General features: G+C 71.5%; 97 protein-coding genes, 1 tRNA gene, 1 other RNA gene and 2 CRISPR repeat arrays (1 of these 101 only partly in view). Of the genes, 45 read left to right on the top strand and 54 right to left on the bottom strand.

From position 1 onward, the window contains the following. Positions 1–875: 875 nt before the first annotated feature. Positions 876–1,685 (bottom strand): GntR family transcriptional regulator, encoded by an 810-nt coding sequence (locus tag FHU36_RS36680; protein ID WP_185088628.1) that lies wholly within the window; start codon positions 1,683–1,685, stop codon positions 876–878. Positions 1,686–1,762: 77 nt separating this feature from the next. Between FHU36_RS36680 and FHU36_RS36675 the strand changes: the two genes are divergently transcribed. The 4 genes from FHU36_RS36675 to FHU36_RS36660 all read left to right on the top strand — a co-directional run bounded on the left by FHU36_RS36675 (position 1,763) and on the right by FHU36_RS36660 (position 4,523). Then, positions 1,763–2,131, top strand: a complete 369-nt coding sequence (locus tag FHU36_RS36675; protein WP_185088627.1) for a hypothetical protein — start codon at positions 1,763–1,765, stop codon at positions 2,129–2,131. Then, positions 2,118–2,438: a hypothetical protein gene (locus FHU36_RS36670; protein WP_185088626.1), complete on the top strand. Its 321-nt coding sequence runs from the start codon at positions 2,118–2,120 to the stop codon at positions 2,436–2,438. Before FHU36_RS36675 ends, FHU36_RS36670 begins: the two co-directional genes overlap by 14 nt. Before the next feature lie 487 nt (positions 2,439–2,925). After that, positions 2,926–3,618 carry a GntR family transcriptional regulator gene (locus FHU36_RS36665; RefSeq protein ID WP_185088625.1) on the top strand — a complete coding sequence of 231 codons (693 nt, stop codon included), beginning with the start codon at positions 2,926–2,928 and terminating at the stop codon, positions 3,616–3,618. Continuing rightward, positions 3,615–4,523 carry an aminoglycoside phosphotransferase family protein gene (locus FHU36_RS36660; RefSeq protein ID WP_185088624.1) on the top strand — a complete coding sequence of 303 codons (909 nt, stop codon included), beginning with the start codon at positions 3,615–3,617 and terminating at the stop codon, positions 4,521–4,523. Before FHU36_RS36665 ends, FHU36_RS36660 begins: the two co-directional genes overlap by 4 nt. On the opposite strand, the gene FHU36_RS36655 is transcribed toward FHU36_RS36660, so the two are convergent. Next, positions 4,520–5,929: an NsdA family TPR-like regulatory protein gene (locus FHU36_RS36655; protein ID WP_185088623.1), complete on the bottom strand. Its 1,410-nt coding sequence runs from the start codon at positions 5,927–5,929 to the stop codon at positions 4,520–4,522. The two genes, FHU36_RS36660 and FHU36_RS36655, sit on opposite strands and share 4 nt — an antisense overlap. A 288-nt stretch (positions 5,930–6,217) precedes the next feature. On the opposite strand from FHU36_RS36655, the gene FHU36_RS36650 reads away from it, so the two are divergent. The 11 genes from FHU36_RS36650 to FHU36_RS36600 all read left to right on the top strand — a co-directional run bounded on the left by FHU36_RS36650 (position 6,218) and on the right by FHU36_RS36600 (position 15,334). Further along, positions 6,218–6,385, top strand: coding sequence for a hypothetical protein (locus tag FHU36_RS36650; protein WP_185088622.1), 168 nt, complete (start codon positions 6,218–6,220; stop codon positions 6,383–6,385). A 22-nt stretch (positions 6,386–6,407) separates the two neighbouring features. Beyond that, complete coding sequence (locus FHU36_RS36645) at positions 6,408–6,731, top strand: WhiB family transcriptional regulator (protein WP_185088621.1); 324 nt, start codon at positions 6,408–6,410, stop codon at positions 6,729–6,731. Between the two features lie 91 nt (positions 6,732–6,822). Next, complete coding sequence (locus tag FHU36_RS36640) at positions 6,823–7,755, top strand: DUF2637 domain-containing protein (RefSeq protein WP_185088620.1); 933 nt, start codon at positions 6,823–6,825, stop codon at positions 7,753–7,755. Further along, positions 7,755–8,159 carry a hypothetical protein gene (locus FHU36_RS36635; RefSeq protein WP_185088619.1) on the top strand — a complete coding sequence of 135 codons (405 nt, stop codon included), beginning with the start codon at positions 7,755–7,757 and terminating at the stop codon, positions 8,157–8,159. The genes FHU36_RS36640 and FHU36_RS36635 overlap by 1 nt, the downstream gene beginning before the upstream one ends. 185 nt (positions 8,160–8,344) lie before the next feature. Beyond that, the gene (locus FHU36_RS36630; RefSeq protein ID WP_221497105.1) at positions 8,345–10,387 is read left to right on the top strand and encodes a cell division protein FtsK; all 2,043 of its coding nucleotides are present in this window, start codon (positions 8,345–8,347) and stop codon (positions 10,385–10,387) included. Positions 10,388–10,526: 139 nt separating this feature from the next. Further along, the gene (locus FHU36_RS36625) at positions 10,527–10,745 is read left to right on the top strand and encodes a hypothetical protein (RefSeq protein WP_185088617.1); all 219 of its coding nucleotides are present in this window, start codon (positions 10,527–10,529) and stop codon (positions 10,743–10,745) included. Between the two features lie 27 nt (positions 10,746–10,772). Beyond that, positions 10,773–11,219: a single-stranded DNA-binding protein gene (locus FHU36_RS36620; RefSeq protein WP_185088616.1), complete on the top strand. Its 447-nt coding sequence runs from the start codon at positions 10,773–10,775 to the stop codon at positions 11,217–11,219. Between the two features lie 171 nt (positions 11,220–11,390). Continuing rightward, positions 11,391–12,389: a bifunctional DNA primase/polymerase gene (locus FHU36_RS36615; RefSeq protein ID WP_246503059.1), complete on the top strand. Its 999-nt coding sequence runs from the start codon at positions 11,391–11,393 to the stop codon at positions 12,387–12,389. 23 nt (positions 12,390–12,412) lie between these two features. After that, the gene (locus FHU36_RS36610; protein WP_185088614.1) at positions 12,413–13,591 is read left to right on the top strand and encodes a DUF3631 domain-containing protein; all 1,179 of its coding nucleotides are present in this window, start codon (positions 12,413–12,415) and stop codon (positions 13,589–13,591) included. Positions 13,592–13,765: 174 nt separating this feature from the next. Further along, positions 13,766–13,960 carry a helix-turn-helix transcriptional regulator gene (locus FHU36_RS36605; RefSeq protein WP_221497104.1) on the top strand — a complete coding sequence of 65 codons (195 nt, stop codon included), beginning with the start codon at positions 13,766–13,768 and terminating at the stop codon, positions 13,958–13,960. 9 nt (positions 13,961–13,969) lie between these two features. Continuing rightward, entirely contained in the window at positions 13,970–15,334 is a 1,365-nt protein-coding gene (locus FHU36_RS36600; protein WP_185088613.1) for a tyrosine-type recombinase/integrase, read from the top strand. Between the two features lie 170 nt (positions 15,335–15,504). Further along, positions 15,505–17,866: direct repeats of the CRISPR family, unit length 37 nt; unit sequence GTTGCGATCCTCGGTCGCCCCGGAGGGCGACCGCCAC. A gap of 130 nt (positions 17,867–17,996) precedes the next feature. Here FHU36_RS36600 and cas2 read toward each other — a convergent pair. From cas2 to FHU36_RS36560, 8 genes are all read right to left on the bottom strand, one after another. Beyond that, positions 17,997–18,287 carry a CRISPR-associated endonuclease Cas2 gene (gene cas2 / locus FHU36_RS36595; protein ID WP_185088612.1) on the bottom strand — a complete coding sequence of 97 codons (291 nt, stop codon included), beginning with the start codon at positions 18,285–18,287 and terminating at the stop codon, positions 17,997–17,999. Continuing rightward, a complete protein-coding gene (gene cas1c, locus FHU36_RS36590) occupies positions 18,287–19,315 on the bottom strand; it encodes a type I-C CRISPR-associated endonuclease Cas1c (protein WP_185088611.1) in 1,029 nt (342 codons plus the stop codon). The genes cas2 and cas1c overlap by 1 nt, the downstream gene beginning before the upstream one ends. Continuing rightward, the gene (gene cas4, locus FHU36_RS36585; protein ID WP_312892086.1) at positions 19,308–19,973 is read right to left on the bottom strand and encodes a CRISPR-associated protein Cas4; all 666 of its coding nucleotides are present in this window, start codon (positions 19,971–19,973) and stop codon (positions 19,308–19,310) included. Before cas4 ends, cas1c begins: the two co-directional genes overlap by 8 nt. After that, the gene (gene cas7c, locus FHU36_RS36580; protein WP_185088610.1) at positions 19,970–20,830 is read right to left on the bottom strand and encodes a type I-C CRISPR-associated protein Cas7/Csd2; all 861 of its coding nucleotides are present in this window, start codon (positions 20,828–20,830) and stop codon (positions 19,970–19,972) included. The genes cas4 and cas7c overlap by 4 nt, the downstream gene beginning before the upstream one ends. Before the next feature lie 35 nt (positions 20,831–20,865). After that, on the bottom strand, positions 20,866–22,599 hold the full coding sequence (gene cas8c, locus FHU36_RS36575) for a type I-C CRISPR-associated protein Cas8c/Csd1 (protein WP_185088609.1): 1,734 nt from the start codon (positions 22,597–22,599) through the stop codon (positions 20,866–20,868). Between the two features lie 4 nt (positions 22,600–22,603). Further along, positions 22,604–23,293 (bottom strand): type I-C CRISPR-associated protein Cas5c, encoded by a 690-nt coding sequence (cas5c, locus tag FHU36_RS36570; RefSeq protein ID WP_246503058.1) that lies wholly within the window; start codon positions 23,291–23,293, stop codon positions 22,604–22,606. Then, positions 23,290–25,395 carry a CRISPR-associated helicase Cas3' gene (cas3, locus tag FHU36_RS36565; RefSeq protein ID WP_246503057.1) on the bottom strand — a complete coding sequence of 702 codons (2,106 nt, stop codon included), beginning with the start codon at positions 25,393–25,395 and terminating at the stop codon, positions 23,290–23,292. Before cas3 ends, cas5c begins: the two co-directional genes overlap by 4 nt. Before the next feature lie 459 nt (positions 25,396–25,854). Continuing rightward, positions 25,855–26,935: direct repeats of the CRISPR family, unit length 37 nt; unit sequence GTGGCGGTCGCCCTCCGGGGCGACCGAGGATCGCAAC. 236 nt (positions 26,936–27,171) lie between these two features. After that, a tRNA-Arg gene (locus FHU36_RS36560) sits at positions 27,172–27,243 on the bottom strand. Positions 27,244–27,357: 114 nt separating this feature from the next. Between FHU36_RS36560 and FHU36_RS36555 the strand changes: the two genes are divergently transcribed. Then, on the top strand, positions 27,358–27,744 hold the full coding sequence (locus FHU36_RS36555) for a response regulator transcription factor (protein ID WP_312892084.1): 387 nt from the start codon (positions 27,358–27,360) through the stop codon (positions 27,742–27,744). Positions 27,745–28,032: 288 nt separating this feature from the next. Then, positions 28,033–28,476: a GNAT family N-acetyltransferase gene (locus FHU36_RS36550; protein ID WP_185088607.1), complete on the top strand. Its 444-nt coding sequence runs from the start codon at positions 28,033–28,035 to the stop codon at positions 28,474–28,476. Between the two features lie 124 nt (positions 28,477–28,600). On the opposite strand, the gene FHU36_RS46625 is transcribed toward FHU36_RS36550, so the two are convergent. Next, positions 28,601–31,354: a helix-turn-helix transcriptional regulator gene (locus FHU36_RS46625; protein ID WP_185088606.1), complete on the bottom strand. Its 2,754-nt coding sequence runs from the start codon at positions 31,352–31,354 to the stop codon at positions 28,601–28,603. Between the two features lie 101 nt (positions 31,355–31,455). Between FHU36_RS46625 and FHU36_RS36540 the strand changes: the two genes are divergently transcribed. Both FHU36_RS36540 and FHU36_RS36535 read left to right on the top strand, forming a co-directional pair. Next, positions 31,456–32,073 (top strand): LysE family translocator, encoded by a 618-nt coding sequence (locus FHU36_RS36540; RefSeq protein WP_185088605.1) that lies wholly within the window; start codon positions 31,456–31,458, stop codon positions 32,071–32,073. 4 nt (positions 32,074–32,077) lie between these two features. Continuing rightward, positions 32,078–32,638, top strand: a complete 561-nt coding sequence (locus tag FHU36_RS36535) for a TetR/AcrR family transcriptional regulator (protein ID WP_185088604.1) — start codon at positions 32,078–32,080, stop codon at positions 32,636–32,638. 9 nt (positions 32,639–32,647) lie between these two features. Here the strand turns inward: FHU36_RS36535 and FHU36_RS36530 are convergent, their stop codons facing one another. The 5 genes from FHU36_RS36530 to FHU36_RS36510 all read right to left on the bottom strand — a co-directional run bounded on the left by FHU36_RS36530 (position 32,648) and on the right by FHU36_RS36510 (position 40,623). Further along, a complete protein-coding gene (locus FHU36_RS36530) occupies positions 32,648–33,838 on the bottom strand; it encodes a hypothetical protein (RefSeq protein ID WP_185088603.1) in 1,191 nt (396 codons plus the stop codon). A 22-nt stretch (positions 33,839–33,860) separates the two neighbouring features. Beyond that, complete coding sequence (locus FHU36_RS36525; protein ID WP_185088602.1) at positions 33,861–34,937, bottom strand: alanine racemase; 1,077 nt, start codon at positions 34,935–34,937, stop codon at positions 33,861–33,863. 20 nt (positions 34,938–34,957) lie between these two features. Further along, positions 34,958–36,490, bottom strand: coding sequence for an N-acyl-D-amino-acid deacylase family protein (locus FHU36_RS36520; RefSeq protein ID WP_185088601.1), 1,533 nt, complete (start codon positions 36,488–36,490; stop codon positions 34,958–34,960). A 69-nt stretch (positions 36,491–36,559) separates the two neighbouring features. Then, positions 36,560–39,943 (bottom strand): DUF4153 domain-containing protein, encoded by a 3,384-nt coding sequence (locus tag FHU36_RS36515; protein ID WP_185088600.1) that lies wholly within the window; start codon positions 39,941–39,943, stop codon positions 36,560–36,562. Beyond that, positions 39,940–40,623, bottom strand: coding sequence for a response regulator transcription factor (locus FHU36_RS36510; protein ID WP_185088599.1), 684 nt, complete (start codon positions 40,621–40,623; stop codon positions 39,940–39,942). The genes FHU36_RS36515 and FHU36_RS36510 overlap by 4 nt, the downstream gene beginning before the upstream one ends. A gap of 73 nt (positions 40,624–40,696) precedes the next feature. Here FHU36_RS36510 and FHU36_RS36505 point away from each other — a divergent pair, with 73 nt between their 5' ends. The 3 genes from FHU36_RS36505 (at position 40,697) to FHU36_RS36495 (ending at position 43,157) form a co-directional block, all read left to right on the top strand. Then, positions 40,697–41,575: an arylamine N-acetyltransferase family protein gene (locus tag FHU36_RS36505; RefSeq protein ID WP_185088598.1), complete on the top strand. Its 879-nt coding sequence runs from the start codon at positions 40,697–40,699 to the stop codon at positions 41,573–41,575. A gap of 43 nt (positions 41,576–41,618) precedes the next feature. After that, positions 41,619–42,845, top strand: coding sequence for a serine/threonine-protein kinase (locus tag FHU36_RS46000; protein ID WP_185088597.1), 1,227 nt, complete (start codon positions 41,619–41,621; stop codon positions 42,843–42,845). Positions 42,846–42,962: 117 nt separating this feature from the next. Further along, complete coding sequence (locus FHU36_RS36495; protein WP_185088596.1) at positions 42,963–43,157, top strand: tail-anchor membrane protein; 195 nt, start codon at positions 42,963–42,965, stop codon at positions 43,155–43,157. 55 nt (positions 43,158–43,212) lie between these two features. On the opposite strand, the gene FHU36_RS36490 is transcribed toward FHU36_RS36495, so the two are convergent. Both FHU36_RS36490 and FHU36_RS36485 read right to left on the bottom strand, forming a co-directional pair. Then, a complete protein-coding gene (locus FHU36_RS36490; protein WP_185088963.1) occupies positions 43,213–43,524 on the bottom strand; it encodes a DUF3817 domain-containing protein in 312 nt (103 codons plus the stop codon). A 4-nt stretch (positions 43,525–43,528) separates the two neighbouring features. Continuing rightward, positions 43,529–44,308 carry an SURF1 family protein gene (locus FHU36_RS36485; RefSeq protein ID WP_185088595.1) on the bottom strand — a complete coding sequence of 260 codons (780 nt, stop codon included), beginning with the start codon at positions 44,306–44,308 and terminating at the stop codon, positions 43,529–43,531. Between the two features lie 103 nt (positions 44,309–44,411). Between FHU36_RS36485 and FHU36_RS36480 the strand changes: the two genes are divergently transcribed. Both FHU36_RS36480 and FHU36_RS36475 read left to right on the top strand, forming a co-directional pair. Continuing rightward, positions 44,412–44,579 (top strand): hypothetical protein, encoded by a 168-nt coding sequence (locus FHU36_RS36480; protein WP_185088594.1) that lies wholly within the window; start codon positions 44,412–44,414, stop codon positions 44,577–44,579. Between the two features lie 128 nt (positions 44,580–44,707). Next, on the top strand, positions 44,708–45,520 hold the full coding sequence (locus tag FHU36_RS36475) for a flavin-containing monooxygenase (protein WP_246503056.1): 813 nt from the start codon (positions 44,708–44,710) through the stop codon (positions 45,518–45,520). A 4-nt stretch (positions 45,521–45,524) separates the two neighbouring features. Here FHU36_RS36475 and ggt read toward each other — a convergent pair whose 3' ends face one another. After that, positions 45,525–47,264: a gamma-glutamyltransferase gene (ggt, locus tag FHU36_RS36470; protein ID WP_185088593.1), complete on the bottom strand. Its 1,740-nt coding sequence runs from the start codon at positions 47,262–47,264 to the stop codon at positions 45,525–45,527. 95 nt (positions 47,265–47,359) lie between these two features. Here ggt and FHU36_RS36465 point away from each other — a divergent pair, with 95 nt between their 5' ends. From FHU36_RS36465 to FHU36_RS36445, 5 genes are all read left to right on the top strand, one after another. After that, positions 47,360–48,472: a sensor histidine kinase gene (locus FHU36_RS36465; protein ID WP_185088592.1), complete on the top strand. Its 1,113-nt coding sequence runs from the start codon at positions 47,360–47,362 to the stop codon at positions 48,470–48,472. Beyond that, positions 48,469–49,116 carry a response regulator gene (locus tag FHU36_RS36460; protein ID WP_185088591.1) on the top strand — a complete coding sequence of 216 codons (648 nt, stop codon included), beginning with the start codon at positions 48,469–48,471 and terminating at the stop codon, positions 49,114–49,116. The genes FHU36_RS36465 and FHU36_RS36460 overlap by 4 nt, the downstream gene beginning before the upstream one ends. Before the next feature lie 337 nt (positions 49,117–49,453). Further along, positions 49,454–50,200 carry a class I SAM-dependent methyltransferase gene (locus FHU36_RS36455; protein ID WP_185088590.1) on the top strand — a complete coding sequence of 249 codons (747 nt, stop codon included), beginning with the start codon at positions 49,454–49,456 and terminating at the stop codon, positions 50,198–50,200. Between the two features lie 185 nt (positions 50,201–50,385). Beyond that, positions 50,386–51,420 (top strand): sulfite exporter TauE/SafE family protein, encoded by a 1,035-nt coding sequence (locus FHU36_RS36450; RefSeq protein WP_185088589.1) that lies wholly within the window; start codon positions 50,386–50,388, stop codon positions 51,418–51,420. A 52-nt stretch (positions 51,421–51,472) separates the two neighbouring features. After that, complete coding sequence (locus FHU36_RS36445) at positions 51,473–52,864, top strand: tetratricopeptide repeat protein (protein ID WP_185088588.1); 1,392 nt, start codon at positions 51,473–51,475, stop codon at positions 52,862–52,864. Positions 52,865–52,993: 129 nt separating this feature from the next. Here the strand turns inward: FHU36_RS36445 and ald are convergent, their stop codons facing one another. Together ald and FHU36_RS36435 are read right to left on the bottom strand one after the other, a co-directional pair. Next, positions 52,994–54,109, bottom strand: a complete 1,116-nt coding sequence (ald, locus tag FHU36_RS36440; protein WP_185088587.1) for an alanine dehydrogenase — start codon at positions 54,107–54,109, stop codon at positions 52,994–52,996. A gap of 32 nt (positions 54,110–54,141) precedes the next feature. Continuing rightward, on the bottom strand, positions 54,142–55,524 hold the full coding sequence (locus tag FHU36_RS36435) for an aspartate aminotransferase family protein (protein WP_185088586.1): 1,383 nt from the start codon (positions 55,522–55,524) through the stop codon (positions 54,142–54,144). A gap of 233 nt (positions 55,525–55,757) precedes the next feature. Here FHU36_RS36435 and FHU36_RS36430 point away from each other — a divergent pair, with 233 nt between their 5' ends. Next, positions 55,758–57,113 (top strand): dipeptidase, encoded by a 1,356-nt coding sequence (locus FHU36_RS36430; protein WP_185088585.1) that lies wholly within the window; start codon positions 55,758–55,760, stop codon positions 57,111–57,113. A gap of 443 nt (positions 57,114–57,556) precedes the next feature. Further along, positions 57,557–59,854, top strand: coding sequence for a transglycosylase domain-containing protein (locus FHU36_RS36425; protein WP_185088584.1), 2,298 nt, complete (start codon positions 57,557–57,559; stop codon positions 59,852–59,854). Here the strand turns inward: FHU36_RS36425 and FHU36_RS36420 are convergent. After that, positions 59,851–61,038, bottom strand: coding sequence for a PucR family transcriptional regulator (locus FHU36_RS36420; protein ID WP_185088583.1), 1,188 nt, complete (start codon positions 61,036–61,038; stop codon positions 59,851–59,853). The two genes, FHU36_RS36425 and FHU36_RS36420, sit on opposite strands and share 4 nt — an antisense overlap. Positions 61,039–61,099: 61 nt before the next feature. Next, complete coding sequence (gene nhaA, locus FHU36_RS36415; RefSeq protein WP_221497101.1) at positions 61,100–62,416, bottom strand: Na+/H+ antiporter NhaA; 1,317 nt, start codon at positions 62,414–62,416, stop codon at positions 61,100–61,102. Between the two features lie 184 nt (positions 62,417–62,600). Here nhaA and FHU36_RS36410 point away from each other — a divergent pair, with 184 nt between their 5' ends. Beyond that, positions 62,601–63,107, top strand: a complete 507-nt coding sequence (locus FHU36_RS36410; RefSeq protein ID WP_185088581.1) for a DinB family protein — start codon at positions 62,601–62,603, stop codon at positions 63,105–63,107. A gap of 174 nt (positions 63,108–63,281) precedes the next feature. After that, on the top strand, positions 63,282–64,526 hold the full coding sequence (locus FHU36_RS36405) for a hypothetical protein (RefSeq protein WP_185088580.1): 1,245 nt from the start codon (positions 63,282–63,284) through the stop codon (positions 64,524–64,526). A gap of 18 nt (positions 64,527–64,544) precedes the next feature. On the opposite strand, the gene FHU36_RS36400 is transcribed toward FHU36_RS36405, so the two are convergent. Further along, on the bottom strand, positions 64,545–65,066 hold the full coding sequence (locus tag FHU36_RS36400) for a cysteine dioxygenase family protein (protein WP_185088579.1): 522 nt from the start codon (positions 65,064–65,066) through the stop codon (positions 64,545–64,547). Positions 65,067–65,176: 110 nt separating this feature from the next. Between FHU36_RS36400 and FHU36_RS36395 the strand changes: the two genes are divergently transcribed. Together FHU36_RS36395 and FHU36_RS36390 are read left to right on the top strand one after the other, a co-directional pair. Continuing rightward, complete coding sequence (locus FHU36_RS36395) at positions 65,177–66,043, top strand: LysR family transcriptional regulator (protein ID WP_185088578.1); 867 nt, start codon at positions 65,177–65,179, stop codon at positions 66,041–66,043. Positions 66,044–66,064: 21 nt separating this feature from the next. After that, a complete protein-coding gene (locus tag FHU36_RS36390; protein WP_185088577.1) occupies positions 66,065–66,691 on the top strand; it encodes a LysE family translocator in 627 nt (208 codons plus the stop codon). A gap of 52 nt (positions 66,692–66,743) precedes the next feature. Here FHU36_RS36390 and FHU36_RS36385 read toward each other — a convergent pair whose 3' ends face one another. The 5 genes from FHU36_RS36385 to FHU36_RS36365 are packed head-to-tail and all read right to left on the bottom strand — an operon-like array spanning position 66,744 to position 72,972. Further along, positions 66,744–68,330, bottom strand: coding sequence for an acyl-CoA synthetase (locus FHU36_RS36385; protein ID WP_185088576.1), 1,587 nt, complete (start codon positions 68,328–68,330; stop codon positions 66,744–66,746). Further along, positions 68,330–69,478 (bottom strand): thiolase family protein, encoded by a 1,149-nt coding sequence (locus tag FHU36_RS36380; protein WP_185088932.1) that lies wholly within the window; start codon positions 69,476–69,478, stop codon positions 68,330–68,332. Before FHU36_RS36380 ends, FHU36_RS36385 begins: the two co-directional genes overlap by 1 nt. Beyond that, positions 69,478–70,497, bottom strand: a complete 1,020-nt coding sequence (locus FHU36_RS36375; RefSeq protein WP_185088575.1) for a thiolase family protein — start codon at positions 70,495–70,497, stop codon at positions 69,478–69,480. The genes FHU36_RS36380 and FHU36_RS36375 overlap by 1 nt, the downstream gene beginning before the upstream one ends. Then, complete coding sequence (locus FHU36_RS36370; RefSeq protein ID WP_246503055.1) at positions 70,497–71,405, bottom strand: Zn-ribbon domain-containing OB-fold protein; 909 nt, start codon at positions 71,403–71,405, stop codon at positions 70,497–70,499. The genes FHU36_RS36375 and FHU36_RS36370 overlap by 1 nt, the downstream gene beginning before the upstream one ends. 19 nt (positions 71,406–71,424) lie before the next feature. Further along, positions 71,425–72,972, bottom strand: a complete 1,548-nt coding sequence (locus FHU36_RS36365) for an acyl-CoA synthetase (protein ID WP_185088574.1) — start codon at positions 72,970–72,972, stop codon at positions 71,425–71,427. A gap of 196 nt (positions 72,973–73,168) precedes the next feature. Here FHU36_RS36365 and FHU36_RS36360 point away from each other — a divergent pair, with 196 nt between their 5' ends. The 3 genes from FHU36_RS36360 to FHU36_RS36350 are packed head-to-tail and all read left to right on the top strand — an operon-like array spanning position 73,169 to position 74,690. Next, positions 73,169–73,978 carry a crotonase/enoyl-CoA hydratase family protein gene (locus FHU36_RS36360; protein WP_185088573.1) on the top strand — a complete coding sequence of 270 codons (810 nt, stop codon included), beginning with the start codon at positions 73,169–73,171 and terminating at the stop codon, positions 73,976–73,978. Between the two features lie 39 nt (positions 73,979–74,017). Beyond that, entirely contained in the window at positions 74,018–74,293 is a 276-nt protein-coding gene (locus FHU36_RS36355; RefSeq protein ID WP_185088572.1) for a type II toxin-antitoxin system Phd/YefM family antitoxin, read from the top strand. Further along, a complete protein-coding gene (locus FHU36_RS36350) occupies positions 74,286–74,690 on the top strand; it encodes a type II toxin-antitoxin system VapC family toxin (protein ID WP_312892081.1) in 405 nt (134 codons plus the stop codon). Before FHU36_RS36355 ends, FHU36_RS36350 begins: the two co-directional genes overlap by 8 nt. A 2-nt stretch (positions 74,691–74,692) precedes the next feature. Here FHU36_RS36350 and FHU36_RS36345 read toward each other — a convergent pair whose 3' ends face one another. Beyond that, a complete protein-coding gene (locus FHU36_RS36345; protein WP_185088570.1) occupies positions 74,693–75,799 on the bottom strand; it encodes an NAD(P)H-dependent flavin oxidoreductase in 1,107 nt (368 codons plus the stop codon). A gap of 183 nt (positions 75,800–75,982) precedes the next feature. Continuing rightward, positions 75,983–76,894 carry a cell envelope lipid trafficking protein PgfA gene (gene pgfA / locus FHU36_RS36340; RefSeq protein WP_185088569.1) on the bottom strand — a complete coding sequence of 304 codons (912 nt, stop codon included), beginning with the start codon at positions 76,892–76,894 and terminating at the stop codon, positions 75,983–75,985. Positions 76,895–77,050: 156 nt separating this feature from the next. Here pgfA and FHU36_RS36335 point away from each other — a divergent pair, with 156 nt between their 5' ends. Both FHU36_RS36335 and FHU36_RS36330 read left to right on the top strand, forming a co-directional pair. Continuing rightward, positions 77,051–77,788, top strand: a complete 738-nt coding sequence (locus FHU36_RS36335; protein ID WP_185088568.1) for a class I SAM-dependent methyltransferase — start codon at positions 77,051–77,053, stop codon at positions 77,786–77,788. Then, complete coding sequence (locus FHU36_RS36330) at positions 77,785–79,017, top strand: acyltransferase family protein (RefSeq protein WP_185088567.1); 1,233 nt, start codon at positions 77,785–77,787, stop codon at positions 79,015–79,017. The genes FHU36_RS36335 and FHU36_RS36330 overlap by 4 nt, the downstream gene beginning before the upstream one ends. Here the strand turns inward: FHU36_RS36330 and FHU36_RS36325 are convergent. The 5 genes from FHU36_RS36325 to FHU36_RS36310 form a co-directional block, all read right to left on the bottom strand. Next, on the bottom strand, positions 78,944–83,026 hold the full coding sequence (locus tag FHU36_RS36325; protein ID WP_185088566.1) for an alpha-(1->3)-arabinofuranosyltransferase domain-containing protein: 4,083 nt from the start codon (positions 83,024–83,026) through the stop codon (positions 78,944–78,946). The two genes, FHU36_RS36330 and FHU36_RS36325, sit on opposite strands and share 74 nt — an antisense overlap. Continuing rightward, positions 83,023–84,159, bottom strand: a complete 1,137-nt coding sequence (locus FHU36_RS36320; RefSeq protein ID WP_185088565.1) for a glycosyltransferase family 4 protein — start codon at positions 84,157–84,159, stop codon at positions 83,023–83,025. The genes FHU36_RS36325 and FHU36_RS36320 overlap by 4 nt, the downstream gene beginning before the upstream one ends. Continuing rightward, the gene (locus FHU36_RS36315; RefSeq protein WP_185088564.1) at positions 84,156–84,959 is read right to left on the bottom strand and encodes a glycosyltransferase; all 804 of its coding nucleotides are present in this window, start codon (positions 84,957–84,959) and stop codon (positions 84,156–84,158) included. Before FHU36_RS36315 ends, FHU36_RS36320 begins: the two co-directional genes overlap by 4 nt. 11 nt (positions 84,960–84,970) lie before the next feature. Further along, entirely contained in the window at positions 84,971–85,105 is a 135-nt protein-coding gene (locus FHU36_RS45995) for a hypothetical protein (RefSeq protein WP_281394582.1), read from the bottom strand. A gap of 106 nt (positions 85,106–85,211) precedes the next feature. Next, positions 85,212–87,038: an MmpA family trehalose lipid delivery protein gene (locus FHU36_RS36310; protein ID WP_185088563.1), complete on the bottom strand. Its 1,827-nt coding sequence runs from the start codon at positions 87,036–87,038 to the stop codon at positions 85,212–85,214. Between the two features lie 103 nt (positions 87,039–87,141). Between FHU36_RS36310 and FHU36_RS36305 the strand changes: the two genes are divergently transcribed. Next, complete coding sequence (locus tag FHU36_RS36305; RefSeq protein WP_185088562.1) at positions 87,142–88,986, top strand: hypothetical protein; 1,845 nt, start codon at positions 87,142–87,144, stop codon at positions 88,984–88,986. 108 nt (positions 88,987–89,094) lie between these two features. Here FHU36_RS36305 and FHU36_RS36300 read toward each other — a convergent pair whose 3' ends face one another. Both FHU36_RS36300 and FHU36_RS36295 read right to left on the bottom strand, forming a co-directional pair. Then, complete coding sequence (locus FHU36_RS36300; RefSeq protein ID WP_185088561.1) at positions 89,095–91,284, bottom strand: acyl-CoA dehydrogenase family protein; 2,190 nt, start codon at positions 91,282–91,284, stop codon at positions 89,095–89,097. Positions 91,285–91,346: 62 nt separating this feature from the next. Beyond that, positions 91,347–92,219: a hypothetical protein gene (locus FHU36_RS36295; protein WP_185088560.1), complete on the bottom strand. Its 873-nt coding sequence runs from the start codon at positions 92,217–92,219 to the stop codon at positions 91,347–91,349. A 112-nt stretch (positions 92,220–92,331) separates the two neighbouring features. On the opposite strand from FHU36_RS36295, the gene FHU36_RS36290 reads away from it, so the two are divergent. Then, positions 92,332–93,408, top strand: a complete 1,077-nt coding sequence (locus FHU36_RS36290; RefSeq protein ID WP_185088559.1) for a S1C family serine protease — start codon at positions 92,332–92,334, stop codon at positions 93,406–93,408. A 15-nt stretch (positions 93,409–93,423) separates the two neighbouring features. On the opposite strand, the gene FHU36_RS36285 is transcribed toward FHU36_RS36290, so the two are convergent. From FHU36_RS36285 to FHU36_RS36270, 4 genes are all read right to left on the bottom strand, one after another. Beyond that, positions 93,424–94,002, bottom strand: coding sequence for an OmpA family protein (locus tag FHU36_RS36285; protein WP_185088558.1), 579 nt, complete (start codon positions 94,000–94,002; stop codon positions 93,424–93,426). Further along, positions 93,986–94,588, bottom strand: coding sequence for a hypothetical protein (locus tag FHU36_RS36280; RefSeq protein ID WP_185088557.1), 603 nt, complete (start codon positions 94,586–94,588; stop codon positions 93,986–93,988). The genes FHU36_RS36285 and FHU36_RS36280 overlap by 17 nt, the downstream gene beginning before the upstream one ends. 127 nt (positions 94,589–94,715) lie before the next feature. Next, positions 94,716–97,580: an AfsR/SARP family transcriptional regulator gene (locus FHU36_RS36275; protein ID WP_312892080.1), complete on the bottom strand. Its 2,865-nt coding sequence runs from the start codon at positions 97,578–97,580 to the stop codon at positions 94,716–94,718. A gap of 8 nt (positions 97,581–97,588) precedes the next feature. Continuing rightward, positions 97,589–99,277 carry a serine/threonine-protein kinase gene (locus FHU36_RS36270; protein WP_185088556.1) on the bottom strand — a complete coding sequence of 563 codons (1,689 nt, stop codon included), beginning with the start codon at positions 99,275–99,277 and terminating at the stop codon, positions 97,589–97,591. Positions 99,278–99,497: 220 nt separating this feature from the next. Between FHU36_RS36270 and FHU36_RS36265 the strand changes: the two genes are divergently transcribed. Beyond that, positions 99,498–100,241: an endonuclease/exonuclease/phosphatase family protein gene (locus FHU36_RS36265; RefSeq protein WP_185088555.1), complete on the top strand. Its 744-nt coding sequence runs from the start codon at positions 99,498–99,500 to the stop codon at positions 100,239–100,241. Between the two features lie 5 nt (positions 100,242–100,246). Here FHU36_RS36265 and FHU36_RS36260 read toward each other — a convergent pair whose 3' ends face one another. From FHU36_RS36260 to FHU36_RS36235, 6 genes are all read right to left on the bottom strand, one after another. Next, complete coding sequence (locus tag FHU36_RS36260) at positions 100,247–101,254, bottom strand: hypothetical protein (RefSeq protein WP_185088554.1); 1,008 nt, start codon at positions 101,252–101,254, stop codon at positions 100,247–100,249. Between the two features lie 191 nt (positions 101,255–101,445). Beyond that, complete coding sequence (locus FHU36_RS36255; RefSeq protein ID WP_185088553.1) at positions 101,446–102,297, bottom strand: sugar ABC transporter permease; 852 nt, start codon at positions 102,295–102,297, stop codon at positions 101,446–101,448. Position 102,298: 1 nt separating this feature from the next. Further along, entirely contained in the window at positions 102,299–103,759 is a 1,461-nt protein-coding gene (locus FHU36_RS36250; protein ID WP_185088552.1) for an ABC transporter permease subunit, read from the bottom strand. Positions 103,760–103,762: 3 nt separating this feature from the next. Continuing rightward, on the bottom strand, positions 103,763–104,959 hold the full coding sequence (locus tag FHU36_RS36245; RefSeq protein WP_185088551.1) for a sugar ABC transporter substrate-binding protein: 1,197 nt from the start codon (positions 104,957–104,959) through the stop codon (positions 103,763–103,765). Between the two features lie 11 nt (positions 104,960–104,970). After that, complete coding sequence (locus FHU36_RS36240) at positions 104,971–106,338, bottom strand: alpha/beta hydrolase (protein ID WP_185088550.1); 1,368 nt, start codon at positions 106,336–106,338, stop codon at positions 104,971–104,973. Further along, positions 106,335–108,101 carry a glycoside hydrolase family 13 protein gene (locus FHU36_RS36235; RefSeq protein WP_185088549.1) on the bottom strand — a complete coding sequence of 589 codons (1,767 nt, stop codon included), beginning with the start codon at positions 108,099–108,101 and terminating at the stop codon, positions 106,335–106,337. The genes FHU36_RS36240 and FHU36_RS36235 overlap by 4 nt, the downstream gene beginning before the upstream one ends. A 119-nt stretch (positions 108,102–108,220) precedes the next feature. Here FHU36_RS36235 and FHU36_RS36230 point away from each other — a divergent pair, with 119 nt between their 5' ends. Then, positions 108,221–109,219 carry a LacI family DNA-binding transcriptional regulator gene (locus tag FHU36_RS36230; protein WP_185088548.1) on the top strand — a complete coding sequence of 333 codons (999 nt, stop codon included), beginning with the start codon at positions 108,221–108,223 and terminating at the stop codon, positions 109,217–109,219. A gap of 172 nt (positions 109,220–109,391) precedes the next feature. Here FHU36_RS36230 and ssrA read toward each other — a convergent pair. The 5 genes from ssrA to ftsE all read right to left on the bottom strand — a co-directional run bounded on the left by ssrA (position 109,392) and on the right by ftsE (position 114,067). Beyond that, positions 109,392–109,775: a transfer-messenger RNA gene (gene ssrA, locus FHU36_RS36225) on the bottom strand. 321 nt (positions 109,776–110,096) lie between these two features. Continuing rightward, positions 110,097–111,965 carry a penicillin-binding transpeptidase domain-containing protein gene (locus FHU36_RS36220; RefSeq protein ID WP_185088547.1) on the bottom strand — a complete coding sequence of 623 codons (1,869 nt, stop codon included), beginning with the start codon at positions 111,963–111,965 and terminating at the stop codon, positions 110,097–110,099. Further along, a complete protein-coding gene (smpB, locus tag FHU36_RS36215; RefSeq protein ID WP_185088546.1) occupies positions 111,962–112,429 on the bottom strand; it encodes an SsrA-binding protein SmpB in 468 nt (155 codons plus the stop codon). The genes FHU36_RS36220 and smpB overlap by 4 nt, the downstream gene beginning before the upstream one ends. A 22-nt stretch (positions 112,430–112,451) precedes the next feature. Then, positions 112,452–113,357 carry a permease-like cell division protein FtsX gene (ftsX, locus tag FHU36_RS36210; RefSeq protein WP_185088545.1) on the bottom strand — a complete coding sequence of 302 codons (906 nt, stop codon included), beginning with the start codon at positions 113,355–113,357 and terminating at the stop codon, positions 112,452–112,454. 20 nt (positions 113,358–113,377) lie between these two features. Further along, positions 113,378–114,067: a cell division ATP-binding protein FtsE gene (gene ftsE, locus FHU36_RS36205; protein WP_185088544.1), complete on the bottom strand. Its 690-nt coding sequence runs from the start codon at positions 114,065–114,067 to the stop codon at positions 113,378–113,380. A 203-nt stretch (positions 114,068–114,270) separates the two neighbouring features. Here ftsE and FHU36_RS36200 point away from each other — a divergent pair, with 203 nt between their 5' ends. Further along, a complete protein-coding gene (locus FHU36_RS36200; RefSeq protein ID WP_185088543.1) occupies positions 114,271–114,462 on the top strand; it encodes a hypothetical protein in 192 nt (63 codons plus the stop codon). Here the strand turns inward: FHU36_RS36200 and prfB are convergent. Beyond that, positions 114,448–115,027 carry the 3' portion of a peptide chain release factor 2 gene (gene prfB, locus FHU36_RS36195; RefSeq protein WP_185088542.1) on the bottom strand. The gene runs 536 nt beyond the window's last position, so only the last 580 of its 1,116 coding nucleotides appear in the window; its start codon lies beyond the right edge, outside the window — the gene reads right to left on this strand; its stop codon occupies positions 114,448–114,450. The genes FHU36_RS36200 and prfB overlap by 15 nt on opposite strands.

Below are 115,027 nucleotides of genomic sequence, written 5' to 3'. Positions count from 1 at the left end.
GCGCCTCTCGGAATTGGTTTCGCCATCGGAGCGTATCGGGTGGCTCGCATACATGATTGCGCCCATCAGCTTCGACGCCTTCGAAATTTGGGATTCGGTTAGCCGATCCGAATCACATAGACCTCTTTTCATCGGCGAGCGCAGCAATGCGCTCTTGTGACAGAAATCCGGCACAACGAGAGCAGCCGCTCATGATCATGTCTGTGCGACGAAGACAAGATGGGATCGGGTGTGACCTGTACTTTGCCGCCCAACTCACTGATCACTAGCCTCCCAGCGGAGAATGCCGTCGTGGTGGGCGCTCACTTCACCGCAGCGGTACGGAAGATGCGGCACATGGTCCGTGTCCGCATCGTGCACACCCGCAGTGAAGCCATCGTGGTGCTGGGTCACTTCACTGGAGCACAGGCTGCTGCTTGCCCCTTGATCGCATGGCTTGCCGAGGAGTTCCAGGTGGGCGGACGCTTACTCGCATGGGCGCCGTTCTGGGCGTGGTCTCTGGAACTCTTCGTTGGCGGGGAGGTTCGCCCTTGCCCTGGCAGCGAAGGACCCATCTTCCGCGACGACCATCAAGATGGCTTGGTCGACCTTCAGAGGTCTTGACCGGCCACGCCACTAGCTCACCCAGTTCGGCACTTGAGCTCGCGTCTCCGGGCACGCAATCATGGACGAGCTCGACAGGCGCTGAGCTACATGCCGAACGAGGTTACAGAGGAAGAGGCCATCTCAATCAGGCAGAAGTACCGCGGCGCCTGAACCACGCCGAGGCGCCCGGCTACCCCAACAACACGAATCACCGGCCGTGTGCCGCTACCGGCAAGGGGATGCCGAAGCTTCCCGCCCGGTCCCGGAGGAGCCAGGGGCGGAGGCCGACGCTAGGCACCATCCTCTGCAGATGACTTGTTGGTGCCGGAGACGCGCCCCATCCTGCCGCTGTAGACCAGCGCGAACCGGTCGGCCGGTACCACGATGTTGGCTGTCTCCACCGGCGTCTCCCCTGAGTAGTACGTGCGCTGGATCGTCACCACGATCGCGCCGGGCGCGTGTCGTAGCCGTTCGCATTCTTCTGTCGTCCCAGGCCGTGCCCCGACTTCTTCCACCCAGTCGTCAATGGGCATGCCGATGCTCAACATGCGCTCAGCCACGCCGCGGCCAGCCAGCATGCCGTCCTCAGGTAGCACGATCGGCGTCCCGCGCGTGAGCCACAGCGGTTCCCAGCTGGTCGAGAGCATGACCGGCTCCCCATCCGCCGAGAAGACATAGTGAGTCCGAACCGCATCTTCCTCATCGCCCGCAGGCTCCCCAAGGCTCAGACGGTCGCGGATCTCCGCTGGCGCCGTGAGCGACTCTGACTCGTAGGCCCAACTGGCCTCGCGGCCCTGGCGGTCCATGTCCTGCATGAAGGGCGAGCCGTACGGCGTCGCTCTGTACCACGCACGGATGAGGCGTTGCGGCTCGCGAGGGAGTCGAACGAACGTTCCGGCCCCGGATCGTGCGACGGCGAGACCTTCGGAGATGAGCACCTTCAGCGCCTCGGCCGCGGTGGAGCGTGAGATGCCGAGATCGGCCGCGAGCCCCGGTACGGAGGGCAGGCGATCTCCTTCCCGCAGCTCTCCTGACCTGATGCGTTCGCGCAGTTGGTCGGCGACTCGCAGGTACAAGTGGCGCTCGTCTTCTCGGTTCACGCGGGTAGCTTGACAGCCTTACCGGGAAGCTTCAAGCTTATCGGGACGCAGCTAAACCTACCCGAGAAGGTTAGCGCTTGATGTATCGGCAGTCCCTACCGCCCATCCCGGACAGCATCGAAAGCGCGGCCGTTTGGGCGCGTGGCATCGCTCAGGCTGAACGACCGGATCTCGCAAGCGACGCCGAGCGGGTGACCCGTGCCCTGATGTCCGCTGCTATCCGACGGACCAAACGTGGCGAACTCATCTACACGCGAATCGATGTGGCGCACGACAGCCTGCGCATCGAGGTTCACGATCCGGGCGGTTGCGACCACGCCGGCGGCTTCGAGACCGCCGAACTGTCCAGCGTCACGACGTCCTTCGGCGCTTCCGGCGATCACAGTGGGCATCGGACGTGGGTCATCCTGCGTGAACGCCGGGAGGCGCGTCATGACCTCGGGTAGTGACCATCAGAGCAGGGCGGGGCAGGAGCTGGGCGTAGGCGCCGGAGGATCAACCGCGTACGCCCTGCTCGATGACCTGCGGGGCGCGTTCAGACGGTTCTACGTCTGGCGCGACGCTCAAGGTGGCTGGCGCGCGAGACCACTGCCGAAGCCCACCATCGAGGAGATCGCCTTCGGCATCAGGCAAGAGCTGACGGCCGAAACGCCGCTGGAACTCGCCTTCGTGTGCACGCGGCAGCGCAGCCGCCGCAATGTCCATCGCTACCTGCAGGAGTACGCCTTCGAAAGGCCGTGTCGTGGCTCCTGATGCGTCCGGCCCGACGTGGGAGCCGTATGCAAGGCCCACACGAGATCGCATTCGGATCACCCAGACCTCATGCTGCGGTGCATACGAGTGGGCCTGCCAGGGAGGGCAGTTCCTCGTCCTTCGGGCCAAAGACCCTGAAGGCTTCGAGGAGACCGGTAGAGGGCTCTATAGGCAGGCACGTCTGGTCTGGGAAGCCCTCATCGCCGAGCATGAGAACGAACATCGGCGCAAGCACATGAGCCGCGTCACCGCCGAGCCCAGGAGCCGCCACCGGAGAGCATGCAGCGAGCCGGCGGCGTAGTCGGGCCTATCCGGCTTGCGGCAGGATCACTGCGTCCGTTCATGTAGACCGACGGTGCCGACAGACAAGCGCCGTCCTTCTCCTGCTCAGAGGGAAGGACTGCGAGAAGTGTGAGGCAGCAATGCCTCGCAGGTTCGGGCTCGTCCGTCCTACTCTGGAGGCAGAGTGCCTCGGCGAGGGAGCGCGATGAGCAAGGCCAAGGATGGTCTCACCTACGTACGCATAGCAGAGGACATCCGTAGCCGTATTCGCCAAGGGGATCCTCCCGCCGGCGCGCTGCTGCCCTCCGAGGCCGTCCTCGCTCGCACATACGGCGTGGCGCGAGGAACGGTTCGTCAGGCGGTCGCCGAGCTGGAGCGTGTGGGACTGGTGGCCAGCGAGGCCGGCCGTGGACGTCGCGTCGTGGGGGAAGGCCCGCCGGGTGTCCGCCGTGCAGCCTCCACGCAGTACGAGACAGTCGCCGAGGGGCTGCGCAAGCGCATCGAGAGCGGCGAGCTCGTTCCCGGCCAACAACTGCCCAGTGAAGCGGCGATGGCGGAGGAGTTCGGTGTGTCGAAGGGGACCGTCCGTCAGGCATTTCAGCTACTGGCCTCCGAGCAGATGATCGCCGCTGTTCATGGCAGAGGATGGTTCGTCGGGGGACCGGATCATGCACAGACTCGCGCCGACGACGTCGCCGATGCACTACGACGGGAAATAGCCAGTGGGCAGCTCTTCATAGGCGCTGTGCTTCCCGGGGAGAACGTGCTCGCCCAGGAGCGAGGCGTCGCCCGTGTCACCGTGCGGCGAGCTCTCGCACTGCTGGAAACCGAAGGGGTCATCGAAAAGAGGGCCGGAAGAGGCCGTGTTGTCACGTCGCAACCAAGGGGCCTCTCTTGACGGTATCCCAGTCGCCCATCATCCCTTTCACCTCGGATGAAGCGCAGGCGACCCTTCGAGACGCATGCCAGGTTGCCGGTCTGACAAGCGCTGGCGCTCGGCTGATACGTCTCGGCGAGAACGCTCTGTACGTGTTGCCGGCCGAGCGAGTAGTGGTGAGAATTGCCCGCAGCCTGGACGTGCTGGCCGACGCTCGCAAGGAGGTGGCTGTGTCGGCTTGGTTAAACGAAGCAAGCCTTCCGGCGGCGCGAACGACTGCTCATGAGCAACCATTTGTCGTGAGGGATAAGCCCGTCACACTATGGCACTTCATCGAAAGCCGTGGAACTCCAGCAAACCTCAACGACCTGGCTGCAGTTCTTCGCGCGCTCCATCAGATGCCGGTTCCCACAGAACTGGCGCTACCGGAATTCGACGTCCTCGGGCGCGTATCGGAACGCATCTCCGCGACTGACGTCCTCTCGGATGAGGAACGTCAATTCCTGCTGATGAGGTATCAACAGTTGCAAGCGGGCTACGCAACTCTGAACTTCCCTCTGGCCTCATGTGCTGTCCATGGTGACGCCCATTCCGACAACCTCATCAAGGCGGTTGACGGCACGGTGGTTCTCATTGACTTCGAGCGCTTCGCTTTCGGCCCTCCCGAAACCGACCTCGCCGTCACGGCCATCGAACACACCCTGGGCTGGGGCAGTCGTGCCGAATATGATCGGTTCGCTGAGCTGTACGGCTTCGATGTCATGGCGTGGGAAGGCTATCCCGTGCTCAGAGACATCAACGAGTTGAAGATGACGACCTGGTTGATGCAGAACGTCAACGAAAACGAGACCATCGCGCAAGAGTTCCGTAATCGCCTTTTCTGTCTTCAGAACCCGGAGGCGCCCCGGCGGTGGCGGCCCTTCTAAGTGCCCAGTGCAGGATACTTCTCACCGATGACGGTGTTGAACGCCTGCACCGAGTCTTCGCATTCATAGCCCACCAGCTCGGCTTTGAGGTCTCGGATGTACCGCAGGTAGCGCTCAGACTTGAGGGGCCCGGCGAGATCGACCGCTTCCATCGCGACCAGGGCCGCCTTCGCGGGTTCGCCTATGTGGACGTAGCTGGCCGCCTGCACCAGGCGGTCGAAGGCCAGAGTGCGGACGTACATGGGGTCGCAGAGATCGACTGCCTGACCGACGAACTGCATCGCCTGTGATGGGACCCTGAGGTCGCGGTAGCAGTGCGCGCCCTCGCTGGCCAACTCGGCCGCGTCGAAGTAGCGCGACCATGGAGGGTCGTCCTCGACGATGCGCTTGCTGAAGAATTTCTCTGCCTCAAGCAGTGCATGAGCGCACTGCGCCTCATCCCCGTTGCCGGCGTGAGCTCGTGCCTCCATCGCATGGAACAACGCCATGGGGGTAGCGGTCGCCACGTCCTTGCAGCCCTCCTGCGCGGCGCGGGCAAGCCGGATCGCTTCGTTGTAGCGTCCGAGATAGTTGGCCTGATGGCTCATGTCCGCGAGTAGCAGACCGCCGATCATGCGGTCGCCCGACTCCTGTGCCAGGCGCAATCCTTGGAGAAAATACCGCTGCGCCAGACCGTGGCGCCCGAGGTCATAGGCAGTCCAGGCCACCAGCTCGGTGATTTCCGCAGCCGCCGCATAGAGCGCGCGCCCTACTGGCTCGGTGAACTTGCCGTCGAGCATCGGGACGACTTCGCGGTTGTAGTACTGGATAAGAGCGGAGCGCGCGTGACCGCCGCCGAATTGGAAGCCCATGTTGGCGAACAGCTCGGTGGTCGAGCGGATGGCCTGTACGTCCCACTGCCCCACAGATGGCCTGGCGTTCTGTCTGCTCTTTAGCGGTTCGGGGCGGGAGAGCAACCAGGAAATGAGGGCTTCCCCCCACGCGTCTGGGACGACCACGGATTGAATCGCCACAGGATCATCGGCGAGGTCTCGGCGTGTCAGGCTCAGAAGCCGGCTGCCGACATCAGATACCCCGCCGCCATGTGCGAGAGCGGCCTCAAGAGTCTCCGGGGTGACGACGCCGGCCAGGCCGATGTCGTCGAGAGTGAATGTCGCGCCGGCTTTCCGGCTCAGCGCCTCTGCGATGAATCGCGCGGTGGCGGTGCGTGGTCTCACGCCATCGAGCCATCGCTTGACGTCCACATGCGTGCAGCTCAGACTTACGCCTTCTTCGCTGGCAATCTGCCGCACTCGTGAGGCAAGCCCCGAATTTGAACAATCGGCACGTCGCATAGCATGCGCGAGCGCCACATTGGGCATACGGGACATTCTCACCTCCATGAAAAGCACGGCCTCGGCAATCATGGCGCGGATGAGGGTCGCGGGGGCCTCGTTTCGCAGATTCTGCGCCCCGTGTTTCACCAGGTCAAGGAAGTAATCACCCCCGATATGCACCCCCTGTGCTTTCAGTCCCGGGGGTGAGCACAGTGTTGCCGGGGCGTGACACGAGGAAGGCTTGAGTCAGCAGGAACGAGCGAGGCAAGCCCTGCAGGACACAAGACCTTCGGTGCCCGTGACTTGACTCTCCGTGACTGTACATGTTCTATGTCTCCTAGAACCTGCTAGCAGGTTCTCGAACCGAAAGGGCTCAGCATGCTCGTCCGCCCACGCAAGGTGCTCCCGACCGTCCTCACCATCTGCGCCGTCCTCTACGCCATGAAGGACCCGGAGGGAGCGGCAACCGTCGTCAAGGCGGCTGTGCACCTGCTCATGAGCGCGTCCGAGTCGTTCGCGCGGTTCGTCCAGACCATGAGCAACTGACCGCAGGAAGAGAGATCTGCCGATGACACGCAACATCAACCGCCCGCTCCACCCGGCCCGCATGTCGCTCGCCGAGGTCGAAGCGGCTTGGCAGGTGGGCGGCGAAACGCCGCTCCCCGAGTGCACGTACGACCCCGAGCTGCATGTCGGCCCGCGGCTAACGATCGAGACCAGCGAGGAACGCGCTGCCCGGGAGTCCGTCGCCCGAGAGGTCTGCGCCTCCTGTCCGGCCCTGCCCGCCTGCACGCTCTACGCGCTGGAGGCCCGCCCGACCTCGGGTATCTGGGCCGGCCGCACGCCTGACGAGCTCGCGGGCGAAGTGGTGGAAGAGCGGGAGGTGGCCTGATGGTAAGCGGCATCCGTGCCTGCTTCTGTGGCCCGGCCGGTGACCAGTACCGCATCGGCATCCGCCTGGACTGTGCGGCGGAGGTGGCCGCATGAACGCTCTGACCAGGGAAGAACGGGCAGCGATCGCCATCACGGCTTCCGTCACCGGAGCACTCGGCGTCCTCGGGTTCGTCAACAGCTTCGACAGGGTGGCCGGCGCGGCCGAACCGTCCTTCGGGTGGTTCGCCTGGACGGTGCCGCTCGGCATCGACCTGGGCATCGCCGCGTTCTCCGCCCTGGACATCGTGCTGGCCCGTCTCTGCATGCGGCTGGGCTGGCTGCGGTTCATCCCGTGGGCGCTGACCGGCGCGACTGTCTACCTGAATGTGGCCGCGTACCTCGGTGCGGACTGGTTCGCCGTCGTCGCCCACGCGCTGCTTCCGTTGCTGTGGGTCATCGCCGTCGAGGTCGGCGCGCATGTCGTCAGGAAGCTCGCGGAACTGGCCCGGCCCGATCACATGGACGGCATCCGCCGCTCCCGCTGGCTGCTGGCGCCGCTGGCGACCGCCGTGTTGTGGCGGCGCATGGTGCTCTGGGAGATCCGCAGCTACCCGGAGGCTCTCGGACGGGAACGCGAACGCGTCTTGGCCAAGACGGAGCTGCAGGACCGGTACGGCCGCCTCTGGCACTGGAAGGCCACCCGCCGCGAACGAGCGTTGTACCGCCTCGGCGAACTCACGCCGGGAGACGTCGCAGTGCAAGTGCGGGCGGTCCCCGACGATCCGCCGGCCTTGCCGGCCGCGCCCCGCAAGCCGCGTCTGAGTCTTCGCGCACCCAGGAAGACGCCACCGCTGAACGTGAGCGATCTCGTACCGCTGGGACGGCGCGTGGCCGCCGACCTCGAAGCTCAGGGCGAGCCGCTGACCCGTGACCGGCTACGAGACGCCATCCGCAGCCACGGGCAGAGCATCTCGACCGATCGGGCGGGAGCGCTTCTGGCGCATCTGAAGACAGAGCCCGTACCGGACGGTGAGGCCGCCTGATGACGCTGAACATCACCGACACGCGCATGACGTCCGACGCATGCCTGAACGTGGCCGAACTCCGCGGCGACCGATGGAGCGTCACGGGCTACCCCGGACGAACCTTCGACCGCAACCAGGCCATCACGGCGATGCTGCTGGTCGAGGTTCTGGCCCAGCGCACGTTCCCCGAGGACCGGACAGAACTGCTCGCCGCTACCTGGCGCGCAGAACTCGGCATCACCGAGGCGGACGGACCGCACATCCCGACCGCCGCCAGCACGCCCGCAGACCGACCGGACGAGCAGCGGTCCGACCGCGCATCGTCCCTGACCGCCACATGGGACGCGGCCTCATCCGCCAAGACAACGACCGCGTCCCACGACCCCGTGACCAGCAAGTCAGACGAGGTGCACACATCATGACCCATCACCAGGACGACCCCAACCACGAGGACGAGGACGGGACCACCCTGTCCGCTCCCGAGGGCAAGGACGCGGACATCGTTCACCTGGACGTCGCCCGCGCCGGACGCCAGCCGCAGCCGCCCGGTTCCGACCGGTGCGACTCGGACGACCGCCCGGCGGACGGACCGGTCCTTGAAGGCGAGGTGGTCCGCATCGACCAACCCGGTCCGACCGATGGCGACTGGCGGACCGCGCTGGAGGCGAAGGCACGCAGCCGGCAGCCGATCGTCCCGCTGTGGCTGCGGTCCCGAACCGAGGCCATCCAGACTCTCAAGTGGGTCAGTCTCCACTACCTGCACGTGGCCGGGTACCAGGTCGTCCGCCTGCCGCTGTACGGCGGACGACTGACCGCCCGCGCTCCTCGCGGCCTGCTCCACCTGGTCGGCGGCATCGTCAAGTGGACGTTCGATCTGGAGGGCGAGCCGGTACGGCTGGCCGCCGTGCAGAAGGCCGACCCAGAGGTATACCTCAAGCTCAGCAGGCAACGGGACTCCCGCGTGCGGCTGCGTGTGCTGATTTCCAGCGCTGCCCTGGTCACGCTGCTGGTCGTGGGTCTCATGATGGCCGAGCAGACCACCACGATGCAGTGGGCAGCGTTCGCGGTCGCCATCGCCGCGCTCGGCATCCTCGGCAAGCCCGCCGACCGGCCACTGATCGACCGTGCGGTGGTGCCGTCCACGGTGGAGAAGCTGACCAGCGACATCGTCGTCCGCGCCCTGACCGTGCTCGGCATCGGCGGCATCAATCAGGCGATGGCCAAGAACCCCAAGGACGCCATCCGGTTCGTCGCTCCGATCACTCGGGACGGCCCTGGCTGGCGCGCGGACATCGATCTGCCGTACGGCGTGACCGTGGCCGATGTGATGGACAAGCGCGACCGGATGGCCTCGGCACTGCGCCGTCCGCTGGGCTGCATCTGGCCCGAGGGCGACAGCTCCGTTCACGAGGGACGACTGATCCTTTGGGTGGGAGACAAAGACCTGTCCAAGACCGTCGTGAAGTCCCCGCTGGTCAAGGCCAGCTCGCACGACGTGTTCAAGGGCATCCCGTTCGGCTGTGACCCGCGAGGCCGCGCCATCGTAGTGCCGGTCATCGAACAGAACATCCTGATCGGCTCGCAGCCCGGGCAGGGCAAGACCGCCTCGGTGCGGGTGCTGGCCTCCGGCGCGGCCCTCGACCCGTCCGCCGAGCTGTGGATTCACGAGCTCAAGGGCACCGGCGACCTCGACCCGCATGAACAGAACTGCCATCGCTACGTCTCTGGCATCGAGGATGAGGCCATCGCCTATGCCGCTGACTCGCTCACGCTGCTGCGCAAAGAGGTCATGCGCCGTGCCGCCGCTCTCAAGGCCCTGCCCGCAGACCTGTGCCCGGACAAGAAGGTCACCCGGCAGATCGCCGACCGGCGTTCGCTGGGGCTGCACCCGCTGGTGGCCATCTTCGACGAGTGCCAGAACCTGTTCGCGCATCCCGACTTCGGCGCGAAGGCAGGGGAGGACGCCGAGTTCATCATCAAGTTGGGGCGCGCCCTGGGCGTGGTCCTGATGCTGGCCACCCAGCGGCCGGACAAGGACAGCCTGCCCACCGGCATCAGCGCGAACGTCACCATCCGGTTCTGCCTGCGGGTGGCCGGCCAGCTCGAAAACGACATGATCCTCGGTACGTCGGCCTATAAGAACGGCATCCGAGCCACAGTGTTCCAGCCCAAGGTGGACGCCGGCATCGGCTACCTGCTCGGCGCGACTCCGATGCCGAAGGTGGTGCGTACTGCGTACCTGGACACGCCTGCCACGGAGCACATCGCCAAGCGCGCGCATGCCCTGCGAGCCAGTGTCGGAGTGCTGGGCCGGCATCCGCTCGGAGAGACACCGGAGCACGTGACGCCGAGCTTCGACCTGCTGGCCGACATCCTGGCCGTGGTCCCACCGGCCGAGGCGAAGGTGTGGAACGAGGTCATCGTCGATCGCCTGGCCGAATTGCGGCCCGAGGTCTACGGCGCGTGGGCGGGGCTGGAAGGCGGCGCGAAGACCGCCCAGCTCACAACCGCCCTCAAGCCGTACGGGATCAAGACCATGCAGGTGTGGGGCACGTCCGAGGGCGGCGGTAAGGGCGCAAACCGCATCGGCGTGGCCCGCGACGACATCACCACCGCAGTCGCACAGCGTGATCGAGGGCGGGCTTCGTAGGGCTCCGATCGCCTCTAGACCTAGAGGCAGATCCCTCTAGGTCTAGAGGCTCGCCTAGAGCCTTAAACGGCCCTCTACCAGCGATCTAGCGCCTAGACCCTCACCTGCTAAAACCCGGGAATCAGCCCTGGAGGCCCACATGGCTACCGCCATCACCCTTCTCGTCGTCTGCCTACCAACCGTCACTATCGGTTACGGCTTGTTCTGCCTCGTTTCGCCCTGGGGCACCTGCCTGCACTGCCGCCCTGGCGGCCGGAACCGCACCTGCCGCGCCTGCAATGGCACCGGCATGCGGCCACGCCTCGGCTGGCAACTCTACGTCTACGCCCGCCGCCTGTACCGCGACGGCAGCCACTGATCCCCGCTCGAACGGAAGGAACCCCGCATGTCCGGCGAGACCAGCATCACCATCATCGGCAACCTGACCAACGACCCCGAACTGCGTTTCACTCAGACCGGTACGGCCGTCGCCACCTTCACCATCGCCTCAAGCCCGCGTGTCTACAACAAGCAGCTCGAACGGTGGGAAGACGGCGAGGCCCTGTTCATGCGCTGTTCGGCCTGGCGCGACCTCGGCGAGCACGTCTGCGAGTCGCTCACCCGAGGTATCCGCGTCATCGCCTCAGGACAGCTCCGGATGCGTACGTACGAGACCAGCGAGGGCGACCATCGCACGGTCTTCGAGCTGACCGTCGATGAGATCGGCCCTTCCCTGCGGTTCGCCACCGCCAAGCCCGTGAGGGCGGCGCGCAAGGTCCCGAGCAGCCATGACGGCGGCGCACCTGATCCGTGGGCGCCCGCCGCTCCGGCGGACGACAAGCCGCCGTTCTAACGCCGTCAGCACAGCAACGGGATACGGCCTCGGCGACCAGCCGCCAAGCACAACCGCCGAGGCCGCCCCACCCCGATCACGAGGAAAGGCACTGCCAGCATGACACCCACCGGCACTCACCGCGTACCACCCGTAACGCCACGCACTCGGGATGGCGTTGCCATCGCCCCATTGGACGCTCTCGAGCAGGACCTCGTCGAGGCCGATCGGCTCCGGCTTCCTGGAGCCAAGAGGGCGTCCAATGGGAGAGGCGATCTGGCCCGCCACGCCCTGGAGGCCGCCGCCCGTGGCTGGCGTGTCTTCCCGCTCACCCCGCGCGGCAAGAAGCCGTTGCGTGGATTCACCGACTGGGAACGGCACGCCACCACCGACGCCGGCCGCGTCGCCGCGTTCTGGTCGCGCGGGCCGTACAACATCGGCATCGCCTGCGGCCCGTCCCGCCTGGTCGTGATCGACCTCGACCAGCCCAAGCCCGGCGACCAGCCACCCGCCCGCTACGCCGAGCACCATCCGCACGACGGCGAGCACGTCTTCCGCCTGCTTTGCGCGGAGCGCGGACAGCCCTACCCGGCCGACACGTTCACCGTCCGCACCCGGCGCGGCGGCACCCATCTCTACTTCACCGCGCCGGAGGACGTGGACCTGCGCAACAGCGCAGGCCACAAGGGTGGCCTCGCGTGGCTGATCGACACCCGCGCCAGCGGCGGCTACGTCGTCGGCCCCGGCAGCCAGGCCATCCAGCCGGACGGCACCGGCCGCTACGAGATCACCCTCGACGTGCCACCCGCGCCGCTTCCGGCCTGGCTCGCCGAGGCCCTCGGACCCACCACACCGCCGCCACCGCCAAGCGCCGCCGACCTGCTGGCCGGCCTGCCTGACCACCGTCTCAGCCGGTACGGCCAGGCGGCGCTCCGTGGCGAGGTGGAACGCGTGGCCACCGCTCAGCGCGGCACCCGCAACCACACCTTGAACACCGCCGCCTTCAACCTCGGCCAGCTCGTCGCACGTGGCGCGCTGCCCGCCGAGGTGGTCATCACCGCTCTCCAGTCCGCCGCCGAGGCCGCCAACGCCGAAGGCGCCCCGAACCCGCCCCGCGAGATCGCCGCCGTCATCGACTCAGGACTGGCCGCAGGCATCAAAGCCCAGCCCCGCCGTCGCAGGGCCGCATGAACACCGATCAAGGAGCACCACCCATGAACCACCGCACACCTGACGGCGCCGCCCTGCTCGACCGGCTACGTGCCGCGCTCACCCGCTACGTCATCCTGCCGAGCCCCGAGGCCACCGACGCCGTCACGCTCTGGATCGCCGCCACCCACGCCCAGCCCGCGTGGGCGCACGCTCCCCGCCTGGTGATCCGTGGACCCGAGAAGCGTTGTGGCAAGTCCCGGCTCCTGGACGTGGTCGAGGCCACCTGCCACAACCCGTTCATCACCGTCAACTCCAGCTCCGCGGCCGTCTACCGCTCCATCACGGAGGACCCGCCGACGATGCTCGTGGACGAGGCCGACACCATCTTCGGCCCGAAGGCGGACGGCAACGAGGACCTGCGCGGCCTGCTGAACGCCGGACACCAGCGCAACCGTCCGGCCAAACGCTACGACGCCGCCACCAACCGAGTGGAGAGCATCCCGACGTTCGCCATGGCGGCACTCGCCGGAATCGGCGCGATGCCCGACACCATCGAAGACCGTGCCGTCGTCGTCCGCATGCGCCGCCGCGCACCGGGAGAGACCGCCGCCCCATACCGGCACCGCCGCGACCGGCCCCCACTGCGCGATCTGGCCACCGACCTGAACCGGTGGCTCCGCACTGACCTGCCGGCCTTGGAAGCGGCAGAACCCTGCATGCCGGTGGAGGACCGCGCCGCCGACACCTGGGAACCGCTGGTCATCGTCGCAGACCGCGCAGGCGAGAGCTGGCCTGATCGCGCTCGTACAGCCGCATTGGCGCTCACGGCTGAGGCTGACGACAGCGGACAGTCGTCTATACGGATGCGCCTGCTCACCGCCTGTCGCACCGCGTTCGGTTCGGACACCGCATTGCCTACCGCCGTCTTGCTGGAGCGACTCAGAAGTGACCCCGAGAGTGAATGGGCCGACCACGGACCTTCCGGACTGACCGCGATGAAGCTCGGCACGATGTTGCGCGAGTACGACATCCGTTCCGGCAACATCCGCTTCCCCAACGGCATGCAGGCCAAGGGCTACCAGCGAGGCGACTTCGCCGACGCCTGGGCGCGCTACTGCCCGAGTCTGGGGCCCGTCCCGGAGGCCGATGTGGTGCCGATCGAGAGGGAGAACCGTCCCAGCCGTCCCAGCCTCGTCACCGCAGGTCAGAGCGGGACGGCTCCGATCGCCGGGACGGCATGACCCGTCCCGCCCGATCAAGCCGTCCCGCGCCTGACCTGCGGAAATGACCCTGGGACGGCTGGGACGGCTCCCCCCGCCATATCCACCTGTGAACACCCTCGGCGACCAGCCGCCAAGCACAACCGCCGAGACATCACCCGCACCGATCACGATGCCTGAAAGGCAGTGACCATCATGCCAACGCGCCCCAAGACCATGCTCACCATCGCCGAGGTCCTCGACGAGATCGATGTCCCGAAGTCCACCTTCTACCGCTGGCTGAACACCGGCCGCGGCCCGAGGTCCCTGAAACTCCCCAACGGCAAGCGCAAGGTCCGCCGCTGCGACCTGGACGCCTGGCTCAGCACCTTCGAGCAGACCGCAGCTTAGGAGGGCAAGATGCTGACTCACGACGTGATGATCTGGAGTATCCGTAACCGCAAGGACCGCGCCAAGCCGTACCAGCTCCGATGGAAGGTCGGCACTGAGCCGAAGTCCAAGACATTCCTGACCAAGGCACTTGCCGACAACTTCCGGGCCGATCTGCTCAAGGCAGCGAAGAAGGGCGAACTCTTCGACACGGTCACCGGCCTGCCCGCCTCCATGACGACGGAGGAGAAGACCGCCCTGAGCTGGTACAGCTTCTGCCGCAAGTACGTGCGTATGCGCTGGAATGGTGCTGCCGCCAAGACTCGCGAAAGCATCGTGGACAGTCTCACGGTCGCCACGTTCGGCATGCTGACTGACGACGCCGCCCGCCTATCCAAGAAGGAGATCAGGGCCGCTATGCAGTGGGCCCTCATCCCCCGCCAGGAAGACAAGGCGGCCCCGCCCGATCTCGACTACGCCGTTCGCCTGCTCGAAAAGGGCACCATCCACGTGAGTGACCTCGCAGACCCCATAGTTGCGCGCCAAGTGTGCGAGGAGCTCACGCTCACACGCGACGGCAAACGCGCGGCAGCTGACACGACAGCCCGCCGACGCCGCGGCCTCAACACCGCGCTTGAATACGCGATCGACCTAGGTGAGCTGACTGAGAACCCGCTCAAGCGCGTCAAGCAGAAGAAGGTGGCCAGGGACAACACCGTGGACCGGCGATGCGTGGTCAACCCCGCTCAAGCGCGCGAGCTCCTCGTCAGCCTCTCCTACGTGGGCAGTTGGCATCGCGGACGAGGCCGCCGCCTTGTGGCGTTCTTCGCCACGCTCTACTTCGCGGGCCTTCGCCCAGCCGAGGCGATCGGGCTCCGAGAAACCGACTGCGCTCTACCGAAGGAAGGATGGGGAATGCTCACCCTTGAAGTCACTCGCCCGAGCAGCGGCAAGCAGTGGACCGACAGCGGGACCGTGCACGACGAGCGGGGGCTCAAGCAGCGAGAGGAACGAGAAGTCCGGCCCGTGCCGATCCCGCCGGAGCTGGTCCGCATCCTGCGGGCCCACCTCGAAGAGTTCGGCGTAGCCCCTGACGGCCGGCTCTTCCGCAACGAGCGCGGTGGCATTCTCGGCGCTTCCACCTATGCGCGGGCATGGGAGGAGGCCCGCCGCTTGGCCCTGGCTCCGCAACAGGTCGCCTCTCCCCTGGCCGGGAGGCCCTACGACTTGCGTCACGCCGCCCTATCCACCTGGCTCAATGCGGGGGTGGATGCGACGGTGGTAGCCGAGCGTGCGGGCAACAGCGTGGAGGTCCTGCTCAAGCGGTACGCCAAGTGTCTCGATGGACGCGACGGCCAGATCAATCGCCGCATCGAGGCCGCCCTTAAGACCTGATCGGGCTCACCGGCACGGTTTTGAACTCTGTCTTCGCCGTCCGGGAGGGCGACCACGAAGGATCAGTTACATCCTCACGGACGGCGACAAGACCGAGATCGGATCTTCGATGGGCCCGAAAGGGCGACCGTCACCCCGTGGAGTTCTTGGGTTGGTGCACCACACTGCCCGTTGCGATCCTCGGCCGCCCCGAAGGGCGACCGCCACGCGGGGCGGTGATGGTCACGACTGTGTCCCTTCGGTGTTGCGATCCTCGGTCGCCCCAGAGGGCGACCGCCACCGGGGGCGGGCGGACCCATCAACCCCCGAAGACGATGTTGCGATCCTCGGTCACCCCGAAGGGCGACCGCGACTCCAGCTCCGAGGCCAGCCCGGCGCGGAGGTGTCCCTGTTGCGATCCTTGGTCACCCCGGAGGGCGACCGCCACTCGAACTTCGAGCCCAAGCGGTTGCGTAAGGCCAAGCGGTTGCGATCCTCGGTCGCCCCGGAGGGCGACCGCCACAGCGTCTCGGACGAGCTCGCACACCGTAGGGGTGGCGTTGCGATCCTCGGTCGCCCCGGAGGGCGACCGCCACCTCCCCGGCGCAAGCCTGTGGGGGCGTCCCGGTGTTGCGATCCTCGGTCGCCCCGGAGGGCGACCGCCACTGCCCAAGCTCCGGGTGCGTGTTCAGGACGTGCACGTTGCGATCCTCGGTCGCCCCGGAGGGCGACCGCCACGGCGCCGCCGGCGTCGTTGGGATGCAGGCCCTCGATGTTGCGATCCTCGGTCGCCCCGGAGGGCGACCGCCACCGGCGTGGGCTCGGCTGGTGGTCTGCGTCATGATGGTTGCGATCCTCGGCCGCCCCGGAAGGCGACCGCCACTGGTGACGGTCATCAGCGGGTCCAGACCGAGCGCGTTGCGATCCTCGGTCGCCCCGGAGGGCGACCGCCACGAGGTTGCCGCCCAGGTCGCGCTCGTGGACGTACGTGTTGCGATCCTCGGTCGCCCCGGAGGGCGACCGCCACGGGGGTGCCATTCCGCCGCCGAAGTACCGGCCAAAGTGTTGCGATCCTCGGTCGCCCCGGAGGGCGACCGCCACAGGTCCGTGTTCACGCGGATCTTTCGCGTAGCAGACCGTTGCGATCCTCGGTCGCCCCGGAGGGCGACCGCCACTTCTCAGGGCCGCTTCCTGGGCCAGGTCCCGCGGGTCGTTGCGATCCTCGGTCGCCCCGGAGGGCGACCGCCACGCTGATGAGCCTGTTCAGCGAGATGACGGCTTGGGTGTTGCGATCCTCGGTCGCCCCGGAGGGCGACCGCCACCCCGCCGAAACGATCCCAGGCGATCGCGATGAACTCGTTGCGATCCTCGGTCGCCCCGGAGGGCGACCGCCACGGTGGCCGGAGGGGAGGCCCATTACCCACTCGGCGTTGCGATCCTCGGTCGCCCCGGAGGGCGACCGCCACATCACTAATCACATGCCGGGCGGTATTGCTGCCGACGCCGTTGCGATCCTCGGTCGCCCCGGAGGGCGACCGCCACGGCAAGCCGGTCGACCAAGTCACCTCCGCCGAGCGGTTGCGATCCTCGGTCGCCCCGGAGGGCGACCGCCACGACGCTCACCATCAGCAATCTCGACTCGCTCGCGGCGTTGCGATCCTCGGTCGCCCCGGAGGGCGACCGCCACCCTCGTCGGCCATGCCGCCGAGCTGCTGACTGTCGAGTTGCGATCCTCGGTCGCCCCGGAGGGCGACCGCCACGTGGTGCCCGAGGCGGACAGCACGTGGAGCGATGCGTTGCGATCCTCGGTCGCCTCGGAGGGCGACCGCCACGTGGTGCCCGAGGCGGACAGCACGTGGAGCGATGCGTTGCGATCCTCGGTCGCCCCGGAGGGCGACCGCCACACCCTCACAGGCCGCATGGCCGGAGACCCTGAGCTGTTGCGATCCTCGGTCGCCCCGGAGGGCGACCGCCACCCCAGCCCAGGAGCCAGCCGCTCACGTCCAGGCCGTTGCGATCCTCGGTCGCCCCGGAGGGCGACCGCCACCATGGCGCGGGCGTAGCCCTCGAACGTCTTGTCGGGGTTGCGATCCTCGGTCGCCCCGGAGGGCGACCGCCACTTCCGCTACCTACCCGCTGACCGGAGCCCTCTATGTTGCGATCCTCGGTCGCCCCGGAGGGCGACCGCCACGGGTGCCCGGGGCGTTGACGTCCTCGCCGACGTCGTTGCGATCCTCGGTCGCCCCGGAGGGCGACCGCCACAGGGCCAGCGGACGCCGGTCGAGGACGTGGTGGAGGTTGCGATCCTCGGTCGCCCCGGAGGGCGACCGCCACGACCGGCGCGCCTCCATGCACGAGGCGGCATGAGCCGGTTGCGATCCTCGGTCGCCCCGGAGGGCGACCGCCACGTCACTTACTCGCGAGCCAGCCGTTGACCATCTGGAAGTTGCGATCCTCGGTCGCCCCGGAGGGCGACCGCCACCCCGGTCAAAGTCGATCTCGACTTCGCCGGCGTAGTTGCGATCCTCGGTCGCCCCGGAGGGCGACCGCCACGGCATCTGAGCAGGCGTTATGCCTTCTCGATGCCGATAGGAAGATATGCGGATTCACTTATCAAGGAACATATTGGGCGATAACTTCTTAGGAACCTACTGCGTGTCGCGTGAGCACTTCAGGTTCCGAACTACAGGATGAGCGGATCATGATGGGGTGCGGGCTCCGCTACACCCAGGCGATGCACCGCATCGAAGCAGTTGCTCGGCAGCCGATAGACCCGTACAGAATCGTCGGACACATCGATGATCCGTGTTGCGGAGTCGAGCAGAGTGAGTAGCTCGGCGTCCGTGCACGTGATCTCGAACACGGACTTCTGCACACGATGCCCGTATCCCTCGCACAGCTTGGCCATCTGCCGTAGCCGGCGGCGGCCCTCCGGTGTGGTGGTCACCACGTCGTACGTCAGGAGCAGTTGCATCAGCCAACCGTCCAGGGGATGTAAGCAGGCAGTTCGCCGCGGATGTGCCGGGCTAGGAGGCGGGCTTGGACGACGGGCAGCAGCGAGGCGGAGACTTTGCGCCCGAGCAGTTTGTGCGGCCAGTCCTTGTTCTTCCACGCCTGCCACTCCGTGAGGACGAGGCGCCGGCCGTCCTCCGTCATCTGGACCGCTCCGCCCGGCAGGGTCTCGAAGTGCTCCTTTCGCAGTTGTTTGCGGTTGAGAAGGTTGAGTCCGAGCCGGTCGGCGTGAATGGGGCGAAACTCTTCCATGAGGTCCAGGGCGAGAGCCGGCTTGCCGGGGCGCATGCCGTGGAGGAAGCCGAGGTACGGGTCGAGGCCTACCTGCTCGGCTGCTCCGTGGACGAGGGCGCGAGTCAGACCGTACAGGTACGACAGCAGCGCGTTGACGGGATCAGTGGGAGGACGCCTCGTCCGGTTGGCGAAGGAGGGAATGTCGGACAGCGGTCGGAGCATGTGGCTCAGTCCCTCGAAGTACAGGCGGGCCGCCTGACCTTCCAACCCCATGAGTTCGTCGAGGGTCCCGGCGTCTTCGGCGCGGCCCAGGAGATCTTCGATGTCCTGCGCGAGCGACCGCAGCGTGACCTGCGCCTGATCGGTGGCGTCGCGCGCTCCGCGGAGGAGGATCTGCCGGGAGTTCTGCAGCTTGCCCGCGACGCAACTTCTGGCGATCTGCAGGCGCAGAACGGGATCCGCATGCGAGAGGTGCTGCGCGTGGCGGAGCATGACGTTCCCGCGGGTCGGCCCGTCGACTCGGCCAAGGAATCGTCCAGACAGACTCATCCAGACCACGGACCGGCCGTCTTCCGCGCACCGGGCGAGCAGTTCGGCGGACAGGGACACATGACCGTAGACCACGATGCCGTCCAGACGGCGCAGGGGCAGCGTCTTCTTGGGAGTCTCCGGGATGACGATCTTAAGGCTGTCGTGATCGAGATGGAGGCTTGCTCCTTGGGTCTGGACGTAGAGGGTGTTGAGGAGTTCAGTCATCCCATACCGCTTCAGGTTGAGGGGTGAACAGCTTGGACGCGGCCCGCGTGATGGCACCCTGGCGGGCCAGGACGCGAGGCATGCACATGTCGTGCATCGAGCAGCGTCGGCATCGCTGATCAGCGACTGCGCCGGGAAGCGTGGCCACGGCAAGCGTGTGCCGCACCTCGTCGGCAAGGGTGAGGACACGATTCCGGGCGGCGGCGTCGAGTGCGACGGTATGTCTGCGCCGATCCGCGGCAGAGTAGATCACACCGTAGGGGATGGAGCAGCTGAACATGGCCTCCAGGCACATCGCCTGGCCGGTCACCTGGACGTCAGCGGGTCCGCCCTGCGTGTACGAGCCGGACTTGTGCTCGATCGGGATGACCCGCCCGTCGCTGTGGATCTCCACCACGTCGCAGACGCCGACCAGCGCGAGCCCGTCGTGCCACACCGGAAGGGCCCGCAAGGTACGCACAGCGCCGCGTGTCTCGTGCCCTGGCTCGTGGACGCGCTGGTGCATGAGGGTGCCTCGGATGGTCGACGCGTCGTCGGCGTATCCATCCTCCAGAAGGATGAGGCCGGCTTGGCGTGGGCAGTAGGCGTGATGTTCCAGTGCCGACAGCATCACCTGCTGAAGGGGGACGCCGCCGGCCTGCGGAGCGGCGTCGGTCACTCGGTGACGGAGGTGAGGGCGATCCCCTCGGGGAGGTCGCTCCTGACGGAGACGGTGTAGTCGGCGAACGAGCGCGGAATCGGCTGGGTAGCGGCGACCTCGACGCGGTCGAACAGTTGATGGGCCGGAGCCCGGCCGAAGGGGTCGTCGTGGCTGAACACGTACAGGCCGCGCAGCGCCATCTCGCCGCGGGTAGAGGCGCGGTCGTGCTCGAACATCAGTGTCATGGCCCGCCAGAACGTCTCCAGGTCCTGGCCAGTCACACCGGTGCGGCGGGCCAGAGGCGCGCTGAAATGCCCGTAACCGAGGTAGAGAGCGTAAGGGATCATGTGCTTGTTACCCATTTCGGTCGACTCGCCCTTGTCGATGTCGTCCTGGCGGGTCTGCGTGACGCGGGTGATGCCGTGCTCCTGAGGGAGGACCACGTCGATGGACCGGGAGAAGGTGAGCTGCATCGGCCCTTGGACGCGTCCGCACGGCTTGGTGCCGGTGGTCATGACGGCGCCGAACATCCGCACGTCGTAGAAGGTCTGGCACATCCACTGCTGCGCCTCGAACTCGGACTTGCGCCGCTGCTTGGGGTCCAGGTTCAGCGCGGCGTAGGCGCGCTCGTGCTGGGCGTTGAGCGCGACTCCGGCCTCAACGTAGATGTCGTAACCGGCGACGCCCTCGTTGATCAGAGCCACCATGTTCCGAATCTTGCGTTTGATCGCCACGTCGGTGACCAGGCCGTGGCCGGTTTCCGGATCTGTCCGCGGCATGCCGCCGGCGTCGGGGTCACCGTTGGGGTTGCCGTCGCGCACGTCGAACAGGAAGACGAAGTCGTGCTTACGGGCGGGGTCCAGGTGGACGGACATGCCGAGGAGTTCCTTTCGGGACGGGTGACGATGGGTCAGGCGGACTCGGGCGCGGCGGTCTTGCGTGCGGCAGCTGCGGCACGCGCCGCCTCCCGATCGGCCGATCTCTGCTGGTGGTAGCCGAGGACGAAGCGTCCCTGACCGGCGAGGTCCAGGGTGGCCGGCAGCTCGGCGGCGAACTTCTGGAAGATCTCATCCAGGCGTTTGTCCAGGGCGATCCCGGCGGCCTTCCTGCTGCCGCGCAGCCGCCGCAGATGGCCGGTGGCGTTCTTGCGCAGCATGGTGAGCACCGGCAGCGGCCTGGCCATGGCCGCGCCGAAGAACTTGTCCCCGATGGTGGTGTTGATGTTGTCCAGGGCAGTGCGCTGGATGTCCTCCAGTACCGCGAAGACGCGTCCGCACAGGTAGGCGGGGTCACGGGTGTCGAGGTTGAGATGCTCCAACAGGATCTCCTTCATGGCCGGGTCGGCTCGGACGAGCAGCAGGCGCAGGAGCGCGGCGCGAGGCAGGTCCACGCGGTTGTCGGCGCGGACGCGCTGGATCAGGCGGGCCAGCAGGTTGGTGGGCAGCGGCGTGCCGTGCAGGGCGGCCGCCATGAGGTCTCGCTCGGCCGACCGGGGTGCGGTGTCCCTGACGTAGCCCTGCTTGCCGTGCCTGCCCAGTGCAGCTGCCATCCGCCACAGCGGGACTCGCTGCGGACCGTCCTCCCATAGGTCTGCCATCTCGTGGTCGGCGAACCACGTGTTCAGGTGCTGACACAGCTCGATCAGCGGGACGTCGATCCAGTCACGGATCACCACGCGGCTCTGGTTCGCCGACAGGGTCACCGCGTAGAAGTCGTTGTCGTGCAGCCAGTCGGCACGTCGGGCCGGTGGGAGGTGCACCTGCTCGATGATGCCCCTGACGTCCTGCGACTGAGCGTCTCGGACGGCTCCCAGCAGCGAGAACGGGGCCGGGCGGCGGAGCCACCACACCAGGACGCTGTCAGAGCCGCGGTAGTGGTGCTGCCGGTCTGCCAGCAGAGCGTTCAGCACCGACATCGCCTGCCCACCACAGGTGTCACAGATCGGCGTATTGGCCAGTTGTGTGATGCCCCCACGCCCCTGCGCGGTCTTGTTGATCGACACGAGCTGCGCATCCCGGCCGCGGCCCCCTGCCACGGGGATGCCACCCGGCTTGACCGGCTCGGGAATGGTGGCCAGCAACGGACCTCCCTCCCCGCAGGACAGGCAGATTCCCAGCCCGCCGGCCGCGCTCTTGCGCTCTCGTACGATCTGCCCCCACACCTGAACGGAGGATGGCAGGGCGTGCACCCACCCCTGATCCGTGCGGATCGCCACCACGTCGGACGGCTTGGCCTGTACGGGGATCTCCACCTCGGAGAAGGTGCCGCGCCTCAGGAAACGCACCACGGGCTCGGCCAGCGGTTCGTCCTTGGCCCACCGGTAGACCAGTTCGGCGAAGTCCTCGGCGCGCCGGCGGGCATCGGCCATCTGCTTGTCGCTGTCGTCCTTGGGCATCGCCAGGACGTACTGCAAGGTGTCAGTGAGCAGGAACGGCAGCGATCCGGTGCCGGAGCGCTGCACGTACGGGGTGTCGAGCAGCACTCCTGACTTGGCCTCGACGGTGCTCAGGTCCACCAGGCGGCCTCCTCGGGGGCGTCCGTCCCCGTCCAGGTCGATCGCCCACCGTACGTTTCGGTTGCGGTAGTAGGGGGGCGGCAGGTCGCGCCTGTCTCCGGCGTGCGCTGCGAGCTGTCTGATCAGCACGGGGTCACCGCCTGCCGCCGGTACGCGTGTCGGCCCCCGGCAACTCAATGCCTTCGCGCGGAATCTCCAGCACGCCCTGCTGGAGCTCGGCGTGGAACCAGCGATAGCTCTCGCCATCGGGACTGTAGACGATGCTGTGCAGCATCACTCCAAGCTTCTCGTCGCGGTCGATCGGCTCGCAGCCGGTCTTGGGGCGGAAAGAGGCCGAGAACTCACGGACACCCATGAACGGCTGGGAGTAGCAGGCTCCGCGCTCGACTCTCCGGCGGAACTGGTCGCGGTACTTGGCCTCGGGATCGGTGGCGTGCGGGCGCAGCCGTACCTGCGCGTGGATGCGATAAGCGACATCGCGCAGGCACACCATGTTGCGCTGGTCGCGGTCGGCCTCGGCATCGAGGCGCACGGTGGTGTCAACCATGGCCTCGCGTACCCAGGCCAGCGTCAACATGGAGGAGACCTCGTTGCGGCGGATCGACGCCCATCGGATGGGCTTAAGCACCTCGATGCGCGTGACCTGGTAGCCGAACTCCGGCTTCCAGAAGATTGCCTCCAACACGCCCTTCGCGGCCGACGGCGTCATGACCGAGTAACTCATCCGCTCGGTTTTGAACTCGGGGCGGGTGAAACAGGCGTATGGCGCCTCGACCTCCACGACGAGCGGCGGAGGGGGATGGTGAACGCGGCGGTTGGTCAAAACACCAGCTCCTGGGGGTTGGGGGAGGTCATCTCGATGCCTCGCTGCGGGTGGTAATCGCCGATCCATTCGAGGAGATCGCCGACTACGGGGATGGCAAGTCCTTCTTGCAGCGCGTTGCGCACGGTGCCCCGGGGCAGGGTGGCCAGGTAGGGACGCAGAGCACGCAACTGCGCGCCTGCTCCAGGGTGCCCGGCACGCAGGTGGGCGAGGATCTCGTCTAGCTTCTCGGTGTCGCCATAGCGCACCGCCACGGGAACGGTCCATTCGTCGATCATGCGGAACAGCTCGGCCACGCGAGGGAAGTCATGGGTCTGGCGTCCCTGCTGGATCTCGCGGCCTGCCGCCTCGACGTTGTGAAAGTCGAACCTGGCCCGGTAATAGGCCTCGAGCGCGTCCAGATCGTCCGGCGGGCAGTGGGGGCCGAACCTTGCGCGGGTGGCCTCCAGTGCGGCACCGTACAACATGTCGGCCGCCTTGTTGCCATCCTCCGGATCGAAGATGGTGACCTGTCCAAACGGCAGCCGCCCACTTCGGTTGACCCGGCCAGCTGCCTGCTGCAAGGAGTCAGCAGAGGCGATCGCCCGGAAACCGGCCGGGAAGTCCAGGTCTACTCCCGCCTCGACCAGTTGGGTGCTCACCACTGCGACCAGTTTCTCGTCGGTGAGACGCCGCTTGATCTCGTCCAAAGTGTCGCGCCGGTGCGCGGCTGCCATCCGCGTCGACAGGTGCAGCGCCGGGCGATGCTCCTCCACCAGCTCATGCATCCTGGCGGCGTCCCTGGTGGTGTTGACCACCACCAGAACTTGAGGCTCCGCCGCGGCGTGCTCCGCGATCTGCGCCATGGTCGGCTTCGGATCCAGCAGCCACCGGTAACGCACTCGGTTCAACGCTTTGTACAGCGGCTTAGGCTCTGCGATGACATCCCTGATGCGTGTGCCCTGCAAAGGGCTGAGCAGTTCGAAGGGCGGTTGAGTGGCTGAGGCCAGTACCACCGTCGCCCCGAACCACTGCGTGAGGCTTCGCAGCGCGGACACGATGGGGATCAACAAGCGGTCCGGTAGCGCCTGCACCTCGTCCAGGACGATCACCGAACCGGCCAGCCGATGCACGCGGCGCATCGCCGCGGGCTTGTGAGAGAACAGCGACTCGAACAGCCGAATGGTGGTCGTCACCACGAAGGGGGCGTCCCAGTTCTCCGCGGCCAGCCGCTGCCACCTCCTGGCAGCGCTACCGTCGTCCAGATCGATCCCGCTGTGATGCTCCAGCACCACCGGATCCTCGCCCTCGACGTCCAAGAGATCGCGATAGACCGAGGCGTTCTGCTCAGTGATCGACATGAACGGCACGGCGACGATGACGCGTTTCATGCCGTGCAACCTGGCGTGGTGCAGGGCGAAGCCACCCGCCGCGAGCGTCTTCCCCGAGCCTGTGGGTGCCGGAATGCGATACATGCCACGCGGTCCCTGGGAGGCCTCCAGACACTGTCGGTAGACCTCCTGACGCAACCAGTCGATCGGCGATTCTAGTTTGTTTTCGAGCAGATCCTGGCGTCCCTGCTCGAAACGCTCAGCCAGATCAGCGGCAGAAATCGGATGAAAAGGGCGCGCGGCGCCAGAAAAATGCTGCTCGGTGTCCAAAAAGTCCGCATCTACCACTGTGCTGTAGACCATACGAACCAGGAAGTCCAAGGCATAGGGGTCAGCAGTCGCTGCCTCGGACAGCCAGAGGGGTAATGCGATCGGTGCCGGCGGATGAATCTCCGGGACGATTTCCCCTACCCGCCCGATTGCTTCAGCCACCAGGGGGTCGGTGTCCGCGAAGCGCAGCTCCTTCTTAAGGCGCGTCGCGTCCGGCAGTCCTCCGTGATGACCGAACACCACAGCCGACATGATGCCCAGGCCGTGCTGATCCAGTAGCCATGTACCCGCGTGCTTGTGCGGGATGCCCACCCGGCCACCCAGGCGCTCCGCGTCGATCAGGCCCCTCTGCCACTGGCAGGAACCTTTCCCGACATCGTGCAACAGACCGCAATGAGCAGCGAGCGGGCCCGCGCCAAAGATCTCGCCGAAGGCGCCTGCGCGCTGCGCGGTTCCCCGCAAGTGGTCAGCGAGACCATGGCGAAGCCTGTCTCCATCCCGGGCACTGTGCGCCCACAAGCGGTCCCTCACGCACACCCCTTGGTTGGAGGATTCCTGCGAGAGCTGAACTTTAGGAGATGGCGCCGACAGTTTCGCCGGGTTCCATCAAATCGGTGCTAACGACATCGATCACTTCATGTCCAGACAGGGCCGGTCAGCTCGGCCAGACAACCCTGTGTCCCGCAGAGACCAACCATGATCAACAATAGGATCCCTGGAGTTGCTCGGTCAGGGTGCAGTCCCGGCATACCCTTACACCTGTGCTTCGACCGCGCCTGCCGTTCCTGCGCTTCGGAACCTGGAGTGCTCATGCGACACGCGGTAGGTTCCTAAGGAGTTATCACCCTTAATGTTCCTTGATACGTGAATTCGCAGGTCGCCGTGTCGGCGTCAAGAGGGCATATTGCCTGCTCAGATGCCGTGGCGGTCGCCCACCGGGGCGACCGAGGATCGCAACCACTTGGTGCTCGTCGGTGGCCACGACGACGTCGACCCGGTGGCGGTCGCCCACCGGGGCGACCGAGGATCGCAACGGCCTCGGCGTCATCATGCACCGCTACTTCGAGCTCGGGTGGCGGTCGCCCACCGGGGCGACCGAGGATCGCAACCACCTTGGCCGCCAACTCGGCCAACCGCTCGTTCGGTGGCGGTCGCCCACCGGGGCGACCGAGGATCGCAACCGCGTTTCAGGGGGTGAACGTGATCCCCGAACCCGGTGGCGGTCGCCCACCGGGGCGACCGAGGATCGCAACGATACGTTTACGCGGCTACGCCGGACGGGTGCCGCAGGGGTGGCGGTCGCCCACCGGGGCGACCGAGGATCGCAACTCGACGACACCGGCGAGGATGCGCGCAAGGATGAGCCGTGGCGGTCGCCCACCGGGGCGACCGAGGATCGCAACGCCGAGTTCTGGTCTGGCCGTGTAGGGCCGTATCTGGCGTGGCGGTCGCCCACCGGGGCGACCGAGGATCGCAACCCCACCTACCGGCGGCGCACCCCGACCATGGGCGGGTGTGGCGGTCGCCCACCGGGGCGACCGAGGATCGCAACCGCCAGGTCGCCGACGAGCTGCGGCTCGGCTTCAAGGGCGAGCGCCTGGTGGCGGTCGCCCTCCGGGGCGACCGAGGATCGCAACAGCTTCGGGGCGCCGTCAGCGTCGGTGACGCCCTCGAAGTGGCGGTCGCCCTCCGGGGCGACCGAGGATCGCAACCCGATCGTCGGCCCGAACGCGGCGCGGCTCTTGGTCGCGTGGCGGTCGCCCTCCGGGGCGACCGAGGATCGCAACCTATGTGCGTGACGTTCTCAGGGGTGATGTACCGGCGTGGCGGTCGCCCTCCGGGGCGACCGAGGATCGCAACGATGCTTAGCCTCGCCAAGGAAGCCGTGGCGATGTGGCGGTCGCCCTCCGGGGCGACCGAGGATCGCAATACTGACGGCCTCTACAAGGACGGCGGCGCTCGGCTGTGGCGGTCGCCCTCCAGGGCGACCGAGGATCGCAACTTGGCGATCGGCTCGACGAACAGGCGGCCCTTGCCGGGGTGGCGGTCGCCCTCCGGAGCGGACCAAGGATCGGGCCTCGCTGTTTGGGGTTTGGATTCGAGGTCTGGCGTGGTCCACAACTGGTCCACGAGCAGTGAGCGCCAATGAGAACGGGCGGGGCTCCGTGAGACTGGAGACCCGCCCGTTTCTATGTCGTTCGCCCTGGTCAGCGGCCGGAACCGCTGATCAAGATGCTGTGCCCCCTGTAGGATTCGAACCTACGCACCCGGCTCCGGAGGCCGGTGCTCTATCCCCTGAGCTAAGGGGGCCGAACGTGTGACAAGGCTACCAGCATCCGCACACCACTCGGCACACGATAAACCTCTGATCACACATCTCCGAAAGCCGCATGTCACCGCACCGCTACGGGTAACTTGGCGGCCGTGGGCGAGGTGCTTGGCAAGGTGCTGGTGGTGGACGATGACGAGGTCATCCGTCAACTGATCGCGGTGAACCTGAGCCTGGAAGGGTTCGAGGTCGTGACGGCCACCGATGGTGAGGACTGTCTGGAGCAGGTGCTCGACGTCATGCCGGACGTGATCACGCTGGATGTGATGATGCCGCGCCTCGACGGCTGGGAGACGGCGCAGCGGCTGCGCCGGGGCGAGGCGACCAGGCACATCAAGGTCGTGCTGATCACCGCCAGGGCGCAGGACGACGACAGACGGCGCGGGATGACCATCGGCGTGGACGCCTATCTCACCAAGCCGTTCGACCCGGCCGAGCTGATCGAGGTGGTCGGGGACCTGGCTGCGGCGGCGCGCGGGTGACGTCGCCACGCCGGTGACCGGATCCCGACGGTGACCGAGGCTGAGCCGGCTCCCCTGTCCTGCTCGGCCGCTACACACCTGCCGAGCCCGCCTGCTCGGCCGCTACCCCCCCGCCCGCCGAGCCCGCCTGCCCGTCCGCTGAGGCCGCGGGCCGCGGCCACGGGCCACGGGCCCCGGGCCGCGGTCAAGTGGTCGCCGGTTCTGCCCGTGCAGTGGCCGTAACCGGGCACGGTGCTCGCCTCTAGCATCGGGCTGCGTCACCACCACCGCGCCCCGAGGGAGGACCGGATGATCACCATCGGCGGGTTGCTGCCGTCCGACAGGGATGCCTGGGAGGGCCTGTTCCGCGCGTACATCGCCTTCTACCAGCGCGTCGAACCGGACACGATGTACGAGCGGGCCTGGGCGGAGTTCGGGAAGGACACGCGGCTGCACGCGCTCGGAGCCAGGCAGGACGGCAGGCTCGTGGGCATCGCCCACTTCCTCACCCACCCCAGCACATCCGCGCCTGACGCCGACATGTGCTACCTGCAGGACCTGTTCACCGCCCCGGACGCGCGGGGCGGTGGCGTGGGCCGCGCGCTGATCGAGGCCGTCGCGGGCTGGGCGCGGGAGCGCGGCTGCGGGCGCCTCTACTGGCACACCCACGAGTCGAACGCCACGGCCCGCAGCCTGTACGACCGCGTGGCCGAGAACCGCGGATTCCTCCACTACCAGATCGCGCTGGCCTAGCGGCGCCGTCAGGCGGCTGCCGTGCCGGCCTCAGGGCGGAAAGTCATCCGTCCAGCGTCGCGCTCCTCCCCCTTGGACCGAACTCCGCCTGGGAGTGCGCTCCCAGGCCGGCGGGTCACCGGGATCAGTCGAGGAGGCCGCGCTGGCGGGCGGTGGTGGCGGCCTGGGTGCGGGTGGAGGTGCCGAGTTTGGCCAGGATGTTGGAGACGTGGACGCTCACCGTCTTCTGGGCGATGAACAGCCGCTCGGCGATCTCGCGGTTGGTCAGCCCCTCGGCCACCTGCCGCAGCACCTCCACCTCCCGCGCCGTCAACCCGGCGTCGCCGGCGCCGGTGCCGGTGCCGGTGCCGGTGAAGCGGGCGCGGCGGCCGAACTCGGTCAGCGCGTGGTCGAGGGGGGCGGCCTGGAGCTTGCCCGCCGCCTCGCGGGCCAGGTCCCACTCGGTGTGGGCGGCGTCGCGGTCGCCGGCGGCGAGGAGGGCCTCGGCGAGGCGCCAGCGGGCGCGGGCCGCCTCGTAGACGAACCCGAAGTCGAACGCCTCCACGACCCGCCGCCACAGGACGGGGTCGAGACGGCCGTGGACGCGGTGCCATTCGGCCTCGACGCGCAGGGCCCAGGCCCGGCCTTCGGGGCCCAGCTCGCCGCGCTGCCCGACGGGGCCCTCTTCCACGGCGAGGCGGGCCGTGCCGAGCAGGTCGTCGGCGTCGGCCACCACGCCGAGGTCGCCGAGCGCCCACAGGCCGATGGCGGCGATGCGCAGGACGCCCGGGTCGCCGGGCTGCTGCGCGTCGAGCACGGCTCGTACGTGGGAGAGAGCCAGCTCGGGGTCGCCCCGCCAGAGCGCCTGCTCGGCGGCCAGCCCGCGGGAGATGTAGGCCACGAGGCCGTCGGACCAGAACGGCCGCAGCCACTCCAGCCGGTCGTCGACGCGGGGCAGCCCGCGCGCGACCTCGATGAAGAGCGCGAACGACGACACGACCGCCTCGGGGACGGTGCCGACGCGGGCGCCGAAGGAGGCGGCGACCGCCTCGGCCTGGTCCCACTCGCCGGCCACGTAGTGGATGAGCAGGCGCAGGAACCGCAGGTCGGTGCCGTAGGTGCTCCACTTGAGCCCGCTGGTGAACGCGAGCTCGATGCCCTCGTCGACGACCTCGGCCGCGAAGTCGAGATAGCCCTGCTCGTAGTGGATGCGGGCGTGGTGGAAACGGGCCCGAAGGTCCATGGCGAGGTCGCCGGTGCCCTCGGCGGAGGCGACGGTGACGAGGTCGTGGGCCCGCCCCGTGTCGCCCTGCACCTCGGCGTGCACGGCGAGGCTCAGCAGGGCCCCGACCTCGGCGTCGCGGGCGCCCGCGGCCCTGGCGGTCTCCAGAGCGCGGTGGGCGAGCCGCTCGCCTTCGGCATGGCGGGGGCTCCAGGTGAGCGTGCGGGCGTGGGTGGCCAGGGCGCGGGCCAGGGACGCCTGGTCGGCGGCCGTGGCGACGGCGCGTTCGGCGGCGGCGATGGCGCCGTCCTGGTCGTCCATCTCGTAGAGGTAGTAGGCCAGCCGTTCGCTGACCTCGCAGGTCTGGGGCAGGGCGCGGAGCTGGGCGGCGGCGCGGTGGAGGTCGCCGCTGTCGGCGGCGGCGACGGCGCTGCGGAAGGCGAGCGCGGCCCGGCTCTCGCCGGTCAGCGTCTCGGCGTCGGCCACCCGCTCCCACAGGCTGAGCGCCTGGTCGTAGTGGCGGTGGGCCTCGGCCGGGGCGCCCAGGCGCTCGGCCTGACGGCCCGCCTCGGCGGAGGCGGCCAGGGCGCCGGCGAGGTCGTGGCCGGCGAGGTGATGGTGGGCCAGCTCGGCGGGCGAGGTGAGCAGCCGGGCGAACGTGGCGTGCAACCGGGTGCGCTCGCCGGGGAGCAGATCGGTGTAGACGGCCTCCTGGAGGAGGGCGTGGCGGAAGGCGTAGCCGTAGCCGTCGACGCGCAGCAGCCCGCGCGAGACGATCTCGCGGACCGCCTCCTCGAACTCGGCCAGCGGCAGCCCCGACACCTCGCGCAGCAGCTCGTCCTCCACCCGTCGCCCGGCCACGGCGGCGGCCCGCAGCACCCGCTGGCCCGGCTCGGACAGCACCTCGACGCGGGACAGCAGCAGGCTGGCCAGGCCGTCGGGCAGGACGTCGCCCTCGGCCATGGCGGCGAAGAGCTCCTCGGCGTAGAAGGGGTTGCCGCCGGCACGGCCGACGATCATCCCCAGGTCCTGCCCGGCGACGTCACCCAACGTCGCGACATAGTCGGACATGTCGCCAGGGTCCAGCGGGCCCAGCTCCACCGCGGTCACCGTGGGCAGGCGCTTCAGCTCGGCCAGCACGGACCGCAGCGGATGACGGCGGTGCAGGTCGTCGGTGCGGTAGGTGCCGACCACGCAGACCCGCTCGGTCTGCACCATGCGGCTGAGGAAGACGAGCAGGTCACGGGTCGACCGATCGGCCCAGTGCAGGTCCTCGATGACGAAGAGCACCGGCTGGATCTCGCCCAGCAGCCCGATCAGCGAGCCGAACAGCCGCTGCTGGGTCAGCCCCGCCGACGGGGCGCTCTCCACGCCCGGCAGGAGCTGGCCGAGCAGCGGATGGGCGGCCGCCGCCTCGCGGACCGCCGGCTCCGCGCCGCGCAGCGCGTCGGCCAGCGGGAGATAGGGCAGCGCGTCGCCCAGCTCGGCGCACTGGCCGGCCAGCAGGTGGAAGCCGCGCGCGCGGGCCAGCGCCACCAGCTCGCCCGCCAGTCGGGTCTTGCCGATGCCGGCGTCGCCGCCGACCAGCGCGACCCCGGCGGTGCCCTCGCCGGCCGACTCCAGCACGCGCACGAGTCGTGCCAGCTCAGCACGGCGCCCGACGAGAAGACCCTTCACGCCAGTCACTATGCCATGCTCCACCGACGCTCATTGGTCCACGGGAACACCCTCCGATTGGCCTTCAAATCAGTACCAAACCCTCCCTAGGCTGATATTTCGTGATCCCATGGTCGGTTTTCCTCGTGTTCGTGGGCGCCTCGCTGGCCCTGGTGCTGCTGCCTGGCCCCAACCACCTCTACATCACCGCACGCGGCCTCGCCCAGGGCCGGGCGGCGGCGCTGGCCAGCGCGTTCGGGGTGGAGACGGGCACGCTCGTGCACATCGCCGCCGCCGCGGCCGGACTGTCGTACGTGATCTCCAGGTCGGCGACGCTGTTCGGGATCGTCAAGTGGGCGGGCGTCGCGTACCTCGTCTACCTCGGCGTCCGCGCCTTCACCGCCAAGGACGGGCCCGGCGCCGAGGCGCTGAAGCCGCAGCCGCTGCGCACGGTGTTCCTCGAAGGCGTGCTGGTCAACGTGCTGAACCCCAAGGTGACGCTGTTCTTCCTGGCGCTGCTGCCGCAGTTCGTGGACCCGGCCGCGGGGTCGCCCGCACTGCAGATCGTGCTCCTCGGGGTCACGCTGCTCCTGCTCGGGCTGCTTTCGGACATCGCGTACGCGTTCACGGCCGGCGCGCTGGGCGGCCGCCTGGCCAGGCGGGCCAGGGCGCTGCGCTACTTCAGCGGCGTGGTGTACCTGGGGCTGGGCGTGGCGACGGCGTTCACCGGGAGAAAATGACCGCATGGCGCCGAGGAAGCAGCAGGAGATCTTCGATGCGACGCTGCGGCTGGTGGCGGAGCGGGGCTACGACGGGCTGACGGTCGAGGGCGTGGCCGAGCGGTCGGGCGTCAACAAGACGACGATCTACCGCTGGTGGCCGTCGAAGGCGGCGCTGCTCGGGGCGGCGCTGGTGGAGGCCGATGTGCTGGGGTTCGAGGCGCCGGACACGGGGAGCCTGCGCGGCGACCTGGTGGCGCTGGTCGAAGGCGTCGTGCGGCTGCTCACCGAGCCGCCCGCCCGGGACGTCGTGGTCGCCGCGCTCGGCGCCGCCGCACGGCATCCCGAACTGGACGCGCACGGGTTCTTCGCCGACCGGTTCGCCCGCGAGCGGCAGATCTTCGAGCGGGCGGCGCGGCGCGGCGAGCTGGCCGAGACCGCCGACCCGATGCTGGTCGTCGACCTGCTGGCGGGGGCGGTGTGGCTGCGGGCGGTCTTCAGGGGCCTGCCGCTGGACGAGGACTTCGCGCCGCGGGCCGTCTCGGCCGTGCTCGACGGCGTACGGGCACCCGCCGCCGCCCCGTAGGACGGCGCGTCACAGGGCCAGGGCGGCCGGGATGCGGTCGAGCACCGCGTGCGGCACCAGCCCGTAGGCGTAGAAGTCGACCGCCGCCGCCCCCGCCGCCTTGGCCGCGCGGACCTTGGCGGCGAGCCGGTCGGCCGAGTCGCTGTCCGGATGGCCGGGCCGCACCACCGCCCGCACCTCCCGGTCCTTGCCGACCGAGCGCAGGTAGGCCCCCACGTCGTCGGCCACCCGCGCCGCGTCGCGGGCGTAGGCCAGCACGCCGAAGCCGGGCACGAGGTCGCCCAGCGCCACCAGGTCGACGCCGAGCTGCCAGGCGTCGTGGGCGGCGAGCCCCGGTGTCGGCAGCCCGTCGGTGTAGCCCTTCACCGCCCCGGTCGAGTCGACGAACACGAGCCTCGACCCCTCGCCGGCCACCGCGGAGGCCACCTCCGACACCAGCGTCGTCACGGTCTCGGACCGGGCGCGGGCGTAGGCCACCACGTCGGGGCCGGCGTAGGCGGTCAGCGCCGCGCGGGTCACCTCGCCCTGCGCCGGGGCGTCGCCGTCGAGGACGCGCCCGACGATGCCGGCGCACTCCTCACGCGCCATCTCGGCGTCCACGCCGAGATCGGCGGCGCGGCTCATGCAGTAGTCGCAGAAGCACAGGCCCAGCAGGTAGGCGTCCATCGGCCCGAGCGGCACGAAGGACCGCTCGGGCCGGAACGGGCTGAAGTGCAGCGCCTCGGCCACCACGCTCTCGACGCCGAGCCGGGCCACGGCTCGGGCCAGCGCGACGGCGTACGCGCGGACGTCGGGGTGGGCGGGGCACAGGTCGGCCGGCGCGCCGCGGTCGCCGAAGCAGTCGCGGACGGTCACGTCGGGGTGCCTGGTGCCGAGAGTGGCGTTGCACAGGAACACCGCCCACCCGTGGAGCCTGAGCCCGCGCTCGGCGCAGGCGTCGCGCAACCCGTCGAGGGCGTCGGCGTGCCCCGCGACGGGCTTGAGCCGCAGCGCGGCGAACAGGTCGGCGGGCGGGGTGAAGTGGGCCGCGTCGTGGCGGACGGTCAGCCGTGACAGCCCGTGCGGGGTGACGTCGCGGGCCGCGTGGTGCACGGCTCCGACGGTGACGCCGGACACGCCGTATCCCCTGATCCTGTCGAGCACCCGCTCGACTCCCTCACCGCGCAGGTCCTCGGCGAAGACGTACACCGAACTGTCCACGAGCCGACCCTACAGTCCTGATCTAGAAGCGGGTGTGGACGTAGCCGACGATCCGGTACTCGCGGTCCACCACCGGCAGCGCCCGCCACTTGTCGAACGCCGTGCACGGGTGGGAGATGCCGAAGGCGAGCAGGTCGCCGGGTCGCAGCCCGTCGGCGTGCACGAGCGTGTGCTGGTCCTGCATCTTCAGCACCGTGACCCCGCCGCGCTTGGGGATGGGCAGCCCCTCGTCGTAGGGGGCGTCGCGCTTGCCCATGCCGACGACGGCCAGCCCCGGCTCGGGGGTGGACAGCACGTGCGCCCACACCTCCAGCGCGGGCCGCAGCTCGCCGTCCATCCGGTTGTACGGGGTGTGCTCGCGGTAGTAGCCGTCGTCGTGGGTGACGTACGCGCCGCTGCGCAGCACGATCGTGGCCTGGGTGGCGACGAGCTCGCGGCCGATCACGTCGAACCACTGGCTGCCGCCGACCGACAGGAGGGGGTTCCTGATCCGCAGGTGCTCGACGGCGTCCTGCAGCACCCGCAGGTAGGCTCGGACCTCCGCCGCGGTGGTCAGGGCGCCCTCGTAGCCGGCGACGCCGGCCAGCTCGACGCCGGGCGTCTCCTGGACGTGGCGGGCGAGGGCGAGCAGGTCGTCCAGCGAGCGGCAGCCGGCCCGCCCGCCCGCGTGGCCCATCTCGACCAGCACCTGGTACGGCCGGGCGGGCTTGTGCCCGGCGAGGATGTCCACCCCGGCCACGGAGTCGGCGAAGCTGTAGAGCTCGAACCCCGGGTCGCGCTCGCACTCGGCGGCGATCCAGTCGAGCCCGGCGGGGTCCACGATCTGGTTGGCCAGCACGAGACGCCGGGCGCCGAACCCGCGGGCCGCCATGGCCTGCCGCGGGGTGGCCACGGTCAGCCCCCACGCGCCCGCCTCCAGTTGCATGGCGGCGATCTCGGGCGACATGTGGGTCTTGACGTGCGGCGCGAGCCGCATGCCGTGGTCGCGCGCGAAGGCGGCCACGAGTGCGACGTTGTGTTCGAGCGCGTCGCGGTGCACCACCATCAGGGGGAACGACAGGCCGCCGTCGAAGATCGACCGCCCGAGGGCTTCTCGCATGTCCATCTCTTTCACCCCGATCACGAAGGGCGGAGGGCCCGGCCCGGGGTCGCCCCGGTCGACTCGCCACCGGCCAGTACCCGTGTTCCCGACACCAGCACGTCGTCCACCCCGGTCGCGAGGGCGCGCGGAACGGCGTACGTGGCCCGGTCGGCCACCGTCACCGGGTCGAACACCACGACGTCCGCCGCGAATCCCGGCCGCAGCAGCCCGCGGTCGGCCAGCCCGAAGCGGCGCGCCGGGTGCGCGGCCAGGTGCACGATCGCCTGCTCCCACGTCCAGTCGCCCAGCTCGCGCACGTGCCGGCCGAGGAACCGGGCGAACGCCCCGAACCCCCGGGGGTGCGGGTGGCCGCCCACGTAGATGCCGTCGGAGCCGCCGGTCTGGGCCGGGTGGCGGAGCATCCGGCGTACGGACTCCTCCCCCTCGGGCCCCTCGTCGGGACGGGCTGACACGCAGCCGGCCTCCAGGCGCGTCTCGATGAGCAGGCGCCGGCAGAACTCGGCCGGGGTGACGCCCGCCCGCCCGGCCGCCTCGACCATGCCGAGTCCTTCGGCCCATTCCAGGCCGGGCGCGTGGGAGATCGTCAGCCGCGGCCAGGTCTGCTCCAGGCCGGGCCACCAGGCGTCGAGCTCGTCCGAGGCGAGCATCTCCAGGGCCCGCTCGGGCTCGGCGCCGGGGACGTCGGGCGGAAGCACGACCATCGCCAGGATGGTGCTGCCGCGCAGGTAGGGGTAGGTGTCGAAGGTGAGGTCGACGTCACGGCCGAGCGCCTCCTCAACCAGCGGCAGCAGCACGCCCGCGGGCCCGTGCAGGTGGGAGACGTGGACGGCGGCACCGGACCGGAGGCCGATCTCGGTCACCTCCGACATGCCGACCGCGGCCTCGGCGCCGTAGGCACGCATGTGGGTCACGTACGGCAGACCCCCGAGCGGCTCGCAGAGCGCGGCCAGCTCCTCGGCCGAGGCGTAGCGACCGGGCAGGTACTCCAGGCCGCTCGACAGGCCCACGGCGCCGTCCGCCAGCCCGCGCTCGACGTGGGCGCGCATACGGGCCAGGTCGCCGGGCGCGGCGGCGTCGGGGGACGGGCCCATGACGTCGTAGCGGACCGTGCCGTGCGGGATCAGGTAGGCGGTGTTGACCGCGACGGCCCGGTCGTAGCAGCCGAGCAGCGCGCCCACGGTCAGCGGCCCGTCGATCGGGGGCGCGCCGTTGACGGCCGCGAAGTAGCGGGCGGCGTAGGCGACGGTGGCGGCCGAGCCGGGGGCGAAGGACAGGCCGTCCTGGCCGAGCACGAACGTGGTCACGCCCTGCCGCAGCGCCGCCTGCTGCACCGCCGGGTCGAACACGGCCGCGTCGCCGTGCGCGTGGCAGTCGACGAACCCGGGCGCCACCAGCCGGCCGCGCGCGTCGATCACGGTGCCGGCCCGCGCGCCGTCGAGCCGGCCCACCGCCGCGACGCGGTCGCCGCTGACCGCCAGGTCGGCCCGGTACGGCGGGGCGCCGGTGCCGTCGAGCAGCCGGCCCCCGCTGATGATCACGTCGAATGCCACCCAAGGATTAAACCCGATCGAGCGCCCGTTCACGTCGTGCGCGCACGGCACCCGTTCAGGACCCGAGCCTCAGCTCCGGATCCGGGCGCACGTGGGCGACGCGACGAGGGGCCGTTCGGCGAGCAGGTCACGGGCTCGGGAGCGGGCGAGGTTCCAGCCGTTCCAGGGGTCGGGCCCGGCCAGGCCGTTGGCGGCGACCACGGCGGCGAGCACGCAACTGCGCTGGGGCTCCGGCAGCCGGTCCAGCGCGGGCACGGCCTCGGCGCCCAGGTCGCCCAGGTAGTCAGAGTCGATCTTGGCCACGCCGCGCACGCCGACCTGCGTCTCGGCCACCCGCAGGTCGGGGTTGACCACGGCGAACGCGCCGAGTCCGAGGGCCGTGACGAGCACGACGGTGCGCGGCAGCCAGCCGGCCGACCGCCCCGCCAGCCGGACCGCTCCGGCCAGCAGCACCAGGAGGAACACCGCGCCCAGCCACCACACGGTGGCCTCCACGGAGACGCGCAGCCGCGACAGGCCGTAGGCGGCGGTGTAGAGGTGCAACCGGTGCAGCGCCGAGACGAGCACCACCATGGTCAACGCGCACAGCAGGCCCAGCAGCCCGGCCAGCACCCAGCGGTCGCGCCGGCCGGTCCGCAGCACCCCGCCGGCCACCCCGACGATGCCCAGCACGAACACGCTGACCACGACGAGCTGGAAGAAGCCCTGCCGGGCGTACTCGGCGTAGGTCAGCCCGCGCGTCTGCAGCACCAGCGTGTCACCGCCGAACAGCGCGGTGATCTGCACCGCGACGAACGCCCCGAACAGCAGGTTCACGGCGGTCAGCGGCAGCTTCCAGACCGGGCCGCTCAGGCTGACCTTGGTCTCGGGGGCCTCCGGCTCGTTGACGGGCCTGAGTGCCACCAGCACCACCGCCGCGAGGACCGCCGCCACGGCCACGAACAGGAAGATCCGCAGTGGTGCCGACTCCGCCCAGGCGGGCGCGCTGGTCAGCCGCTCGGCGTAGGCGGCGAACACCGCGTCCGCCGAGGCGAACAGCAGCCCGAACACCAGCAGCAGCACGGCCGTGATGCCCAGCCCGGCGAGCATCGGCAGGACGCGCCGCCTGGCCGTCAGCCGCTTGAGCGGCCGGCCCAGGAACCACGCCACCGGCCCGAGGGCCAGCAGCACCGACACGCCGCCCCTGATCACGCCGAGCCAGCCGCTCCCGGCCCCCGACACGGCGAGCGCGGCCAGCGCGCCGCCGGCCGCCAGCAGCAGGCCGACCAGCCAGTCGGCGTCCCGGACGGCCGCCATCGAGACCAGCCAGTACGCCAGCAGCCCGAACGTGATCGTCCACGGCGTCAGCCGCCGCAGCAGCGCGGGCAGCGCCGCCGCGCCGAGCGCCATCGCCACCAGCACGACGCCCAGCCCGGCCTGCGCGCCGGGCAGCGCCACCGCGCCGAACACGCCCGCCCCGGCCGCGGCTGGCAGCAGCCAGCGCGGCGTCTCGGGCAGGTCGGGCTGCGGGAAGAGGGGCGGCGGCACGTACGCGGGCGGCGGCGGTTGCCGCCCCTCCTGGCCGGGCTGCGTCGCGTAGGGGTCCGGCCGGTGCGGGTCGGGCCGTCGTCCGTCCTCCCTGCGCGGGGCCGGGAGATGAGGGTGCTGCTGGTGCGGGCCAGGCTGGTACGGGCTCTGCTGGTACGGGCTCTGCGGGTAGGGGGCCGGGTAGGGCCTGGGGCCTTGCGCGCCGCGCCCGGAGCCCGCGCCCAGGGCGAGCCCGATGGCGCCGAGCAGCGCCGTGCTCAGCACCAGGGCGAGCAGCGCGGCCCCGTCCCCCACCATGACGCTGACGAACACCGCCACGAAGATGCCGCCCAGGAAGCCGAGGAGCAGCCCGATGGCGGCCCCCGCCACCATCCGGCCGAGCCGTCCGCCCGGATCCGCGGGGAAGGGCGGACCCGCCTGCCGGACACCGCTCCCCCCGGCCCCCGCCGCCCAGCCCTCCGCAGCCGGCACCCCGGCAGTGGAAACCCCGGCAGTGGAAACCTCGGCTGCCGACGCCCCCACGGGCACAGCGTCCCCGGCCGGCGCCTCCGCCGGCAGGCTCTGCGGGACCGCCCCCTCCACCGGGAGAGACGTCCCTCCTGCCGAGGTGCCCACCGACGGGGTCCCCGTTGCCGGAGTGTCCACCGACGGGGCCGCCGTTGCCGGGGTACCCACCGACGGGGCCGCCGTTGCCGGAGTGCCCACCGACGGAGCCGCCGCCGTGAGGGCGCCCGCCGACGGGGCTTCCGCCGGCAAGGCGCCCGGCCTGAGCGGTCCCGTCGTGGGCGCTTCCCCCTCGGCACCCGCCGTTCCGGCAACCGTCGGGTCGAGGGCCGCGGCCCCTCCCACCGGCGGTGTCACGACGGGCCTCGCCGAACCGCCGCCCGCCACGACCGGTGGGACCGGCGCGACCGGGCGTTCTCGTTCCGAAGGCATGCTCGTCCTCCCGGGCAGGTCCACGACCATGCGGCAGCCCGCGCAGTCGTCGATGTGGATCGAGCCGCCGTGCAGCTCGACGATCTCCTTCACGATGGCCAGCCCCAGCCCCGCGCCCCCCGCGTCCGCCGCGCGCGCCGCGTCCAGCCGCGAGAACCGCTCGAACACGCGCGCCCGGGCCGAGGCCGGGATCCCCGGCCCCTGGTCGGCGACCGTGATCCGGACCCCGTCGGCGCGCGGTCCGGCGGCCACGGTGACCACACCGCCCGGCGGGCTGTGCCGTACGGCGTTGTCGAGGAGGTTGGCCAGGACCTGGGCCAGCAGGTCAGGGTCGGCGCGCACCTCGAGGCCGCCACCGCCGAGGGCGACGAGCCGGACGTCCTCGCGCGCCAGCGCCGCCTCCCGCAGCGCCTGCTCGACCAGCGGCGCCAGTTCCACCACCTCCGGCTCGATCAGCCGGACGCCCGAGTCGAGCCGTGACAGGTCGAGCAGCTGGGCCACCAGCCGCCCCAGCCGGTCGGCCTGGGCGAGGGCGGTGCGCATGGTGCCGGGATCGGGCGCGGAGACGCCGTCCACGACGTTCTCCAGGACGGCACGCAGGCCGGTGATGGGGGTGCGCAGTTCGTGGCTGACGTTCGCGACGAGCTCGCGCCGCTGCCGGTCCACCTCGCCGAGGTCGGCGGCCATCGCGTTGAACGCCCGGGCCAGCTCCCCCACCTCGTCGCGGGAGGTGGCGCGGACGCGCAGCGTGTAGCGGCCCTTGGCGATGGTCTGCGCCGCGCGGGCCATCTCACGCAGCGGCTTGGTCATCCCCCTGGCCAGCACCTGCACCATCACCAGGGACAGCGCCACGGCCACGGCGATGCGGATCTCGCGCGGCAGCCCGGCGGCGATGCCGGCCTCGTTCACCACGAACGCGGTCGCGACGGCCAGCACGATGACGAGGCCGAGCTTGACCTTGATCCGGCCGAGGAAGTCGAGCGGCCTCACCGGCGGACCAGGGCGTACCCGACTCCGTGCACGGTGCGCACCACGTCGGAGCCGAGCTTGCGGCGCAGCGCCCGCACGTGGCTGTCGACGGTCCTGGTGGCGGCGGCCTCGGCGAAGCCCCACACGTCCGACAACAGCCGGTCGCGCTCGAAGACCTGCCCCGGCCGCTCGGCGAGGCGGCGCAGCAGGTCGAACTCGGTCCTGGTGAGCTGCGCCTCGACGCCCCGCACGAACACCCGGCGGGCCGCCGTGTCGATCTCCACCTCGCCGACCCTGATCACCGTGTCCTCGGCGGCAAGCTGGGCGGCCCGCTCGACCCGGCGCAGCAGCGCGTGGATCCTGGCCACCAGCTCCCGCATGCTGAACGGCTTGGCGAGATAGTCGTCGGCGCCCACGCCCAGGCCCACCAGCACGTCGGTCTCCTCGCCCAGCGCGGTGAGCATGAGGACCGGCACCGGCCTGGCCGCCTGCATCCGGCGGCACACCTCCAGCCCGTCGAGCCCCGGCAGCAGCCGGTCCAGGATGACCAGGTCGGGCTCTGCCCTGCGGTGCTCCACCAGGGCGGTCTCGCCGTCTCCGGCCACCCGGACATCGAACCCCTCGGCCGCCAGCCGGTCGCGTACGGCCCGCGCGATCGTCTCGTCGTCCTCGACCAGGAGGACCCGCCGTTGTTCTGCCACGGGCCGCAAGCCTAGAAGCGGCGCGTGCAGACGGCACTCCCTATTCCGTGCACATCCGGTGCAGACTGGACTCGTGATCACGTCCCGGTATCTCCACCGTCTCGGCCTCGCCGACCTGCTGGACGCGCCCCCGTCGGCCCGGGGGCTGCGCGCGCTGCATCGCGCGCACGTCGAGCGGGTGCCGTACGAGGTGCTGGACATCTGGCTCGGCCGCGCCACGACCGTCGAGCCGCACGCGTCGGCGCGGCGCGTCGTGGCCGGGCGGGGCGGCTACTGCTTCCACCTGAACGGCGCGTTCCACCTGCTGGCGAGGGCGCTCGGCTACGACGTGACGCGGCACGTGGGCGGCGTGCAGGGCCACGACGGCGAGCCGGGCGTCACCGCGAACCACCTGGTCCTGACCGCGCGGGGCCTGCCTGACGACGGCAACCCGGGCGGCGAGTGGCTGGTGGACCTCGGGCTCGGCGACGGGCCGCACGAGCCGATCCCGTTGGTGGCGGGCACCTACCGGCAGGGGCCCTTCGTGTACGGCCTGCGACCGTCGTCGGTGGCGCCCGGCGGGTGGCGGCTGGACCACGACCCGGGCGGCTCGTTCCGCGGGATGGACTTCGGGCCGGCGGCCACGGGGATGTCGGCGTTCACCGCCATGCACGAGCACCTCACCACGTCGCCGGAGTCGGGATTCGTGCGGGTGGCGACCGTGCAGCGGCGCGACGCCTCCGGGGTGGACGTGCTGCGCGGGCTGGTGCTCACGCGGGTGGGACACGGGCGGCGTTCGGTGACGCTGGACACGGCCCGCGACTACCACGCGGCGCTGGCCGACGTGTTCGGGCTGACGCTCGACGACGTCCCGGCCGATGCGCGGGACGGGCTCTTCCGCCGGGTGCACGCCGCGCACGAGGCGTGGCTCGCCACCGCCCCGGCCACTGCCCCGGCCGTCGCCCCGGTCTGACAATGGCTTCGGCCGGAGACGTGCCGCTATCGTGCACTTCGGGATGGGAGACACCACGAAACTCGCAGGACGTTACCGGCTGCTGAACCCCCTGGGCGGGGGCGCCGTGCGGCTGGCCTTCGACGAGGTGGCACACCGGGACGTCGCGGTGCGCGAGCTGCGCCTGCCGCCCGAGCTGTGCGACGCCGCGACGCGTGACGCGCGGCTGGCGGCCGGGCTGCGGCATCCGTGCGTCGTCCCGGTCCTCGACGTGGTGGCCGAGGGCGGCATGCCGTGGCTGGTGATGGAGTTCGTCTCGGGGGCCTCGCTGGAGCAGACCGTGGCGGCGCGCGGGCCGCTGCCGGCCCTGCAGGCGGCCAGGGTGGGCGTGGGCGTGCTGGCCGCCGTGCTGACAGCGCACGCCGCCGGTCTCGTGCACGGACGGGTCAACCCGGGCAACGTGCTGCTGGCCACGACGGGGCGGGCGCTGCTGACGGGGTTCGGGCTGCCGCAGGCGGGTCTGCGGCCATCGGCCGACCTGTGGTCGCTGGCGGCCACCCTGCACTTCGCCGTCGAGGGCCGGCCGCCGGGCTCCGTGCCCGCCGCGGGCACCGATCCGCTGCGGGCGCTGATCCGGGCCATGCTCGACCCGCTGGGGCCACCGCCGGTCGAGATGCTGGCCGAGACGCTGGATCGGCTCGCCGTGGAGCGTTCCCTGGAGCAGGTGATCGCCGCGTGGGGGCCGCTGTCCCCGGCGCGGGCGGCCGCCGTCGGCCTGGCCGTCCTCGACCGGCTGGCCGCGTCGCACGCCCGCGGCGAGCATCACGGCGCCGTCCACCCGGCCAGCGTCCTCACCCCTGACATCCCCCCGTCCGGCGGACCGGCACCGGCCGGGCAGACGTCAGGCGCCCCCGTTCCGGCCGGGCCGACATCAGGCGCATCCGTTCCGGCCGGGCCGACGTCAGGCGCATCCGTTCCGGGCGGGCCGCCCGCCGGCCAGGTGGTCCCGTGGCGGGCGGCGGCGTGGCTGGTGCCGGCGCGGGTGGCGGGCCCGGCCGCGCCGGCCTTCCGGGCGCCCGAGGGGGTGCCGAGCCCGGCCGCCGACCTGTGGGCGCTCGGGGCGACGTTGTTCGCCGCCGTGGAGGGCCACCCGCCCGCTCCGGGGGCGCCGCTCACCAGGGCCGGGGCGCTGGCTCCCGTCCTGTTCCGGCTGCTGTCCGGCGACCCCGCCCTGCGCGGCGAGCCCGGCGCGCTCCGGGAGGACCTACTCGCGGTCGCCGGCTCCGCCTGATCGGCCCCCGAGTTGCGATACATCGCGATGCGGAACCACGAGGGTGCTCCCACTCGTTGGACCGGCGACGCAGAATGTGGGAGAGGCGGGGCGTGCGCTCCGCGTTGGAGGAAGAGGATGTCGCCAGTCCAGAAGTACGCCATCGGCGCGGGCGCCGCGGTGCTGCTGTCCTTGATCTTCTTCGGGGCCGGATGGATCACCTTGCTGGTCATCCTCGGCGTGGTCGGGGCCCCGGTGGTCGGCTACCTGATGCTGGACCCGTCGCAGCGGGCGCGGCTCAAGAGGGCGCGCAAGCGCGGCATCGGCCGCTGAGCCCTGCGCGGCCCGGCCGGGCGGCGCGGCCGGGCGCTGCGGTGCGGCGGGTGCCTCAGGCGCCCGCCGTCGCCAGTTGCGCGCGCACCTTCTGGGTCACCCGGTGCTCCACGAAGAACGACAGGAACGGCACCGTGCCGCCGAGCATGATGCCCAGCATGTACTGCCAGCTCCAGCGGCCCTTCATGCCGAGGTTCATCACCGCGACCAGATAGACCATGTAGAAGAAGCCGTGGATGGGTGCGGTGACCTTCGACAGGCCCGGGTTGCCGAAGCCGTACCTGAGCACCATCGCCACGCAGAGCACGAGCAACATCACGCCGACGATGTAGGCGAGCACCCGGAAGGGTTTGAGAGCCGATTCCACCGATTTAACCTTCCAGCACCATCTCAGGAGAATTGCGACGGTCCCGATCCCCGCGCACACCGTCGCGCACGAAGTGGAACCACATGAACACGGCGAACCCGGCGAAGATCCACCAGTTGGCGGCATAGGCCAGGTTACGCCAGGTCAGCGTGCCGCCGACCACCGGCGGTGAGACCTTCACCTGCGTGAGCCCGCCCGAGGGCGGCTGGGCCACCAGGAAGCCGGTGCGGACCTTCTCGCCGCTCCACAGGTTGACCAGCTCGCCCGTGGACACGGTCTGCACCTGGCCCTCGGGCAACCCCTCGGCGCGCCGCTGCACGCTGTCGGTGCCCTGCTGCGGGCGCAGCCGCCCGGACACCCCGACCCTGCCCTCGGGCACGACCGCGGCCGGGTCGCCGGCGTCGGCCACCCAGCCCCGTACGACCGGCATCAGCGTGCCGTCGTCGAGCCGGAGCGGCGTGAGCACCCAGTAGCCCTTGTCGCGGGCGACGTTGCCGCCCGGCTCGTCGACGTCGGGCACCCGGTCGGCGACGAGGAGCTGGCGCTGCGCGTCGTAGACGCCCTCGGCGGTGACCTGGCGCCCGACCGCCCCGCCGTCCATCCGCCCGCCGACGGGGGCGAGCGTGGTGACCGCGACGGGGGCCGGATCGGACGTCGCCTGCGGTTTGCCGGAGTCCTGGAAGACGCCGAGCTGCCAGCGGCCGAGCAGGATGAACGCGATGACGACCCCGATCGTCAGCAGATGCAGCCCCAGCATGCGGGGCGAGAGCAGGGTCCTCATCATGGTTCAAAGTTATCCGGCGACCTGACCGGTCCCCTAATCAGCCCGCCTGCGGATCGCGGTAAAAGGCGCAAATGTCGCAGGCGATCCCGCTAGGCTGCTCCTCATGTCTGAGCAGCACATCGACCCGGCGGGCAACACCCAGGCGTTCCGTGCGTTCGCGCAGGGGGCCGAGCAGGAGCCGACGCCCAAGAAGTCGCCCCTCATCCCGATCATCGCGGTCGTCGCCGCCATCGTGGTCATCGGCGTCGCCGCCTTCCTCGTCCTCCGCTGACGCCCGTTTCCTGACAGCGCCGACGGTCGAGGCTCTCGGCGCCTTTGGCGTGCCCGGGATCAGGAGGCGCTGGACCGTCGCGGACCGGCCGGACTAGATTCGCCAGAGAGTCCGATTCGGGAGGACCAGTGGCGGCACCGGGCATCGTCATCGTCGGAGCCGGATGCCGTGCGCTGCGCCACGGCGTCTACTGGCTGCTGGAGAGCAGGGCGCTGGGCTTCACCGTGGACCCGCGCCTGATGCGGGCGCACGAGAAGGTCGCACTCCGCCACCTGGCGGCCCAGGTGCCCGACCCGGAGCTGCGGCGCAGGCTCACCCCCGACTACACGATCGGCTGCAAGCGCCTGCTCATCTCCAGCGACTACTATCCCGCGCTGACCCGCGACAACGTCACCCTCGTCACCGACCCCGTCAAGGAGATCGGGCCGCACGGGCTGGTGGACGCCTCCGGCGCCGAGCATCCGGCCGACGTGATCGTGTTCGGCACCGGCTTCAGGGTCACCGACGCGCCGCGCGACCGGCGGATCACCGGCCGGAACGGGCTACGGCTCCAGGACGCCTGGCGGCACGGCATCGAGGCGTACTACGGCGTCACCGTCGCCGGCTTCCCCAACCTGTTCCTCCTGCTCGGCCCGAACACCGGGCTCGGCCACAACTCGGTCGTCTTCATGATCGAGTCGCAGGTGCGCTACGTCCTGGACTGTCTGCGGCTGCTCTCCCGGACCGGCGCCAAGGCCCTGGACGTCCGGACGGAGCGCCAGCGGGCGTTCAACCGGAGGCTGCGGGCCCGGCTCGACCCGCTGGTGTGGAACGCGGGCGGCTGCTCCTCCTGGTATCTGGACGAGCACGGCGTCAACCGGACGATCTGGCCGGGCTTCACCTTCGAGTACTGGGCGCGCACCCGCAAGGTGAAGCCCGCCGCCTACGAGCTCCTGTTCTGACCCGTCACCCGCCGGGCCTGACCACCATCGCGCTGCCGCCGCCGCGCCGGGTGGGCTCGGCCACGGCCTGGACCCTGGTCCGGCTGAGGAACTCCAGCGCGGTGGCCGCCCCGATCTCCGGCGTCACCGCGAAGGTGTGCCCGCGCGCCTCCAGCTCGCTCCGGTGGGCGTCGAGGAAGGCCTGCTCGGCCTGCGTCTGGGCGCTGTTGCGCTGGGAGGCGCGCGGCGCGGCCAGCGCCTCGGGCAGGCTCATGCCCCACTCGTAGCGGTTCATCAGGATCTGCAGCACGGTCGTGATGATCGTCGAACCGCCGGGCGAGCCGACGGCGAGCACCGGGCGGCCGTCGTCGAAGACGATCGTCGGCGCCATGGACGAACGCGGCCGCTTGCCGGGGCCGGGCAGGTTGGGGTCGCCCGGAGCCGGGCCGAACGTGAAGTCGGTCAGCTCGTTGTTCAGCAGGAACCCGCGTCCGGGCACCACGATGCCGTTGCCGCCGGTCGACTCGATCGTCAGGTTGTAGGCGACGACGTTGCCCCACCGGTCGGCCACGACCAGGTGCGTGGTCTCCGGCCCCTCGGCGACGGTGGGCGTGGACGTGCCGGTCGGGCGCTCGCACGGCCGGTAGCCGCCGTCGGGGTCGCCGGGCGCGGCCGGGTGCGCCATGGCCCGTTCGCCGATGAGGCAGGCGCGCTCCTTGGCGAAGCCGTCGGACAGCAACTCCTTCAGCGGCACGCCGGGCACGTCGGCGACGTACTTGTTGCGGTCGGCGAAGGCCAGGCGGGACGCCTCCAGGTATTCGTGCAGGCCGGCCTGGGGCAGCGCGCCGAGGATGTTGAGCGCCTCGCCCACGGTCGAGCCGCCGGAGGACGGGGGCGCCATGCCGTACACCCGCAGCCCCTGGTAGTCGACGCGGGTCGGCTCGCGCCGCAGCGCCCGGTAGGCGCGCAGGTCGGACAGCTCCATCAGGCCCGGCCTGACCTCGCGGGTCGCGCCCGGCGTCACCGGCGGCCGTTTGACCGTGGCGACGATCTCCTTGCCGAGCTGCCCGCCGTACAACCAGCCGGGTCCGCGCCTGGCCAGCTCCCGGTAGGTGGCGGCCAGCTCGGGGTTCTTGAAGACGGAGCCGACGGCGGGCGGCGCGCCGCCCGGCAGGTAGAGCTTGGCGGTGGAGGTGAAGTCCTTGAACCTGGCCTCGTTCTGCCGGGTCTGGTCCACGAACGTCTGGTCGACCACGAACCCCTTGGCCGCCACCTCGATGGCGGGCTGCAGGGCCTGTCGCAGCGAGATCGTGCCGAACCTGCGCAGGGCCAGGTCCCACTGCGCGACCGCGCCGGGCACGCCGGCCGACAGGCCGCTGGTGACGCCCTCCTCGAACGGGACGCCCTCCAGCGAGGTCGCCGTCATGGCCTTCGGCGCCGTCTCGCGGCCGTCGATGGTGTGGACCTCACGGTCGCGGGCGTCGTAGTAGACGATGAAGCCGCCGCCCGCCAGACCGGCCGAGTACGGCTCGGTGACCCCGAGCACGGCTCCGGCGGCGACGGCGGCGTCGACGGCGTTGCCGCCCCTCCTGAGCACGGCGATGGCGGCCTTGCTGGCGTCGAGGTCGACCGTGGCGACGGCGCCGCCGTACCCCTCGGCGACGGGGACCTTCTGCGGCGCCCACCGACTGCTGTCGGCCGCCGCGGGCGTGAGGGTGGAGGTCAGCGTGACGAGGACTGCTGCGGGAACGAGCACACGGCGCATGGTCTCCACCCTTACTCAGGTACGCCCGTTGCGGTAGGGCCCCCTGCGACACCGGGGTGACGCGCGGACCGAACGGGTGCCCTAACGTGGGCCGCGTGCGTGTGAAGTCCGGCTACGACCCGGTTCTGGCGGTGAGTGTCGCCGTGGCGCAGATCGTGCTGTCCATGGGGGCGCAGTACGGGCAGACGAACCGGGAGCAGTTGGACCCGCTGGCGTTCGGGCTGCTGACGGCGGGGCCGGCCGCGCTGGTGTTCCGCCGGAAATATCCCGTTATTTCATCGGCTGTTGCCCTGCTGGTGACCTACGTGTACACGTGGCTGGACTACCCCCTGGGACCCGTCTACCTGGCCCCGATCATCGTGCTGACCACCCTGGTCCTGGGCGGGCGGCGGCGGGCGGCGTGGGTCATGGCGGCGGTCACCTGGGCGGTGTTCCTCGCCTATGGCGCCGTGGGCGACGGCGCGGCGCCCGCGGGCATCTTCCACGACCTGGCCATCACCGCGTTCATCCTGCTCGTCATGGTGGTGGCGGAGCTGGCCTCGATCGTCCGCGAGCGGCGCGCGCAGCAGCAGCGCGCGGCCGAGGAGGAGATGCGGCGCCAGGCCAGCGAGGAACGGCTGACCATGGCCCGGGAGCTGCACGACGTCCTCGCGCACAACATCTCGCTCATCCACGTCCAGGCCTCGACCGCGCTGCACCTCATCGACGACAACCCCGAGCAGGCCCGCACCGCGCTCGCCACCATCAAGGCCGCCTCCAAGGACGTGCTCGGCGAGATGCGCTCGGTCCTGAACGTCCTGCGCGACGGCGCCCCCCGCTCCCCCACGGCCGGCCTCGACCGCCTCGACGAGCTGGCCGAACGCTCCGGGCTCGACGTGACGCTGGAACGCGAGACCCCCCGCCCGCTGTCCCCGCAGGTGGAGCGGGCCGCCTACCGCATCGTCCAGGAGTCGCTCACCAACGCCGCCCGCCACGCCCCCGGCGCCCAGGTGCGCGTCCGGCTCGGGTACGGCTCGCGCGAGCTGGCCGTCGAGGTCACCGACACCGGGCCGACGACGCCGGCCGTCCTGGCCGAGCAGGGCGGCGGCAACGGCATCCCCGGCATGCGCGAACGCGCCTCCGCCCTGGGCGGCACGCTGGTCGCCGGGCCCTCGGGCACCGGCTTCCGGGTGTCGGCCCGGCTCCCCCTCCCCGAGGAGACCACATGATCAACCTCCTGCTGGCCGACGACCAGGCCCTGGTCCGCGCCGGCTTTCGCGCCCTGCTCGACGCCCAGCCCGACATGACCGTGGTCGCCGAGGCGGGCGACGGCGCCGAGGCGGTCCGCCTGTCCCGCAAGCTGGAGCCCCACGTGGTGTTGATGGACATCCGCATGCCCGGCACCGACGGCCTCACCGCGACCCGGCAGATGCCCGACGGGCCGCGCGTCATCATCCTGACCACGTTCGAGCTCGACGAGTACGTCTTCGAGGCGCTGCGCGGCGGCGCCAGCGGCTTCCTCGTCAAGGACACCGAGCCGGCCGAGCTCATCCAGGCGGTCCGCGTGGTGGCGGCGGGCGAGGCGCTGCTGTCCCCGAGCGTGACCCGCCGCCTCATCGCCGAGTACGCCTCCCGCGCCAAGGAACCCCAGGAGGCGGGCCGCCTGGCGCAGCTCACCGACCGCGAGCGCGAGGTCCTGACCCTGGTGGGCACGGGCCTGACCAACGACGAGATCGCCGCCCGGCTCTTCATGTCACCGGCCACGGCCAAGACTCACGTGAGCCGCACCATGGCCAAGCTCCACGCCCGCGACCGCGCCCAGCTCGTCGTCTTCGCCTACGAGTCCGGCCTCGTCCGCCCCGGCTGGCACTGACGATCTACCACGCGATCTGGCAGGCATTCGCGGCCGGCGCGTCCACGCCGGCACAGATCGGCGGCCTCGTGGGCATGGACGCCAAGGCCCTCACCTACCACCTGAACATCATGCGGGACGGCGCCTTCATCACCCACGGCCAGGTCCCACACGGGATTCTCTCCCGATCTGCGCACGGCCGCGGCTGCGGGACGTGTTCACCTCGTCGACGACGACATGCGCGGGGCCGGGCGGGCATGACGGGATCACGCCGGCCACCCGCCCTGCGCGCCTGCCCCTCGGCGGGCGCCGGCGAAATCGGTTGATCGGCGGCGGAGAAGGCTGACAGGCTGCCGGGATGGGGCGTTCGTTCGAGGAACTGGTGGCGGAGGCGCAGGACGCGCCCGTCGACGGGTGGGACTTCTCATGGCTCGACGGCCGCGCGAGCGAGCGGCGCCCGTCGTGGGGCTACGCGCGACTGCTCGGCGACCGGATGGCCGGCGCCACGGCCGCCCTCGACATCCAGACCGGCGGCGGGGAGATCCTGGCCGGCCTGCCGAGGCTGGCGCCGGTGACGGTCGCCACCGAGTCGTGGCCGCCCAACCTCAGGCTGGCCGCCGCCCGGCTGCGGGAGCGCGGGGCGGCGGTCGTGGCCGACGACGAGGAGCCGCGCCTGCCGTTCCGCACGGGGTCCTTCGACCTGGTGGCCAGCCGCCACCCGGTGGAGACGTGGTGGGCGGAGATCGCCCGCGTGCTGCGGCCGGGCGGCGCCTACTTCTCCCAGCAGGTGGGCCCGCGCAGTGTGTTCGAGCTGGCCGAGTTCTTCCTGGGCCCGCTCGACGGCTCCGGGCGCGACCCGGAGCGGGCCCGGGACGCGGCAGAGGCGGCCGGGCTCACCGTGGTGGACCTGCGGGCCGAGCAACTGCGGATGGAGTTCCACGACGTCGGCGCGGTGATCTACTTCCTGCGCAAGGTGATCTGGATCGTGCCGGGCTTCACGGTCGACCGCCACCGGGCGCGGCTGCGCGACCTGCACGAGCTCATCGAGGCCGAGGGGCCGTTCGTCGCCCACTCCAGCAGGTTCCTCATCGAGGCGCGGGCCTGAGACGTCCGCGACATGAACGGCACCGCGGGGTGAAGACACTGTTACTGGTCGCATCCGGCCGGTCCCCTTACGTTTCGGCATGAGAACGTCCCTAGAGAGGTTCGCCCGGAGCGGGGGTCGAGGATGCGGCGCGACGCGCGACGAGGCCGTGACGGATGCCGTCACGGCCGGCCGGGACCCGCTCGTTGAGCGCGCAGGAGGTCGCCGCCCTGCTGGCCACCGGCCTGGCGGCGGGGTTCGTGGCGGGCAGCGCCTCGTGCACGGCGGTGCAGGGCGGGCTGCTCGCGGGCCTGGCCCGGGGGCGTGAGCGGGGTGGGCCGCGGTGGGCGGTCGGCTGGTTCCTGGCCGGGCGGCTGGCCGCGTACTCGGCGGTGGGGGCGCTGCTCGGGCTGGCCGGCGAGGCGGTCACGCTGGGACCCACGACCCGGGCGGTGCTGCTCCTGGCGGCGGGGGTTCTCGTCGTGGCGTTCGCCGTCCGGCTGCTGCGCCGCACGGACACCAGCCGCCCGGACACCAGCCACACGGACGCCGGCCGCACAGGCACGAACCGCACGGACACCAGCCGCACGGGCACGAACCGCGCGGAGGCGCGGTGTGCGGACGGGGGGTGCGCGCCGGAGCGCGGAGCGGTGGCGCGGCTCGGGGCGCGGCTCACCAGCCCGCCGCTGCTGGGGGCGGCCACCGTGCTCGTGCCGTGCGGCGTGACGCTGAGCATGGAGATGATCGCCGTCACCAGCCGGTCGGCGGCCGGTGGAGCGGCGGTGCTGGCGGGGTTCGTCGTCGGCAGCTCGCCGGCGTTCGCCCTGCTGGGGTACGTGCTGCGGCGCCTGTCGCGGACCCGCGTCGCCCGGCTGACGGGCGTGGCCGCGCTCGCGGCCGGGCTGTGGACCGTCGGCACCGGGCTCAACCTGGGCGGCTGGCTGCCCCGCCCCACCCCACCGGCCGCCGCCGTCACCGGCCGGGACACCGCCGCCCGCCCGCCCACCGTCACGATCTGGGCGATGCGCGACGGCTACCGGCCCGGCTACGCGAAGCTGCCCGCGGGCGTGCCCGTCGAGATCGTCTTCAGGCCGGCGGAGCAGGGGTGCACCGGAACGGTCACCATCGCCGGGCGTGACGTCGCCCTGCCCGCCACCGTCCGGCTGCCCGCGCAACGCCCCGGCACCCTCAGGTACGTCTGCGGCATGGGCATGTACACCGGCTTCCTCAACTTCTCCTAGCCTCTCGGCGATTACGCTCCGCATCCACGTGTTTACATGTCACCCTGTGCGCATGGCGTGGTGGCAAGGTGGTGAGGTGGCGGCGGCGACCGTTCCGGCGCCCCGGGTCGGCGACGAACCCGAGCTGCTGGCGGCCGCGCAGGCCGGTGACCCGCAGGCGGCGCACCGGCTCGGCCGGTTGTGCGCGCAGCGGGGCGACCGCGCGGGGGCCAGGCACTGGTGGGAGCGGGCGGCATCGGCCGGCAACGTCGACAGCGCCTTCAACCTGGGCATCTGGCACGAGAAGCACGGCACCCTGGAGGAGGCCGTCTCCTGGTACGAGCGGGCGGCGGGCACCGGCGACACGGAGGCGGCGGTCAACCTGGCCACCCTGCTGCTGGAGCAGCGCGGCGACCCGGACACCGCGAGGGGCTGGTTCGAGAGCGCCGCCCGCGCCGGGTCCCGGGTGGCGGCCCGCAGGCTGGCGCTGATGTGCGAGGACGCGGGCGAGACCCCGCTGGCGCGCGAGTGGCACCGCCGGGCGGCCGCTGACGGCGACACCTCCTCGGCCCACGACCTGGGCTTCCTGGCGTACTCGGCGGGCGAGGAGGAGGAGGCCGTGCGGTGGTGGGAGTGCGCCACCCGCGGCGGCCACGTCGAGGCCGCCTACCACCTCGGCCTGCTGCTGCAGGCGGGCCGCGACCCGGAGGGCGCCGAGGCGTACTTCCGGCTGGCCGCCAGGAGCGAGCATCCCGGCGCCGCCTCGCAGCTCGGCGGCATCGCGCTCGCCCACGCCGACCTGCGCACCGCCCGCGCCTGGTTCGAGCGGGCGGCGGGCGCGGGACGGCTGGACGACCAGCGGATGGCCGGGTTCGTCTGCGTGGAGCTGGGCAACGCGACGGGCGCCAGCCACTGGTTCGGCAGGGCGGCGGCCAGCGGCGACCCGGAGGCGATGTTCCACTTCGGGCTGCTGCTCATCGCCGAGTACGGCGACCTGGCGAGGGGCCGGCACTGGTTCCGGCTCGCGGCGCTGGCCGGTCACCACCGGGCGGCCGTCGAGCTCGGCGGCCTGCTCAGCGCGGCCGGGGAGCTCGCCGAGGCCCAGCGGTGGCTCACTGACCCGCCGCCGCCCGGCTGGGACCGGGCCGCCGAGCCCGAACTGGCCGCGCGGGCCGAGCTGGCCGCCGCCGCGACCGGCCGCCGGGGCGGCGTCGCACTGGCCGTGCCCGAGCTGACGGAGCTGCTCGGCACCTGGGACCTGGTGACCAGGCCGCTGCACGACCACGCCGACGTCGTCGGCTGGCTGGTGGAGCGCAGCGGCCTGCACGCGAGCGCCGTCGAGTACCTCGCCTCGGTGCGGGGCACGCTGGTCAGGCCGGGCAACTCGCCGTGGCCCAGCCCCGGCGAGATCGACCACGTCCTGGCCACCGCCCGCGACCTGCGCAGACGCCTCGGCGTCCGCTAGCGGCGCGGGCGCCGCCGCCGGGCGGCTCCACCTCGATCCAGCGGTCGGCGCCGTACGGCAGGTCCGTGGTGACCTCGAACCCCATCCTGGGGGCACGGCGCGGCCGTGCCCCGGGGAGGCGGCCGCGGGTCAGGCGGCGAGGACGTCGGCCACCGGCGTGACCGGCAGGCCCAGCGCCTGCGCGACCGGCACGTTGGTGAGCAGCCCGTCGTGCGTGTTGAGGCCGCCCGCCAGCCCGGCGTCGGCCTTCAGCGCGTCGCGCCAGCCCAGGTCGGCCAGCTTGACCGCGTACGGCAGCGTGGCGTTCGTCAGCGCGTAGGTGGAGGTGTTGGCCACCGAGCCCGGCATGTTCGCCACGCAGTAGAAGACCGAGCCGTGCACCGTGTAGGTGGGGTCGGCGTGCGTGGTCGGGCGCGAGTCCTCGAAGCAGCCGCCCTGGTCGATGGCGATGTCGACGAGCACCGAGCCCGGCTTCATCCGCGAGACCAGCTCGTTGGAGACCAGCGTCGGGGCCTTGGCGCCCGGGATCAGGACCGCGCCGATGACGAGGTCGGCCTGGAGGACCTCCCGCTCGATCGCGTACGAGGTGGACACCAGCGTCTTGAGCCGGCCCTGGTAGACGGCGTCGATGAAGCGCAGGCGGTCGACGTTCGTGTCGAGGACGGTCACGTCGGCGCCCATGCCGACGGCGATCTGCGCGGCGTTGAGGCCGGACACACCGCCGCCGATGACGACCACCTTGGCCGGCGCCACGCCGGGCACGCCGCCCGGCAGGACGCCGCGCCCGCCGTTGAACCGCATCAGGTTGTACGCCCCGACCTGGGGCGCCAGCCGGCCGGCCACCTCCGACATGGGCGCGAGCAGCGGCAGCGCGTTGCCCACCTGGACTGTCTCGTAGGCGATGCCCGTGGTCCTGGCGGTGAGCAGCGCCTCGGTGCACGGGCGGGAGGCCGCCAGGTGCAGGTAGGTGAACAGGACGAGCCCGTCGCGCAGGCGGTGGTACTCCTCGGCGATCGGCTCCTTCACCTTGAGCACCATGTCGGCCTCGCCCCACACGGCGTCGGCGCCGTCGAGGATCTTCGCGCCCGCCGAGAGGTACTCCTCGTCCGTGATGTGCGAGCCGAGGCCCGCACCTCGCTGGACGATGACGTCGTGGCCGTGGCGCACCAGCTCGTGCACACCCGCCGGTGTGGCGGCCACGCGGTATTCGTGGTTCTTGACCTCGGCAGGCACGCCGATCTTCATCGCTTGGGTCCTTTCAGCTACCGGTGGGGGTGTTACAGGCGAGCCCACGCTTCGGTGAGCACGGTGCGGAGAATCGAGCCGATCTCCTCGATCTCCTGGGGACCCGCGACCAGCGGCGGCGCCAACTGGATGACGGGGTCACCACGGTCGTCGGCGCGGCAGTAGAGCCCCGCGTCGAACAGCGCCTTGGACAGGAAGCCGCGCAGCAGCCGCTCCGACTCCTCGGCGGTGAACGTCTCCTTGGTGGTCCTGTCCTTGACCAGCTCGATGCCCCAGAAGTAGCCGGCGCCGCGCACGTCGCCGACGATGGGCAGCTCGCGCAGGCCGTCGAGGGTGGCCTGGAAGAGCGGCTCGTTCTTGGTGACGTGGCCGAGCAGGTCCTCGCGCTCGAAGATGTCGAGGTTGGCCAGCGCCACGGCGGCGGAGACGGGGTGGCCGCCGAAGGTGTAGCCGTGGGCGAACATCTCCTCGCCGCTCTTGAACGGCTCGAACAGCCGCTCGTGCGCGATCATGGCGCCGATGGGTGAGTAGCCGCTGGTCAGACCCTTGGCGCAGGTGATGATGTCGGGGACGTAGTCGTACTTCTCGCCGCCGAACATCGTGCCGAGGCGGCCGAAGGCGCAGATGACCTCGTCGGAGACGAGCAGCACGTCGTACTCGTCGCAGATCTCGCGCAGCCGCCGCCAGTAGCCGGCGGGCGGCGGGAAGCAGCCGCCGGCGTTCTGCACCGGCTCGGCGAAGACGGCGGCCACCGTCTCCGGGCCCTCCATCTCGATGGCGCGGGCCACCCGGTCGGCCGCCCAGATGCCGTACTCCTCGGGCGTCATGCCCTTGACGCCGGTGATCTCGTCGGCGCGGTAGTGGTTGGTGTTGGGCACGCGGATGGAGCCGGGCACGAGCGGCTCGAACATCTGCTTGAACGCCGGGATGCCGGTGATCGACAGGGCGCCCTGCGGGGTGCCGTGGTAGGCGATGTGGCGGCTGACGACCTTGTGCTTGAGCGGCTTGCCGGTGAGCTTGAAGTACTGCTTGGCCAGCTTCCAGGCGGACTCGACCGCCTCGCCGCCGCCGGTGGTGAAGAAGACCCGGTTGAGGTCGCCCGGCGCGAGCCTTGCGAGCCGTTCGGCCAGCTCGGCGGCCTTCGGGTGCGCGTAGGACCACAGCGGGAAGAAAGCCAGCTCCTGGGCCTGCTTGGCGGCGGCCTCGGCCAGCTCGGCGCGGCCGTGGCCCGCCTGCACCACGAACAGGCCCGCCAGTCCGTCGAGGTAGCGCTTGCCGTGGATGTCGTAGATGTAGGACCCCTCACCGCGGACGATGGTCGGGATCTCGGACTGCTGGTAGGAGCTGTGCCTGGTGAAGTGCAACCACAGATGGTCGTGCGCGGCCTTGAGAATGTCGGTGTCCGGCTGCGTCATGGCTATCGTCCCTCGTGTCTGGCCTTCCCTCAGTCTGCACGTTGCCCCTCAGGTTTGCCAAGGGAATACGTCGCAACACTCTGCAAGAAATCCGAGATCCGCAGAAGCGCTATGTAACGGCTACGAAATCCGCAGGTAGGTTTGCGCGAGGGTCATATTGCTTTCCCACCTTGCGGGAACGTCTGTGATCCAATGAGACGCTAACTACCGAGAACGACCCGGGGGACCGACCCGTGACTCCTGACCAGATCGAGAGCGCCGTCGCCGCGGCGATGCCGCAGGCCGTCGAGGAACTGCGGCGGCTGGCCGCCATTCCCTCCGTGGCCTTTCCCGGCCACCCGGAGGAGCCCGTCTACGCCGCCGCGGCCATGGTCGAGGACCTGCTGCGCAGCACGGGGCTGGCGCGCGTCCAGCAGGTGCCCGTCGAGGGCAGTTTCCCCGCCGTGTACGGCGAGACGCCCGCCCCACCCGGCGCACCCACCGTGCTGCTCTACGCCCACTACGACGTGCAGCCCGCCGGCGACCCCGCCGCCTGGCGCACTCCCCCGTTCGAGCCCACGCTGATCGACGGCCAGCTCTTCGGCCGGGGCACCGCCGACGACAAGTCGGGCATCATCTCCCACATCACCGCGCTGCGGGCCTTCCAGGGCCGGCTGCCCGTCGGCGTCAAGGTCATCATCGAGGGCCAGGAGGAGTACGCCGGCGAGCGGCTGGAGGCGTTCGTCGAGCGCAACCCCGAGCTGCTGCGGGCCGACGCCATCGTGGTGGCCGACACCGGCAACCCGCGCATCGGCGACCCCGCCGTGACCACCTCGCTGCGCGGCATGGCCGCGTTCACCATCGAGGTCCGCACGCTGCGCGAGCCCGTGCACAGCGGCTCGTTCGGCGGGGCCGCCCCCGACGCCCTCGCCGCGCTGATGCGCATGCTGACCTCCCTGCACGACGACAACGGCGACATCCGCGTGCCCGGCCTGCCGCGCGGAACGTTCCTGGGCCAGGGGCCGGCGGAGGAGGAGTTCAGGAAGACGGCCGGGGTGCTGGACGGGGTGTCGCTGGTGGGCTCCGGCTCGCTGGCCGATCGCCTGTGGTCGTCGTACGCGATCACGGTGACCGGCCTGGACGTGCCCACGGTCTCCGGGGCCATCAACGCCGTGCAGCCGGCGACCCGCGCCCGTGTCACGGTCCGGGTCCCCCCGGCCGGCGACCCGAAGACGACGGTCAACGCCGTGGTCGAGTTCCTGCGGCAGGTGACGCCGTGGGGCGTTCAGGTGTCGTTCGGCGACTTCACGGTGGGCTCCGGCTTCCAGGCCGATTCGGGCGGCAAGGCCCGCTCGGCGCTCAACCGGGCCATGGAGCGCGCCTTCGGCCGCCCGCCCCGCGACGTCGGCGCCGGCGGCTCGATCCCGCTGGTCAACACCCTGCTCAAGCAGTTCCCGGCGGCGGAGATCCTGCTGTTCGGCGCCGAGGACGAGGACGCCGCCATCCACGCCCCGAACGAGCGCGTCGACCTGGACGAGCTGCGCCGCACCGCCACCGCTGAGGCGCTCTTCCTGCAGGAGCTGAGCCGCCCCTCGGCCCTCGGCGTCTGACGCCGGCCCTCGCCCCGCGGGGATCGGCTCCCCCGCGGGGCGGCGCTGCGCGGCGCCCGGTGGTCCGTCGCCGCCCAGGTGCCGCGGCCGGTCGCCCCACGACCCCGACACGGACGGGATACGCCGTCCCCAGCAGTTCGCGCACCGGGCCGCGGGTTCCCGCGGCCCTCCGCTGATCTAGCCTCCGCTTCCGTTTCTCCTGTCTCCGGCCGCACGCGCGTGCCGAGGCCAGGTCGCGTGTGCCCGGCACCTGGCACGGCTGGAGGAGCTGCGCCGGCTGCTGCGGGACGAGCTCGCCGCCGCCCGCGCGGGGACCCCGGACGCGACCTGCTCGCCCGCATGGCCTCCGGCAGCCGCCAGCACGCGCGATATCCGTTCTGATATCGGCACACGCCCCGTAGCGTCTTGGACAGTGCCATGCCGGTTGTGCTGTCATGACCGCCATGCCCGACTCGGACCCTCGTCGTTCCCTGCCCGCATCCAGGTGGGCGGGTGTCACGCGCCTCGCCGGTGCGGCGGCCGCCGCCGGAGTGGTGGTGGCGGCGCTCGCGCTGCCCGCCGTGGGCGGCGGCGGGGCGGTGTTCGTGTCGGCCGCCGAAGAGCTCAACATCAAGCCGATGGAGCTCAAGGAGCCGTCGCTGACGCAGGCGTCGACGGTGTACGACGCGCGGGGCAGGCAGATCGCCCAGTTCTACGACCAATACCGCAAGGTCGTGCCGCTGGCCCAGGTGTCCGAGGTGATGCGGACGGCGATCGTCGCCATCGAGGACGACCGCTTCTACCAGCACGGCGCGATCGACATCGAGGGAACGATCCGGGCGCTGGCCAAGAACCTCAGCTCGGGCGACGTCAGCCAGGGCGGTTCCAGCATCACCCAGCAGTACGTCAAGCAGGTGCTGCTGAACTCGGCGACCACGGACGAGGGCAGGAGCAAGGCGCTGGAGGCCAGCTACGCCCGCAAGCTGAACGAGCTGCGCCACGCCATGGCCGTCGAGCAGAAGTACACCAAGGACGAGATCCTGGAGAAGTACCTCAACATCGTGTACTTCGGCGACGGCGCGAACGGGGTGGAGGCGGCGGCGAGGCGGTTCTTCGGCATCCCGGCCGCCAAGCTGAACCTGGCGCAGGCCGCCACGCTGGCCGGCGCGGTGCAGGACCCCAACAGGACCGACCCGGGCCGCGGCAGGAAGGCGCGCGAGCTGCTGCTTGAGCGGCGCAACGTGGTGCTCGACCGGATGGCGCAGCTCGGCCGGATCACGCCTGAACAGGCGGCCGAGGCCAAGGCGGCCAAGCTCGGCTACAAGGGCGTCCCGCAGCCGAACGGCTGCCAGGCCAGCCGCTACGCCTACTTCTGCGAGTACGTCCGGTACGAGCTGCTGGCCAACCCGGCGTTCGGCAAGACGCAGCAGATCAGGCGGCAGCGCTTCACCCAGGGCGGGCTGAAGATCTACACCACGCTCGACACGAAGATGCAGGCGGCGGCGGACCAGGCCATCAAGAGGCGGGTGTTCGCCTCGGACAACGCGGTGGCCGCCGAGGCGTTGGTGCAGCCGGGCACCGGGATGATCAAGGCGATGGCGGCCAGCCGGACGTTCGGCGACTCGGCGCGCCGGAAGGAGATCTCCTACAACCCGGTCGCCGACAGCACGCACGGCGGGCTCGTCGGCTTCCAGGCGGGTTCGACGTTCAAGACGTTCACCCTGATCACCGCCCTGAAACAGGGCATGAAGCTCGACGACGGCATCAGCGTGGGCAACGGCTACACCGCCCCGAGCACGTCCTCGTTCAAGAACTGCGCGGGCCAGAACATGGGCATCCCGTCGTGGACGGTCACCAACGACGAGGGCACGCCCGGGTTCAAGACGCTCAGAACCGGCACCTGGGGATCGGTGAACACCTTCTTCATGGCGCTGGAGCAGCGGGTCGGCCTGTGCGAGACGGTGGAGACCGCCAAGTCACTGGGCATCAGGCGCGCCGACGGCAAGACGCTGCAGGAGTACGAGACGTTCACCCTCGGCATCAACGAGATGGACCCGGTGACCGTGGCCAACGCCTACGCCGCCATCGCGGCGCGCGGGAGGTACTGCGCGCCCATGGCCATCACCAAGGTCACCGACACCGCCACGGGCAAGACGGCCGCCTTCGAGCCGTCGTGCAGGCAGGCGCTGGACGCCGAGGTGGCCGACGCCACCGCCGAGGTGCTGACCGGGGTGTTCACCGACGGGACGATGCGGTCGGTGGGCGGGATCGGGCGCCCGGCGGCGGGCAAGACCGGCACCACGGACGGCTACGCGACGGCCTGGTTCGCCGGGTTCACGCCGGACCTGGCGGGTGCGGTCAGCATCGGCGACCCGCGCGGCTCGCAGCGCTACAAGCTCAGCGGCGTCACCATCGGCGGCCAGTACTTCGGCGCGGTCGCGGGCGCCTCGCTGCCGGGGCCGATCTGGAAGGACACCATGACGGCGGCGCTGCGGGGCACGCCGGCGAAGGACTTCGTCCCGGTCAACACGTCCAGGTTCGGCGGGTGCGGCGAGAGTTGCGCGCCCGTCCGGGAGGAGCCGGACGAGCCGCTCGCCGAGGAGCCCGAGGGCCTGCAGGACCAGCTCCAGCTCGACGACCAGCTCGACGGCGGCCTCCAGGGCGAGCCGCAGGACGGGCAGCAGGACGGGCAGCAGGGTGGGCTGCAGGGTGGGGCGCCGGGCACGTCGCCGCAGGCGGGCCCGGCCGCGCGGGAGGACTAGCCCGGCCAGCCGAGCAGGCGGGCGCCGAGGGTGGCCGTCTCGACCGCGTGGCGCTGGATCGGATGGTTCAGGTCGTAGCCGGTCAGGGTGCGGACCCGGTGCAGCCGGTAGGTCACCGTGCGGACGCCGACGTGCAGCCGCCGGGCCGCCTCGGTGGACACCCCGCCGCAGGCGAAGTACGCGAACAGCGTGTCCACCAGCACGCCGGGCCCCCCGCGCTGGTCACGCAGCGGGCCGAGCACCGACTCCACCAGCTCGGTGATCGCCGCGTTGTCCCGCAGGAGCACCTGGAGCACCAGCAGTTCGGAGGCGTGCAGCACCCGTTCCGGGAGCTCCAGGCGGCGGGCGAACGTCACCACACCGCGCGCCTCCTCGTACGAGCGCACGATGCCGGCCGGGCCCTGGTGGGCGCGGCCGACGCCGATCCGCAGCGACGGGTCCTCGCCCGCCAGTTCCTCGGTGTGGGTGACGAACGCCTGGGCCACGCCCTCGGCGTGGTCTGCGGCGACGCAGACGAGCAGCCCCTCCTTGGTGGCGACGAGCAGGTCACGCACCCCGAACCGGGACAGCAGGGCGCCCTCCACGTGCCGCGCGACGGGCCCGCCGTCGTAGAAGGGCTGCCCGCCCTCCGCCACGCACACCACGTGCCCTCCGGTGGGGCGCAGCCCGAAGCGCTCGGCCCGTTCTGCGAGGGTGCCCGCGGTGAGCCGGCCGTGGAGCAGGTCGTCGATGAACTCCCGTCGCAGCGCCTCCTCGCGGCGGATCACCAGGCGCTGGGCCGTCTCGTACCCCTCCACCAAGGCGAGGGCGGACCGGTCGGCGGCCTTGAAGACGGCCTGGCCGACGGACCGCAGTTGGGAGACCTGCCGGGCGCGGGCGATGCCGGGCAGGTCGGGCCAGGCCAGCCAGGTGGCGCTGAGGTGCACGTCGATGACGGCGCGCAGGGGCAGGCCGTCGCGGGCCGCCGCCTCGCCGCTCGCGCGCACCCGGGCCAGGGCCGCCGCGTCGGGGCCCCGCCCGGTCAGGCTGACCTCAACGAGCAGGGCGAGGTACGCGGGCACCCACTCGGCCCGCACGCCTCCGGCGTCGGCGCCGGCCCGTGCCGCCACCCCGGCGATGTCCAGCTCGCCGATGTCCTGCTCGGCGATGTCGCGCGAGACCTCTCCTTGCCCGTGACCTGCCATGGTTCCAGGCTGGCACGTTCCCGCGGCCTTCGTTGACCCGGCAGGCCGGGCGGGTGCCCGGTCAGGCCCGGTCCGTCGCCGCGGACTGCTGGTAGACGTCGGGGACGCGGTCGCGGTCGAGGTCGGCGGTCTCGATCTCGTGGATGCGCCGGTACACCCGGCCGCGCAGGCGCAGGATGACCGCGGCGATCAGCGTGGCGGCCAGCGACCCGGCCAGCACGGCCAGCTTGACGTGCGCGTCTCGTTCGGTGCCGATGCCGAAGGCCAGCTCGCCGATGAGCAGCGACACCGTGAAGCCGACGCCGGACAGGATGGCCAGGCCCAGCACGTCCACCCAGGCGAGCCCCTCGTCGAGGTGGGCCCGGGTGAAGCGGGCCACCAGCCAGGTGGCCACCATGATGCCGATCGGCTTGCCGACGACCAGCCCGGCGACGATGCCGATGGCGATCGGGTCGCTCAGGGCGGTGGCGAGCCCGCTCAGCCCGCCCAGGGTCACACCGGCCGACAGGAACGCGAAGAGGGGCACGGCCACCCCGGCCGAGAGGGGCCGGAACAGGTGCTCGAAGTGCTCGGCCAGCCCCGGGCCCGCCTCCGGGCCGCCCGCGCGCCGGCTGCGCAGGACGGGCACGGCGAACCCCAGCAGCACCCCGGCGACGGTGGCGTGCACCCCGGAGGCGTGCACGAGGGCCCAGACGGCGAACGCCAGGGGCAGCAGCAACCACCAGGAGCGCACCCGGCGCTGCACCAGCGCGGTGAAGGCCGCCAGCGGCGCCAGCGCGGCCAGCAGCGGGACCGGCGCCAGGTCACTGGTGTAGAACAGCGCGATGATGACGATCGCGATGAGGTCGTCGACCACGGCGAGGGTGAGCAGGAAGGTGCGCAACGCCGTGGGCAGGAATCTGCCGACCACCGCGAGGACCGCCAGCGCGAACGCGATGTCGGTGGCCGTGGGGATCGCCCAGCCGGCCGCGGCGCCGCTGGTGCCACGGGTCACGAGCAGGTAGAGCGCGGCGGGGACGAGCACCCCGCCGAAGGCGGCGGCGACCGGGACGGCGGCCCGCCGCACGTGGCGCAGGTCACCGGCGACGAACTCCCGTTTGAGCTCCAGCCCCGCCACGAAGAAGAAGATCGCCAGCAGCCCGTCGGCGGCCCAGGTCGCCAGGTCGAGGTCCAGGTGCAGCGCCGCCGGGCCGACGGTGACGCCGCGCAGCGCCTCGTACCCGGCCGACCAGGGGGAGTTCGCCCAGATCAGTGCGGCCGCCGCGCCGGCCAGCAGGAGCGCGCCGCCGATGGTCTCCTTGCGGAGGATGCCGGCGATGCGGCCGGCCTCGGCCCACGAGCCCCGGTCGAACAGGGTGCGGCGAACACCATTGATCATGAACATGCTCCAGGAAGGCGGCAGAGATATGACACCAGCCTGCCGGGTCGCCGGCCCCCGTCACAACGCGGCCGGCGCGCAGTGTTGCGGCAGGTCTGCTTGCCGGTCACCGGCAAGGTCGCCCCTACCCCGCCACGGATAACCCATGTGTGTGGCGGGCCCGCCACCGGATACGTTGCCGTCCATGACCGACGACCGCATTCCACCGCCCCTCACCGGTGACGAGCGCACGGTGCTGAACAACTGGCTCGAATGGCATCGCGGCACGCTCGCCGTCAAGTGCGCCGGCCTGAGCGAGGAACAACTGCGCCTGCGTAGCGCCCCACCGTCATCGATGTCGCTGCTCGGCCTGGTCAGGCACATGGCGCACGTCGAACGGGCCTGGTTCCGGCACATCCTGAACGACGAGGACGTGCCCCGGCTGTGGGGCAAGGACCAGCGCGTCGACGCCGACTTCGACGACGTGGACACCGCCTCGGCCGAGGAGGCGTTCGCCACCTGGCAGGCGGAGATCGAGCACGCCCGCACGCTGTCGGCCGCGCTCCCCCTGGACGCCGTGGGCAAGAGGCGGCGCCATGGCCAGGACTGCACCCACCGCTGGATCCTCGTGCACATGATCGAGGAGTACGCGCGCCACAACGGGCACGCCGACCTGCTCCGCGAGCGCATCGACGGCGTCACCGGCGAGTGACGGGCCGCCCTACCCGGCCGCGGGAAGGTCGGACGAGATCGATGGCGGTCACGCCCCGATGCCGGCCCGCCCCGCCGAGCCGGCCGACCGTCTCGCTGGTTACCTTTGATCACAATTTTGCTACGTTCGCGGTGATCCACCACTCAAGGACCTGGCTGACCTGACGATCTTCTCGTGACGGACAAGCCACTCCACGTACGCGGTGCGGGCCTCGATCGCTCGGCTGTCGATCTCCAGCAAGCTTCCGAGGCGCTGCTCCAACTCCACGGGATGGGCGGCGGCACGAGCAGTGACGTGTACGCGGCGTCCGGGCTGCCGCTGGGCGCCCTCGGGCTGGTCGGCGAGGCGGCGCGCCTGCGCTACAACAACAGCTTCGGCGACTTCCGCGAGCGCCTGCTGCGTGGCGTCCGGTCCGCATCGAACATGTCGAAGGTGGTCACCACCAACAAGGACGGCTACGCCCAGGCCGAGCACGCGAGCGTGCGGGCGATGCTGGCGCTGAAGGACACCTGGGACGGCTCTCCCGACTACGCTCTGCTCCAGGACAACGGCCATTCCTTCTCCACCGCCAATCCCCTGTTCGGGCCGCCGTCGTACGACAAGGCCTGGCAGGCGTACACGCTGCTCGCCGGCTCGGGCGCCGGCGCGCTGGGCGCCCTGTACCTGGACCGCAGGCTGGCGACGGGCAACCCCCTCTGGCGTTACCGCGACGACGACGGCATCCGGGCCGCCTACCGCGAGATGGACAAGGCACGCACGTGGCAGGAGAAGGATCACGCCAACAAGCGCATGGACGGGGCGGTCAAGTCGAAGGCCGCGCTGCAGAGCAGCCGCACCGCCGCGATGCTCAAGGTCGCCGGGGGCATGTCGTTCACCGCGGCCATGGGCGCGATGCTCTGGGCGTCCGCCGTGGTCCGCAGCGACGAGGCTCTGGACAACCACGTCGACTACTGGGCCAACATGGCGCGGGAGCTGGACGACGTCTTCGGAGCCGGCGACCCCACGGGCAGGGAGGCCCTGGCCGCCGCCTGGGCAGGTGAGGCCATGGAGGCGGCCGACAAGAAGCTGCGCGCCTTCATGACCGCCGGCATCCAACTCACCGACCTCGCCGTCGCGCACGCCTACGACCTGGCGCAGGCGGTGGAGATCCTCAACTACGTGCACGACCTGGCCTTCGCGCTGACCGTGGCGGAGGTCATGTGGTTGCTCTGCGCCCGCCTGAGCTACACGATCAACCCCGTGGCCGCCCTGGGTCTGCAGGAGGTCATCGGGCGCAAGCTGACCATGACCATCATGGTCCTGCACACCATGCTCGTCGGCGTGATGGGCGCGGTGCTGTACGCGGGCATGAACGGGCAGCCGCAGCCCTCGCGGCCGGAGGGCGTGCCGGCGCAGGACTTCCCCATGGTCGAGGTCTAGGGGCGGCGTAGGCGGAGGTCAGCGGACCGGCAGGTCGTACACGCGGCGGACGCTGCTGCCCAGCCTGCCCACGTCGGCGCCGTAGACGTGCACCGAGACGCCGACCTCGGCGCTGGTGTTGCGCACCCGGTGGATGTCGCCGGGCGGCGCGAAGCCGCTGACGTCGCCGGGCCGGTTGTCGGCCCGGCCGATCTCCACCAGGTGGTCGCCCATGTCGCGGTAGAGGGTCTCGTGCTCGACTCCGCTGATGACGCCGAACGCGCACCACGACACGTGGTCGTGGATGGCCGTGCCCTGGCCGGGCCGCCACACGACGGCCACGACGGAGAAGTCCTCCTGGGCGTAGAGGACCTGCGAGACGTATCCGTCGGGCGAGCCGGCGTGTTCCTCCGGCGTGAGCAGATCGAGCGTGTGCAGGCGGTCGCGGAGCAGGCCGGCGACGGCGTACGCGGTGGCGCGGCCGGCGAGCCCCTTCCCGGTGATGGCGGCGATGCCGGAAACGAGGTCGTCCAGGCCCGGCCGCGCGATGGCCGATTTCATGGTATCCCCCTAGGGAAAGACGTTTATATGCGTTCCCCCTCCACGGTGCTACGGAACAACCCATAGGTCCAACAAATGTTCTGTGGCTCACTCATAGATAGACTTGATGGATGCTGGACGTCGTACGGCTCCGCGTCCTCGTCGCCGTCGCCCGCCGGGGCTCGCTGACCGCGGCCGCCAAGGACCTGCACTACTCGCAGCCCTCGGTCAGCCACCACCTGGCCCGCCTCGAAGCCGAGACCGGCGCCAAGCTCATCCAGCGCGCCGGGCGCGGCATCCGGCTGACCGAGGCCGGGCGGCTGCTCGCCGAGCGGGCCGCCGACATCATCAGCCGCCTCGACGCCACCGCCGACGAATTGGCCGCCCACGTCGGCCTGCACTCGGGCCGGGTCCGCCTGGCGGCCTTCCCCTCCGCGATCGGCACGTTCGTCCCCGAGGCGGCCGTCCGGCTGTCACGCGGCCATCCCGGTCTGCGGCTGGACCTGACGGAGACCGAGCCGCCCGAGGCGCTGCGGTTGCTGCGCTCCGGCCGGATCGACGTGGCCGTGATCTTCCGCTACGACGACACGGCGCCGGAGGACAACGGCATCTCGATGGTCCACCTGTTCGACGACCCCAGCTACCTGGTGACCCCGCCCGGCCGGCCGTCGGACGGGCTGGCCGGGCACGCCGGCTCGGAGTGGATCGCGGGCTGCGACCGGTGCCGCAGCCACCTGCTCGACATCTGTGCCAAGGCCGGGTTCCAGCCGCGGCTGTCGTTCACCAGCGACGACATCGTGGCCGTCCAGGCGCTGGTCGCCGCCGGCATGGGGGTGACGCTGCTGCCGGGGCTGGCCCTGCGCGCGCACCGCCACCCCGGGGTGGCCACCACCGAGATCCCCGGCTCCACCAGGCACGTCTACGCCGCCGTGTACGGCGAACCGCCCCACCCGCCGGCCACCCAGGCCCTGCTCGCCGCGCTCGCGAAAAGCCTTTGACCCCCGTGCGAGGATGGCCCCATGCCCGACCTCGTGACGCTCTCGCTCTTCGCCGCGGCCACCCTCGCCCTGCTCGTGGTGCCGGGGCCCGCCGTGCTGTTCATCGTCACCCGCAGCGTCGCGCAGGGCAGGTCCGCCGGCCTCGTCTCCGTCCTCGGCGTGCACGCGGGCTCGCTGGTGCACGTGGCCGCCGCTGCGCTCGGGGTCAGCGCGCTGCTGGCCGCCTCGGCGACCGCGTTCACCGTGGTCAAGTGGGTGGGCGTCGCCTACCTGGTCTGGCTCGGGGCGCGCAAGCTGCTGCGGCGGGGCGGCGCCGAGGAGGCGGTCGAGGTCGGGGAGCACTCGCGGCGGCGGATGTTCTGGGAGGGGTTCGTGGTCAACGTGCTCAACCCGAAGACGGCGATCTTCTTCCTGGCGTTCCTGCCGCAGTTCACCGACCCCGCCGCCGGGCCCGTCGCGGCGCAGATCCTGGTGCTCGGCGTGGTCTGGATCGTGCTCGGCATGGCCTCCGACGGCACCTACGCCATGCTGGCCTCGACGCTGGCCGGGCGGATCCGCGGCTCCGTCCGCGCCCGCCGCCGCCTCGACGTCGGCAGCGGCGTCGTCTACCTCGGCCTGGCCGCCTGGCTCACCGGCGAGAAGGCCTGACCGCCCCGGGATCAGCCGGTGGCGGCCCAGGCGGTGGGCGGAGGCGGCCGACTCAGGAGTCGGCGGCCTCGACCGTCCGCCGGGCCCACCTGTAGTCCGCCTTGCCCGCCGGCGAGCGGACCATCTCCGCCACGAACGCGTACGTGCGCGGCACCTTGTAGCCCGACAGCAACCGCCGGCAGTGCGCGTCCAGTTCCCCGGCGGTGACCTCGGCGCCCTCCCGGGGCTCGACCACGGCCGCCACCCTGCTCCCCCACCGCTCGTCGGGCACCCCGGTGACGACCGCGTCGAACACGGCCGGATGCCCCTTCAGCACGGCCTCGACCTCCTCGGGGAAGACCTTCTCCCCGCCGGTGTTGATGCACTGCGAGCCGCGGCCGAAGACGTTCACGGTGCCGTCGGTCTCGACGGAGGCCAGGTCGCCGGTCAGCAGCCACCGCGTGCCGTCCTCGCCGGTGACGAACGTGCGGTCGGTCTTGCCGGGGTCGTTGTAGTAACCGAACGCGATCCGCCCCGCCTTGGCGACGGTGCCGAGCCGGCCGGAGCCCGGCTCGACCGGCCGCAGCTTCTCGTCCAGCACCGCGAGGCGGGCCGTTGCGTTGGGCTGGTAGCGCAGGCCCTTCTCGGGCGAGGAGCCGGCCACGCCGGAGGCGGTGAAGCCCGACTCGGTGGAGCCGAAGTTGTCGAGGATCATGACGTTGGGCAGCAGCTCCTGGAGCCGGTCGCGGACCGCCCCGGTCAGGATGGCGCCCGTGGAGCTGATCACCCCCAGCGACGACACGTCGTGGCCGCCGCCCGCGAGGTCGTCGGAGAGCGGCCGGGCCATGGCGTCACCGGTGATGTTCATCGTGAACACCTTCTCCCTCGCGACCGTCCGCCATACGTCGGCCGGGTCGAACCGGCGCACGTACACCATGGTCGCGCCCATCCACCAGGCGATGAACGTGGCCATCTGCGCGGCCCCGTGCATCAGCGGCGGCACCGCCATCATCACCATCGGGCCGGACCCGGCCGCCGCGTCGATCACCTCCTGCGGGGTGGCGCGCGGCTCGCCGTACGGGTTGCCGCCGCCGAAGGCCATGAACAGGTCCTCGGAGTGCCACATCGCGCCCTTCGGCATGCCGGTGGTGCCGCCGGTGTAGATGATGTAGACGTCCTTGCCGGAGCGTGGCGCGAAGTCCCGCTCGTCCTTACCGCTCTCCAGCGCCATCCAGTACGGCACCGCCCCGGCGACGGCCGGCTCGCCGCCGACGGCCACCAGGTGCCGCAGCAGGGGCGCCTCCCCGGCCACGGCGGCCACCCGGGCGTCGAACTCCACGTCGTAGAGCAGCGCGCGGATGTCGGAGTCGCGGTAGAGGTAGAGCAGCTCGGCCTCGACGTACCGGTAGTTGACGTTGATCGGCACGGCGCGGATCTTCAGGGCGGCCAGCAGCCCGGCGACGTACTCGATGCCGTTGTAGAGCTGCAGGCCGACGTGCTGGCCCGGCTCGACGCCGCGGTCGAGCAGGAAGTGCGCGAGCCGGTTGGCCTCGGCGTCGAGCTCGGCGTAGGTGCGCCGCTCCTCGCCGCAGACCACGGCCACCCGGTCCCCGATCGCGTCGGCCAATCCCTCGAACAGGTCTGCGTGGTTGAACTCCATCAGGGCTTCTCCCGTCCGACGATCCACATCGCGAAGAACTGGGCTCCCCCGCCGTAGGCGTGGCCGAGCGCCAGCCGGGCGCCGTCCACCTGGTGCTCCCCCGCCGTCCCGCGCACTTGGAGGGCGGCCTCGGCGAACCTGATCAGGCCGGAGGCGCCGATCGGATTGCTGGACAGCACGCCGCCGGAGGCGTTCCACGGGATGTCGCCGTCGAGCGCCGTGGCCCCGGACTCGGTGAGCTTCCAGCCCTCGCCCTCCGGGGCGAAGCCGAGGTTCTCCAGCCACATCGGCTCGTACCAGGAGAAGGGCACGTACACCTCGGCCACGTCGATCTGCCGTCGCGGGTCGGTGACGCCGGCCTGCCGGTAGACGTCGGCGGCGCAGTCCTTGCCGGCCTGCGGGTTGACCGTGTCGCGGCCCGCCCGGAAGATCGGCTCGGAGCGCATGGCGGTGCCGTGGATCCACGCGGGCGTGCCGGTGATCCCGGACTCCGACGACAGCACCATGGCGCAGGCGCCGTCGCTGGACGGGCAGGTCTCCAGGTAGCGGATCGGCTCCCACAGCATCGGCGTCGACTCGACCATCGCCCGGTCGATACCGGGGATCCTCAGGTGGGCGTAGGGGTTCCGGAGCGCGTTGAGCCGGTCCTTGACGGCCACGAGCGTGCCGATGTGGCCGGGGGCGCCGGTGCGGCGCATGTACTCGCGGATGTGCGGGGCGAAGTAGCCGCCGGCGCCGACCACGAGGGAGGCGCTGAACGGCAGGTGCGTGGACAGGGCCCAGGTGGCGTTGGACTCCGACTGCTTCTCGAACGCCACCACCAGCACCCGGTCGTGCACGCCGCCCTGGATCAGGCTCGCCCCGACCAGGGCGGTGGACCCGCCGACGCTGCCCGCGGTGTGCACCCGCATCATCGGCTTGCCGGCCGCGCCGAGCGCGTCGGCGAGGTACGCCTCCGGCATCATGACGCCCTCGAACAGGTCGGGCGCCTTGCCGATGACGACGGCGTCGATGTCCCTGAACGTCAGCCCGGCGTCCTCCAGGGCGCGCAGCGCGGCCTCACGCACCAGCCCGGCGATCGACACGTCGCGGCGCTTGGTCGTGTAGCGCGTCTGCCCGACGCCGATGACCGCACAGCGGTGGCCCATCATGCCTCCAGGACGGTGACGAGGTTGTGCTGCAGGCAGGGGCCGCTCGCGGCGTGGCCGACGGCGCGCGAGGCGGTGCCGTCGTGGATGCGCCGGGCGGCCTCGCCGAGGCGGATGAGGCCGGTGGCCATGACGGGGTTGGCGGCGAGCGGGCCGCCGGACGGGTTGACGATCGTGTCGCCGGGGAGCTCCAGCGCGCGGCGCAGGATGAGCTCCTCGTGGGCGAACTGCGCGTGCAGCTCGGCCACCTCGATCGGGCCCTTGCCGGCGCCCGCGGCTCGTGCGGCCTCGGCCGCGGAGGCCGACCGGGCGAGATCCCGCATACCCAGGTAGTGGGGCTCTGTGCGATGCGCGATGCCCCTGATGTGGGCGGGACGCTCGCACAGTCGCGCGGCGAGATCACCGGCCGCGAGCACCACCGCGGCGGCGCCGTCGGTGATCGGCGCGATGTCGCAGGTCTTCAGCGGTTCGACCGCGAAGCCGTCGGGGATCTCCGCCGGCAGGTCCAGCGCGTACGGGTTGGCCCGGCCGTCGGCCCGGCTGCGCCGGACGATCTCGTCGAGCTCGGCGCGGTCCGCGCCCAGGGCGGCGGCCTGCAGGGCGGCGACGGAGAGCTGGTCCAGGCCCAGCGGCTCCAGGTAGTACGGGTCGAGCTGGAGCGTCATGATCGTGCGCAGGTCGCCCAGCGACGACTTGCCGAAGCCGTAGACCAGCGCCGAGTCGACGTCGCCGTGCTGGAGCCGCACCCACGCCTCGTACAGCGCCCAGGCGCCGTCCATCTCCACGTGGCTCTCGGAGATCGGCGGCCAGGCACCGAGCGCGTCGAGCGCCGCGACGAACGAGAACGGCGCCCCGGCGAGGTAGTCGCAGCTCCCCGAGCAGGTGAAGCCGAACCTGCGCAGGCCGGTGCGCTCCTTGACCTCGTTGATCACGGGGAGGATCAGCTCGGTCTCGGACAGGCCGGTGTCGTGGCCGGTGTGGCGGGTCTGGGCGAAGGCGACGATCGCCACGTCTCTCATCACAGCTCCGCGTCGGGTTCGCCGGTGGGGGTGAACCACCGGACGTTCGCCATGGACAGCGTCCGCTCACTCTCGGGCAGCCACTCGGCGCGCACCCGCATGCCCTGCCGCACCTCGTGCGCGGGCACCCCGCCGACGAGGGCGATCATGGGGATGTCGGCGCCGTCGAGCAGGATGTACGCCGAGACGAAGGGCACCTCGGGGGCACGCGGGTCGGGCAGGTTGTTGATGGCGAACGTGGTGATGGTGCCGGTGTCGGGCAGCTCGACCGGCTCCTCCATGGCGCCGCCGCACTCGGGGCAGGAGGCCCGGTAGGGCACGTACACCTTGGCGCAGGTGGCGCACCGGCCGCCGAGGAAGACGCCGCGCCTGACCCCGTCGAGGAAGACGCGCAGGGCGCCGCCTGCCTGGATGCGGTACTCAGGCCGGACCGGCGAGACGATCCGCGTCACTTCGGGCGCGAAGTGGGAGATGTCGGTGATGTGGCCCGTACGGTTTTGCCGCCAGACCGGCCAGACACGGGTGCCGGGCCGCAGCGCCTTGGGGTTGCCGGCGTCCACGGCGTGCACGAGCGCGGTGTCGGCGCCGTCGAGCCTGATCAGGGCCCAGGCGAACGGCCGGTCGAGCGGGTGGCCGGCGCGCGGCTCGGGCACCCAGGCCGCCGCGGTGACCGCCCCGGCCGGGCCGACCTCGACGTACTCGTCCGTGACGGCGTCGCCGGTCGCCGGGTCGTACTCCAGGGGCGGCACCAGCACCCGCCCCTCCGCCGTCCGCACGCCCACGACGCGGCCGGCGCGCAACTCGGTCAGGAACCTGCCGATCACCGGCCCGGTCGTGCGGGTGTAGCCGCCGGGGAACTCCAGCACGTGCCGGGCGACCAGCGGCTCGTCCGTCTCATGTGGTGGCAACGGGCGACCTTCCGTTCGTTCAGATGGCACGCTCGCGCCCCTCCCAGTACGGCGCGCGGAGCTTGCGTTTGAGCAGCTTGCCGTTGGGCTCGCGGGGCATCTCGGCGATGAAGTCGATCGTCTTGGGCCACTTCATCCTGGCCAGCCGCCCCTCCAGCGAGGCGAGGATCTCGGCCGCCAGTTCGGGCCCCGGCTCGGCTCCGGGCGCGGGCTCGACCACGGCCTTGATCTGCTCTCCCCACTCGTCGTCGGGGATGCCGAACACCGCCACGTCCGCGACCTTGGGATGGACCATGATCTCGTTCTCGATCTCGGCGGGGTAGATGTTGGCCCCACCCGAGATGATCATGTCGGCCTTGCGGTCACACAGGTAGAGGAAGCCGTCGTCGTCCAGGTAGCCGATGTCGCCGACGGTGAAGTGGTCCTTGAGCCGGCTCGCCTCGGTCTTGGCCGGGTCGCCCTTGTACTCGAAGGACACGCCGAGCATCTTCATGTAGATCGTGCCGGGGGTGCCGGTCGGCACCGGCTCGCCGGTGTCGTCCACGATGAGCAGTTCGCTGATCGGCCAGGCCTTGCCGACCGTGCCCGGGTGCGCCCTCCAGTCCTGGGGGGTGGCCAGGGTGCCGCCGCCCTCGGTGGCCGCGTAGTACTCGTAGACGCAGTCGCCCCACCAGTCGAGCATCGCGCGCTTGACCGGCACCGGGCAGGGGGCGGCGGCGTGGATCATCCAGCGCAACGACGACAGGTCGTACCGGTCGCGGGTCTCCTCGGGGAGGGCGAGCAGGCGCTTGAAGTGGGTGGGGACCAGGTGCGAGTTGGTGATCCGGTGTCGCTCGCAGAGCCGCAGCGTCTCCTCGGCGTCCCACCTGTCCATGTAGACGAGCGTGTGACCCATGTGCAGGGCCGTGCCGCCGAACTGGGTGACGGCGGTGTGGTAGCTGGGCGAGGTGACGAGGTGGGCGTTGGGCCGCCCCGGCGTGATGCCGAACAGCGCCAGCAGCCCCGTCATCAGCTCGGCGCCGTCGTCAGGGTCGAGGCCGCTGAGCGGGCGGCGCACTCCCTTGGGCTTGCCGGTGGTGCCGGAGGTGTAGTGCATGGTGGCGCCGGCGGTCCGGTCGGCGGGCGCGGTGTCCGGCCGGCCGTCCGTCAGCTCGCCGATCGGGCGGAAGCCCGGGATGTCGCCCGGTACGGCGAAGCGGCGCTCCGGCGCGATGGCCTCGGCTCCGCGCGTGCCCTCGGCGGCGTGTCTCGGGTGCACGAAGAACGCCTTGGCCTCGCTGTCGGCCACGATGTAGGCGATCTCCGGCCCGGTCAGGTGCCAGTTGACCGGCGTGTAGTACCAGCCGGCCTGCAGGGCGGCGAGGTAGAGCACGAGCCCGTCCACCCCGTTGGGCATGAGGCCGCAGATGCCGTCTCCCGGCCGCAGCCCCAGCTCGCGCAGGCCGTGGACGAGCCGGTTGCAGCGGGCGAGCAGGTCGCCGGCCCGGTGCTCCGTGCCGTCGGGGTCCACGGCGGCGATCCACTCCGGATCCGCCTGCGCCAGCCTCCAGAATCCGAGCGTGCCCATGGGATCTCCTCGTCGGTGGTCGAGTCACCGGCCTGCCCAGGAAGGGTGAAACGAGAACAAGTTCTTGTTTGCCAGGGCAGCGTAACCCGCCCGCGAGGCCGGAGCAAGCGCTTGATTAAGCGTTCCACCGGGAACTTCCGGGAGTACAATCCCGTTACCTAGCAAGCGCTTGATACACGTTCCTGTGGAGGCGTCCGTGGAGCTCCTGCCGATCAGCACCCCCCACTGCCGCGTCGAACGCGACGGCCACGTGGTGGTCGTCACCATGAACCGCCCCGAGGCCCGCAACGCGCTCTCCTCGGACATGCTGGTCGGCCTCGCCTCCGCCTGGGCGTACGTGTCGGCCGAGCACGACGTCCGGGTGGCCGTGCTGACCGGCGCGGCGGGCACGTTCTGCGCGGGCGCCGACCTCAAGGCGATGGGACAGCCGTCCGCGGACCCCGACGTGCAGGCCCGCGCGGCGCGGATCCCCAACTTCCACTGGAAGGGACTGCTGCGCGAGGAGCTGCCCACCAAACCGATCGTCTGCGCGGTGGAGGGCTACGCGGTGGCGGGCGGCACCGAACTGCTCGTCGGCACGGACCTGCGGATCGTGGCCGAGTCGGCCACGCTTGGGCTGTTCGAGGCCAAACGCGCCCTGTTCCCCATGGGTGGCAGCGCCGTCCGGCTGCCCCGCCAGATCCCCTACTGCCACGCCATGGACCTCCTCCTCACCGGCCGCGCCGTGACCGCCGCCGAGGCGCTGTCGATGGGGCTGGTCAACCGGGTGGTCCCCGACGGGCGGGCGCTGACCGTGGCCCTGGAGGTCGCCGTCGACGTGGCCGCCTCGGGACCGCTCGCCGTCCAGGCGATCCTGCGCACCTACCGCGACACGCTCGGCCTGCCGGAGCCGGAGGCGCTCAAGGTCTCGGACGAGCTCGGCTGGCCGGTGATCGGCTCGGCCGACGCCCGCGAGGGCACCCGCGCCTTCAAGGAGAAGCGCCCGGCCACCTACGAGGGCCGCTGACGCGTAGCCCGTGGGGCTACACCGCGCTACAGTGGAGGCATGAAGGTCATCACGCAACGGGAGTTCCGCAACGACTCCGCTGCCGTCATGAATCAGGTGGAAGCAGGCGAGACCTTCCACATCACCCGGAACGGGGTTGAGGTGGCGGAGCTCCGTCCGCTGCCGCGCCACCGCCGGCTCAGCGCCGAAGAGCTCGTGGCGAAGCATCGACAGCTCCCGCGGGTCGACTACGCCGCCATGCGCCGCGAGGCGGACGACCTCTTCGGCGACGAGGAGATCATCGGCGATGATCCCTGGGAGCGGCGCCGTGCCTGAGCGGCACCCCCGAGGAGTCATCGACACCTGCGTCTTCATCGACCTGGCCGACCTCTCCGCAGACGCCCTTCCGGCACTCCCGGAGATCACGGCCATCACGCTCGCCGAACTTCACCAGGGTGTCGCGATGGCCAAATCGGCGGCCGTCAGGGCCGCCCGCCTGGAAAAGCTGGGTTCCGCCGTGGGCGACTTCGAGCCTCTCCCCTTCGACGCCGACGCCGCGTCCCGGTACGGGAGCCTCGTCGCGCTCACGCTCGCCGCCAAGCGCGACCCCCGACCGCGGCGCGTCGACCTGATGATCGCCGCCATCGCCTCCAGCCGGGGGCTGCCGTTCTACACGCGGAACACCGACGACTTCGTCGGCCTGGCGGATCTGGTGACCGTCGTTCCCGTGTGAGGTCAGGCGTCCGTGACGCGGCCGAGGCGGTCCAGGGCCTCCGTGTACTCCTCCACGAGGGCGTACATGACGTCGCGCGTGGAGCGCACCTGGTTGGTGATGCCGATGATCTGCCCGGCGGGGAAGGTGGCGAGCTCCGAGACGTCCGAGCGGCCGATGCGGCGCAGGGCGTCGGACACCAGCATGAACTGCAGCGGCATCGGCAGCGTCCCCGGCGACTCCTGTGACTCCCAGGCGTCGGTCCACTCGTTCCTGAGCAGCCGGGCGGGTTTGCCGGTCCAGCTCCGGGAGCGGACCGTGTCGCGGGAGGTGGCCTGCAGGATGCGGCGCTTGGCCATCTCGGGCGTGTCGGCCTCCTCGACCGTCAGCCACAGCGAGCCCGTCCAGACACCCTCGGCGCCGAGCGCCATACCGGCGGCCATCTGGCGGCCGTTGCCGATGCCCCCGGCGGCGAGCACCGGCACGTCCACCGCGTCCACGACCTGAGGGATGAGCACCATGGTGGTGATCTCACCCGTGTGCCCGCCGGCCTCGGTGCCCTGGGCGACCACGACGTCCACGCCCACCTCGACCTGCTTGAGCGCGTGGCGCGGGGTGGAGGCCAGGGCGGCGACCTTGACCCCGTGCGCGTGGGCCAGCTCGACCACGTCCGCCGGGGGCGGGCCGAGGGCGTTGGCCAGCAGCGCGATGGGATGCCTGAGCGCCACCTCCACCTGCGGGCGGGCCGTGGCGTCGGTCCAGCCGAGCAGGACCTTGCCCGCGTCGGCGTCGGACGACAGCGGCGGCACACCGTGGGAGGCCAGCAGGTCCGCCACGAAGCGCCGGTGCCCTTCGGGGATCATCGCCTGCAGCCGCCCGACCAGCTCGTCGGCCGCGAACTCGGCCCCCTCGTAGGAGGCGGGCATGACCACGTCGACGCCGTACGGCCTGCCGTCCACGTGGTCGTCGATCCACTTGAGCTCCATCTCGAGCTCTTCGGGGGTGAAGTAGAGCGCGCCGAGCACGCCCATCCCGCCGGCCCGGCTGACCGCGGCGACCACGTCGCGGCAGTGGCTGAACGCGAAGATGGGCAACTCGATTCCGAACATGTCCGTGACACGTGTCCGCATGGCCTGACAATACGTCGCGACAACGGCGAACTGCAACGCGTTCTACTCTAGAACCTTTTGTCGGTACCGACCAGTAACATAGAGTGGGAACCTGTTCTAGTTACCGGCTGTGACGGCGGCCGGGCACACGAGAGGGCCCGCACGGCGGCGGGCCCTCGTGGACTGCGGTGGGGACTGCGGGGGTCAGGTCGTGCTGCGGCGGCCCAGCAGGACGCCGAGCAGCACCAGGGCGACGCCCACGACGAGCAGCACGAGCGGGATGACGGTCGTCAGCAGGTTGATCTGGCTCTTGCCCTCCTGGGCCGAGGCGACCAGCCCGTCCACGGTCTTGTCGGTCATCTTGGCCGTGGCGACGAAGGCCGGCGAGCGCTCGACGCCGTCCTGGGTCTTGAGCACCTCGTGCCGCTGCTGCTCCTGCCTGACCGGGGCTCCGGTGGCGGGCTCGATCCAGAAGGTGACCTTGCCGTCGTACCAGCGGTCCACCTGCACGTCACCGGTGTCGTCCATGCCCAGCACGGAGGCCGGCGCGGTCAGGGTCTGCGTCTTGGTGGGCGGCACGGTCTGCTCGAAGACGTAGACGGGCAGGCCGTTGACGGAGTCCTCGCGGACGAACTGCGCGTCGAACGCCTTCTGGGCCGTGGAGTTGAAGACCTTGTAGGTCTTCTTCTCGGTGCCGAAGGGGAACTTGTAGATCTGGCCCTCGAGCGTCACGGGAGCCTTGCCGACGTTGACGCCGCAGCAGTTCAGGCCCTCGCCGGTGTACTTGTCGAAGGCGCTGCGCCGCTCGCTCAGGTCGATCTGGCGCCGGCCGTTGGTCACGTCGTTGACCACGGTGGCCTCGTCCCAGACCACCCGGCTGGAGTTGGCCTCCTTCACGTCACCGCGGGTGGTGACGATGATGTCCAGGTCGGCGGTGAGCACCTTGAGGTCCTGGCGCGAGAAGTACTGGGCCCCCTTGGCCTCCAGGCGCGAGATGCCGAACTGGTCCGCCGGGGCGGAGATGATCTTCTCGGCCGCCCAGAACTTCAGCAGCGGCGCCAGCGCGATGAAGAAGGCGCCGACCCCGATGAGGACGAGCGTGGAGATACGACCCATCAAAGGCCTCCGCGATCCTAGAACCTGTTGTCGTCTTGCCGATACGTCCGGCATCAAAGTATGACAGTGAGTGACATACGTCACCGGCCGGTACGGAGCCGCAATCAAATTGATAGAAACAGGTTCTATCGTGGCTTCCCTATGAAAGCGGGAAATATGTCCAGGCGAGCCGACCTGGCGCGGTCCATCCGGCTGTTCCGGGCGTTCCGCTCCGAGCAGAGCGACGGCGACGGCTACTACACGACCCTCGCCGCCGACACCGCCACGCTGCTGCGGCAGTACACGGACCTCGCCGACCGGCTCGTGCTGGACGTGGGCGGCGGCCCAGGATACTTCGCCACGGAGTTCCGCCGCCACGGCGCGCGGTGCGTGTGCGTGGACGTGGACGCCGGCGAGCTGGCCGGACAGGGCGCGCCCGGCGGCGGCCTGCTCGGCAGCGCCCTGGACCTGCCGCTCCAGGACTCCACCGTGGACGTCTGCTTCTCCTCGAACGTGCTGGAGCACGTGCCCGAGCCGTGGCGGATGGCCTCGGAGATGGTCCGGGTGACCAGGCCCGGCGGGCTGGTCTTCCTCGCGTACACCAACTGGCTCTCCCCCTGGGGCGGACACGAGACGTCGCCCTGGCACTACCTGGGCGGCCACCGAGCTGCCCAGAAATATCAGGAAAAGTACGGCAAGCCACCGAAGAACCACTATGGGCTGAGCCTCTACCCCGTCTCGGTCGCCGACGGCCTGCGCTGGGCCGCCCGCGAGCGGCAGGTGGAGCTGGTCGACGCTTTCCCCCGCTACCTGCCCTGGTGGTACCGCCCGATGCTCAAGGTCCCGATCGTCAGGGAGTTCGCCACGTGGAACCTGGTCCTGGTCCTGAGAAAGCGCCCCCCGCGGCGTCCGTGAACGAGCCCGCCGTCGAGCCCACCCCGCCGACCGGCTCCGCCGTCGAGCCGGCGCCGCTGACCGAGCCCGCGCGCAGGGACACCGCCCTCGACGGCATCCGCGCCCTGGCCGCGCTCGGCGTCTGGGTGCTGCACGTCGCCGGCAACACCGGCGTGATGTACCGCGACGGCATGTTCGCCTGGATGACGACGCGGCTGGGCATCGCCGTCCCGATCTTCTTCCTGCTCTCCGGCCTGCTGCTCTACCGGCCGTGGGCGAAGGCCGTCCTGCTGGACTCGCCGGCGCCCCGGCCGGGCCGGTACCTGTGGCGCCGCGCGCTCCGGGTGATGCCGGCCTACTGGGTCGTCACGGTGCTCGCCCTGGCGGCATGGAGCTGGAGCACCCTCGACTGGGCCGACTGGGCCACCTGGCTCCTCCTGCTGCAGAACTACTTCGAGCAGGGCCGGGCGCCCGAGGGCCTGTACCAGATGTGGACGATGCCGATCGAGATGGCGTTCTACGTGGTGCTGCCGGCGCTGGCCTGGCTGCTGCACCGCTGGACGCGCCTGGGCGGGCCCGCGGCCAACCGGCCACTGCGGCTGCTGGCCGGCATCGCCGTGCTGCCGGTCGTCTCGGTGCTCAGCGTGGTCCTCACGCACACGCTGGAGCAGCCGCAGCTCGCCCTGTGGCTGCCGCACCACCTCATCTACTTCGCCGCCGGGATGGCGATGGCGGTGCTGTCGGTGTGGATCAAGGAGCACAGGGCGGTGGACGCGCTCGCGCCGCAGCTCCTCGTGCTGGCGCTGCTGATGTACGTGGTGCTGAGCACCGAGCTGGCCGGGCCGCGCACCCTCACCCTGCCCGACATGGGGCAGTCGCTGTGGCGGATGGCGCTGGAGACCGCGGTGGCCGTCCTCGTGGTGGCGCCGTTCGCGCTGGCCTCGCGGCACGACTCGTTGCGCCACCGCGTGCTGGGCAACCCGGTGACCGCCTACCTTGGCCGCATCTCCTACAGCTTCTTCCTCTGGCACGCGCCGGTGATCACGCTGTACTACAAGGCGACCGGCACCGAGGCGTTCAGCGGCGACTTCGTGAAGGTGGCGATCCTGACCTTCGCCGGCACGATGCTGGTCAGCGTGGCCAGCTACCACCTCATCGAGGAGAACGCCCTGCGGCTCACCGGGCGCTCGTCAGCACCGGCTCCGCCTCCCGAAGCTCCGGCGTCACGTCCGGCGGCTCCTGTTCCGTGACGAACTGGGCGAACAGCACGCCCATGGCGGCGCAGGCGAGGAGCTGCGGGACGTGGTCGGCCAGCGGCTCCACGTCGGTCGCGTAGTCCCGCAACGCCATGGCCAGGGCCAGCGACGCCGTCGCCCCGGTGAACAGGGCGGCGGCCACCCAGTGCCCCACCAGCCACGGCCTGGCCGACCGGGTGGCCGGCCCGCGCGCCCGCAGCCACAGGCCGGCCACCACGGCGGCGAGGACGACCGCCATGCCGGGCCAGCTCGCCACCCAGCCGCCGAACGCCAGCCCCAGCGCGATCGCGTACGGCACCCGCCAGCGCGACAGGCGGGAGGCGGCCGCGGGCGCCGTCTCCAGCACGTGCTCGGGGCGCGGCCCGCGCATGACGAGGGACAGGACGGCGAGCAGCGCGATCCCGGCCAGCCCGAGGCCGAGCCCGAGCCGGTAGGGCCGGTCCGGGGTGTACTCCAGCCGCACGGTCCCCGAGGTGCCCGCCGGCAGCTCCCAGGCCTGCTTCCAGCCGTCGATCCGGGCGGGCCGCAGCGTCCGGCCGTCGATGGTGGCCTGCCAGCCGGCGTTGTGGTTCTCGTTGACGACGAGGAACGCGTCCTTGGGCGCATTCACCCGCACCTCGCGCACCGACGGCGACCAGGCGCCGGCGGCGGCGCCGCCCTCGACGGGGGCGGGCTGCTCGGGCAGCTTGCCGACGACGAGGTTCGTGACGCCGAACGGGTCCCAGCCGGCGGCGCGCACCCGGTTGTCGCCCGCCACCAGAGCCGCCTTCGAGCAGCCGGTGAACCGCACCGGTCGCTGTTCGAGCAGGTCGGCGTAGGTGCCGTTGACCCGGGTCTGCACCGTCTTGCCGTTGATCTGCAGTTGCGGCCCGCGCCCGCAGGCCAGCCGGAACGGGAGGCCCTCGGGGCGGCTCGCCGGGCTGACCCCGGGGATGATCAGCTCGGTGACCTGGAGACGCCGCGACACCGGGTAGAAGCGCAGCTTGAGCCGGCTCGTGGTGATGGGCTTGAACGTGAGGACGCCGTGGGCGTCCACCCGGCCGCTGCGCAGCACCCCCTTGTCGCCCGCCACGATCATGTCGAGCGGCTGCCGGTCGCCGCCGGGCCGGGCGACCTGGAGGCGGGAGACGGTGCGCCTGCCCTTCCAGCTCAGGGTGAGCGTGGGGTCGCCGTCGTTGGGCGAGGGGATCCAGGTGGTGGCGGCGTCGGCGTCGAACGCCGACCGCGGCGCGACCACCGCGTCCTTGCTGACCTGCGACGACCCCTCGACCTTGGTGAGGTCCTCGCTGAGGCGGGTGTAGCGGTCGACCAGCGCGGCGTCACGCAGCACGGCGGTGCCGCGCACGTCGGCCGGGCGCTTGCTTTCGCTGGTGAAGGTCCGGTCGAAGCCGGCGCCCTCCTCGTCCGGCCGGGCGAGCAGCGGGTTGCAGATCCACCGGTCGCGGTTGCGCATGCACTGCGGGCGGCCGTCCAGCCCGCGGTCCATCACGAAGACCTCGCCGCCCTCGCCGGGCATCCGGATCGTCCGGCCCGGCAGCACGCCGGGGACGGTGATCTCGCTGATGCCGACGCGCTGCACGAAGCTCCAGCTCTTGCCGTGCGTCTCCACGACCTCGATGCGCAGCCAGCTCGTCGCCCCCTGCGGGGCGCGCAGCCACTGCGGGTCGTTGGTCTGCCGGACGTCCTGCACCAGGCGGCCGGCGGCCGTCTCCACGGCCACCCGCTTGATCGACTGGCCGAGCAGCACGTTGTTGGTGAAGACCACCTGGAAGCGGGGGATCTGCCGCTCCTGGGGCAGATCGACGCGGAGCCACTCGCCCTGGGGGCGGGTCCAGCCGCCGCTCTCCCAGCCGGTCTCGTAGTCGCCGTCCATGGCCGCCCACGGGCCGCGTCCGGGCGTGCTGAGCCCGGCGACGGCGTCGGCGTCTGCGACCGAGGAGGAGGCGGTGATGGCCGAGATGCCCTCGTACTCGGCGGTGGCGGCCTCGTCCACCCACGCCTCGTCCAGCAGGTCGAGCTCCCTGACGCCGGTGAAGTCGGCCCGCCGCTCGGCGGGCAGGGTGGGCGTCCAGTTCGTCCGGATCTCGCCGAACTGTCGTTCGCGCAGCCGCAGCCCGTCGGTCACCACGGCCGGGACCTCGTGCTTGGGGGCGTCGTCGTTGACCAGCACGGGGCCGGTGCCGAGCAGGCCGAGGTCGCCCATGGTGAGCAGCGAGTCCGGGCCGCCGCGCACGCGCAGCGCCTCGCCCGCCGGTTGCACGCTCACCAGTTCGGCGCCGCCCGTCACCTCGTACAGCTCCAGCGCGGGGAACGGCCAGTCGACGGAGTCGACGACGTCGTCGGTGAAGGCGTCGCCCACCTCGCCGCCGAACGAGCGCACGCGGGTGATGCCGGGCGACTCGCGCAGCGCCTCGTGGATCCTGGTCGGCCAGGCGCCCTGCAGGTGGGCGCGCATGAGGTCGTTGCGTACGAGCAGGTAGTGCACGCCCATCCGGCGCAGCACCTCGGTCAGCCCGGCCGAGCCGTGCCCGGCGGTGAGCCGCTGGTCGACGGCGTCGAGCAGCCGGGTCATGCCGACGGACCCGGCGGCGGTGACCTGGCGGGTGGTCCAGCGGGCCTGGAACATCGGTTGCATGGGGTCGTCCATCGGCCGGCCCCACAGGTACTCGCCGAACTTGGCGCCGGGCACGATGAGCACGCCGTCGTCGCCCGCGTTCTCGTTGACCCAGGCCGCCGCCTGCCGCCAGTAGAGCGGCACCTCCTTGAACCCGCCGGGCGCGGCCAGGCCCTGGTTGAAGACGGGCAGCACGAGCCCGGCGAACGACACCAGGGCGACCGCCCGGACCGGCACCCTGATCCGCCCGGCGACCGTGGCCAGCAGGTGGGCCAGCCCGAGGGCCAGCGGCAGCCGCACCAGCGGGTCGAACTTGCGCAGGTTGCGCAGCGGCGCGAGCGGCCCGTCGAGCAGCCAGCGCACCGGCTCGGCGACGATCGGCTCCAGCGCGCTGACGTGCCCGGCGACCAGCGCCGCCACGCCCACGAGGAACAGCCCGGCGAGGAAGCCCTTCGCGGGCAGGTCGCGCCGGGCCAGCCCGGCCAGCCCCAGCGCGGCGAGCAGCCCGGTGACGACGACCATGCCGGCCGCGGTGGCGATGGCGTAGCCGGGCGGCTGCTCCGGCACGCCGCCGACGGTCAGGTAGCGCACCCAGTCGGACGCGCCGCGCAGCACGTTGGTCAGCGAGGTGACCTGCGTGGTGGTGGAGGCGTTCTCGGTGTAGGGCAGGAACGAGAAGGCGTAGCGGCCGACGAGCAGCAGCGGCAGCCACCAGAACAGCGTGGCCACGCCGACGGCGCCGGTCCACCAGCCGAGCAGCCGCCAGCGCGGCACCGGTCTGGGCCGGGTGAGGATGTAGACCACGGGGGCGACGAGGACGGCCAGCACCGCCACCGCGTTCACGCCGCCGCACAGGGCCACGGCCAGCCCCGACCTGATGGCACCGCGGGCCCGCTGGCCGGTCTCCGTCGCGGTGAGCAGCGGGACGAGGATCCACGGCAGCATCGCGGCGGGCAGCCACTCGATCGAGATCTCGCCGAGGATGGACAGCGCGCGCGGCGCCAGCGCGTACGCCAGGGCGCCCACGACCCGGGTGCCGGGCGTGCCGATGCGGAGCTGCCCGGCCAGCCGTTCGGCGCCGAGGAACGCCACGCACAGCAGCAGCGTCAGCCAGAGCCGCTGCGTCACCCACGGCGCGACGCCGAGCAGGTCGCCGAGGACGAAGAACGGGCCCATCGGGAACAGGTAGCCGGCGGCCTGGTTCTGGAGCTGGCCGAAGTGCTGCAGGTCCCACAGGTGGGCGGCGCGTTCCAGCCAGCCGACCGGGTTCAGCGCCAGGTCGATCTTGGTGTCGCCGATGACGCTGCCCGGCTCGGTGGTGAAGGACAGGACGGCGAAACCCAGACAGCAGATCGCCAGCCAGAGCCGATGTCGTACCTTCTCGCTCACCGTTCCTCCCAGGCGGGCGGGGTCCGTCCGAGCATGAGGGCGGCCAGGTGTCCGGCGCTGCGGTCCCAGCGGAACCGGGCCGCCCAGTCGCGGCATCGCGCGGCGTAGGCCTCGCGCCGCCCGTCGTGCAGTTCGTCGTGCAATTCATCCAGGGCCGCGGCGATGCCCTTGGCGAGGTCGACCGCGCCGTCCGCGCCGTCGGCGCTCTCGGGCACGAGCCAGCCCGTCTCGCCGTGCCGTACGGCGTCGCGCAGGCCGTCCACGTCGAAGGCGAGCGTGGGGACGCCCAGCGCGGCGGCCTCCAGCACGCACAGCCCCCAGCCCTCGCCCTGTGAGGCGGTCACCTGCAGCCAGGCGGAGGCGATGAGGCGTTCCTTGTCCGGCTCGGACAGGTAGCCGTGCAGCGTGACGCCCTCGGGCAGCCGGGCGCGCAGCGCCGCCTCCTCCGGGCCGCGGCCGACGACGTCCACGGTGAGGCCGGGCCAGCGCCGCCGCAGCTCCGGCACCGCGTCGAGCAGCAGGCCGACCCGCTTGTGCGCGACGAGCCGGCCCACGCAGACCAGGCGCGGGGCGGGGCTCCGCCGGACCGGCGGCGCGGTGGTCACGGTCACGCCGTTGGGGATGATGTGGATGGGCCCGGTCCAGCCGAGTCGCTCGCGCATGGCGGTCACCGTCGAGGGCGACACGGCCACGCTGTCGTGCCGCCGGTAGGTCCGGCGGGAGACCGGCCCCTCCAGGAACCTGCCGACGGCCGCCAGCCAGCGCGGCAGGTGCACGCCGAACTGCCGGTCGTGCACGTGGTGCACGACGCAGATCACCCGGGTACGGCGGGACAGCACCCACGGGGTGAAGAACGGGATGCCGTTCTGGCAGTCGAGCACCGCGTCGAACAGGTCGCGCCGGACCAGCAGCCACAGCAGCACCCGGCCGTAGACGGTGAAGGCGCCGCCCATGCGGGCGATCCGCACCCCGTCGATCCCCTCGGCGGCCCGCTGGCCGGGGGCGCGGGCCGTGACGAAGCAGACCCGGTGACCCGCCGCGGCCAGGCGGCGGGCCATCTCCCAGGCGTACGTCTCGGCGCCACCGGCTGCCGGATGCCACGGATCACGCCAGTTGACGACGGCTACGTTCACGGATATCCGACGGGGTCGAGCGGCGGCTCCCAGGCGGGCCGCGCGGCGGTGCGCGGCTCGGTGCGCAGCGTCAGCCAGATCCTGCCGAGCTCCAGCAGGATGCCGGCGCTGTGCCGGGCCGGTGAGAAGCGCGAGCCGGGCATGTCGCGCCACTGCACCGGGATCTCGTGGACGCTCGCGCCGCGCTCGGCGCACCGGGCGAGCAGTTCGACGTCGAAGGCGAAGCCGGGGGTGCGCAGCCGGGCGGCCACCTCGCGGACGAGCGGGCCGTCGAAGAACTTGAACCCGCACTGCGTGTCGCTCACCCCGCGCACCAGCACCTTGGCGAGCGAGCGGAAGCCGACGGCGCCCAGCTCGCGGATGCGGCTGTGCCGGTTCTCCACGTCGGAGAAGGCGTGCGCCCGCGAGCCGACGACCACGCGCTCACCGGTGAGCAGCAGGCCGAAGGCGACGTCGATCGCACTGAGGTCGGTGGCCATGTCGGCGTCGCAGAAGCCGACGAAGGGCGCGCGGGTCTGCAGCAGCCCGGCGCGGACGGCGGCGCCCTTGCCGGGGATCGGGCACTCGACCAGGCGGACCGGCACCGGTCCCCGCGGCCAGGTCCTGACGATCTCGGCGGTGGCGTCCGTGCTGTCGTTGTCGACGACGGTGACGGCGGTCGGGAACGGCATGCGGGCAAGCTTCGCGCACAGCTGCAAGAGCCCCCCGGGGAGTCGTCCTTCCTCGTTGTACGCGGGAATGACGATCTCGAGCAGTGGTCGTCGACTCGTCCTCTCGTCCCCTTGGAGGGAGGGCGGCATGGCGGCTGGTTCTACCGGTCGCCGTAGTTGTAGAGCGGCTGGTTGACCGGCGTCGCGGTGGCGCCCGTGAAGGAGACGGTGGTGACCGTCGCCACGAGCGCTGCCACGGCGACGCCTATGATCGCTGCCAAGAGGATCTTGATCACGGGGGGTTCCTCCTCGGGCACGGCGTACATCAGGGGCGGTACACCAACCTAGAACCAATTCTTGCTACTCGGAAGTAGCTAAACGAAATCTTAATAAACTCACCGTTCAATAGCCGAATACGGACATACCCTCCGCCACGGGCCCATCGAAACGATACAGCCGCAGGTCAGGGCCATTAATGATCATCCGAGCAGCATTCAGGCGCGCCGCGATTGAGGACAGCTCGGCCGGGGTACCGGCGTTCACCACCACGTACCGGAAGCCCTGTGCGGACAGAGCTGTCGAGGATGTTTCTAGTACACGTTCTACTGTGCGGGCCCGCTCGTCCTCGCTCGGCACGACCAGCGTCCCGACCCGTACGGTGTCGTTGGCGACGACGTCCCGGCCGGGGACGGCGAAGAACCTCTGAGCCGGGTCCAGCACCGCCCGGCCGCCGTTCCACGGGAAGCGGCGGTAGGACTCGAACGGCAGGACCAGGATGTCGCCGGGCTCGCCGTCGCGCCGGATCGCCTCGCGGGCGGCCGTCCAGTCGCGGGGATAGCGCACCGCCTCCAGCGCACCCGCCGCGCCCCACGCCAGCGTCGGCAGGACCGCCAGCGGCACCAGCGCCATGGCGCCCGCCCACCGCACGCGCCCCTGTCGCGCGTCCCCCACCGGGCGGGCGGCGGGCTGGGCGGCGGACAGGGCTGCCTGCTGGGCGGCCGACCGAGTGGCCGACTGAGTGGCCGACTGAGTGGCCGACCGGGTGGCCGACTGGGCGGCGGCGGTCAGCAGGCCGAGGCCGACGGCCACCAGCAGCGCCAGCGGGGCGACGAACTGCTGGGCGTCCCGGAACACCGCGAACCCGCCCCACACCCCGATCAGCCGGGCGAGCGCGGCCCGGCCCGGCTCGCTCACCCCGGCGCAGGCGATCCCGAACCCGGCCACCGCCGCCACCGCCAGCCCCACCCGGTACGGCACCCGCCCGTCCCCCGCCGCCCCGGACGACCCCGCCATCTCCCCGGACGACCCCGCCATCACCCCAGACGACCCCGCAGGCCCCACTGGCCGCGCAGTCTCCGCCCGCCCGGCCTTCCCGGACCGGCCCGAACAGCGGAAGCCCGCCAGGCACGTGAACCCGGCGATCCCCGCCACCGCGAGCACCAGCCGCGCCACCGCCCCCGCGAGCGTCTCGTACCCGGCCGGAACCGCGTGGGCGTTCCAGATCCCGCCCAGCGACAGCAGGCTGCCGACAGCCCCGAACGGTGTGTCCGCCCGGGCGGCGAACGCCTCCACCCCCACCAGGTCGCCCGTCACCGTCCGCGGTCGCAGCAGCGCGGGCACCAGCCACGGCAGGCTGAACACCACCAGCAGCGCCGCCACCCGCACGGCGGACGCACGGGACCTGGCCACGGCGACCGGCAGGGCCGCCAGGCCGGTCACCGTCATGGCCGCGAACCCGCCCACCGCGGCCGGCAGCATCGCCAGGGCCGTCCGCCCCGGGCCACGCCCCGAGCACGCCGCGGCCACCACCCAAGGCAGCCCCGCGTACCCCAGCAGCAGCGCCCACTGCCCCATCAGCAGCCGCTCGGCCACGTAGGGGTTCCACACGTAGAACGCCCCGGCGACCAGCCGCGGCGCCAGGCCGGGCGCGGGCACGAGCCTCGCCGCCCCCGAGCACCCGAGCACGAAGACGCCGAGCAGGATCGCCTTCTGCACCAGCTCGCCGGGCAGCACCGACGACAGCGCCGTCACCACGGCGTCGCTGGGGACCACCCGCGGCGCGCCCCCCGCCAGCCCGAACGTGAACCGGGAGAACGCCGGGTCGGGCACGAAGACCATGTCCTGCACGAGCACGAACCCCCACCCCAGCGCCGGCCCGAGCGCCAGGCAGCCCAGGGCGAGGCCGAGCAGGGCGGCGGCCGTCCCTGCTCGCGGTGGGGTGCGGACCATCCCGCTATGACATCACAACCACACAACGGGCATTCCGCACGAATCCCCATCTAGTTACTCTTCCCGACAGAGGGGGCAGGCGGGGCGGCGAAGCGGGGAGACGGTGGGAACGCGTCCGAGAGAGCGCGGGGAGATCGTGCTGGCGGCGGCCATCGTGATGATCGTCGTGCAGCTCGTCTGGAAGTTCGACCTGGTCAGGCGGACGTACTTCCGCCAGGACGACTTCACGTTCATCGCCCGCGGGCTGGAGCGGGAGCTGACCTGGGACTACCTCATGCGCGTCGACTACGGCCACCTCATGCCGGGCCCGTTCGCGGTCCACTGGGCGATGGGCCGCCTCGGCGTCTACAACGACGTGCTGGCGCACGCCATCACCATCGGCCTGCAGGCCGCGGCCGGGCTGGCACTGCTGTGGCTGCTGAAGCTGCTGTTCGGGGCCCGGCCTGCCATCCTGGTGCCGCTGGCGCTCTACCTGCTGACGCCGCTGACGACCTCGTCGCTGTCGTGGTGGGCGGTGGTGATCGAGACGCTGCCGTACCAGATCGCGCTGCCCATGGCACTCGGCTCGCAGGTGCTCTACGCCAGGACCGGGAGGTTCCGGCACGCGCTCGCCACGGTCGCGTGGGCGGTCCTCGGCATGGTCTTCTACGTCAAGGCGCCGTTCATCCTGGTGCTCGCGTTCCTGCTGACCCTCGGGTGGCTGCCGCGCGCCCGGCGCCGGCCCGCGTGGCTGCTCTACCTCGCCGTGATCGCGGTCTACGCGGCGGTCTTCTTCCGGCAGCTCTTCACGTCGGTGCAGCTCACCAACGACACGGTACGGCCCGCGCTGCCCGACCCGGCGGTCGCCGCGAGCTTCGCCTGGAGGCTGCTGAGCGGCTCGTTCGTGCCCGCCGCGCTGGGCGGGCCGTGGCGGTGGCATCCGATCACCGAGGACTACGCCCTCGCGGCCACTCCCCCACCGCTGATGTGGGCCGCCCTCGGCGTCGCGGCCGTCGCCGTCGCGGTGTCGCTGGCCTACCGGCGGCGGGCCTGGCTCGCGTGGCTGACGCTGCTGGCGTACTTCGTGCTGGCGGACGTGGTGCCCGTCATGATCGGGCGCGTGGTGCAGCTCGGCCCCGACCTGGGCGGCATGGAGCTGAGGTACGTCTCCTCCAGCGCCGTCGTGCTGGCCGTGGTCGTCGGCCTGGCGTTCATCCCGGTCCAGGGCGAGGAACGGCCCTGGCTGCGGCCACCGGCCACACCGCCCCTGCTCCGCCACGCCTGGATCCCGCTGGCGGCGGTGGTCGCGGCCGGCTCGGTGTGGTCGGTGGCCGCGTACACCCGCCTGCCGCTCGGGGAGCACGTCAAGAGCTACGTCGAGACCGGCCGCCTGGCGCTCCAGCGCGCTCCGGCGCGCGCCGTCATCCTCGATGCCCACGTGCCGAACAGGGTGGTCGAGCCCCAGTTCTTCTACGACTACGCGCGCGTGTCCAAGGTGCTCGGCCCGCTCGCGCCGGAGCGACCCGGCGACCCGGTGAGATGGGCCAGACGGCTCACCGGCACGCTGACCAACCCGCTGGCCTTCGACACCGAGGGACGCCTGCGGCCGGTGGAGATCCAGGGACTCACGATCCCGCAGCGCGGCGGGTGCACACCGGTCTCGGGCCGGGGCGTGCGCTTCCCGCTGCCGCTGCCGATGCCCCACCGGGAGTGGACGGTCCAGATCGGCTACCTCAACCCGGCGGCCACCCGGCTCGCCGTCGAGCTGGGCGGCGGCCTGGAGCTGGTGCCCGCGGGCAAGGACTTCGGCTGGACGTTCGCCACGGTGACGGGCAGCGGCGCCGAGGTGACCCTCCGCACGGTGGACGGCCGTACCGCGTGCGTCGGCGAGATCAAGGTCGGCGTGCCGCGTCCCGCCGAGCACGGCACCCCCACGCCGCTCCAGCCCGTCGCGACCACCCGCCACTGATCCACCGCCGAGCCGCCGTGCCGGGCCGGGGCCGCGCGCCGCCGAGGCGGCCGGACCTCGCCGAAGGCCCCGTGGGAGGCCGGGCCGCCGGGGCCCGGCCTCCGCCGCTCACCTGCCGGGCTCGGGGTCCCGGGGCAGGCCGAGCATGCGCTCGGCGATGATGTTGAGCTGTACCTCGGTCGTGCCGCCGTAGATGGTCATCGCCCGGGTGGCCAGCACGGCCCGGTTCCAGTAGCCCGCGTCGCCGAGCGACATGTCGGCCGCCACCACGGCCGCCGGCCCCAGCAGGGAGACGGCCGCCTCGGAGACGTGCTGGGCGTGCGAGGTGGACAGCAGCTTGCGCACCGAGGCGTCGGCTCCCGGCTCCGCCCCGGCGAGCTGCTTCAGCGTCACCCGCAGCGACAGCGCGTTGATCGAGTGCGCCTCGCAGATCACCTCCGCGAGCCGGTGCTCCTCGGCGGGGGTCAGCTCCCGCCCGAGCCGGCCGACCAGCCCGAGCAGGTCGGACACCGACGCACCGGTGCCGCCGGAACCGGACGACAGCGAGACGCGCTCGTTCGACAGCGTGTTGCGCGCCACCTTCCAGCCCTGGCCGACCTCGCCGACGACCAGTTCGTCGGGCACGAACACGTCGTCCAGGAAGACCTCGTTGAACAGGTTCTCGCCGGTCATCTCGGTCAGCGGCCGGACCGTCACGCCGGGGGCCTTCATGTCCACGAGGAAGTACGTGATGCCCTCGTGCTTGGAGCCCTCGGAGGAGTTGCGGGCGATGCAGATGCCCCACTCGGCGACGTGGGCGACGGAGGTCCAGATCTTCTGGCCGTTCAGCCGCCAGCCGCCCTCGACCTTGTCGGCCTTCATCTGCAGCGAGGCCAGGTCGGAGCCGGCGCCCGGCTCGGAGAAGAGCTGGCACCAGATCATCTCGCCGCTGAGCGTCTTGGGCAGGAAGCGCTCCTGCTGCTCGGTCGTGCCGTACGAGACGATGGACGGCACCACCCACGCGCCGATGATCATGGCGGGGAGTCTGACCCGCGCGGCCTTCAGCTCCTGCGCGATGAGCACCTGCTCCAGCGGCGCGGCGGCGCGGCCCCACGGCTTGGGCAGGTGCGGCATGACGAACCCGCGCGCCGCCAGCGCCCGCTTCTGCTCCGCGCCCTCCAGCTCCTTGATCTCGGCGATCTCGGCGCGGATGGACTCGCGCAGCGGCGCGGCGTCCTCGGGCAGGTCGATCTCCATCTCCCGGGCGACGCCCCGCAGGGCCAGCGCGGTGACGGTGGCAGCCCACCCGGCGGACGGGCCGAGCAGGGCGCGCAGCGTCAGAGCGCGGCGGTAGTAGAGGTGGACGTCGTGCTCGAAGGTGTAGCCGATGCCGCCGAAGGTCTGGATGGCGTCCTTGGCGCACAGGACGGCCGCGTCGGGCGCCATCACGGCGGCGACGGCGGCGGCGTACTCCAGCTCGGGGCCCTCGGCGCGGGTGGCGTCCCAGACGGTGGCGCGGGCCTGCTCCAGCGCGACGAGCATCCGCGACAGCTTGTGCTTGATGCCCTGGAACTGGCCGATCGGGCGGCCGAACTGGACGCGTACCTTGGCGTACTCGGCGGCCGACCGCACGCACCACGACGCCAGCCCCGTCGCCTCGGCCCCCAGCAGGATGGCCGCCAGGGTGAGCACGCCGGAGCGCTCGACTCCCTCCAGCACCCGCTCGGCGGGCACACTCACGCCCGCCAGCTCGACCCTGGCCGCCGACCGGGTCAGGTCGAGCGACTTCAGCGCGGTGACGGTCGCGGCGGCGGCGTCGAGCGCGACCCACTCCTCGCCCTCGGCGGTGGAGACGGGCAGCACCAGCACGTCGGCCAGGGCGCCGCCCAGCACCGGCTCGGCCGTGCCGGACACGACCAGCGCGCCGTCGCCGTCGCGGGTGCCGGTGAGCGTGCCCGTCAGCGCGACCGCGCCGGTGAGCGTGCCGTCGGCGAGCGCGGGCAGCAGCTCGTGCCGCTTGGAGGCGTGGACGACGGCGCCGGCCAGCACGGTCGGCACGTAGGGGCCGGGCGCCATCCGCTCGGCCAGCGCCTCGATCGCGACCGCCGCCTCCAGCAGCCCGTAGCCGGACCCGCCGGCCTCCTCGGGCAGGTGCAGGCCGAGCAGCCCCTGGTCGGCGAGGCCCCCCCAGAAGGGCGGGCGCTCGCCGGCGGACCCGTCAGCGGCGGAGCGGAGCAGCTCGGCGGGGATGTTCCGCTCGGCCCAGCCGCTCACCGACTTACGGAGCGCCTCGTGCTCCTCGTTCAACCCGATCGCCATCGCTACATCCTCCAGCCGGTCCCGGTGATGCCCAGAACCATATTCTAGAGGATGCTTCTATACTAGATGGGGCGGATTCGCGCGGCGAGGGTGTTGAGGTCGCGCCAACGCTTCTTGCCGCTCTCCGGGATCGAGGCGAAGAGCATGGCGGGCTTCGCCTTGCCCGACTCCACCACCGAGACCAGGGCCTGCGAGACCTGCTCCGTGCCCGCGACGGTGTAGGTGACCTGGTAGCCGAGTGTCCAGCCGGCGCCCACGGGGTTGGGCTGGGAAGCGGTCCAGGTGAGCCTGGCTCCCGCGGGATACTGCCGGGTCAGCGTCCAGGTGGCGGCGCGCACGGCCAGCTTGCGGTAGTCGGCGTCCTTGGACGGCTTGGTCGTCGGCGCGGCGCCGGGCACCAGGGCCGAGCCGATCACGGAGGTGGGTGCGGTGGCCTTCCCGATGCGCTGGGCGAGGGTGAACGGCTTGTGGGTCACGCTCGCCCACGGCGCGCCCAGCCGGGGGTAGCTGATGCCGTTCCTGGTGTCGTAGACGATGCCGGCCACCACCGACGCGGTGCCCGACAGGCCGGCCAGGGCCTTCTTGGCCGGCACCGGCGGCAACGCGACCGCGCTCGCCGAGGGCGTCGCGGCGTCGGGCACGGTCGCCAGGCCGGCCACCTCGTGGGAATCCGCGCCCTCGCCGGATCCGTCTCCCGAGAAGATCAGGAACGTCAGCACGAGAGCCGCCACGGTCGTGATCGACACGCCGATCAGGTAGAGGGACTTGAGCGAGACGCGCCCGAGCAGGCTCGGCTTCGGCGGCGGCGACGTGGGCACGAAAGGCCCCCGCGAGACCGGGCGCGGGATCACCGCCGTCTCGTCCTCGGCGACGACCTTGCGGAACGGGGTGGTGGGAGCATCGAAGGGAGGTCTCTGGTCACCGACGTCCGCCATGCGTCGAGATTACGTCACTCGGGTGATTCCGTCGCACCCCCCGCTCGCGAGCTGAGCAGTGCGAACAGCGGAGAAGGCGTGTCCTTCCGGCCGCTCCGGGAAGGTACCTTCCATGAGGAAGATCGCCGCGGCGCTCGTCGCCGCCGTCGTCATCCCGCTCACCGGTTGCTCGGCGCCGCAGCCGGCCGGCACGACGTCTCCCTCGCCCTCGGACACCGGACGCACCGGGGCCTCTCCCACCGGCCCGGCCGCCTCGGCGCTCCCGCTGGAGGCCACCTTCCAGCAGGTGATCAACGACGTGCTGCCGTCGATCGTGCAGATCAACACGCGGGTGGGGCTCGGGTCCGGCATCGTGTACGACACGGCCGGGCACATCGTGACCAACGCGCACGTGGTCGGCCAGGCCACCACGATGACGGTGACCCTCGCCACCGGGGGCGAACCACGCTCCGCCCGGCTCGTGCGAAGCTTCGAGGCCGGAGACCTGGCGGTGATCAAGGTGGACGACCCGAACGGGCTCAAACCGGCCAGGTTCGGCGACTCGTCCAAGCTGCGGGTCGGCCAGATGGTGCTGGCCATGGGCAATCCGCTGGGCCTGTCGGGCAGCGTGACCAACGGCATCGTCTCGGCGCTCGGCCGCACGGTGACCGAGCCGCAGACCGCCGGGTCACCGGGCGCGACGATCGCCAACGCGATCCAGACCTCGGCCGCCATCAACCCCGGCAACAGCGGCGGCGCCCTGGTCGACCTGGCGGGCCAGGTGATCGGCATTCCCACGCTCGCCGCCACCGACCCCGAGCTGGGCGGCGGGGCGGCTCCCGGCATCGGGTTCGCCATCCCCAGCAACACCGCCACCGACATCGCCGCGCAGATCGTCCGCGACGGCAAGGTCACCAACACCCACCGGGCCGCGCTCGGCATCCGGGGCAGCACCGTCGTCGGCGCGGACGGACAGCCGATCGGCGCGGGCGTGGCCGGGGTCGAGCCGGATGGCGGCGCGGCGAAGGCGGGCGTCCGGAGCGGCGACGTGATCGTGGCCGTCAACGGCAAGGACACGCCCACGATGGCCGCGCTGGCCGAGATGCTCACCACGCTCAAGCCCGGCGACCAGGCCAAGGTGGAGGTGCTGCGGCGGGACGGCTCGCGGGAGACGGTCACGGTGACGCTGGGGCAGCTCCCGGGCGAGTGACCGGCCGGGGGCCGGTCACTGGCGGGCGTCGAAGACGATCTCCACGCGGCGGTTCCTGGCGCGGTTCTTCGCCACCGGCTTGCCGTCCACGAGGTTGGGCGCCTTGGGGCGGCTCTCGCCGTACCCGCGGGCCTGGAGCGTCACCCCCGTGTCATCGAGCAGGGTGTGCATGACCTGCTCCACGGCCTGGGCGCGGCGCTGGGACAGCCTGCGGTTGTAGGCGTCGGCGCCCTGGTCGTCGGTGTGCCCCTCGATCCTGACCACGCCCCCGGCGGCCTCCGTCCGCACCTTGGCGGCCACCTGCTCCAGCCGCCGCCTGGCCTGAGCCGTCAGCACCCACTTGTCCACCGCGAACAGGACGTCGCTGGTCAGCGCGACCGTGACCTCGGTGCCGCGCCGGCTCTGGCTCTCGGTGCCGTCGAGCGACTCGACCTCGCCGATGATGTCCTCGACCGGCAGCACCAGGTCCTCGACGGCGCCCGTGACGCCGGGAGGCGGGGTCGGCACCGGGGTGGCCGCCGCGGCGGCCGGCGACGCCACGAGCGACACCGTCAGAACCGCGGCGGCCAGGACGGCACTAGGAGATCGGGACATCGGTGATCACGCCGATCATGGGCATCTCGACATTGATCTTGGTGACGTCCGGCGGCGGCGCGGCGAACACCGCGTACAGCGTGGAGGTCTCGTCCTTCTTCAGGAACTGCCCCTGCGTGTCGGAGCACACGCACTCGGCGTCGCTGCCCGAGCCGTTGCGGGCGACGCGGTAGCGCTTGGCGTTCACCGGGTCGATCAGCGACACGGCGTCCACCGAGTACTCGAGCGTCGCGGTGCTCATGCCGTTGTGCAGGTTGACGCTGCCGGACAGGGCGGTGACGGTCCAGGTGAGGGTGACGGTCCTGCCCTGCCGCTTGAGGGCGGAGATCTCGGCGCGGGCCGCGCCGGACTGCCCGCCCGACGTCACCTTGGTCTCCCGGCTCGCGATCACCTCGCCGCCCTGCGCGGGCTGCTCCTGGGTGGCGGAGGCGACCGGCTCCACGGGCGGGGCGGTCTCTGACTGGACGGTCGGCGGGCGGCTGTCCTGCGTCTGACGTTCCTCGCCGCCGGCGCCCTGCTGGGCGGGCAGCATCCCGCAGCCGGCCAGCGCGACGGCCGCGACGGCCAGCGCCATCGTCTTTCGCATCTTTTGGTTCACCTTCACTGTCGGGGGTACGCGCCCGGAGGTCCGGACCCGTGAGGCGACGCTAGTGCGGCGACCTTCAGGATCCGCATAGCGCTCCGGACGTCGCGGCTGTGGAGTGGGCCGCCCCCTATGCGGACCGGCCGCGACGCCGGCGCGCCTCCTGCGCCAGTCGTTCGGCCTCCGCCCGGCCACGGCCATCACCAAGGATGTCAAACTCTCCCATAACGGCAGCAATCACCTCAACCGCCTCATCAATCTCATCAAGGTCGAGGTGTGCCGTCGCCAGGACGAGCATGCCGTGCGCGGCGCGGCGGCGGTCGCCGTGCTCCCGGTACGTGGCCACGGCGTCCCGCGCGAGGGCCGCGGCCGTCTCGGGTGTGCCCTCCGACGTGGCGATCCTGGCCAGCAGGAGCAGCGTCGCCGCCTCGGGCAGGCGGTCGCCGAGACGCCGGTTGATGCGCAGCCGGCGCTCCGCGCACTCGCGGGCCGGGCCGGGACGGCGGGCGTCCAGGTGCAGCCGCGCGAGGTCCAGCAGCGCTTCGGCCTCGCCACGCGGGTCGCCCAGCTCGTGGTAGGCGGCGCGGCCGCGCTCCAGCAGGGCGGGGTCCCGCCGCACCGCGCCCAGGGCGCGCAGCGCGTCGGCCGTGCCGCGCTGGTCGCCGGCCTCCTCGAACACCCGCAGACACCTGGTCAGGGCATGCTCGGCCGCCTCCGGCCGCTCCTCCACGAGCCCCAGCCGCAGCGTGATCCTGGCCAGTTCCAGCCCTTCCACCAGAGGCTGGGCCGCCCTGAGCGCCGCCGCGGCGGCCTGCGGCCGGCCCTCGATCCGGTGCAGGTCGGCCAGCCCGCGCAGCAGCAGCGCCTCACCCTCCCGATGCCCCGCTGCCCGGGCGGCGTCGAGGCCCGTCGCGGTGGTGGCGTGCCAGTCGTCGTGGTGCCCGCCCAGCTCGAACAGCGGGGTCAGGTAGAAGGCCAGCCGCCAGGCCGCCTCGTACAGGCCCACCGCGCGGAGGTCGCCGACGGTCGCCACCAGGAACCTGCGCTCCGCGCTCAGCCAGCGCGCCTCGCCGCGCAGCCTGCCGGTCTCCAGCAGGCTCTCCGCCGTACGGGCCACGGTACGGCCGGAGCCGGGCTCGGCGGGCAGCAACGCGGCCCGCGCCCGCCGCACCCGGGCCAGCACCCCACCCGCCACCTCCCCCAACACCCATCGCCGCCCGGCCGCTCCCCTCCCGGCCGCGAGGTCCCGACCTCGCCCCGCCTCTCCTCCTCCGGCCGCGACGTCCGGTCCGGGGGCCGACTCCTCGGCCAGCCGTTCGGCGGCGAAGAGGCGGGTCAGGTCGTGCCAGCCGTAGCGTTCCTGCCCCGCCTCGTCCAGGCCGCGTGACTGGAGCAGCCCCGCCTCCGCCAGCGGCTCCAGGTCCGCCCCGAACACCCATGAGGCGAAGTCGGGCGCCGACAGCGCGCCGAGCGCGCGCAGCAGCCGCCGTTCCGGCTCGGCCAGCCCCTGATACCCGAGGGCCAGGCTTCCCCGGACGGCCAGGTCGCCCGCGCTCAGCTCGTCCAGCCTGCGCCGCTCGTCACCGAGCCGCCCGGCCAGGTGGTCGAGCGTCCACCCGGGCTTGCGGGCCAGCCGCGACCCGGCGATGCGCAACGCCAGCGGCAGCCCGCCGCACAGGCGCGCGATGCGGCGGGCCGCCTCCGGCTCGGCGGCCACCCGGTCGCGCCCCGCCACCGCGGCCAGCAGGTCCACCGCCTCGCCCGCACCGAGGACGTCCAGCTCGTACGCCCGCGCCCCCTCCAGCCCGGCGAGCGGCGAGCGGCTGGTCACGATCGTCAGGCTGCCGGGCCCGGTGGGCAGCAGGGGCCGTACCTGCGCCTCGTCGGCGGCGTCGTCCAGGACCACGAGCAGGCTCCGGCCGGCCGTCATCCCCCGATACAGCCTGACCCGCTCCGCCACCCCGACCGGCACGGCCCCGTCCGGACAGCCCAGGCAGCGGAGCAGGTCCTCCAGCACGGCGCCCGCCGGGCGGCCGGCCAGGGAGGCGTACAGCCGCCCGCCGGGCAGGTTCGGCGTCGCGGACGCCCGTACGGCGACGGCCGACTTCCCGCAGCCGGGCGGACCGTGCAGCACGAGGACGGCGGGCGGCGCGCCGGGCCCGGCCGTCCGGGAGGTGATCCAGGCCAGCACGTCGGTCCGCCCGGTGAAGTCGCTGATGTCGGGCGGCGTCTCGTTGATCGGGACAGGCCGCGGTGCGGCGGCCGGCCGGTCGGCCGCCAGGGCGCGCCGGTGCGCCTCCCGCAGTTCCTCTCCCGGTTCCAGCCCCAGCTCGTCCACCAGCAGGCGGCGCGCCTGCTGGTAGGCCGCGAGCGCGTCCGGCCTGCGCCCCGCCTGGCACAGGGCGTCGAGCAGCCGCGCCCACGCGCGTTCGCGCAGCGGGTAGGCCGCCACGAGGGCGCGCAGCTCGCCCACCACCTCCGCGCCCCTGCCGAGCCGCAGGTCCAGCTCCGCCCGCTCCTCCACGGCGGTCAGACGCAGCTCCTGCAGAGGCACGGCGTGCAGGCGGCGCAGCGCGGACGACTCGACGTCGGCCAGCGCGTCACCCCGCCAGAGCGCCAGCGCGGCCCGGAAGTCGTCGGCCGCCTCCGCGACGCGGCCCGCCTCCCTCGCCCGGCGCGCCCGGCCGACCAGCCGCTCGAACCGGTGGCAGTCCACCTCGTCGGCCTCCACCGCCAGAAGGTAGCCGCCGGGCACCGTCACGATGCCGTCGACCAGCTTGCGCAGCGCGCTCACGTACACCCGCAGGACCGGCTCCGCCGAGGCGGGCGGCCGGTCGTCCCACAGCAGGGTCATCAGCCGTTCGACCGGCACCGCGTTGCCCGCCGACAGCAGCAGCGCGGCCAGCAGCGCCCGGTGCTTGGCCGGGCCCGGCGGCGCGCCGGCCTCGATCCGCAGCGGTCCGAGCAGCCCGAACCGCACCCGCTCCGCCCGCACCGTGGCCCCTACCCGCCGACCGGCTTGAGGTCGAACGACTCGAACCGCACCCGCAGGCCCTGCCTGCCCGCCGGCGCCGCGTGCACGCCCGCCTCACCCGGCCCCAGGGGGTCGTCCGTGTCGGTGGCCTCGGCGATGAGCGCCTCGTTCAGCCACATGCGCAGCGTCGCGCCGCTCGCGTCGCGGCGGCACTCGGCCACGACGCGGCCGGGGTCCGCGATCCGCGCCGGCGCCGGGCCGCGCAGGACCACCGGCCGGCGTCCCGCGGCCCGCTTGACGATGGCCGCCTCGTTCGCGCTGCTCAGCACGAACTCGTACCGGCCGCCCCCGCTCGCCCCGTGGCACCACACGCCGTACTCCCCCGCGCCCCGTTCCGGCCGGACCTCGGCGCTGACGACCACGGCGCCGCCGGGTTCGCGCCGGGGCGCCGACTTCCACAGCCGCCAGCCCGGCTCGACGGTCAGCACGTACGCCGTCCCCTCGGCCCGCGCCGTGCCCGCCCGCGAGGTCCCCACCTCCCAGCCGTCCGTGAAGTCGGCCCGGTACGGCCCGCTCTCCGGCTCCAGCACGAGCACGCCGCCCACGGCCGCCGCCACCAGCACGGCGACCACCCCGACCGCCCAGACCACCCACCTGCCCGCCCTGCGCCGACCGCCTCCGCCCGACACACCACCCGGCGCGCCATCCGCCGCGGCTCCCGGCGCGCCGTTCGCCGCGGCCTCCGGACCGCCCGCGAGCACGCCGGGCCCGCCCGTCGTGGCGGCTCCGGGCGCAGGGCCCGTGCCCGGGCTCGGGCTCGGGCTCGGGCTCGGAGTGCCGGTGCGGGTCTCAGGGCCGGCCCCGCCACGGATCACGGGGCCGGTCCAGGTGCGTTCGACCACCTCCGTGGCGCGGGCGGGGGTGAGCGCCCCGCCGCCCACGAGAGCCGCCAGCAGCCGCTCGGCCGTCGGCCGGAGCCGGGGATCCTTGGCCATCGCCCGCTCGACCAGGTCCCGCATGTTCTCGTCGAGCCCGTCCAGCGACGGGCCCTCGTTGACGATGCGGTAGAGCACCTCGGCCGGCGCCCCGCCACCGAACGGCAGCCGGCCCGTGCCCGCGAACGCCAGCACCCCGCCCCAGGCGTAGACGTCGGCCGCCGGGCCGAGCGGCTCGCCGCGCACCTGCTCGGGCGCCATGAACGCGGGCGTCCCCAGGATCGCCTGGCTGACCTGACTGCCCGGCCCCGCGTCCACGAGTTGCGCGATGCCGAAGTCGATCACACGGGGGCCGAGCGGCGACAGCAGGACGTTCGAGGGCTTGAGGTCCCGGTGGATCACCCCCGCGCCGTGGATGGCGCTGAGCGCGGTGGCGATGCCCACTGCAAGCGCGTCGAGGTTCGAGCCGGACAGCGGCCCCTGCTCCCGCACGGCCTGCGCCAGGTCGGGCCCTTTGACGTACTCGGTGACGAGGTAGGCGGTGTCGCCGTCGATCCCGGCGTCCAGCATGGGAGCGGTGCAGAACCTCGCCACCCGACGCGCGGCGGTCACCTCCCGCTCGAATCGCCGCTGGAACGCGGGATCGCGGGCGAGCTCCGGGTGGATCACCTTGACCGCGGCCAGACCGCCGGTCGGGGTGCTGGCCAGGTGCACCACACCCATGCCGCCCCGCCCGAGCACGCGCCGCAGCACGTACCCGCCCACGATCCGGTCCCCAGTCATCGCAGCCACCTTAGCCATGTCCGGACATACCGGATCTGACCCCCCGGGTCCAGCACTCCGCGGCAGAAGGCCCGAGCCGGCGGCACCGGTCCCGATGTGCCGGACGGGGATCAGATCAGCGACCCCGGCGTTACGGACACGGGCCGGAGCCCCGGACGCCCGTCCGCAGTGTCCCGATTGTCCGTGCACCTGGGTGATCGTCTGGTCTACGCTGACGACCATGGGTGCCGAAGCGAGTATGGATTTCGACGAGGTCGGCAAGCTGGCCGGCAAGGTGGGCGAGGCCCGCAAGGCCGTCGAGCAGGGGCGCACGGCCCTGGCCGGGGGGCCCGGAGCCGTCACCTACATCCCCGTGCCGAACATGCCCAGCAACAACGCGTTCGGCGACACGAACAACGCCACCGCGGCCAGTTCCGCGCACGCCGACCTGCAGACGTCGGCCGACGGGCTGGCGGAGATCCTCATCAGCGTGATCGACTCCGACGAGAGCAGGCTGCGCAAGGTCATCCAGGCGTTCAAGCAGTTGGACGACGAGATCGCCGACCGGCTGTTCGCCCAGGCCAGCAAGGGCTTCGACGTCTACAGCGCCCACGTGCACAGCCACGGCCTGCACGAGTACGACGACTTCGTCCGCACCGGTCAGATCGACACGCTCCACGAGGCCATGAACCGCGGCCCGTCGCTGCTGGGCGCCGACCTCAACGTCGTGACCCACCACGGCGACAACCCGAAGATCAACTCGTCAGGCGACGCCATCCACGACCTGAAGACCGAGGGCTACACGGTCTACTCGGGCGCGGTCAACGAGGACGGCAAGGTCGTCGGCACCTCCCCCTCGGGCACGCGCATCGACCACGTCGCGGGCTCGCCGACCTTCACCATGAACGGGCAGCCCGTCCTGGTCGACGGGGCCACCTCCGACCACGACGGCCAGCAGGTGGACGTGGAGATCCCCAACTGGTAGGCCGCTCACCGCGGCTTGATCTGGACCTCCGTCTTGGCCGCTGACCGGCCCTCGCCGTCGTCGATCCGGGTGTCGCCCTTGCCCGGCTCGTTGGACGGCAGCGTGATGCTGCCGCCTTCGACGTCCAGCTTCACCCGTTCGCTGTCTCCAGTGCCCTCGATGACGTCGCCCTCGCGGACGAGCACGGCGTTGCCGAACGGCGCGTTGACGATGTCGCCGATGATCGGCCAGTCGTCGTTCGCGTGGTACTTCGAGCTCGCCTCCTCGAACTTGACGTCCCAGTTGTCGCCGGTGCGGTTCTCGAGCTCCTCCTCCAGGTCGGCGATGTCGTGCTGGAACACCTCCTGGACGGTGGCGATGTCCGTGTCCTGGCCGGCGATCACCTGGGCGATCTTGGAGATGTCCTCGGAGTCGGTGCCGCTGGAGTCACCGGGAGAGTTGCCGGCGCCCTGGCCGATGTTGAGGTTGAGCAGGCGTACCGTGCGCGGCTTCCATTCCTTGCTGATGAGCTCGAACTGGTTCTCGTAGAACTTCATGTCGCGCTTCTTCTCCGCCAGCACCTCGTCCACCCGCCTGCGGATCTCCTTCGCCGTGGTGATCGCGCCGGTGACCAGCTTCGACTGCTCGGCGTCGCGGGGGCGGAAGGTCAGGCCGGTGTAGTCGCTGCTCGCGGGCACCCCGTTGAGCCGCTTGCGCTCCTCGTTGAGGAGCCCCTGCTGCACGCGCAGCACGGTGGCGGTGTAGGTGAGCACGTCGGCGACGTTGGCGGCCCACTTGCCGAACAGCTCCACGTCGGCGGTGAACTTCTTGCGGTAGCCGTTGAACGACGTGGCGGTGTCGCCCGTCCAGTACTCCTTGGCGAACACCTGCTGCGCGGCGTCGTTGATCAGGCCCTCGGCGGAGGTCACCTTGGTGCCGAGGCTGCGCCACGTCTCGGCCAGTTTCTCCAGTCGCTCCGGATCGGCATTCAGATCCCACAGGTCCGTGGTCGTGATCGGGGCGGGCTCGGCCATGAGGGCCTCCTGGTGCGAGGGACAGCCGCACCAGGCTTACACCACGGCGTGACCATCTGCAAGATCACGGAACGAAACCGCCGGCACACGGAAACGGCTGAACACCGGGTCGGCCGCCACGCTGCCGGCCAACGGCCTCATCCTGAACGGCCCCGTCAACCCCGACAATCACCGCCTCGCCCGCACGGGCCTCAGCCCTTGACCGCGCCACTGGTCAGGCCGCCGACGACAAACCGCTGCAGGAACTGGAACAGCACGAGCACAGGCAGTGCCCCGACCAGCGCGCCGGCGGCGAACAGCCCCCAGTTCTGGCCGAGCTTGTCGGAGACGAGCTGGTAGAGGCCGACGGCGAGCGTCTGCTGGTCGGGGTCGGTCAGGACCAGCCCGGCGATCACGAAGTCGTTGAGCGTCGCCACGAAGGCGAACAGCCCGACGACCACCAGGATCGGGGCGACCAGCGGCAGCAGCACGCGGAAGAACACCTGGGCGTGCGAGGCGCCGTCGATCTGGGCGGACTCGTCCAGCTCCCTCGGCACGGTGTCGAAGAAGCCCTTCATCAGGTACGTGTTCACGCCCAGCGCCCCGCCCAGGTACACCATGACCAGGCCGAGCCTGCTGCCGAGGCCGATGGCGGGGAAGACGTCCCTGAGCGCCGACAGCAGCAGGAAGATCGCGACGTAGGCCAGGAGCTGCGGGAAGAGCTGGACGAAGACCAGCACGAGCAGCCCGGCCCTGCGTCCCGTGAAGGTGAACCTGGAGAAGGCGTAGGCGGCGCACGCGCCGAGGAAGACCGACCCGGCGGCCGTCGTCAGGCCGATGACCATGGAGTTGGCGAACCAGCTCGGGAAGGGGTGCAGCGGATCGGTGAACAGCGCCAGGTAGTGCGCCGGGGTCGGCTCGGCGAACAGGTCGTTCGAGCCGGTCAGCGTGCCGCTCGGGTTGGTCGAGGCGGCGAGCACGAACAGCAGCGGGAACAGCGCCACGGCGACCGCCGCCACGCCGACGGCGTGGCGCCACCCGTACCTGAGGAACCAGCGGCCCATGTCAGCTCGCCTCCAGCCTGCGCGCCCTGCGGAACCCGGCGAGCGAGACCGCCGCGATGACGGCGAAGATGAGGATGGACACCGCGCAGGCCAGACCGTAGTTCCTGGCGCTGCCGCCGAAGGCGAGCTTGTAGACCAGCGAGATGAGCAGGTCGGTGGAGCCGACGTCGACGGGCGAGGAGGCGTCCCTGGGTCCGCCGCCGGTGAGCATGTAGATCACGTTGAAGTTGTTGAAGGTGAAGGCGAAGGTGGCCACGAGCACGGGCGCGGTCGCGGCCAGCAGCATCGGCAACTTGACGTGGCGCAGCACCCGCCAGGGGTTCGCGCCGTCGAGTTGCGCGGCCTCGGTGAGCGCGGGCGGGATGGCCTTCAGCGCGCCGGTGCAGATGAGGAACATGTAGGGGAAGCCGATCCAGACGTTGACGGCGAGCACGCTGAGCTTGGCCAGCCAGGGGTCGGTGAGCCACGGCACGTGCCCGCCGCCGAGCAGCACGGCGTTGACGAAGCCGTGGTCGGAGTTGAGCAGCCCCTGCCAGAGGATGGCCGCCATGAAGGCGGGGAAGGCGTAGGGAAGCACGATCAGCGAGCGGTAGGCCCGGTGCCCGCGCAGCCCCGGCCGGTCCAGCACCAGCGCGAGGCCGAGCCCGAGGGCGAACATCAGCCCGACCGACAGCCCGGCGAAGGCGAACGTCCAGCCGAGCACGCCGAGGAACGGGCCTCTGATTCCGGGATCGGTGAGGACCGTGCGGAAGTTCTCCAGCCCGACGAACACCTTCCAGCCGGGGCTGAGCGCCCTCCCGTCGGGCGCCGCGAACCGGCCGTGGCCGTCGTCACGATAGACGGTTCCGGTGCCGGGGTCGGTAACGGTGCCCGCGCGTTCGTCGTAGCGCAGCGTCGAGTGGTACGTCGCCACCGTCACGGCGTCCGAGGTGCGCAGGCTGCCCTGACCCGGCACCGGCACGCGCAGCGCGGTGATCTCCGCCTGCCGTGCCACGATCTCGGCGTACGGCAGCGGCCGCCACCCGCCCGGCTCCGCCCCCGGGATCAGCGGCCGCGTGGCGGAGCCGACCCTGCCGCCCACCAGGAATCCCAGCTCGCCGCCCCGCTCGACGACCCGGACCGGCTGGACGGGCGACCCCGGCACCCTGACCTCGCTGGCCGCCAGGATCGCGGCCACCGCGTCCTGCCTGGTGCCGTTGTGGCCGTCGCCGTAGTTGGTGAAGGCCGCGTAGCCGGTGTAGAGGACGACGTACACCTGGTAGAGGAGCAGCAGGACCACGCCCGGCGCGAGGTACTTCGCGGGGACGCGCCGTCTGCCGAGGTAGATGACGTTGATCGCGAGCGTGCCCGCCAGCATCGCGGCGAACGCCCACCACGAGCGCTGACCGGCGAGCGCCACCAGCCCGTAGACCGCGAACGCGTCCACCACGCCCAGCACGAGCGGCTTCACGTACCTGGTCATCGGTCAGTTCGCGATCTTCGCTCGGATGCGGTCGGCGGCGTCCCTGGTCAGCTTCGCCGGATCGCCGTCTCCGGTGATGATCGCCAGTTGCGACAGGCCCCAGTCGCCCCAGACCGCGTCCATCGCGGGCACGTTGGGCGCGGGGCTCCCGGCCAGCGCGGCCTTGGCGAACCCGGTCAGCACCAGGTCGCCGCGCAGCTCCTCGCGTACGGCACTCAGGGCGGGCGGCCGGCCGCCCGCCGCGTACAGCCGGCGCTGCGCGTCGGGGGTGGCCAGGAAGTTGAGCAGGAAGTCGTTGGCCACGATCGGGTTGGCCGACTTGGCGCTGACGTAGAAGCCCTGCACGCCGACGAACGGCCGGGCGGGCCGATCGCCCGCCGGGGGCACCGGCTCGACGGAGAAGGCCAGGCCGGACCTGGCCAGCGCGGGCGCGTCCCACGGCCCGGTGACCAGGTACGGGGTGCGGCCCTCGCGGAAGGCGTCGGTGGCGATCTCGCCGCTCAGCGATGTGGAGATCACCTTGGCTCTGGCCAGCCCGCGCAGGTAGGCGGCGAACGCCAGCCCGCCCCTGTCGTCGATCGCCAGCTTGTCGCCCTCGAACACGCTGGAGCCGAAGGAGGTCTGCAGCGGGTAGAGGTGGTAGGGCGAGCCCGCCTTGGGGTCGACGGGCAGCCCCACGGGGAAGTCCGCCTTGCCGTCGCGGACCAGCTTCTGGCCGGTGGCGACCAGCTCGCCGAACGTCTTCGGCCGTTGCGGCGCGAGCTTGGTGTTCCGCAGCAGCGCCACGCTCTCGATCGCGTACGGCAGGCCGTACGTCTGGCCTTCGTAGCGCATGGCGTCGAGCGCGAGCTTCGGGAAGGCCGAGGCGGTGGCGCCGAGGTCGATCGGGGCGACGACGCCGTTCTGGACGAGCTTGCCGAGCCAGTCGTGCGGCCCGGCGATCAGATCCGGGCCCTGGCCGGTGGGCGCCTGGGAGATGAAGTCGTCGCGGAGGCCGCCCATGCTCTTCTGCACGATCTTGACCTGGACGCCTCTGGACTTCTGGAAGGCCGTGGCCAGGTCCCGCAGCGGTCTGGCGCGGCTGTCGTCGGCCCAGACGGTGAGGACGGCCGCGGCCTTCGCGGCGGGGGCGGGGGTGGCGGCGGCGCAACCGGCGGCCAGCAGGGCCAGGCCGGTCACGGCCAGGATGGTCGTGCGCATGTGGGTGCTCCTCATGAGCCGTCGGTGCCTTGGTGCGGGTCGTGCTGGGCGCGGGGGTCGCTCCAGCCGTGGACGTGGACGACGAGGCGGCGGTCGCGGTCGTGCCTGAGCGGTTCGCCGACGGGCAGGCCGTCGGAGTCCAGCCCGTCGCAGCGCCAGCCCCTGCCGACCGAACCGTTGAGCCCGAGCCCCCGGGGCAGCCGCCAGACGCCGTGGTGCACACCGGGCGCGATCCTGGTGGTGACCAGGCCGGAGAAGTAGACGGTGTCGCCTTCGGGGGTGCCGGGCGGGGTGACGACCGTGACGTCGAGCGTCGCGGTGGGCTCGCCGGCCACGACGGACAGCTCGCGTTCGACGGTCAGGCCGCCCGCTGTGGCGCGTACCCGCGCGAGACCCGGCGCGGTGGGGGTGAGCAGGGCGGTGCCCACCGGCTTGAGCAGGGGTTCGGGGTCCCAGGCGAGGCTCGCGCCGAGCGCGGAGTACGCGCAGCCGTCGGCCCGCAGCGCGAGCGGCGCGACGTCCACGGCCTGGCCGACGGCGACCACTTCGGCGTCGGCGGTGGCATCGGCGGTGGCGGCGTCGGGGGCGGCGTCGGGCAGCTCGACCGGCGGCCCCTCCGTCCCGAACAGGTGCAGCAGCGCGCTGGCCGCCCGGGTCGCCCACGCGCTCTCGTGGTGCGGGGCCGCCGGCTCGTGCCGGTAGCGCAGCTCGGCGTCCGGGGTGTAGCCGAGTCCGACAAGCTGCTCGGCCAGCTCCCTGGCGTGGTGGACGGTGATGAGGCCCTCCATCCCGCCGATGTCCAGCCACACCCGGCGCGGCCCCCGCTCGGCGAAACGCCGGTAGACGGGCGTCTCCTCCAGCGTCTGCGGATCGACGAACACCAGGAACGGCGACATGATCGCCACCAGCCCGAACACCTCGGGCCGCCGGAAGGCCAGGTGGTAGCTGACCAGGCCGCCCATCGACGAGCCCATGACCGCCGTGCGCCCGGCCGCGCCGGTCACCGCGTATCGCGAGCGGATCAGCGGCATCAGCTCCTCGATCAGGAAGTCCTCGTAGGACTCCCCGGCGAGCCTGGCGCGCGGGTCACGGGGGTAGGGCGCGACGTGGGAGTATTCCGCGCCGCGAGCGTCGCCCGCGTTGGAGACCCCGACCGCGACCAGCGGCGGCAGCGTCCCGGCGGTGATCAGCGCGTCCAGCGTCTCGTCCAGGCGCCAGCTCGGCTCCAGCCCGGCCGCCGCGAACGCGTGCTGCCCGTCGTGCAGGTACACCACCGGGTAGGGGCCGTGCGTGGCGTCGTAGCGGGGCGGCAGGTAGACGAAGACGTCACGCGCGTTGCCGAGGGCGGCGGAGCGGACGCCGCGCAGGATGTCGATCACGCTTCGAGCTCCCAGACGTGGAAGGCGGGCCCGTCGGCGGGCATGGGCGATCCCGGCCGCAGGTCGGGGCCGCCGGTGAGGCTGACCCCGGCGGCGGGGGCGCGGAACGGTTCGTGCGCGGCCCTGCTGACCTGGACGAGCAGTGTCTGCCCCGGCGCGGCCCGCTCGTAGACGAGGGTGTCGGCGTCGGCGTGCAGCCAGCGCAGGCCGCCCGTGCGCAGGGCCTCGTGCGAGCGGCGCAGCGCTACCAGGTCGCGGTAGAGCCGGTAGGTGCCCTGGTCCCAGCGGGCGGTGTCCCAGGGGAAGGGACGGCGGCCGTCCTCCAGGTGCACTCCCTCGACGCCGACCTCGTCACCGGCGAAGATCATCGGCAGGCCCGGCAGCGTGAGCAGCAGCGCGGCGCCCAGGTGCTGGTGCTCGCGCCCGGCGATCGAGCGGAACCTGGCCGTGTCGTGCGAGTCGAGCAGCGTCAGGTTGTGGGTGTGGGCCCGCCACGGGACGAGCGCGGCGTAGCGGCGCATCACCTCGGCCACGTCCGCGCCGCCGTACTGCGGGATCGGGCCGGGCACGCCCCAGAACTCCGTGGAGCGTTCCCGCGCCAGCCACGACCAGACGGGCCGGGCGAAACCGGCGTAGGACATCGTGCCGTGCCAACCAGTGCCGCGCAGCACGCCGGAGGCGTCGAACTGGTGCTCCGCCAGCAGCAGCGCATCGCCCACCGTGGCCCGCGTCAGCCTGGCGACCTGGTCGTTCAGCTCGACCCCGCCGTGGCGGCCCGCCGACTGGGCGACGTCCACCCGCCAGCCGTCGAGGCCGAACTCGTCCAGGTAGCGGGCGATCACCGAGCCCGGCCCGTCGTAGAGGCGGCGGCGCAGTTCGGCGGAGCGGTGGTCGAACTTGGGCAACGTCCTGACCCCGGCGAAGGTGGCGTAGTCGGGACCGTCCACGTAGTAGAAGTCCTCGCGCACGGCGCTGCCCTCGGCGAACCACTCGTGGCCGTCGCCCGAGTGGTTGAGCGTGATGTCGCCGATGACGCGCATGCCCCGGGCGTGGGCCGCGGCGGTCAGCGCGCGTAGCGCCTCGTCGCCGCCGAGCAGCGGGTCCACCCTGTCGAAGGTGGTCGCGTCGTAGCGGTGGTTGGAACGGGCGGGGAAGAACGGCGTCAGATACAGCAGGTTCGCGCCCAGGTCGGCGATGTGGTCGAGGCGGTCGGCCACGCCCCACAGGTCGCCGCCGTAGATCTGCTGCAACGCGCCGTCCCTGCCCCAGGGGATCGGGTCGTCCCAGTCCGCCCGCCGTACCCACGCGGGGTCGGGCCCGTGGTCCCTTCCTGAACGGGCGAACCGGTCGGGGAAGATCTGGTAGATCACCGAGTCGGCGGCCCACGCGGGCGGGGGCGGGTTGGCGGTCAGCAGGAAGTCGGTGGTGTCCGGCACGTCCAGCGGCGACAGCCCGGCGGCGGTCAGCCACAGCGGGCCGCTCGCGGTCCGCAGCAGGAAGCGGTAGCCGCACTCCGGGTTCACCATCTCGACCGTGGCGCGCCACCAGGTCTCGGAACCGGTGACCCGGTCGGCCGTCGCCTCGGCGAACCTGGGCTCGCCGTCCGGCGTGGTGCGCACGTGGACCTGCCGCACGTCCAGGTCGAGCGAGGTGCGCAGGAACACCTGGACGCGGTCGCCGAGCGACGGCGACGGATCGCCGACATACAGCGGCGACCCGTCGTGGTGCGCCCTGGTGTTGCAGAGTGTTCTTCGATGCCGCATGCTGTTACTGCTCCGAAATACGCTGTTCACCTGGTCAGATGTGTCGCGAGCCTAGGAGCTGCGGAAACGGTGCCGCAACACTTCGCAACATGTTTCATCGGATTCTCGAAGGGTCCCCCATGTCTCGACCATCCGTGCGGACGATCGCCACCCGCCTGGGAGTGAGCGCCGCGACGGTCAGCAGGGTGCTCAACGGCCGGCCGGGCGTGTCGGAGGAGCTGCGGGCCAAGGTCCTGCGGGGCATGCGGGAACACGGCCTGATCGCCCCCGCCGCCGAGCCGTTCGTCGGCATCATCGTCCCCGAGCTGGACAATCCGGTCTTCCCGCTGCTGGCGGGCGCCATCGAGGCCAAGCTCGGCGGCCACGGCGTCACCGCGCTGATCGGCAGCTCCACCGCCAAGGGTCCGACCGAGCTGGACTACATCTCCGCCCTGGTGCGGCGGGGCATCCAGGGCCTGGTCCTCGTCTCGGGACGGCACGCCAACCCGGCCGCCGACCACGGCTTCTACTGGCAGCTCCACCAGCAGCGCATCCCCATGGTGCTGGTCGGCGGCCAGGTGGCGGACCTGCCGGTCTCCACGGTCACCACCGACGAGGCGGCGGGCGCGGCGATGGCGGTGGCGCACCTGCGCGAGCTCGGCCACGAGCGGATCGGGCTGGCGGGCGGGCAGGGCTACCTGCGGCCCTCACAGAACCGGCTGACAGGCTGGCGGCGGGAGATGCGGCGCTCGTTCGGATCGGTGGACGACGCGCTGTACGTCGAGTCGGACTACTCGCTGACCGGCGGCAACGCAGCCGCCCGGCGGCTGCTGGCGGCCGGGGCGACGGCGGTGATCGCGGGGAGCGACCTGATGGCGCTGGGCGCGGTCGCGGCCGCCCGCGAGGCCGGGCTGCAGGTGCCGGGCAAGGTGTCGGTCGTCGGGTACGACGACTCCTACCTGGCCGTGCACGGCGACCCGGCGCTGACGACCGTGCAGCAGCCGGTTGAGGCGATGGCGGCCGCGGTGGCGACGGCGATGTGGCAGTCGCTCCAGGGCTATCACGCCCCGCACGTGGACCACGTGTTCGCGCCCCGCCTGGTGGTCAGATCCTCGACGGGCAGAGCCCGCGACCTGTGAGGCGCAGGGCGAGGTGGAGGTATGCTGACCGGTCCCATGGCACCACCGCTGCACGTCCACAGGGCCCGAACACGCGAAAACGGCGGTGTCCTGATGGACACCGCCGCTGCTACTGGCACCTCAGCGCTTCTCGCCACCGCTCTGGCAGAGCCGTGTTCGAGTAACGCCACGTGGGTGGAGGTGGCGGGAATCGAACCCGCGTCCTTCAACCCCAAGACAGGGCTTCTCCGGGCGCAGCCTGCTGTGCTTTTCTCAGCCCCGGCGATCACGCAGGCGAGTCGCCGACGGGCTCAGCCACTGTTTGGTTTCCCGATCATCCCCGTGGCCGGGTCGATCGGTTGAGCCTTCTAACGATGCCAGACACCGAGCCGAAGGCGCTCTCGGGCTGACAGAGGCTTCGCTACTTAGGCAGCGAGAGCCAGGGAACCCTGGCTTACCTCAGAGTGCTTCTTATTGGCACTTATTGTTCGCGGTCACAGGATTAACGAGGTTATGTCCGCAGTCCTCGGCCCGCTTCACCTGACTTGCAAGGTCAAAGTCGAAACCAGTCACCCCCTGTGCAGTTGTCAACACGACCCCGAAGAGCCGAGCAACAAGACTGTACAGCTTATAACGCCTGCGGCGCCAACCAGATTCCCCCATGACGAAACCCCCGGGAACGCGGCTGTTCGCACACGTCCCCGGGGGCCGACCGGCAGGGTCGAGCCGGTCCGACGGCAGGACTTCCCCCGAGATGAAGTCCTGGTCTCATCGCGGCGACCGGGGCCGCAACCCCCCGAGCGGACCCGGTCACTCAGTAAGACGCCCCCGGAGGTCCGGATGGTTGCTCGGTGTCACGAATATTTCACGCTGTGTCAGAACGGGCTCGGTGCGCCCTTCACGAGCCGGAGCGCACGGCCGAGAAGAAACTCCCCGCGACCGCCGCCGGGTCGTAGCTACGGGCCAGCACGGCGACCGCCAGGTCACCCTGCCAGCCGACGAACCACCGTTGCCTGCTGCCCTCGTCGCCGGCCGGCGCGATCACCCCGTACACGCGGCCACGGCCCGCCTGGGCGGGGGTGCCGGTGGCGCCGGCGCGCATCATCGCGGTCAGCGCCGTGCGGACCGCCGGGTCGACGGGCACCGGCTGCACCGCCGGGGCGGCGACGGTCTCGGTCGTCGGCCCGGGGCTCGTGGGGTTGGTGACCAGCACGGGCGGGCGCCAGGTGCCCGAGCCGGCGGCCGCCGCGACCAGCGCCATGGCCAGCGGGCTGACCTGGACGTTCTGGCCGGCGATCGCCCTGGCCTTGTCGGCGTCGCTGCGCAGCTCGGGCAGCGAGCCGCTGGAGGAGCGCAGCGGCAGCCGCCACGGCTGGCCGATGCCGAACTGCTTGGCGCTGCGCTCCAGCGCCGCCGCGTCGACGCGGCGGGCGAGCGAGGCCAGCGCGGTCACGCAGCCCTTGGCGAAGTTGTCCTTGAACGTCGGAGACACCCCGCCCACCTGACCCGCCACCTGGCCGGCCTCCACGAACCTCGCGCCGCCCACCGTGCGCTCGGCCGGGCACGACAGCCTCAGATCGGTGCGGACCCCCGCCTTGACCAGCGCGTCGGCCGCCACGATGGAGAAGGCGGTGCCGGCCGGGAACTTGCCGGCCAGCGCGTCCTTCTCCTGGTTGAGGCCCTTGGTGGCGACCGCGCGGATCTCGCCCGTCGTCTTGTCGACGGCGACGAGGGCGCTCGTCGCCGTGCCGGTCAGCGCGGTCTCCGCAGCCGCCTGGACCGCCCGGTCGATCGTGGTCTTGACCGACTGGTTCTTGCGGCCCGGCCACTCCTTCAGCCGCGCCACCTCCCTGCCGGACTGGTCGAGGATGACCACCCTGGTCTGCGTGGAGCCGGTCAGGTAGTCCTGGTAGGCCCGCTGCAGACCGCTCTGCCCGACCGAGTCGCCGGCCCGCTGCGGGCCGCCGAGCTTCTGCTCGGTCTCCGGGGTGAGCGCACTGACCCTGCCGACGAGGTCCTTGGGCGCCTCGGGCGCGAAGGGCTGCGGCTGCTCCTGGATGGAGATCTGCGGGATCGCGTCGAGCTTCGGCTTCGTCAGCAGGTAGCGCTGGCGGCCGAACGTGGCCAGCGGCACGAACTCGCCCGGCGGCGACGACATGATGCGGCTCAACAGCCGGTCGTGGGCGAACCCGGTGACCGTCGACAGCCGCTTGACGACCTCCTCCGCCTGCGCGCCCAGCTGGGACGGGACGACCCCCGCGACGTAGAGCACCTGGTCGCTCTGCAACGGCTCCCCGGAGCGGTCGACCACCGGCTGGCGGGGGTTGGGGTCGAGGTCCACCGCGAACCGCTGGCCGTCCTTGAGCTGCGGGTGCAGCACGGACGGCGACCAGCGCACCTTCCACAGCCCGTCGACCAGGTGCAGCGGCAGCGTCCCGTCGTACACCCAGAGCGGGTTGTTCTCCCCCAGGTCGACCTCGGCGCTGAACTCGGCCCGCGAGACGTCGCCGTCCAGGGCGATGCTCTTGATCCGGAAGCGGAACGAGGCGGCGTCGAGCTGCAGCTTGACGTCGGACAGCGCCTTGCGCACGGCCGCCTGGTCACCGTCGGTGCGGGCGGCGGCCGTCGGGTAGTCGCCCGACTGCCAGCCCACGAGGAAGTCGCGGACGGCGTCGTGCGGCGAGGACTCGTCGAAGCACCCGGTCAGCGTCGTGCACGCGACCGCCAGCGTCATCGTGGCGGTCAGGGTGCGGCGCAGGCGGCTCATCGGCTGCGGTGCCGCAGCACCCGGGCCATCTCCCGTTTGGCCTGCTGCTCCGCCAGCGACTGGCGCTTGTCCCAGTCCTTCTTGCCCCGGGCGACGGCGATCTCGACCTTGGCCCGGCCGTCCTTGAAGTAGAGCTGCAACGGCACGATCGTCAGCCCGCCCTCCTTGGTCTTGGCGGCGAGCTTGTCGATCTCCTTGCGGTGCAGCAGCAGCTTGCGCTTGCGGCGGGCGGCGTGGTTGGTCCACGTCCCCTGGGTGTATTCGGGGATGTGCACGTTGAACAGCCACGCTTCGCCACCGTCGATCGTGGCGTAGCCGTCGGCGAGCGAGGCGCGCCCCTCCCGCAGGGACTTGACCTCGGTGCCCTGCAGCACCAGGCCGGCCTCGAAGGTGTCCTCGACGTGGTAGTCGTGCCGAGCACGCTTGTTCTGGGCGATGACTTTCCGCCCCGTCTCACGTGGCATGCCTCGACCTTACCGGCGTTCCTCAGACCCTGAGGTAGCGGCGAAGCGTGATGAACGACGCGAGCACACAGATCAGCACGCCAATGGCCATCGTATAGGTGATCGACTCCGCCACCGAGTCCCAGCCGAGCGTCTTGTTGGCAAGGTAGCCCGCCAGCCCGTCGAAGAGGAAGACCTTCGACAGGATCAGCATGACGGCGGCCACCACGCCGCCGATCAGGCCGGCGATCACGCCCTCCATCACGAACGGGAGCTGGATGTAGATGTTGGAGGCGCCCACCAGGCGCATGATGCCGGTCTCGCGGCGCCGGTTGAAGGCCGACAGGCGCACCGTGTTGCCGATGAGCAGGGCCGCGGCGACCACCAGGGTGCCCGCCACGATCAGCGCGGCCGACCGCAGCTTGTCCAGCATGTCGAAGAGCGAGCCGACGATCTCACGCTGGTCCTTCACCGACGCGACACCCGCCTGCGCCCTCGCGGCCTCCACGATCGGCTGGTAGTTGCTGTCGGGATCGGCCAGCTTGAGCCGGAAGGACGTCGGCATGTCCTCGACCTTGGCCGTCTGCGACAGCACGTCGTCGTCGGCCAGCGTCGCCCGGAAGTTCTTGTAGGCCGTGGGCTGGTCCTCGTAGATGACCTCCGCGACCCCCGGAATGGCCTGCAACTTGCCCTTGAGAGCCGTCAGCTGCGCGTCGCTGACGCCCTTGCCGCCGCACTTCGGGATGGCGGTGTTCTTGTGGCACAGGAAGACCGAGACCTCGACCTTGTCGTACCAGAAGTCCTTCATCATGGAGACCTGGGCGTTGATCAGCAGGCCGACGCCCAGCATCGCCATGCCGACCGCCACGGTGAGGACCACCGCGAGGGTCATGGTCAGGTTGCGGCGGAGGCCGATCCAGACCTCGGAGAAGATGAAATTGGCCCGCATGGTTTGCCTGCTGCTCCCTGTCAGTACGCCTGGCCGTACACGCCACGCGACTGGTCGCGGACGATCTTGCCGTCCTCCAGCTCCACGACACGTTTGCGCATGGAGTCGACGATGGCCGCGTCGTGCGTGGCCATGACGACGGTGGTGCCGGTCCTGTTGATCCGGTCGAGCACCTTCATGATGCCGATGCTCGTCGCGGGGTCGATGTTGCCCGTGGGCTCGTCGGCCAGCAGGATCATAGGCCGGTTGACGAAGGCGCGGGCCATGGCGACGCGCTGTTGCTCGCCGCCGGACAGCTCGTCGGGCATGCGGTGCGCCTTGCCCTCCAGGCCGACCAGCTCGATCACCTCGGGCACCACCTTACGGATGAAGCGCCGGGGCTTGCCGATGACCTCGAGGGCGAACGCCACGTTCTCGTAGACGTTCTTGTTCGGCAGGAGCCGGAAGTCCTGGAACACGCAGCCGATGCGGCGGCGCAGGTGCGGCACCTTGAAGTTGGACAGGCGGCCCAGGTCCTTGCCGGCGACGTGGATCGCACCGGAGTTGGGCCGCTCCTCCTTCAGGACGAGGCGGAGGAACGTGGACTTGCCGGATCCTGACGGACCGACGAGGAACACGAACTCGCCCTTGTCCACGTCCACCGAGACGTGGTCGAGCGCGGGCCGGTTCTGGTTCGCGTAGACCTTGGTGACATTATCGAAATGGATCACGAGAGCATCACGGCATGCCAGTCTAGGGGTCAGGACGGAAGCGAGGGTGGCACATGCCCACTTCCCGCCGCTCACCTATCGGGGACGTCTTTCTTTACCGATGATCGACGTTCCGATTGGCCAGAGGACAGTCTAGGGGGAAGACTGGCATGGAACGTCCATAACGGAAACAAAACGATTGTGCGGCTAGACTGGGGGCTGACATGAGTTGCCAACACCTCGTATGCGCGCAGTGCGCCCACCCGGTCATCGAGGGTCGCTGCGCCCTCTGCCGCGCCAATCGCGAGCGGATGCACAACCACGGCTTCGCCGGGCTGTCACCCGCTCTCGTCGTCCTCCTGCTGGTCGTCCTGCTCTTCGTGACCCTGGCGGTCAAGCACCTAAGCGGTCTCTGACTCCTGGCGGCGCATCCAGCGGATCTCGGCCTCGATGAAGCCGTCGAGGTCGCCGTCGAGGACGGCCGTCGGGTTGCCCGCCTCCGTGCTCGTGCGCAGGTCCTTGACGATCTGGTAGGGGTGCAGCACGTAGTTGCGGATCTGCGTGCCCCATGACGTCGTCGTGGCGCCGCGCAGCTCCGACATCTTCTCCGCCTCCTCCTGGCGTGTGCGCTCCAGCAGCTTGGCCTGGAGCACGGCCATGGCGGTCGCGCGGTTCTGGAGCTGGGAGCGCTCGTTCTGGCAGGAGACCACGATGTTGGTCGGCAGGTGGGTGATGCGCACGGCCGAGTCGGTGGTGTTGACGCCCTGGCCGCCGGGGCCGGAGGACCGGTAGACGTCGACGCGGATCTCGTCCTCGTTGATGTCGATGTGGTCGGTCTGCTCCACCACCGGGACGACGTCGACGCCGGCGAAGGACGTCTGGCGGCGGCCCTGGTTGTCGAACGGGCTGATGCGCACGAGGCGGTGGGTGCCGTGCTCGCCGCGCAGCGTGCCGTAGGCGTAGGGGGACTTGACCGCGAAC

This window comes from Nonomuraea muscovyensis (assembly GCF_014207745.1).
GTDB classification, from domain to species: Bacteria; Actinomycetota; Actinomycetes; order Streptosporangiales; family Streptosporangiaceae; genus Nonomuraea; species Nonomuraea muscovyensis.
Note: the sequence above shows the minus strand (reverse complement) of the source record. Positions and strands in the feature narration are given on the sequence as shown.

Bases quoted from the DNA above. Each gene is read 5' to 3' on its own strand.
- FHU36_RS36670 (WP_185088626.1), top strand. From the start codon at position 2,118: ATGACCTCGGGTAGTGACCATCAGAGCAGGGCGGGGCAGGAGCTGGGC.
- FHU36_RS36665 (WP_185088625.1), top strand. From the start codon at position 2,926: ATGAGCAAGGCCAAGGATGGTCTCACCTACGTACGCATAGCAGAGGAC.
- FHU36_RS36655 (WP_185088623.1), bottom strand. From the start codon at position 5,929: ATGATTGCCGAGGCCGTGCTTTTCATGGAGGTGAGAATGTCCCGTATG.
- FHU36_RS36650 (WP_185088622.1), top strand. From the start codon at position 6,218: ATGCTCGTCCGCCCACGCAAGGTGCTCCCGACCGTCCTCACCATCTGC.
- FHU36_RS36645 (WP_185088621.1), top strand. From the start codon at position 6,408: ATGACACGCAACATCAACCGCCCGCTCCACCCGGCCCGCATGTCGCTC.
- FHU36_RS36640 (WP_185088620.1), top strand. From the start codon at position 6,823: ATGAACGCTCTGACCAGGGAAGAACGGGCAGCGATCGCCATCACGGCT.
- FHU36_RS36635 (WP_185088619.1), top strand. From the start codon at position 7,755: ATGACGCTGAACATCACCGACACGCGCATGACGTCCGACGCATGCCTG.
- FHU36_RS36625 (WP_185088617.1), top strand. From the start codon at position 10,527: ATGGCTACCGCCATCACCCTTCTCGTCGTCTGCCTACCAACCGTCACT.
- FHU36_RS36620 (WP_185088616.1), top strand. From the start codon at position 10,773: ATGTCCGGCGAGACCAGCATCACCATCATCGGCAACCTGACCAACGAC.
- FHU36_RS36610 (WP_185088614.1), top strand. From the start codon at position 12,413: ATGAACCACCGCACACCTGACGGCGCCGCCCTGCTCGACCGGCTACGT.
- FHU36_RS36605 (WP_221497104.1), top strand. From the start codon at position 13,766: ATGCCAACGCGCCCCAAGACCATGCTCACCATCGCCGAGGTCCTCGAC.
- FHU36_RS36600 (WP_185088613.1), top strand. From the start codon at position 13,970: ATGCTGACTCACGACGTGATGATCTGGAGTATCCGTAACCGCAAGGAC.
- cas2 (WP_185088612.1), bottom strand. From the start codon at position 18,287: ATGCAACTGCTCCTGACGTACGACGTGGTGACCACCACACCGGAGGGC.
- cas1c (WP_185088611.1), bottom strand. From the start codon at position 19,315: ATGACTGAACTCCTCAACACCCTCTACGTCCAGACCCAAGGAGCAAGC.
- cas7c (WP_185088610.1), bottom strand. From the start codon at position 20,830: ATGTCCGTCCACCTGGACCCCGCCCGTAAGCACGACTTCGTCTTCCTG.
- FHU36_RS36550 (WP_185088607.1), top strand. From the start codon at position 28,033: ATGATCACCATCGGCGGGTTGCTGCCGTCCGACAGGGATGCCTGGGAG.
- FHU36_RS36535 (WP_185088604.1), top strand. From the start codon at position 32,078: ATGGCGCCGAGGAAGCAGCAGGAGATCTTCGATGCGACGCTGCGGCTG.
- FHU36_RS36525 (WP_185088602.1), bottom strand. From the start codon at position 34,937: ATGCGAGAAGCCCTCGGGCGGTCGATCTTCGACGGCGGCCTGTCGTTC.
- FHU36_RS46000 (WP_185088597.1), top strand. From the start codon at position 41,619: ATGGGAGACACCACGAAACTCGCAGGACGTTACCGGCTGCTGAACCCC.
- FHU36_RS36495 (WP_185088596.1), top strand. From the start codon at position 42,963: ATGTCGCCAGTCCAGAAGTACGCCATCGGCGCGGGCGCCGCGGTGCTG.
- FHU36_RS36485 (WP_185088595.1), bottom strand. From the start codon at position 44,308: ATGATGAGGACCCTGCTCTCGCCCCGCATGCTGGGGCTGCATCTGCTG.
- FHU36_RS36480 (WP_185088594.1), top strand. From the start codon at position 44,412: ATGTCTGAGCAGCACATCGACCCGGCGGGCAACACCCAGGCGTTCCGT.
- ggt (WP_185088593.1), bottom strand. From the start codon at position 47,264: ATGCGCCGTGTGCTCGTTCCCGCAGCAGTCCTCGTCACGCTGACCTCC.
- FHU36_RS36460 (WP_185088591.1), top strand. From the start codon at position 48,469: ATGATCAACCTCCTGCTGGCCGACGACCAGGCCCTGGTCCGCGCCGGC.
- FHU36_RS36455 (WP_185088590.1), top strand. From the start codon at position 49,454: ATGGGGCGTTCGTTCGAGGAACTGGTGGCGGAGGCGCAGGACGCGCCC.
- FHU36_RS36445 (WP_185088588.1), top strand. From the start codon at position 51,473: ATGGCGTGGTGGCAAGGTGGTGAGGTGGCGGCGGCGACCGTTCCGGCG.
- ald (WP_185088587.1), bottom strand. From the start codon at position 54,109: ATGAAGATCGGCGTGCCTGCCGAGGTCAAGAACCACGAATACCGCGTG.
- FHU36_RS36435 (WP_185088586.1), bottom strand. From the start codon at position 55,524: ATGACGCAGCCGGACACCGACATTCTCAAGGCCGCGCACGACCATCTG.
- FHU36_RS36425 (WP_185088584.1), top strand. From the start codon at position 57,557: ATGCCCGACTCGGACCCTCGTCGTTCCCTGCCCGCATCCAGGTGGGCG.
- FHU36_RS36420 (WP_185088583.1), bottom strand. From the start codon at position 61,038: ATGGCAGGTCACGGGCAAGGAGAGGTCTCGCGCGACATCGCCGAGCAG.
- nhaA (WP_221497101.1), bottom strand. From the start codon at position 62,416: ATGATCAATGGTGTTCGCCGCACCCTGTTCGACCGGGGCTCGTGGGCC.
- FHU36_RS36410 (WP_185088581.1), top strand. From the start codon at position 62,601: ATGACCGACGACCGCATTCCACCGCCCCTCACCGGTGACGAGCGCACG.
- FHU36_RS36400 (WP_185088579.1), bottom strand. From the start codon at position 65,066: ATGAAATCGGCCATCGCGCGGCCGGGCCTGGACGACCTCGTTTCCGGC.
- FHU36_RS36395 (WP_185088578.1), top strand. From the start codon at position 65,177: ATGCTGGACGTCGTACGGCTCCGCGTCCTCGTCGCCGTCGCCCGCCGG.
- FHU36_RS36390 (WP_185088577.1), top strand. From the start codon at position 66,065: ATGCCCGACCTCGTGACGCTCTCGCTCTTCGCCGCGGCCACCCTCGCC.
- FHU36_RS36385 (WP_185088576.1), bottom strand. From the start codon at position 68,330: ATGGAGTTCAACCACGCAGACCTGTTCGAGGGATTGGCCGACGCGATC.
- FHU36_RS36380 (WP_185088932.1), bottom strand. From the start codon at position 69,478: ATGGGCCACCGCTGTGCGGTCATCGGCGTCGGGCAGACGCGCTACACG.
- FHU36_RS36375 (WP_185088575.1), bottom strand. From the start codon at position 70,497: ATGAGAGACGTGGCGATCGTCGCCTTCGCCCAGACCCGCCACACCGGC.
- FHU36_RS36365 (WP_185088574.1), bottom strand. From the start codon at position 72,972: ATGGGCACGCTCGGATTCTGGAGGCTGGCGCAGGCGGATCCGGAGTGG.
- FHU36_RS36355 (WP_185088572.1), top strand. From the start codon at position 74,018: ATGAAGGTCATCACGCAACGGGAGTTCCGCAACGACTCCGCTGCCGTC.
- FHU36_RS36345 (WP_185088570.1), bottom strand. From the start codon at position 75,799: ATGCGGACACGTGTCACGGACATGTTCGGAATCGAGTTGCCCATCTTC.
- pgfA (WP_185088569.1), bottom strand. From the start codon at position 76,894: ATGGGTCGTATCTCCACGCTCGTCCTCATCGGGGTCGGCGCCTTCTTC.
- FHU36_RS36335 (WP_185088568.1), top strand. From the start codon at position 77,051: ATGTCCAGGCGAGCCGACCTGGCGCGGTCCATCCGGCTGTTCCGGGCG.
- FHU36_RS36315 (WP_185088564.1), bottom strand. From the start codon at position 84,959: ATGCCGCCCTCCCTCCAAGGGGACGAGAGGACGAGTCGACGACCACTG.
- FHU36_RS36310 (WP_185088563.1), bottom strand. From the start codon at position 87,038: ATGGTCCGCACCCCACCGCGAGCAGGGACGGCCGCCGCCCTGCTCGGC.
- FHU36_RS36300 (WP_185088561.1), bottom strand. From the start codon at position 91,284: ATGGCGATCGGGTTGAACGAGGAGCACGAGGCGCTCCGTAAGTCGGTG.
- FHU36_RS36295 (WP_185088560.1), bottom strand. From the start codon at position 92,219: ATGGCGGACGTCGGTGACCAGAGACCTCCCTTCGATGCTCCCACCACC.
- FHU36_RS36290 (WP_185088559.1), top strand. From the start codon at position 92,332: ATGAGGAAGATCGCCGCGGCGCTCGTCGCCGCCGTCGTCATCCCGCTC.
- FHU36_RS36285 (WP_185088558.1), bottom strand. From the start codon at position 94,002: ATGTCCCGATCTCCTAGTGCCGTCCTGGCCGCCGCGGTTCTGACGGTG.
- FHU36_RS36280 (WP_185088557.1), bottom strand. From the start codon at position 94,588: ATGCGAAAGACGATGGCGCTGGCCGTCGCGGCCGTCGCGCTGGCCGGC.
- FHU36_RS36270 (WP_185088556.1), bottom strand. From the start codon at position 99,277: ATGACTGGGGACCGGATCGTGGGCGGGTACGTGCTGCGGCGCGTGCTC.
- FHU36_RS36265 (WP_185088555.1), top strand. From the start codon at position 99,498: ATGGGTGCCGAAGCGAGTATGGATTTCGACGAGGTCGGCAAGCTGGCC.
- FHU36_RS36260 (WP_185088554.1), bottom strand. From the start codon at position 101,254: ATGGCCGAGCCCGCCCCGATCACGACCACGGACCTGTGGGATCTGAAT.
- FHU36_RS36255 (WP_185088553.1), bottom strand. From the start codon at position 102,297: ATGGGCCGCTGGTTCCTCAGGTACGGGTGGCGCCACGCCGTCGGCGTG.
- FHU36_RS36250 (WP_185088552.1), bottom strand. From the start codon at position 103,759: ATGACCAGGTACGTGAAGCCGCTCGTGCTGGGCGTGGTGGACGCGTTC.
- FHU36_RS36245 (WP_185088551.1), bottom strand. From the start codon at position 104,959: ATGCGCACGACCATCCTGGCCGTGACCGGCCTGGCCCTGCTGGCCGCC.
- FHU36_RS36235 (WP_185088549.1), bottom strand. From the start codon at position 108,101: ATGCGGCATCGAAGAACACTCTGCAACACCAGGGCGCACCACGACGGG.
- FHU36_RS36230 (WP_185088548.1), top strand. From the start codon at position 108,221: ATGTCTCGACCATCCGTGCGGACGATCGCCACCCGCCTGGGAGTGAGC.
- FHU36_RS36220 (WP_185088547.1), bottom strand. From the start codon at position 111,965: ATGAGCCGCCTGCGCCGCACCCTGACCGCCACGATGACGCTGGCGGTC.
- smpB (WP_185088546.1), bottom strand. From the start codon at position 112,429: ATGCCACGTGAGACGGGGCGGAAAGTCATCGCCCAGAACAAGCGTGCT.
- ftsX (WP_185088545.1), bottom strand. From the start codon at position 113,357: ATGCGGGCCAATTTCATCTTCTCCGAGGTCTGGATCGGCCTCCGCCGC.
- FHU36_RS36200 (WP_185088543.1), top strand. From the start codon at position 114,271: ATGAGTTGCCAACACCTCGTATGCGCGCAGTGCGCCCACCCGGTCATC.